The 113,683-nt window shown below is 73.3% G+C and carries 95 protein-coding genes, 1 tRNA gene, 2 pseudogenes and 1 riboswitch (2 of these 99 running past the window's edge); of the genes and pseudogenes, 53 read left to right on the forward strand and 45 right to left on the reverse strand.

Features of this window, described 5'->3' with window-relative positions; all coding sequences use genetic code 11:
- The 3 genes from AC067U_RS02205 to AC067U_RS02215 form a co-directional block, all read right to left on the reverse strand.
- On the reverse strand, positions 1-1,235 hold the 5' portion of the coding sequence (locus AC067U_RS02205) for an NAD(P)/FAD-dependent oxidoreductase (protein ID WP_478827684.1). 220 nt of this gene lie to the left of the window's left edge; only the first 1,235 of its 1,455 coding nucleotides appear in the window; the start codon lies at positions 1,233-1,235; its stop codon lies off the left edge, out of view.
- 134 nt (positions 1,236-1,369) lie between these two features.
- Positions 1,370-2,044 (reverse strand): HdeD family acid-resistance protein, encoded by a 675-nt coding sequence (locus AC067U_RS02210; protein WP_478827685.1) that lies wholly within the window; start codon positions 2,042-2,044, stop codon positions 1,370-1,372.
- A gap of 61 nt (positions 2,045-2,105) precedes the next feature.
- The gene (locus tag AC067U_RS02215; protein ID WP_478827686.1) at positions 2,106-2,945 is read right to left on the reverse strand and encodes a class II glutamine amidotransferase; all 840 of its coding nucleotides are present in this window, start codon (positions 2,943-2,945) and stop codon (positions 2,106-2,108) included.
- Positions 2,946-3,119: 174 nt separating this feature from the next.
- Between AC067U_RS02215 and AC067U_RS02220 the strand changes: the two genes are divergently transcribed.
- The 5 genes from AC067U_RS02220 (at position 3,120) to AC067U_RS02240 (ending at position 5,232) form a co-directional block, all read left to right on the forward strand.
- Positions 3,120-3,575 carry a DUF6325 family protein gene (locus tag AC067U_RS02220; protein ID WP_478827687.1) on the forward strand — a complete coding sequence of 152 codons (456 nt, stop codon included), beginning with the start codon at positions 3,120-3,122 and terminating at the stop codon, positions 3,573-3,575.
- Positions 3,576-3,626: 51 nt separating this feature from the next.
- A complete protein-coding gene (locus AC067U_RS02225; protein ID WP_478827688.1) occupies positions 3,627-3,926 on the forward strand; it encodes an SHOCT domain-containing protein in 300 nt (99 codons plus the stop codon).
- Between the two features lie 72 nt (positions 3,927-3,998).
- A complete protein-coding gene (locus AC067U_RS02230; RefSeq protein ID WP_478828299.1) occupies positions 3,999-4,166 on the forward strand; it encodes a hypothetical protein in 168 nt (55 codons plus the stop codon).
- Entirely contained in the window at positions 4,163-4,747 is a 585-nt protein-coding gene (locus AC067U_RS02235) for a cupin domain-containing protein (protein WP_478828263.1), read from the forward strand. The genes AC067U_RS02230 and AC067U_RS02235 overlap by 4 nt, the downstream gene beginning before the upstream one ends.
- Positions 4,744-5,232 carry a nucleotide triphosphate diphosphatase NUDT15 gene (locus AC067U_RS02240; protein ID WP_478827689.1) on the forward strand — a complete coding sequence of 163 codons (489 nt, stop codon included), beginning with the start codon at positions 4,744-4,746 and terminating at the stop codon, positions 5,230-5,232. The genes AC067U_RS02235 and AC067U_RS02240 overlap by 4 nt, the downstream gene beginning before the upstream one ends.
- On the opposite strand, the gene AC067U_RS02245 is transcribed toward AC067U_RS02240, so the two are convergent.
- From AC067U_RS02245 to AC067U_RS02265, 5 genes are all read right to left on the reverse strand, one after another.
- Entirely contained in the window at positions 5,229-5,714 is a 486-nt protein-coding gene (locus AC067U_RS02245) for a hypothetical protein (protein ID WP_478827690.1), read from the reverse strand. The two genes, AC067U_RS02240 and AC067U_RS02245, sit on opposite strands and share 4 nt — an antisense overlap.
- Before the next feature lie 2 nt (positions 5,715-5,716).
- Entirely contained in the window at positions 5,717-6,391 is a 675-nt protein-coding gene (locus tag AC067U_RS02250; RefSeq protein ID WP_478827691.1) for a GOLPH3/VPS74 family protein, read from the reverse strand.
- A gap of 116 nt (positions 6,392-6,507) precedes the next feature.
- Positions 6,508-8,574, reverse strand: a complete 2,067-nt coding sequence (locus AC067U_RS02255; RefSeq protein WP_478827692.1) for a DHA2 family efflux MFS transporter permease subunit — start codon at positions 8,572-8,574, stop codon at positions 6,508-6,510.
- A 115-nt stretch (positions 8,575-8,689) separates the two neighbouring features.
- On the reverse strand, positions 8,690-10,042 hold the full coding sequence (locus tag AC067U_RS02260; protein ID WP_478827693.1) for a 6-phospho-beta-glucosidase: 1,353 nt from the start codon (positions 10,040-10,042) through the stop codon (positions 8,690-8,692).
- An 81-nt stretch (positions 10,043-10,123) separates the two neighbouring features.
- On the reverse strand, positions 10,124-11,119 hold the full coding sequence (locus AC067U_RS02265; protein ID WP_478827694.1) for a helix-turn-helix domain-containing protein: 996 nt from the start codon (positions 11,117-11,119) through the stop codon (positions 10,124-10,126).
- A gap of 219 nt (positions 11,120-11,338) precedes the next feature.
- Between AC067U_RS02265 and AC067U_RS02270 the strand changes: the two genes are divergently transcribed.
- The 4 genes from AC067U_RS02270 (at position 11,339) to AC067U_RS02285 (ending at position 15,429) form a co-directional block, all read left to right on the forward strand.
- A complete protein-coding gene (locus AC067U_RS02270) occupies positions 11,339-12,016 on the forward strand; it encodes a helix-turn-helix domain-containing protein (protein ID WP_478827695.1) in 678 nt (225 codons plus the stop codon).
- A 65-nt stretch (positions 12,017-12,081) separates the two neighbouring features.
- Positions 12,082-12,639, forward strand: coding sequence for a toxin-antitoxin system, toxin component (locus AC067U_RS02275; RefSeq protein WP_478827696.1), 558 nt, complete (start codon positions 12,082-12,084; stop codon positions 12,637-12,639).
- A gap of 154 nt (positions 12,640-12,793) precedes the next feature.
- Positions 12,794-13,987, forward strand: a complete 1,194-nt coding sequence (locus AC067U_RS02280) for an MAB_1171c family putative transporter (RefSeq protein WP_478827697.1) — start codon at positions 12,794-12,796, stop codon at positions 13,985-13,987.
- Positions 13,984-15,429, forward strand: coding sequence for an FAD-dependent oxidoreductase (locus AC067U_RS02285; protein WP_478827698.1), 1,446 nt, complete (start codon positions 13,984-13,986; stop codon positions 15,427-15,429). Before AC067U_RS02280 ends, AC067U_RS02285 begins: the two co-directional genes overlap by 4 nt.
- A gap of 92 nt (positions 15,430-15,521) precedes the next feature.
- Here AC067U_RS02285 and AC067U_RS02290 read toward each other — a convergent pair whose 3' ends face one another.
- From AC067U_RS02290 to AC067U_RS02300, 3 genes are all read right to left on the reverse strand, one after another.
- On the reverse strand, positions 15,522-16,295 hold the full coding sequence (locus AC067U_RS02290) for a bestrophin-like domain (protein ID WP_478827699.1): 774 nt from the start codon (positions 16,293-16,295) through the stop codon (positions 15,522-15,524).
- Positions 16,296-16,356: 61 nt separating this feature from the next.
- Entirely contained in the window at positions 16,357-17,538 is a 1,182-nt protein-coding gene (locus AC067U_RS02295; RefSeq protein ID WP_478827700.1) for a hypothetical protein, read from the reverse strand.
- A gap of 167 nt (positions 17,539-17,705) precedes the next feature.
- Complete coding sequence (locus AC067U_RS02300) at positions 17,706-18,125, reverse strand: DoxX family protein (protein WP_478827701.1); 420 nt, start codon at positions 18,123-18,125, stop codon at positions 17,706-17,708.
- 142 nt (positions 18,126-18,267) lie between these two features.
- Here AC067U_RS02300 and AC067U_RS02305 point away from each other — a divergent pair, with 142 nt between their 5' ends.
- Together AC067U_RS02305 and AC067U_RS02310 are read left to right on the forward strand one after the other, a co-directional pair.
- Entirely contained in the window at positions 18,268-19,554 is a 1,287-nt protein-coding gene (locus AC067U_RS02305) for a sensor histidine kinase (RefSeq protein ID WP_478827702.1), read from the forward strand.
- Entirely contained in the window at positions 19,542-20,225 is a 684-nt protein-coding gene (locus AC067U_RS02310; protein WP_478827703.1) for a response regulator transcription factor, read from the forward strand. The genes AC067U_RS02305 and AC067U_RS02310 overlap by 13 nt, the downstream gene beginning before the upstream one ends.
- Positions 20,226-21,425: 1,200 nt before the next feature.
- Here the strand turns inward: AC067U_RS02310 and AC067U_RS02315 are convergent.
- Positions 21,426-22,856, reverse strand: coding sequence for a glycosyltransferase 87 family protein (locus AC067U_RS02315; protein ID WP_478827704.1), 1,431 nt, complete (start codon positions 22,854-22,856; stop codon positions 21,426-21,428).
- A 188-nt stretch (positions 22,857-23,044) separates the two neighbouring features.
- The gene (metG, locus tag AC067U_RS02320) at positions 23,045-24,769 is read right to left on the reverse strand and encodes a methionine--tRNA ligase (RefSeq protein WP_478827705.1); all 1,725 of its coding nucleotides are present in this window, start codon (positions 24,767-24,769) and stop codon (positions 23,045-23,047) included.
- A gap of 301 nt (positions 24,770-25,070) precedes the next feature.
- On the opposite strand from metG, the gene AC067U_RS02325 reads away from it, so the two are divergent.
- From AC067U_RS02325 to AC067U_RS02335, 3 genes and pseudogenes are all read left to right on the forward strand, one after another.
- Positions 25,071-25,616, forward strand: coding sequence for an RNA polymerase sigma factor (locus tag AC067U_RS02325; protein WP_478827706.1), 546 nt, complete (start codon positions 25,071-25,073; stop codon positions 25,614-25,616).
- 983 nt (positions 25,617-26,599) lie between these two features.
- A pseudogene (locus AC067U_RS02330) lies at positions 26,600-27,343 on the forward strand (IclR family transcriptional regulator domain-containing protein); the annotation flags it as partial.
- Between the two features lie 398 nt (positions 27,344-27,741).
- Positions 27,742-28,551: a class I SAM-dependent methyltransferase gene (locus AC067U_RS02335; protein WP_478827707.1), complete on the forward strand. Its 810-nt coding sequence runs from the start codon at positions 27,742-27,744 to the stop codon at positions 28,549-28,551.
- 71 nt (positions 28,552-28,622) lie between these two features.
- Here AC067U_RS02335 and AC067U_RS02340 read toward each other — a convergent pair.
- Positions 28,623-28,710 (reverse strand) — tRNA-Leu (locus tag AC067U_RS02340).
- A gap of 265 nt (positions 28,711-28,975) precedes the next feature.
- Here AC067U_RS02340 and AC067U_RS02345 point away from each other — a divergent pair.
- Positions 28,976-30,148, forward strand: coding sequence for a low temperature requirement protein A (locus tag AC067U_RS02345; protein ID WP_478827708.1), 1,173 nt, complete (start codon positions 28,976-28,978; stop codon positions 30,146-30,148).
- Positions 30,149-30,238: 90 nt separating this feature from the next.
- On the opposite strand, the gene AC067U_RS02350 is transcribed toward AC067U_RS02345, so the two are convergent.
- A complete protein-coding gene (locus AC067U_RS02350) occupies positions 30,239-31,189 on the reverse strand; it encodes a beta-ketoacyl-ACP synthase III (protein ID WP_478827709.1) in 951 nt (316 codons plus the stop codon).
- A 210-nt stretch (positions 31,190-31,399) separates the two neighbouring features.
- Here AC067U_RS02350 and fdhD point away from each other — a divergent pair, with 210 nt between their 5' ends.
- Positions 31,400-32,251: a formate dehydrogenase accessory sulfurtransferase FdhD gene (gene fdhD, locus AC067U_RS02355; RefSeq protein ID WP_478827710.1), complete on the forward strand. Its 852-nt coding sequence runs from the start codon at positions 31,400-31,402 to the stop codon at positions 32,249-32,251.
- Positions 32,252-32,279: 28 nt separating this feature from the next.
- Here fdhD and AC067U_RS02360 read toward each other — a convergent pair whose 3' ends face one another.
- Both AC067U_RS02360 and AC067U_RS02365 read right to left on the reverse strand, forming a co-directional pair.
- Positions 32,280-32,699: an NAD(P)H-dependent oxidoreductase subunit E gene (locus AC067U_RS02360; protein ID WP_478827711.1), complete on the reverse strand. Its 420-nt coding sequence runs from the start codon at positions 32,697-32,699 to the stop codon at positions 32,280-32,282.
- 86 nt (positions 32,700-32,785) lie between these two features.
- Positions 32,786-33,862 carry a bile acid:sodium symporter family protein gene (locus AC067U_RS02365; protein WP_478827712.1) on the reverse strand — a complete coding sequence of 359 codons (1,077 nt, stop codon included), beginning with the start codon at positions 33,860-33,862 and terminating at the stop codon, positions 32,786-32,788.
- A 132-nt stretch (positions 33,863-33,994) separates the two neighbouring features.
- Between AC067U_RS02365 and AC067U_RS02370 the strand changes: the two genes are divergently transcribed.
- Positions 33,995-34,852 (forward strand): LysR substrate-binding domain-containing protein, encoded by an 858-nt coding sequence (locus AC067U_RS02370; RefSeq protein ID WP_478827713.1) that lies wholly within the window; start codon positions 33,995-33,997, stop codon positions 34,850-34,852.
- Between the two features lie 162 nt (positions 34,853-35,014).
- On the opposite strand, the gene AC067U_RS02375 is transcribed toward AC067U_RS02370, so the two are convergent.
- The gene (locus tag AC067U_RS02375) at positions 35,015-36,445 is read right to left on the reverse strand and encodes a hypothetical protein (protein WP_478827714.1); all 1,431 of its coding nucleotides are present in this window, start codon (positions 36,443-36,445) and stop codon (positions 35,015-35,017) included.
- Between the two features lie 530 nt (positions 36,446-36,975).
- On the reverse strand, positions 36,976-37,116 hold the full coding sequence (locus tag AC067U_RS02380) for a hypothetical protein (protein WP_478827715.1): 141 nt from the start codon (positions 37,114-37,116) through the stop codon (positions 36,976-36,978).
- A 240-nt stretch (positions 37,117-37,356) separates the two neighbouring features.
- Between AC067U_RS02380 and AC067U_RS02385 the strand changes: the two genes are divergently transcribed.
- The 7 genes and pseudogenes from AC067U_RS02385 (at position 37,357) to AC067U_RS02415 (ending at position 46,338) form a co-directional block, all read left to right on the forward strand.
- Positions 37,357-39,237, forward strand: coding sequence for an AMP-dependent synthetase/ligase (locus AC067U_RS02385; protein ID WP_478827716.1), 1,881 nt, complete (start codon positions 37,357-37,359; stop codon positions 39,235-39,237).
- Between the two features lie 99 nt (positions 39,238-39,336).
- Positions 39,337-40,620 carry an ABC transporter substrate-binding protein gene (locus AC067U_RS02390; RefSeq protein ID WP_478827717.1) on the forward strand — a complete coding sequence of 428 codons (1,284 nt, stop codon included), beginning with the start codon at positions 39,337-39,339 and terminating at the stop codon, positions 40,618-40,620.
- 21 nt (positions 40,621-40,641) lie between these two features.
- A complete protein-coding gene (locus tag AC067U_RS02395) occupies positions 40,642-44,082 on the forward strand; it encodes an ABC transporter permease subunit (RefSeq protein WP_478827718.1) in 3,441 nt (1,146 codons plus the stop codon).
- An 80-nt stretch (positions 44,083-44,162) separates the two neighbouring features.
- Positions 44,163-44,597: pseudogene (locus tag AC067U_RS02400) on the forward strand (ATP-binding cassette domain-containing protein); the annotation flags it as partial.
- A gap of 120 nt (positions 44,598-44,717) precedes the next feature.
- A complete protein-coding gene (locus tag AC067U_RS02405) occupies positions 44,718-44,834 on the forward strand; it encodes an ABC transporter ATP-binding protein C-terminal domain-containing protein (protein WP_478828264.1) in 117 nt (38 codons plus the stop codon).
- Positions 44,835-45,067: 233 nt separating this feature from the next.
- Positions 45,068-45,874: an aldo/keto reductase gene (locus AC067U_RS02410; RefSeq protein ID WP_478828265.1), complete on the forward strand. Its 807-nt coding sequence runs from the start codon at positions 45,068-45,070 to the stop codon at positions 45,872-45,874.
- 11 nt (positions 45,875-45,885) lie between these two features.
- On the forward strand, positions 45,886-46,338 hold the full coding sequence (locus tag AC067U_RS02415; protein WP_478827719.1) for an RICIN domain-containing protein: 453 nt from the start codon (positions 45,886-45,888) through the stop codon (positions 46,336-46,338).
- Between the two features lie 59 nt (positions 46,339-46,397).
- On the opposite strand, the gene AC067U_RS02420 is transcribed toward AC067U_RS02415, so the two are convergent.
- Positions 46,398-47,363 carry an AraC family transcriptional regulator gene (locus tag AC067U_RS02420; protein ID WP_478827720.1) on the reverse strand — a complete coding sequence of 322 codons (966 nt, stop codon included), beginning with the start codon at positions 47,361-47,363 and terminating at the stop codon, positions 46,398-46,400.
- A 115-nt stretch (positions 47,364-47,478) separates the two neighbouring features.
- Here AC067U_RS02420 and AC067U_RS02425 point away from each other — a divergent pair, with 115 nt between their 5' ends.
- Positions 47,479-48,384, forward strand: coding sequence for an MBL fold metallo-hydrolase (locus tag AC067U_RS02425; protein WP_478827721.1), 906 nt, complete (start codon positions 47,479-47,481; stop codon positions 48,382-48,384).
- Positions 48,385-48,529: 145 nt separating this feature from the next.
- Here AC067U_RS02425 and AC067U_RS02430 read toward each other — a convergent pair whose 3' ends face one another.
- The gene (locus AC067U_RS02430) at positions 48,530-49,264 is read right to left on the reverse strand and encodes a class I SAM-dependent methyltransferase (RefSeq protein ID WP_478828266.1); all 735 of its coding nucleotides are present in this window, start codon (positions 49,262-49,264) and stop codon (positions 48,530-48,532) included.
- A gap of 86 nt (positions 49,265-49,350) precedes the next feature.
- On the reverse strand, positions 49,351-49,656 hold the full coding sequence (locus AC067U_RS02435; protein ID WP_478827722.1) for a 4a-hydroxytetrahydrobiopterin dehydratase: 306 nt from the start codon (positions 49,654-49,656) through the stop codon (positions 49,351-49,353).
- A 355-nt stretch (positions 49,657-50,011) separates the two neighbouring features.
- Between AC067U_RS02435 and AC067U_RS02440 the strand changes: the two genes are divergently transcribed.
- Positions 50,012-51,763: a hydroxysqualene dehydroxylase gene (locus tag AC067U_RS02440; RefSeq protein ID WP_478828267.1), complete on the forward strand. Its 1,752-nt coding sequence runs from the start codon at positions 50,012-50,014 to the stop codon at positions 51,761-51,763.
- A 33-nt stretch (positions 51,764-51,796) separates the two neighbouring features.
- Positions 51,797-52,603 carry a helix-turn-helix domain-containing protein gene (locus AC067U_RS02445; RefSeq protein WP_478827723.1) on the forward strand — a complete coding sequence of 269 codons (807 nt, stop codon included), beginning with the start codon at positions 51,797-51,799 and terminating at the stop codon, positions 52,601-52,603.
- On the opposite strand, the gene AC067U_RS02450 is transcribed toward AC067U_RS02445, so the two are convergent.
- Together AC067U_RS02450 and AC067U_RS02455 are read right to left on the reverse strand one after the other, a co-directional pair.
- Positions 52,589-53,011 (reverse strand): hypothetical protein, encoded by a 423-nt coding sequence (locus AC067U_RS02450; protein WP_478827724.1) that lies wholly within the window; start codon positions 53,009-53,011, stop codon positions 52,589-52,591. The two genes, AC067U_RS02445 and AC067U_RS02450, sit on opposite strands and share 15 nt — an antisense overlap.
- A gap of 1,360 nt (positions 53,012-54,371) precedes the next feature.
- Positions 54,372-55,238, reverse strand: coding sequence for a bifunctional 5,10-methylenetetrahydrofolate dehydrogenase/5,10-methenyltetrahydrofolate cyclohydrolase (locus AC067U_RS02455; protein WP_478827725.1), 867 nt, complete (start codon positions 55,236-55,238; stop codon positions 54,372-54,374).
- 57 nt (positions 55,239-55,295) lie between these two features.
- Positions 55,296-55,389: riboswitch (ZMP/ZTP riboswitch) on the reverse strand.
- Between the two features lie 204 nt (positions 55,390-55,593).
- Between AC067U_RS02455 and AC067U_RS02460 the strand changes: the two genes are divergently transcribed.
- On the forward strand, positions 55,594-55,830 hold the full coding sequence (locus tag AC067U_RS02460; RefSeq protein ID WP_478827726.1) for a hypothetical protein: 237 nt from the start codon (positions 55,594-55,596) through the stop codon (positions 55,828-55,830).
- Positions 55,831-56,243: 413 nt separating this feature from the next.
- Positions 56,244-57,833 carry an RNA polymerase sigma factor gene (locus AC067U_RS02465; protein WP_478827727.1) on the forward strand — a complete coding sequence of 530 codons (1,590 nt, stop codon included), beginning with the start codon at positions 56,244-56,246 and terminating at the stop codon, positions 57,831-57,833.
- Between the two features lie 33 nt (positions 57,834-57,866).
- Here the strand turns inward: AC067U_RS02465 and AC067U_RS02470 are convergent, their stop codons facing one another.
- From AC067U_RS02470 to AC067U_RS02490, 5 genes are all read right to left on the reverse strand, one after another.
- Entirely contained in the window at positions 57,867-59,717 is a 1,851-nt protein-coding gene (locus AC067U_RS02470; RefSeq protein ID WP_478827728.1) for a vWA domain-containing protein, read from the reverse strand.
- Positions 59,714-60,775 (reverse strand): ATP-binding protein, encoded by a 1,062-nt coding sequence (locus AC067U_RS02475; protein ID WP_478827729.1) that lies wholly within the window; start codon positions 60,773-60,775, stop codon positions 59,714-59,716. The genes AC067U_RS02470 and AC067U_RS02475 overlap by 4 nt, the downstream gene beginning before the upstream one ends.
- A 151-nt stretch (positions 60,776-60,926) precedes the next feature.
- Positions 60,927-62,297: an amino acid permease gene (locus AC067U_RS02480; RefSeq protein ID WP_478828268.1), complete on the reverse strand. Its 1,371-nt coding sequence runs from the start codon at positions 62,295-62,297 to the stop codon at positions 60,927-60,929.
- A gap of 130 nt (positions 62,298-62,427) precedes the next feature.
- Entirely contained in the window at positions 62,428-64,725 is a 2,298-nt protein-coding gene (locus AC067U_RS02485) for a phage holin family protein (RefSeq protein WP_478827730.1), read from the reverse strand.
- Between the two features lie 209 nt (positions 64,726-64,934).
- Positions 64,935-65,339, reverse strand: a complete 405-nt coding sequence (locus AC067U_RS02490; protein ID WP_478827731.1) for a hypothetical protein — start codon at positions 65,337-65,339, stop codon at positions 64,935-64,937.
- Positions 65,340-65,495: 156 nt separating this feature from the next.
- Here AC067U_RS02490 and AC067U_RS02495 point away from each other — a divergent pair, with 156 nt between their 5' ends.
- Both AC067U_RS02495 and AC067U_RS02500 read left to right on the forward strand, forming a co-directional pair.
- Complete coding sequence (locus AC067U_RS02495; RefSeq protein WP_478827732.1) at positions 65,496-66,272, forward strand: MBL fold metallo-hydrolase; 777 nt, start codon at positions 65,496-65,498, stop codon at positions 66,270-66,272.
- Between the two features lie 10 nt (positions 66,273-66,282).
- Positions 66,283-66,906, forward strand: coding sequence for a DedA family protein (locus tag AC067U_RS02500; RefSeq protein ID WP_478827733.1), 624 nt, complete (start codon positions 66,283-66,285; stop codon positions 66,904-66,906).
- Between the two features lie 130 nt (positions 66,907-67,036).
- Here AC067U_RS02500 and AC067U_RS02505 read toward each other — a convergent pair whose 3' ends face one another.
- Together AC067U_RS02505 and AC067U_RS02510 are read right to left on the reverse strand one after the other, a co-directional pair.
- The gene (locus tag AC067U_RS02505) at positions 67,037-68,803 is read right to left on the reverse strand and encodes a protein kinase domain-containing protein (RefSeq protein WP_478827734.1); all 1,767 of its coding nucleotides are present in this window, start codon (positions 68,801-68,803) and stop codon (positions 67,037-67,039) included.
- Positions 68,804-68,880: 77 nt separating this feature from the next.
- Positions 68,881-72,375 carry an AfsR/SARP family transcriptional regulator gene (locus AC067U_RS02510; RefSeq protein WP_478827735.1) on the reverse strand — a complete coding sequence of 1,165 codons (3,495 nt, stop codon included), beginning with the start codon at positions 72,373-72,375 and terminating at the stop codon, positions 68,881-68,883.
- A gap of 264 nt (positions 72,376-72,639) precedes the next feature.
- On the opposite strand from AC067U_RS02510, the gene AC067U_RS02515 reads away from it, so the two are divergent.
- From AC067U_RS02515 to AC067U_RS02525, 3 genes are all read left to right on the forward strand, one after another.
- Positions 72,640-73,653: an NADP-dependent oxidoreductase gene (locus tag AC067U_RS02515; RefSeq protein ID WP_478827736.1), complete on the forward strand. Its 1,014-nt coding sequence runs from the start codon at positions 72,640-72,642 to the stop codon at positions 73,651-73,653.
- A 65-nt stretch (positions 73,654-73,718) separates the two neighbouring features.
- Positions 73,719-74,342, forward strand: coding sequence for an NAD(P)H oxidoreductase (locus tag AC067U_RS02520; RefSeq protein ID WP_478827737.1), 624 nt, complete (start codon positions 73,719-73,721; stop codon positions 74,340-74,342).
- Between the two features lie 74 nt (positions 74,343-74,416).
- Positions 74,417-75,199 (forward strand): hypothetical protein, encoded by a 783-nt coding sequence (locus AC067U_RS02525; protein WP_478827738.1) that lies wholly within the window; start codon positions 74,417-74,419, stop codon positions 75,197-75,199.
- Positions 75,200-75,212: 13 nt separating this feature from the next.
- Here the strand turns inward: AC067U_RS02525 and AC067U_RS02530 are convergent, their stop codons facing one another.
- From AC067U_RS02530 to AC067U_RS02540, 3 genes are all read right to left on the reverse strand, one after another.
- Complete coding sequence (locus AC067U_RS02530) at positions 75,213-76,199, reverse strand: MBL fold metallo-hydrolase (protein ID WP_478828269.1); 987 nt, start codon at positions 76,197-76,199, stop codon at positions 75,213-75,215.
- A gap of 427 nt (positions 76,200-76,626) precedes the next feature.
- Positions 76,627-77,916, reverse strand: a complete 1,290-nt coding sequence (locus tag AC067U_RS02535) for an aminotransferase class I/II-fold pyridoxal phosphate-dependent enzyme (protein WP_478828270.1) — start codon at positions 77,914-77,916, stop codon at positions 76,627-76,629.
- 68 nt (positions 77,917-77,984) lie between these two features.
- The gene (locus AC067U_RS02540) at positions 77,985-78,578 is read right to left on the reverse strand and encodes a TIGR03086 family metal-binding protein (RefSeq protein ID WP_478828271.1); all 594 of its coding nucleotides are present in this window, start codon (positions 78,576-78,578) and stop codon (positions 77,985-77,987) included.
- Positions 78,579-78,879: 301 nt separating this feature from the next.
- Between AC067U_RS02540 and AC067U_RS02545 the strand changes: the two genes are divergently transcribed.
- Positions 78,880-79,710, forward strand: a complete 831-nt coding sequence (locus AC067U_RS02545; RefSeq protein ID WP_478827739.1) for a methyltransferase domain-containing protein — start codon at positions 78,880-78,882, stop codon at positions 79,708-79,710.
- Between the two features lie 177 nt (positions 79,711-79,887).
- Here the strand turns inward: AC067U_RS02545 and AC067U_RS02550 are convergent, their stop codons facing one another.
- From AC067U_RS02550 to AC067U_RS02575, 6 genes are all read right to left on the reverse strand, one after another.
- Positions 79,888-80,703 (reverse strand): SGNH/GDSL hydrolase family protein, encoded by an 816-nt coding sequence (locus AC067U_RS02550; protein ID WP_478827740.1) that lies wholly within the window; start codon positions 80,701-80,703, stop codon positions 79,888-79,890.
- On the reverse strand, positions 80,690-81,259 hold the full coding sequence (locus AC067U_RS02555) for a PadR family transcriptional regulator (protein ID WP_478827741.1): 570 nt from the start codon (positions 81,257-81,259) through the stop codon (positions 80,690-80,692). Before AC067U_RS02555 ends, AC067U_RS02550 begins: the two co-directional genes overlap by 14 nt.
- Positions 81,260-81,417: 158 nt before the next feature.
- Positions 81,418-83,460 carry a DUF5107 domain-containing protein gene (locus tag AC067U_RS02560; RefSeq protein ID WP_478827742.1) on the reverse strand — a complete coding sequence of 681 codons (2,043 nt, stop codon included), beginning with the start codon at positions 83,458-83,460 and terminating at the stop codon, positions 81,418-81,420.
- Positions 83,461-84,285: 825 nt separating this feature from the next.
- On the reverse strand, positions 84,286-84,696 hold the full coding sequence (locus tag AC067U_RS02565; protein WP_478827743.1) for a RidA family protein: 411 nt from the start codon (positions 84,694-84,696) through the stop codon (positions 84,286-84,288).
- 142 nt (positions 84,697-84,838) lie between these two features.
- Complete coding sequence (locus AC067U_RS02570; RefSeq protein WP_478827744.1) at positions 84,839-86,413, reverse strand: alpha/beta hydrolase; 1,575 nt, start codon at positions 86,411-86,413, stop codon at positions 84,839-84,841.
- 153 nt (positions 86,414-86,566) lie between these two features.
- Positions 86,567-87,598 (reverse strand): Rv2578c family radical SAM protein, encoded by a 1,032-nt coding sequence (locus tag AC067U_RS02575; protein ID WP_478827745.1) that lies wholly within the window; start codon positions 87,596-87,598, stop codon positions 86,567-86,569.
- Between the two features lie 552 nt (positions 87,599-88,150).
- On the opposite strand from AC067U_RS02575, the gene AC067U_RS02580 reads away from it, so the two are divergent.
- The 4 genes from AC067U_RS02580 (at position 88,151) to AC067U_RS02595 (ending at position 93,004) form a co-directional block, all read left to right on the forward strand.
- Entirely contained in the window at positions 88,151-88,594 is a 444-nt protein-coding gene (locus tag AC067U_RS02580) for an SRPBCC family protein (protein WP_478827746.1), read from the forward strand.
- A 150-nt stretch (positions 88,595-88,744) separates the two neighbouring features.
- Positions 88,745-89,578: a M55 family metallopeptidase gene (locus tag AC067U_RS02585; RefSeq protein WP_478827747.1), complete on the forward strand. Its 834-nt coding sequence runs from the start codon at positions 88,745-88,747 to the stop codon at positions 89,576-89,578.
- Positions 89,571-90,965 carry a M20/M25/M40 family metallo-hydrolase gene (locus AC067U_RS02590; protein WP_478827748.1) on the forward strand — a complete coding sequence of 465 codons (1,395 nt, stop codon included), beginning with the start codon at positions 89,571-89,573 and terminating at the stop codon, positions 90,963-90,965. Before AC067U_RS02585 ends, AC067U_RS02590 begins: the two co-directional genes overlap by 8 nt.
- Positions 90,965-93,004, forward strand: coding sequence for a prolyl oligopeptidase family serine peptidase (locus AC067U_RS02595; RefSeq protein WP_478827749.1), 2,040 nt, complete (start codon positions 90,965-90,967; stop codon positions 93,002-93,004). Before AC067U_RS02590 ends, AC067U_RS02595 begins: the two co-directional genes overlap by 1 nt.
- Position 93,005: 1 nt before the next feature.
- Here the strand turns inward: AC067U_RS02595 and AC067U_RS02600 are convergent, their stop codons facing one another.
- Positions 93,006-93,716: a hypothetical protein gene (locus AC067U_RS02600; RefSeq protein WP_478827750.1), complete on the reverse strand. Its 711-nt coding sequence runs from the start codon at positions 93,714-93,716 to the stop codon at positions 93,006-93,008.
- A gap of 34 nt (positions 93,717-93,750) precedes the next feature.
- Between AC067U_RS02600 and AC067U_RS02605 the strand changes: the two genes are divergently transcribed.
- The gene (locus AC067U_RS02605; protein WP_478827751.1) at positions 93,751-94,311 is read left to right on the forward strand and encodes a GNAT family N-acetyltransferase; all 561 of its coding nucleotides are present in this window, start codon (positions 93,751-93,753) and stop codon (positions 94,309-94,311) included.
- A gap of 103 nt (positions 94,312-94,414) precedes the next feature.
- On the opposite strand, the gene AC067U_RS02610 is transcribed toward AC067U_RS02605, so the two are convergent.
- The gene (locus AC067U_RS02610; RefSeq protein WP_478827752.1) at positions 94,415-94,975 is read right to left on the reverse strand and encodes a HEAT repeat domain-containing protein; all 561 of its coding nucleotides are present in this window, start codon (positions 94,973-94,975) and stop codon (positions 94,415-94,417) included.
- 1,361 nt (positions 94,976-96,336) lie between these two features.
- Between AC067U_RS02610 and AC067U_RS02615 the strand changes: the two genes are divergently transcribed.
- The 12 genes from AC067U_RS02615 to AC067U_RS02670 all read left to right on the forward strand — a co-directional run bounded on the left by AC067U_RS02615 (position 96,337) and on the right by AC067U_RS02670 (position 111,089).
- Positions 96,337-96,987: a class I SAM-dependent methyltransferase gene (locus AC067U_RS02615; RefSeq protein ID WP_478827753.1), complete on the forward strand. Its 651-nt coding sequence runs from the start codon at positions 96,337-96,339 to the stop codon at positions 96,985-96,987.
- Between the two features lie 580 nt (positions 96,988-97,567).
- Positions 97,568-99,385: a 3-hydroxyacyl-CoA dehydrogenase family protein gene (locus AC067U_RS02620; protein WP_478827754.1), complete on the forward strand. Its 1,818-nt coding sequence runs from the start codon at positions 97,568-97,570 to the stop codon at positions 99,383-99,385.
- A gap of 184 nt (positions 99,386-99,569) precedes the next feature.
- Entirely contained in the window at positions 99,570-100,409 is an 840-nt protein-coding gene (locus AC067U_RS02625) for a TetR family transcriptional regulator (RefSeq protein ID WP_478827755.1), read from the forward strand.
- 529 nt (positions 100,410-100,938) lie between these two features.
- Positions 100,939-102,276, forward strand: coding sequence for a crotonyl-CoA carboxylase/reductase (gene ccrA / locus AC067U_RS02630; protein ID WP_478827756.1), 1,338 nt, complete (start codon positions 100,939-100,941; stop codon positions 102,274-102,276).
- 48 nt (positions 102,277-102,324) lie between these two features.
- On the forward strand, positions 102,325-104,385 hold the full coding sequence (locus AC067U_RS02635; RefSeq protein ID WP_478827757.1) for a protein meaA: 2,061 nt from the start codon (positions 102,325-102,327) through the stop codon (positions 104,383-104,385).
- Complete coding sequence (locus tag AC067U_RS02640) at positions 104,382-105,356, forward strand: HpcH/HpaI aldolase/citrate lyase family protein (protein ID WP_478827758.1); 975 nt, start codon at positions 104,382-104,384, stop codon at positions 105,354-105,356. The genes AC067U_RS02635 and AC067U_RS02640 overlap by 4 nt, the downstream gene beginning before the upstream one ends.
- Before the next feature lie 15 nt (positions 105,357-105,371).
- Positions 105,372-105,884, forward strand: coding sequence for a MaoC family dehydratase (locus AC067U_RS02645; RefSeq protein WP_136212900.1), 513 nt, complete (start codon positions 105,372-105,374; stop codon positions 105,882-105,884).
- A gap of 2 nt (positions 105,885-105,886) precedes the next feature.
- Positions 105,887-107,092 (forward strand): acyl-CoA dehydrogenase family protein, encoded by a 1,206-nt coding sequence (locus tag AC067U_RS02650; RefSeq protein ID WP_478827759.1) that lies wholly within the window; start codon positions 105,887-105,889, stop codon positions 107,090-107,092.
- 177 nt (positions 107,093-107,269) lie between these two features.
- On the forward strand, positions 107,270-107,926 hold the full coding sequence (locus AC067U_RS02655; protein WP_478827760.1) for a phosphatidylserine decarboxylase: 657 nt from the start codon (positions 107,270-107,272) through the stop codon (positions 107,924-107,926).
- Positions 107,913-108,800 carry a CDP-diacylglycerol--serine O-phosphatidyltransferase gene (gene pssA / locus AC067U_RS02660; protein ID WP_478827761.1) on the forward strand — a complete coding sequence of 296 codons (888 nt, stop codon included), beginning with the start codon at positions 107,913-107,915 and terminating at the stop codon, positions 108,798-108,800. Before AC067U_RS02655 ends, pssA begins: the two co-directional genes overlap by 14 nt.
- Before the next feature lie 184 nt (positions 108,801-108,984).
- Complete coding sequence (locus tag AC067U_RS02665; protein ID WP_478827762.1) at positions 108,985-110,568, forward strand: AlkA N-terminal domain-containing protein; 1,584 nt, start codon at positions 108,985-108,987, stop codon at positions 110,566-110,568.
- The gene (locus tag AC067U_RS02670) at positions 110,565-111,089 is read left to right on the forward strand and encodes a methylated-DNA--[protein]-cysteine S-methyltransferase (protein ID WP_478827763.1); all 525 of its coding nucleotides are present in this window, start codon (positions 110,565-110,567) and stop codon (positions 111,087-111,089) included. Before AC067U_RS02665 ends, AC067U_RS02670 begins: the two co-directional genes overlap by 4 nt.
- Before the next feature lie 54 nt (positions 111,090-111,143).
- Here AC067U_RS02670 and AC067U_RS02675 read toward each other — a convergent pair whose 3' ends face one another.
- Complete coding sequence (locus AC067U_RS02675; RefSeq protein ID WP_478827764.1) at positions 111,144-111,572, reverse strand: hypothetical protein; 429 nt, start codon at positions 111,570-111,572, stop codon at positions 111,144-111,146.
- 51 nt (positions 111,573-111,623) lie between these two features.
- Positions 111,624-112,139, reverse strand: a complete 516-nt coding sequence (locus AC067U_RS02680) for an NUDIX domain-containing protein (protein WP_478827765.1) — start codon at positions 112,137-112,139, stop codon at positions 111,624-111,626.
- A gap of 284 nt (positions 112,140-112,423) precedes the next feature.
- Here AC067U_RS02680 and AC067U_RS02685 point away from each other — a divergent pair, with 284 nt between their 5' ends.
- Entirely contained in the window at positions 112,424-113,572 is a 1,149-nt protein-coding gene (locus AC067U_RS02685) for a glycerate kinase (protein ID WP_478827766.1), read from the forward strand.
- 104 nt (positions 113,573-113,676) lie between these two features.
- On the opposite strand, the gene AC067U_RS02690 is transcribed toward AC067U_RS02685, so the two are convergent.
- Positions 113,677-113,683, reverse strand: the 3' portion of a protein-coding gene (locus tag AC067U_RS02690) for a chorismate mutase (RefSeq protein WP_478827767.1). Its footprint extends 293 nt past the window's final position; 7 of the gene's 300 nt are visible here — the last part of the coding sequence; the start codon falls outside the window, past its right edge — the gene reads right to left on this strand; its stop codon occupies positions 113,677-113,679.

The raw sequence follows: 113,683 nt of genomic DNA on the forward strand, positions 1-113,683 counted from the left end.
GCCCCCGCCCGAACGGCCCGGGTCGTCCAGCGCTCCCCGATCGCCGCGTCGGCCGTGACCTGGAAGTCGAACCACGGTTTGAGGGTGCGTACCGCCCAGGCGTGGTGGTCGGCCGCGTACTGCTCCGTCCCCGGGTCGCGGCCGGCGGTACGGGCGACCCGCTGCGCCGCCCACAGCGCCAGTGACATGCCCTGGCCGAGGGTCGGGTTGGTGTGGGTGATGGTGTCGCCGACGGGCACGAGCCCGCTGACCACGGGGCCGTGTTCGTCGACGAGCGCGCTCCACCGGTTGTCCAGGCTGGCGGTGGCCCGTACGCCGGACAGCGGCTCGGCGCCGAGTCCGAGCCAGGCGGCACCGGGCGGGAAGGTGCGGGCGACCGCTTCGAAGACGGCCGGGCTGCGGAGGGCCGAACGGGTCGGGTCCTCGGTGTGCACGATCAGGGTGACCGCGAACACCCTGTTGTCCGCCGGGAACACCGCGCAGCCGGCGAAGGCGCCGCCGGTGACCGCCCACGGCCGGCGCGGGCCTTCCGTGCGCCCGTCGGGCAGCCGGTACCAGCGGCAGAAGTAGGCGAGTCCGGTGCGGTGCCGCTCCACGACGGCCGGACGGCAGCCGATGTCGGCGAGCCGGCGGTCGGCTCCGCCGCGCCGGCCGGCCGCGTCGACGACCAGGTCGCCGGTGTAGGAGCCGGAGGCGGTCCGCACCCCGGTGACCCGGACCGCTCCGGTCCGGACCCCGGCTTCCCGGACCCCGGCTTCCCGGACCCCGGCCTCCTGGACCCCGGGGATCCGGCCTCCCGCCGTCAGCAGTCCTTCGACCGGCCTGCCGTGACGGATGACCACACCCGGTTCGGCGCGCAGGGCGGAGACGAGGGCGCTCTCCAGCACGATGCGCCGGGCCTGCAGCATGACCAGGTCCTCGTCGCCCGGGCGGGCGGGCGGCCGCTCGTCGAACCAGTCCAGTTCGTGCCGCTCGGTCGCGCCGAGCCGGAGCATGTCGGCGTGGACGTCCGGGAGTTCCGTACGCAGCACCTTGCGGGCGGCGCCCAGGATCACGTGCGGCTGGGCGGCCTGGGGGACCGCCGTCCGCCGCCAGCCGAAGAAGTCCCGGTCGAGTGCGGAGCCCGGAGCCCGGGAGTCCTGCTCGAACAGCTCCGCGGTGTGGCCGTGCCGTGCGGCGAGCAGCGCGGTGGCGAGCCCTCCGACACCGCCTCCGATGACCAGCACGTGTGCCATGCCGTCCCCCCTGTTCCCCCTGGGCGTCCCCCGGGCCGTACGACGATCGGACCGCCCAGAGCCTGCGCTCCGCCACGGTGGCCGAAACCCGCGAGTGCGGGCGGGACGGTACGGCGCCCCTCCCCGACCGCCTGTCAGCTGCGGCGGAGCGCTGAACGCACGGCGAACGCGCCGACGAGCTCCGCCACGCCGAGCAGGACGAGCCACAGGCCGAGCAGCCGGGTCAGGGCGACGGCGGACTCGATCGGCAGGCAGAGCACGACGATGCCCGCGACGACTCCGAGCAGGGCGACACCGAAGGTGAAGCCGCGGTGCGGAAGGTCCTTGATCACGACGGCCCGGCAGGCGCCCAGCATGCCGGAGACGAGCCACACCATGCCGGTGATCAGCGCCAGGACGGTGATGGTCTGCTGGGGTCCGCGCAGGACCAGCACTCCGGCGACGACGAACACCACCGCCGCCAGCAGCGTCGGCCACCGCTCGCCGTGCTCGTGCCGCGAGAACGCCGACACGAACCGGAACACGCCGGCCACCAGCAGGTACAGGCCGATGATGACGGCCAGGATGTGCAGGGTCTCGTCCGGCCACACCAGGACGAGGACGCCGGCGACCAGGGTGACGAGGGCCGAGCCCAGGGCCCACTTCCACGAGGCTCCCAGTGCCGACAGCCCGTCGAACGGGTCGGCCTGTACGTCGGCCCGGACGGCTGCGGCCACGTCCTCGAAGGCACGGTCGGGAGGCGGTTCCGGTTCGGGTCCCTGTCCCTGTCCCTGTCCCTGTCCGGGCTCCGGTTGTCGGGGCATGCTCATTTCTCCTCCTTCGGGCCTGGTCTCGTGGCTTCCGGGCTTCCGGGCTTCCGGGCATCGGCCGTCAGGCCGGCACCGGGGCGAACGGGTGGAGTGAGTCCTGGCCTTCGTGCACGATCCCGTAGCTGTGCTCCGGCACCTCGTTCCAGGCGCCGGGAAGGTCTCCGAGAGGCTCCGACACGATGAGCCGGGTGTCGTCGGACACCTCCCGAAGGATCGAGGCATCCGGGTGCAGCGCCCGCAGGGAGTCCACCCTGGTGCTGTAGTAGAGCGAACGGGCGGTCCCCTCACTGGCGTAGCGGAAGGCCCACACCGTCGTGCCGTTCGTCACGGCGACGGTCATCTGCATGGGAGCGGCGACGCCGTGTTCGTGGCCGGTCCGTTCCACCAGCCCGACCATCCGGGCCACCGCCCGGGGCGGGTCGTCCTCCAGGCCGAAGGTCAGGGCGAGGAAGAACATCAGCTCCGAGTCCGTGGTGCCCTCGATGTCCAGGAACAGCCAGGGGTCGACGGCCAGACACAGCTCCCTGCGCATCTCGTGGAAGCCGGCGATGGAGCCGTTGTGCATCCACATCCAGCGGCCGTGCCGGAAGGGATGGCAGTTCGTCTGCTGCACGGCCGTGCCGGTCGAGGCCCGGATGTGTGCGAAGAGCAGGTGGGACTTCGTGTGCTGGGCGATCTCGTGCAGGTTGCGGTTGTTCCACGCGGGGCCGATGTCACGCAGGATCGCAGGGGTGTCGTTGCCGGATTCCGGGGCGTACCAGCCGATGCCGAACCCGTCTCCGTTGGTCGTCTCGACACCCATGCGCGCGTGGAGGCTCTGGTCGATCAGGGAGTGCTTGGGCTGGTAGAGGATGGTGTCGAGGAGCAGGGGCGTTCCGGAGTAGGCGAGCCACCGGCACATGATCGATCACTCCACTTCCGTGGTCTGAGAAGGCCTCCCGATTCCGAGCATCGGTACGCGTCCGGGCCCGTGCATCACCCGCCGGGGGTGATCCCCCGCCGCCCGGCCGGTGCCTACGCTCGTGGCCGTGTGAGGCGTCCCGGGCTCGTTCCGGGCCTTGCGACAGGAGCTGACGTGACCAGTGAAACCACCGACCCGCTCCACGAGGTGGGTCCCATCGACTACCTGATTGTCGAGTTCCCGGGCAGCCACCTGACCGGTGAGGGGATGCCGCTGCTGATCGACCTGGTCGACCGCGGAATCATCCGGATCCTCGACCTGTCATTCTTCACGAAGGACGCGGACGGCACGGTTCGCGGCCTGGAACTCGCCGATGTGACGGGCGACGGGCAGCTCGACATGACCGTCTTCGAAGGGGTCTCCTCCGGGCTCCTCGGCGACGAGGACCTCTCCGAGGCGGGTTCCCTCCTGAAGCCGGGGGACTCCGCCGCCGTGCTCCTCTACGAGAACCTGTGGGCCGCGCCGCTGGCCGCCGCGCTGCGCCGGGCCGACGCCCGGATGATCGCGAGCGGGCGCGTGCCGGTCCAGGACGTGATCGAGGCGCTGGACGCGCTCGAGTCCGCGGGCTGACGCCCCGCTTCGCCCCGCGTTCCCCATCCGCTCCGACCAAGGCAGGCAACCATGCCCGGACTCCTTCGCGGCGTCGCGCGCACCGCAGTCGTCGCCGGAACGGCCACCGCCGTCTCCAACCGTGTCTCACGCCGCCAGGCGGGCCGCTGGGCCGGCCAGGCCGAACAACAGCAGCAGTACGCCGCCCCGCCGCCGCAGCAGGCCCCGCCGCCGCCCGCGGCCGCCGCACCCGCCGCCGTGGGCATGGAGGACAAGATCGGCCAGCTCAAGGAGCTCTCGGAGCTCAAGGACCAGGGCATCCTCACCGAGGAGGAGTTCGCCGCGCAGAAGGCCCGCATCCTCAACAGCTGACCCGGCCCCGGCCCGCCCACCCCGCACGGTTGACAAACCCGCTTGCCGGACCGGCAAATAGGATCATGGCCGATGGCGCGCGGAACGAGCGGGAAGGACCGGGTGGACCGGGTGGACCGGGTGGACACCATGGTCGACAAGGTCGACAAGGTCGGCATGGACAACATGGCCGGAGCGGCCCCGACCACGCCCACCAGGACGACCGCAACGCCCCGGACGACGGGTTCGCCGAGGTCCTGACCGCCGTGGGCCCGCGGCTGCGGGCCCTGCGCCGGGCGCGCGGCACCACCCTCGCCCAGCTCAGCGAGGCCACCGGCATCTCGCTCTCCACCCTGTCCCGGCTGGAGTCGGGACAGCGGCGGCCCACCCTGGAGCTGCTGCTGCCGCTCGCCAAGGCGCACCGGGTGGCGCTCGACGAGCTGGTGGGCGCGCCCGAGACCGGGGATCCGCGGATCCGCGCGAAGCCGTTCGTCCGCAACGGCCGCACCCATGTGCCGCTGACCCGGAGCCTGGGCGGGATGCAGGCCTTCAAGACCATCCTGCCGCCGGCGCCCCCGGGCGCCCGACCGCCCGAACAGCAGGTGCACGAGGGGTACGAGTGGCTGTACGTGCTCTCCGGGCGGCTGCGGCTGCTGCTGGGCGAGCACGACCTGGAGCTGAGCGCGGGCGAGGCGGCCGAGTTCGACACCAGGACCCCGCACATCTTCTTCAACGCCGGGCCGCAGCCGGTGGAATTCCTCAGCCTGTTCGGGCCCCAGGGCGAGCGCATGCACGTCCGGGCCCGGCCGAAGGACCGCGACCGTACGGAAGGACTCCGATGACCACCGAACCACCGCACCCGGAACGCCAGCGCCCCGAACGGGCCGACCCCAAGCCGAACGCCGTCGTGGGGGTCGGCCTGATCGTGCTGGGCGCCGACGGCCGGCTGCTGCTCGGCCAGGCGCACGACGGGCGCTGGGAACTGCCGGGCGGCAAGGTGGACCCGGGCGAGGGCTTCGAGCAGGCCGCCGCGCGCGAGCTCGCCGAGGAGACCACCCTGCGCGTGGACGCGGCGGCGGTGCGGGTACTCGCCGTGCGGATCGACTCGGCGGCCGGCATCACCCGGCTCACGGCGGCCGCGGTGACCGAGTCCGCCGAGGGCACCCCGTCGGTCACCGAACCGCACAAGATCACCCGCTGGGACTGGTTCGCCCCCCAGCAGATCCCGCACGCCCTGTACGCGCCCTCGGCGGGTGTCCTGCGCACCTGGCGCCCCGACCTGACCTCCCTCCCCGAGGTCTCCTCACACGGCTATCCGACCCGCTAGGTGTGCTGTCCGGGCAGGTTGAGCCGCCCGGCCCTCGCCTCCAGGGCGCTCGGCTCGGGGTCCTCGTACCACCTGAACTGGCCCAGGCGGACCGTACCGTCGGCCCCGTGGTGGGTGTCGTGCACGCGCGGAACGAGCCACCGGAGCAGTTCCGCCACCTGCTCCGCCTCGTCCGGGTGCAGCTCGGTCCGGGAGGTCAGCGACCAGCCGCCGCCGGGCAGGCCGGTACGGGCGGTCAGGGTCGAGCCGAGAGTGCCTCCCGCCTTCCAGGCGTCTCCGCTGCCGGCCAGCAGCGGACGGGGGTCGTTCTCGATCCGCGGGTTCCCGTCGTCGTCGACCACCACGAACGGGAAGTCGGTGACGACGGTCAGGCGCTCAGGCTCCGGACCGAGGCCCAGGTGCCAGCGCAGTTCGGCGAGTTCCTGTGCGGACAGCCCGTCCCGCAGGTCGACCCTCACCAGCAGCTCGTGGATGTCGCTCATCCTCAGGACACCGCCGCCGCAACGGCCGCGGCGCCGGCGACGGTCACGGCCGCCTGCATGGCCAAGATGGCCTGGCGGAGGCTCTCGGCGGCCCATTCTCCGGCCGCGATCTCCGCCATCCGCGGTACCACCTGCTTGCGCGGCACGTCCGGGAACGCCAGGCGGTGCAGTTCGGCGGAGTGGAGGAGCGCGATCAGGCCGGCCGTACGCTCGTCCGGTTCCGCGGTGCCGCCCAGCACGGCCGCCGTCAGCCGGGCGCGGAGCTCGTGTTCGACCGAACCGTCCGCCTCCGGGTAGCGGCGGACCGGGAACAGGCCCAGCACCTTGCGCCGCTCCTCGGCCACCAGGCCGCGCTCGGCCAGCCGCGCCAGGACGGCGCCCACCGCCTTGGTGCTGTCCTTGGTCAGCCAGTCCGTGATGCGGCGCTTGCTGCGGCCCCGCATCCAGGTCTGCAGCAGTGCGAGCCGACCGTCGAGCAGCGGGTCGCCGGCCGGCGTCCTGTCGGCCACTTCGAGGTACTTGCCGCTGACCGCCACCCGTCCCGCCATGACCAGTTCCAGGAGCAGGGCGCCTGCGACGGCCCAGCCCGCTGCCTGGCGCGAGCGGGCCCAGCCGGACTCGTCGTCCAGCGACAGCAGCATGATCTCCTCGGCCAGCGTGACCCGCGCGACGGTCATATGGCTCCCCCCGGCTTCCGGCTTGCGTTCCGCGTGTCGCTCACCAGGTGAGACGAATGCGTGTGGTGATCGGTTCCCCCTCGGCTGTTCCGCGCGCCGCGCTCACCGGCCCGCGCTCACCGGCTCCCCGCGGTCGCCGCCCTCGGCGCGAAGTTGCCCTCGCCCAGGTCCTCGGCGAGCAGCCGTTTGGCGATCGCGTCAGCCGCCGCCCGGAGTTCGGCGCTGCGCGGCCGGCCGCGGTCCTTCTCCAGCCGGTCGCCCAGCCACCTCGCCCACGCGTCCGAGATCACCGCGGCCTCCCGCCGGCCGCCTTCCGTCAGTGAGAAGTACGTGCCCTCGTGGGTCACGTAGCCCTCCTCGACCATCCGGTCGAAGACCGGCAGCAGCACCTCCGGCGGAACCGAGCGCCGGCCCGCGATCAGCCCCAGGCTGGCGTGGCCCACCGTCCGGGTCAGCAGGTCCACCTGCATCACCGCCCAGGCTCCCGCGATGTCCAGGCGGGTGTCGGAGGCGTTCACGATCTCCCGCGCGGTGTCCGGACCCATGTTCCGTACGAGTTTGCCGACCGCGAGCTCCAGCAGTTTGGCCGAGTCCCCGGAGGCGGTGGCCGGCGAGGCGAACCCGTCGCCCATGTCGGTGGAGGCCACCCGGGCGCTGTCGCGCAGTCTGACCTCCTTGAGGAACAGGGCCATCACGAAGCCGAACACGGCGACCGGCACGGTCCACAGGAAGACGGTGTGCAGGGCGTCCGCGTAAGCGCCGACGATCGGGGCGGCGGCCGTCGGGTCCAGGGCGTGCACGCCCTTCGGGCTGTCCGCGGCCGCGCCCAGCGCCGCCGGGTCCGCGCCGGTGGCCCGGGCGGCCTCGGCGACGGCGGCCCGCAGCGCGGGCTGCAGGCTGTTCGCGTAGAGGGTGCCGAAGACGGCCGCGCCGAAGGAGCTGCCGAGCGTACGGAAGAAGGTGACGCCGGAGGTGGCGGTTCCCAGGTCGGCGTAGTCCACGGTGTTCTGCACGGCGATCGTCAGGACCTGCATGGCCAGGCCGATGCCGACACCCAGCACGAACATGTACAGCGACTGCAGCCAGGCGCTCGTCCCGACGCGCATCAGCGACAGCAGGTAGAGGCCGAGACCCATCACCACGGTGCCGACGATGGGGAACACCCGGTACCGCCCGGTCCGGCCGGTGACGGTGCCGCTGAGGACCGAGGCCAGCAGCAGGCCGATGACCAGCGGCAGGGTCCGTACGCCGGAGACGGTGGCCGAATCCCCGTCCACGTACTGGAGGTAGGTCGGCAGGAAGGTCATCGCGCCGAGCATGGCGAAGCCGACCACGAAGCTGAGCACCGAGCAGACGCTGAACACCTGGTTCCGGAACAGCCTCATGGGCAGCATGGGTTCCGCGGCCCGGGTTTCGGCCAGGCAGAACAGCGCCAGGGCCGCCGCGCCGAGCACGAACAGGCCGACGATGACCGGGGACCCCCACGCGTATTCGTTGCCGCCCCAGCTGGTGGCCAGGACCAGCGCTCCGGAGCCGACCGCCACCAGCGCGATCCCGAGGTAGTCGATCACCGGCCGGGTGGTCGGCCGTACCGAGGGGATGGTCCGGGCGGCGGCGATCACCACCAGGATCGCGAGGGGCACGTTGACGTAGAAGGCCCAGCGCCAGCTGAGGTGATCGGTGAACAGTCCGCCCAGGAGCGGCCCGATGACGGTCGCGATGCCGAACACGGCGCCGATGGCGCCCTGGTACTTGCCGCGTTCCCGGAGCGGGACCACGTCCGCGATCAGGGCCATGGAGGTGACCATGAGGCCGCCCGCGCCGATGCCCTGCAGGCCCCGCCACAGGATGAGCATGGTCATGTCGGGGCTGAGTCCGCACAGGAAGGAGCCGGTGATGAAGACCACCGCGGAGATCTGGAAGACGATCTTCCGGCCGAACAGGTCGCCGAACTTGCCCACCAGCACCGTGGCGATGGTTTCGGCCAGCAGGTAGGAGGTGACCACCCAGGACATGTGGGCGGCCCCGCCCAGGTCTGCCACGATCGTTGGCAGAGCGGTGCCGACGATGGTCTGGTCGAGGGCGGCCAGCAGCACCCCGAGCATGATCGTGCCGAACACGATGTTGCGCCGCCGCCGGTCCAGGACGGGTGGCGCCGTGGCAACGGCCGGGGCAGTGGTCACACCGGCACTCTCACAGCGCCCCGGACGCACCGCATGCGGCAGTGCGCCGTACGGACTAGAGGTGTCCGCCTACGCCCGTCGGCACGGGGAGGCCATCAGTAGCACGGGGAGGCCATCAGCGCAGGTAGGCCAGCCCCGGATGCCCCGCCGCGTACCCGTCCAGCAGCCGGCGGGCCACCGCGACCGAGTCCACCAGCGGGTGCAGGGCGAAGGCCTTGACGGCCGTGGCCCGGGACCCGCTGCGGGCCGCGGCCAGTACCTCGCGCTCCACCGCCTTGACCGCCGTGACCAGGCCCACCGCGTGGTACGGCAACGGGGCCACGGCCACCGGGCGGGCGCCGTTGGCATCCACCAGACAGGGCACCTCGATCACCGCCGCCTCGTCGAGCACGCCGAGCACGGAGCGGTTGCGGACGTTGAGGATCAGGGTGGTCCGCTCATCCCGCGCGATGGCCCGCATCAGCGCCAGGGCCACCTGCTCGTAGCCGCCGGACTCCAGGTCGTCGGCGGCGCGCTCGCCCGCGCCGGCCGTCTCCCGGTTCTCCGCCATGTACGTGGCCTCGCGCTCGGCCCGGGTGCGGTCCCAGGCGGCCAGCGCCTCGCCGGCCGGGAGGCCCGGCCGGTCCGCGTCCGCGTAGAAGGCCCGCTGCTGGTCCCGCAGGAAGGCCCCGCGGGTCTGCTTCGCCTCCTGGTAGGCGCGGACCGTCTCGCGGTTGAAGTAGTAGTAGTGGAGGTACTCGTTCGGGACGGCGCCGAGCGAACGCAGCCATTCCGCACCGAACAGCCTGCCCTCCTCGAAGGACTCCAGCGCGGCGTCGTCGGCCAGCAGCGCGGGCAGCCGGTCGCGGCCCCCGAGGTGGAGGCCTCGCACCCAGCCGAGGTGGTTCAGGCCGACGTAGTCGATCCACGCCTCGGCCGGACGTTCGGCGCCCAGCGCCCGCGCGATGCGGCGGCCCAGTCCGACCGGGGAGTCGCAGATGCCGATGACCCGGTCGCCCAGGACCTCCTGCATCGCCTCGGTGACCAGACCGGCCGGGTTGGTGAAGTTGATGACCCAGGCGTCCGGGGCCGTCCGGGCGATCCGGGCGGCGATCTCCCGGGCGACCGGCACCGTCCGCAGGCCGTACGCGATACCGCCCGCGCCCACCGTCTCCTGGCCCAGCACGCCCTCGGCCAGGGCCACCCGCTCGTCTGTGGCCCGCCCGTCGAGCCCGCCGACCCGGACGGCCGAGAAGACGAAGTCGGTGCCGCGCAGGGCCTCGTCGAGGTCACCGGTGGCGGTCACGGCCGGGGCGCCGGGCACTCCCCCGGCCTGGTCGGCGAGGACCCGCATGATGGCGGTGAGCCGGGCCTGGTCCTCGTCGTACAGGGTGACGTGGGTGACCCGCCCCTCCCTCCGGTCGCCGAGCAGGGCCCGGTAGACCAGCGGGACCCGGAAACCGCCCCCGCCGAGGATCGTCAGCCGCACGGCCCTACCGCCCTTCGTCGACAGCCCGCGTGTCCGTGTCCCCAGTCTTGCCCACGGAGGGGCTGGGTCGTAAGAGACGGCCTAGGCAAGCGGGGGCACGGCGCGCAGCCGGCGGCCGGACGCCTGCGGTCCGCCGTGGGCGATGGGGGCCGGGCCGGGCGCGGCGCCCTGCGGGGCCGAGAGGACCAGGGTGATCCGGGTGAGCCCCATGGCGTCCAGCATCCGGCCGCTCTCGCACACCACCCGGCAGCGGACCACGCCGCGGCCCGGGTCGGGGTGGCGTACGGCGAGGACGGCTCCGTCGCGCTCGGCGGCCTCGGGGCCGTACGTGCTCAGCCAGTGCGGCACTCCGTAGCGGTACGCGGCCTCCATGAACGGGTCGCGGGCCACCTCCTGGCGGATGCTGCGCAGGCCCTCGTCCTCGGGTGCGGCGGCGAGCGCGTTGGCGAACTGGGCGAGCAGCGGAACGCACCAGGCCGGCTCGTGGTCCTCCAGCACGGCGGCCGCGTCGGGGTGGAACAGGACGAACCGGAGGAAGTTGTCGTCCGGCAGCGCGGTGGGGTGCGGGCGGACGGCTTGAAACAGCTGGTCGAAGGCGGAGTTGGTGAGGGCCACGTCCCAGCGGTGGTCGATCAGGAAGGACGGGTAGGGGACGGACTCCATGAGGGCGGCGTAGTCGCGCAGGTAGTCGCGCTGCACCGGGTCCTCGGGGAGGCGGCTCTCCTCGGGGGCGCGCCAGGTCGGCGGCGGGTCGCGGTCGACCATCACGCGGAACAGCCAGAAGCACTGGCGCTCGCTCATCTCCAGCGCCTCGGCCAGGGCGAGCAGTTTGCGGTCCGTCCACTCCTTGACCAGTCCGCGTTCCCAATTGCCGTACGCACGGACGCTGATGCGGAGGCGGGAGGCCACGTCCTCCTGGCTGAGCCCCAGTTCCTCGCGGCGCCGGCGCAAGATCTCCTTGCGGCGTTCCAGCCGCACTGCTCCCCGTCCGGGCTCGTCGCCCGCGGGGATGTCCTCACCTGTCCGGGTGGCATGGGAGAGGCCGTTGGATGGGCTCACCGCTGCGAGATGTGGCACCGAGAGCTCCCCCTTCTCGCGGTCTGGATCTTCGTTTCCGTGTGGCGATCCTGCTACCCACGTCATTCGAGTGTCAACTATTGTGGCAATTCCAGCCCCTTGACAGCAGAATCACGCCACAGCTGTGGCAAGTTCTAGCCCTACGCTGGTTGACCGGCTAGCCTCCAGGGGGCCAACCACGTGTCCGAACCGACCTCGCGTGATCTAGGAGAACCACTGGTGACAGACGGCTTCCCGGCTCCCGGAGCGGTGGCCACCGTGCCTCTGGCAGCCACCGCCGCGCGCGTCGCCGAACTCGCGGACAAACTCGGGCGCGACCAGGCCGAGGTCTTCGACCTGCGTCGGCTCTCGGAGGCGTCCGGAGTACCGGCCGACGTGGTCAAGGCCCTGCTCGACGGCAGGACGGCCGGTGAACCAGATCTGCAGACCCGGTTCCTGCAGCGCCTGGACCTGCTCCGGCGCACCCGGGTCAAACCCAACGGCCGCCGCTACACCCAACAGGAGATCGCCGACGGCGCGGCGATGTCCCGCCAGCAGGCGGGTGCGCTGATCAACGGCGACCGGCGGCCCACGATGGAGCACTGCGACGCCATCCAGCGCTTCTTCGGGGTACACGCCGGCTTCCTCACCGCGCACGACGCCGACGCCCTCACCGACGCGCTGCTGCGCACCGAGCAGCAGCTCCTCCAGGACTTCGCGGACCGCGAGCGGGAACGGGAGTCGGCGCGCGCCGCCGCCTCCGGGGCCGCGGACGACCCGCTGGCCCGCCTGCTGCAGAACCACGGAGTGCGGGGCATCGCCTGGCGCGCCGCCCAACTGCCCAGCGACAAACACCGGGACAAGGTGACCGAATGGCTGGACCTGCTTCTTGAAAGCGTGAAATCAACCGAGTCCTGACCCAGTCGAACGTCTGGGTCTGATCCTTCAAGTCCTGATCCGGATCCGCTCCGACGGGGAGAACGGTGAGCATAGGCAGAGAGCAGCGGCGGCTGTGCGGGGAGCTGGTTGCCGGCATCGGGCTGTCCGCTCCCGTGGAACCCGTGGACCTCTACACGGCCCTGTGCGAGGGCATGAGCCGGCACCGCGGCCGCAGAGTGGACTTCCGGATGGCCTCGTTCCCGCCCGGCACCGCCAGCGGTCTCTGGCTCGACATGCCGGACCGGGACCTGGTCGTGATCGAGGAGCGCACCGCGCCCGACCACCAGCTGGTGATCCTCGGCCACGAGCTGTGGCACATGAAGGCGGGGCACTGCAGCCACCACGTGGACGGGGCGGCGGTCGCCGCGCGCCTGCTGTCCACCGAGGCCGACCTCACCGAGACGGTGCGCCGGGTCGCCGCCCGCACCCGGGCGGACGTCCGCGAGGAGACCGAGGCGGAGAGCTTCGGCCTGCTCCTGGGCAGCAAGTGCCGTCCGTGGCTGGCCGGTTCCGCGAGCCACCGGGCCCCGGGCCGGCGGGACGAGCTCGCGGGGCGGATCGAGGCCTCGCTCGGCTACCGGGGTCCCAGGACGGACCGTTGAAGGACACGGTGAACGGCACGACAGCGGCACGCGACACGGAAGCGGCACGGCACACGGCAGCGGCACGCGACACGGCCCCGGCATCCGACACGTACCCGGTCGGGAGAACGTCGCCGGCCAGGCACACGCCCCCGGTCGGGGGCACCGTCCGGTGATGACGGGAGCCGACTACTACATCCCGGCCATGGCACTGGGCATCTCGCTCGTCTTCAAGCTGCCGGCCCTCCGCCACAACTGGCGCGATCCGCTGCTGCGGTCCGTGTGCTCCCTGCTGGTCCTGGCCGCCGCGGTGTTCACCTTCGCCGCGCCGCCGACGATCGCCGCGGTCAACCGCTGGAGCGGCATCTCCAACTTCTCCGCCCCGCTGGTGTACTGCCTGATCACCGCCTTCAGCGCGTCCTGCCTGGTACTGATCGTCAACTGGCGCGGCGGGCCGCCCGAGCGCACCCGCCAGATCTCCCGGCGCTGGATCCTCGGCTACGGCTGCGTGATCGCGGCGCTGATCGTGCTGTTCGCGCTCGGCGAGGCGCCGGTGGAGCGGCTGCGCGACCTCGACACGTACTACGCCGGGACGCCCTTCATCCGCGAGATGATCGTGCTGTACCTGGTGGCGCACACGGTCGCCGCCCTGGTGATGACCGCCATGTGCTGGCGGTGGTCGCTCCGGGTGCGCGGCTGGCTGCGCCTGGGCCTGACCGTGATAGTCGTCGGCTACCTCTTCAACCTCGGCTACGACCTCACCAAGTTCACCGCCGTGTTCGCCCGCTGGGCCGGCCACGACCTGGACGCGCTCAGCACCTACGCCGCCCCGCCGATCGCCTCCGTCGGCGCGCTGATCAGCGCCATCGGTTTCGTACTGCCCCTGCTCTGCCAGCACCTCTCCGACAACTGGCGGGCCTGGTCCACGTACTGCCGGCTCGGCACCCTGTGGCGCGAGCTGCGCGCCGCCGGACCGCCCGCCACCGCCACCGCGGGAGTCCGGATGTCCTGGTGGTCTCCGGCCGAACTGCGCGTGATCCAACGCGAGTCCGACATCCACGACGGATTCCTCCAACTGGGCCCCTACTTCGACCAGGAGCAGCGGGCCCTGGCACTCCGACAGGCCGAGGACGCCGGTGCCGACCCGGCGACCGCCCGGGCCGTCGCGGACGCCGCCATGGTCGCGGCCGCCGTCCGGGCGTCCGCGGCCGACCCCGAGGGCAAGATCATCGGCTCGAGCCAGGAGAGCGGGCTCGACATCGCCGAGGGCCCTCGCGATCTCGTTCGTATTTCACACGCTCTGCGGCATTCACCGGTGGTAGCAGCGGTCCGCAGCAGAGCGGCCATGGCAGGGAGCACCCTTCGATGACCGACGCAAGCAGAGGCCGCGACGGCCGGACCGACCGCCACGCCGTGGTGATCGGCGGCGGACTGGCCGGCATGCTGTCCGCCGCCGCCCTCGACGGGCACGCCGACCGGGTGACCGTCATCGACCGGGACACCCTGCCCGACGCGCCGGAACCGCGCCGCGGCCTGCCCCAGGCTCACCACGCCCACCTGCTGTGGTCGGGGGGCGCCCGGGCCATCGAGCAACTGCTGCCCGGCACCGCCGACCGCTGGACCGCGGCCGGCGCGCGGCGCATCCCGCTGCCCACCGGGCTGGTCTCCATGTCGGCCGCCGGCTGGCTCCGCCGCTTCCCCGAGATGCAGTTCCTGATCGCCTGCAGCCGTGACCTCCTCGACTGGACGGTCCGCGAACAGCTCGTCCGCCGACCCTCGGTGACGGTGCTGGAGCGCGCCGAGCTGCTGGAGCTCCGGGGCGGGGCCGGGCGGGTCACCGGAGTCCGGATCCGCGAGGAGGACGGCACGGAACGGGTGCTGGACGCCGACCTGGTGGTCGACGCGAGCGGGCGCGGCTCCCGCGCCCCCCAGCTGCTGCGGGAACTCGGCATCGGCCCGGTGGAGAGCGAGGAGGTCGACTCCGGGCTCGCCTACGCCAGCCGGATCTTCCGCGCCCCCGCCGGCACCGAGGACTACCCGCTGGTGAACGTCCAGTCGGACGCCCGCGTCCCGGTGCCCGGCCAGACCGCGACGATCGTCCCGATCGAGGGCGGCCGCTGGCTGGTCACCCTCTCCGGCACCCGGGGCGGCCAGCCGACCGCCGCGGCGGAGGAGTTCGAGGCCTTCGCCCGCGGGGTGCGCCACCCCGTCGTGGGCGAGCTCATCGCGCGGGCCGAGCCGATCACCGACGTGGTCGTGACCCGGTCGACGGTCAACCGCCGCCACTTCCTGGAGCGGGTGGCGGACTGGCCCGACGGGTTCGTCGTGCTCGGCGACGCGGTCGCCACGTACAACCCGGTCTACGGGCACGGCATGTCGGTGGCCGCGAAGGGCGCCGTGGCGATGCGCGAGGAACTGGACCGCTCCGGCCTCGGCGCGCCGGGTCTCGCCCGCCGGGTGCAGAAGGCGATCGCCCGCCCGGTGGCGACCGCCTGGGACCTGGCGACGGCGACGGACATCCTCTACCCGGGCGCCAAGGGCAAGCAGCCCGGGCGCGGCGGCGCCCTGGTCCGCCGGTACATGGACCGGCTGATGCTGACCGCGACCAGCAGGCCGCTGGTCACCAGGACCCTGTTCGACGTGATGACCCTGTCCGCGCCGCCGCAGGCGCTGCTGCGGCCGGAGGTGGCCCTCGCCGTGGCGCGCGGGCCGCGCCGGGAGCCGCTCGCGGAACCGCCGCTCACCGAGGGCGAGCGGCGGTGCGTGGAACGTGCGGAGGCCGTGCCCGAGGAGACCGGCACCGGGGCCTGAGCGGAAGGGCGGAGCGGGGCCGGAGCGGCGCCCGGGCGCCGCCCTGCGGAGGCCGCGCGCCCGGGCGTGCGGGGCGCGTACGGCCCGGCGGGCTACAGGGCGCCGACGGCGAGGACCGCGGCCGGGAACAGGTCCTGGAACGGCGCCGCCGAGTCGATCCCGTCCCGGCCGTAGGGAGCGTCGAGGCTCCACACCAGGAACAGCAGGAACACGATCAGCGCGGTGAACAGTCCGGCCAGCAACAGCTCCCGGCCGGACTTGCGGATCTGCAGCGTGAAGATCAGACCGATCGTCACCACTCCCCCGGTGAGCAGCCCGAACCACACCACGCCCGGCAGCGTCTGCTCCGAACTGCGGGAGTGCCGGGCGTCGTCGGCGGCCGCGATGTGGTCGAGCAGGGGCTGGTACGCCTGGGACTGGAGCTCGGTGGTGGGCGTCTGGTGGGTGACGTCGGTGCGCAGCTTCGCGAGCAGGGCGGCCCCCTCGTCCGAGGGGGTCTGACCGGCTGTCAGCCGCGGCCAGTCCACGCTGACGGTGTGGGCGACGTACGCGTCCACCTCCCCGCGGATGCGGTCGCGTACGGCCTCGGGGTAGACGTCGGCGCGCTGGGTGACCTCGTACAGCGCCTGTGCCTCGTCGCGCACGCTGTCCTCGGCGGCGCTGCGCGCCTCCCACACCCCGGCGATGGCCAGTCCGAGCACGATCGCGTAGACCACCCCGACCATCATCGTCATGTACTCCATCACGTCCGGGGTTTCGCTGGTGTCCTCCTCCTCGGCGACCCGGCGGTGCCGGATCGCGGTGAACGCGAGGACGAGGGCGCAGCCGAGCGCCATGGCGATGGCCAGGACCAGCCATTCGGACACGGGAGGACTCCTGTTCTGGAGGGGTGGGGGCACATGGGCCGGGGTGGCGGAGTGGCAGGTTTCAGGCGCCGCGGCTCTTGGAGCGCGGTCGCAGGGCGGCGGCCGCCAGCACGGCCGGGGTGGTGACCACGACCATCAGCATCATGGTCGACAGGCCGTCGGGTCCGCGGCGCTGCAGCGCGGCCGTGCGGTAGTACGGGCGCCACAGCGGCTGGGCCGCCGGTGCCTCGGGCGGCGGCGCCGAAGCGGGTGGCTCGGGGGCGGGTGGCTCGGGCGTTTCGGGCGCCTCGGATGCCGGTACGTCGACGGGGGCGGGAGCGGGAGCCGGGGCGGGCTTGGGCGGCGGGCCGGGCGCGGGCTCCGGCGCCGGCCCGGCCGGCAGCACCGGTACGGGCTCGGCGGGGAGGGCCACCGGGGGTACGCGTGCGGGAACGCGCGGGGGCGCGGGGGCGGGGTCGGGGGTGCCGGGCACCCCGACGACGACGGACGGGGTGTCCGGGCCCGGCCCGGGGCCGCAGGTCCCCGCTCCGGCCCCGGCCGCCGGGCCCGCGGCGACGCAGACCGACCCGTCCGGACCGGACACGTCCACGGTCACCCGCCCGGGCCCGGTGCTCACCTCGACGGCACCGTCGGGACGGACCGTGGGGCCGGCCGGGGCCGCGGGAGGCGCCGGAGGGCTCACCTCGGTCCCGGCGGGCTCGGTCACGGGCACCGACACCGACACCGGCACGGGCTCCGGCACCGGCTCCGGCACGGGCTCCGGCACCGGGGCGGCCGTCGGCACGCCCGCGGCGGGCGGGCGGCAGGGCACGCCCGGTGACGCGGCCGGGCCGTGGGAGCCCGCGGAACCCCACGCGGACTCCGGAACGCCCGGGATCTCCGGAACGCCCAGGGTCTCCGGTCCGGCCGGGTCCCCCGGGACGACCGGACCCGTCGCGCGGGGCCGGTGGTACACCCAGACCCCGCCCACCGGGGCCGCCGGCACGGCCGTGGCGGCCCGGCGCGGGTGGTGGCGGTGCACCGACACGCCGTCGCCCGCCGTGACGCACGTGGTGGTGCCGTCCGGGCCCTCCGTGGACACCCACACCCGGTCGGGCGCGACGAAGGCGGCGGTGCCGTCCGTACGGCCGACGGGTGTTCCGCCGGGGCCCCCGTCACCCTCCGCGGCGGCCGCCGCGAACCCGTGCAGCGGGCACAGCACCACCGCCAGACCCGTCCCGGCCCACAGCTGCCAAGCGGTCACCGCGCGTCCACCCGTCTCCTCGGATCCCCTGTCGAACGGTCCCTCCCGCTGAAGAAACGATCACGACGTCACGACGACACGCACCCCACCCCGGATGGGGCCATGGCAGAGTGCGCGCCGGTCCTCGGCCCTTGGTCACCGGGCCCGGGACCCCGGACCCCGGGCCCTCAGCTGATCGAGAACAGCGGGCCGGTGAGCATCAGCCCCAGGTCGTGCCCGGCGTACGCGAAGAAGGCGAACAGGACCAGGGCCGCGCCGCCCAGCGCGGTGTCCTTGAGGAAGTGGATCCGCTCCTGCATCCGGTTCTGCGGGTCGCTCTCCCGCCAGAAGGCGTGCATCACCAGGGCCGTCGGGATGCAGAACGCGGCCAGCGCCAGAGCGCCGAGGTCGGCCCACACCCCCAGCAGCACCATCAGTCCGCCCGCCGCCATCAGCAGACCGCTGGCCAGGGTGGCCGCCCCGGCCATCGGGACGCCCTTGGAGGCCGCGTATCCGGCCATGGCCTTGGTCTGTGTCAGGTGTCCCGCGGCCGAGGCCAGGAACAGCAGCACGAAGAGCACCCGCCCGATGAGTACGACGACGTCCATCGCAACCTCCGATGTCACGGTGCGTGTGCCCGGTCTGCCGGAGTTCATCCGTCACGGTGCGTGCCCGGCACCCCGACCGCCGGAGAACCCGGTGACGTAGGCTCGGGACGCCCCCTCCCCGCCGCGCCGAAGGACCGTACACATGCCCGAACCGCCCGTCGCACTCGGGCAGGTGGTACGGAACGGGCCCCGCGGGTTCCTGCTGTCCCCGTGGCCGCTGCGGTGCTGGGCCCTGCTGGTCTCCGGGGCGCTGGTCGGGTACGTCGTGCTGACCGCGCTGGCCGTACTGGTCGGCGCCGGGCTGGTGCTGTCCCCGCTGGGCATCGGGCTGGTGCTGCTCACCGCCGCGGTGGCGGGCGCGGTCCCGGTGGGCGCACTGGAGCGGAGACGGCTGCGGCTGGTGGAGCGGGAGCCTGTGCCGGACCCGCACGTTCCGCTCGCCGGGGCCGGGCCGGCGGCCTGGCTGCGGACCCGGCTGCGGGAACGCGCCACCTGGCGGGAACTGGGGTACGCGGCCCTGCTCGGGCTGGTGTTCGGCCCGGCCGGGTTCGGGGTGGCCGCGCTGCTCGCGTTCTCCGGCATCCTGGTCGCCACCCCGGTGATCGTGTGGGCCCTCGCACCGGAATCGGTGATGCTGATCCCCGGCCGGGCGGTCTCCGGGCCCCTGGAGGGGCTGGCCGGCACCGCCGCCGGGCTGCTGGGGCTGGTGGTGGCGGCGTACGCGGCCGCTCTGCTGGCCGGGGCCCAGACCGGGGTGGCGCGGGCGCTGCTCGGGCCGCGCGAGGAGGACGCCCGGGTGCTGGAGCTGACCCGGTCACGGGTACGGCTGGTGGACGCCTTCGAAGCGGAACGGCGGCGGATCGAACGAGACCTGCACGACGGGGCGCAGCAGCAGTTGGTGGCGCTGAGCATGACGCTGGGCCTGGCGGAGCGGGAGCTGCGCGGGGTCCCGGAGGCCGGCGGGGCCGCGGAGCTGGTGGCCCGGGGCCGGGCCGAGGCCAAGCAGGCGTTGGCCCAACTGCGGGACCTGGTGCGGGGCATCCACCCGCAGGTGCTGTCCGACCACGGGCTGGCGGCGGCGGTGGCGGAAGTGGCCCTGCGGCATCCGGTGCCCGTCGCGGTCGACCTGGACGGGGTGCCGCGGCTGCCCGGACCGGTCGAGGCCACCGCGTACTTCACGGTGACGGAGGCCCTCGCCAACGCGGCGAAGCACAGCGGCGCGTCGAGGGTCGAGGTCGGCGGCCGGGTGGCGGACGGCACACTGACGATCACCGTGACGGACGACGGCCGCGGCGGTGCCGATCCGGCCGCCGGGGCCGGACTGGCGGGCCTGGCCGACCGGTTGGCGGTGCTGCGGGGCAGACTGGTGGTGTCGAGCCCGGTGGGCGGGCCGACGGTCCTGCGTGTGGAGGTTCCGTGCTCCGGCTGATCCTGGCCGAGGATTCCGTCCTGCTGCGGGCGGGTCTCGCGGAGGTGCTGACCCGTAGCGGACACGAGGTGGTCGCGGCGGTCGGTGACGCGGAGTCACTCCGGCGTGCGGTGGCGGAGGAACGGCCCGACGTGGTCGTCACCGATGTCCGGATGCCGCCGGACTTCCGCGACGAGGGTCTGCGGGCGGCTCTCGAACTCCGCTGCGCCGACCCGTCGTTGCCGGTGCTCGTGCTGTCCCAGTACGTGGCCACGGCGTACGCGGCGCGCCTGTTCGGCGGCGATGGCGGTGGCGGCGGCCGTGGCCGCGTCGCGGGCGGGCTGGGCTATCTCCTCAAGGACCGGGTCGGCGAGGTCGACGAGTTCCTCGACGCGCTGGAGCGGGTGGCCGTCGGCCAGACGGTGCTCGACCCGGAAGTGGTCCGGGTCCTCATCAGCCACCGGTCCGCGGAACACCCGCTGGCCCGGCTCACCCCGCGCGAGCGGGAGGTCCTGGCCCTGATGGCGGAGGGCCTCAACAACCAGGCCGTCGCGGCCCGCCTGTTCGTCACCGAGGCCGCCGTCGTCAAACACGCGAGCAGCATCTTCGCGAAGCTGGACCTCGACCCGGCGGAGGGCAACCGCCGGGTCCTGGCCGTCCTCGCCCACCTACGCGGCTCCGCCCCCGCCTGACCCCTGCGCTCCGGGCGGGCCCCACCTCCCCCGAGGCGTGGGCGGCCTCCGCCGAGGCGTGCGTTGCCTCCGCCGAGGCGTGCGTTGCCTCCGCCGAGGCGTGGGGCGACCTCCGCTGAGGTGTGGGCGGCCTCCGCCGGAGGTGTGGGCGACCTCCGCCGAGGTGTGGGCAGGCACCTCCGCCGGAGGTGTGGGCAGGCGTTCCGCAGGGCGGAACGGGTGGGCACACCGGAACGCCGCCCAGCGGGCAGCGCTCCCGCCCCACCGAAGCGTTGCCTCGGCTCCGCCGCAGCCGCAGCGCCGCCCGGCCAGGGCGGTGGCTCCGCCGGACCCGGCACAGCCCCGAGCGCAGCTCCGCCCGGACGGGGTCCGAACGCAGCCGGACCGGGGCGGGGGAAGGCTGCGCGAACCCTCGCGGGACCGGGGTGCCGTGTGCCCACCCGTGCCGCCCTGCGGCACGACTGCCCACACGGCCGGCGGGGTGGGCCGGCGCGCCCGCGCCCACACGGCCGGCGGGGTGGGCCGGCACGCCCGCGCCCACACGGCCGGCGGGGTGGGCCGGCACGCCCGCGCCCACACGGCCGGCCGCGGGGGGCCGGCGCGCCCGCCCCACGGCCGTGGCAACGGCCGGCACCCCCACGGCGACGGGCGCCGGCACGGTGGCACGCACGACGGCCGCACTCACACGCCACGCCGCCAACGCGCAGCGAACGCAGGACGGTGCCACGCTGGAACGGACGTCGCCGCCGCGACGGGCCCGGCGATCGCCCGGCGATGGCCCGGCGATGGCCCGGCGGGACGCCCGCGCCGCAGCGCGCCGAGCCCGGGCCGGCCCCCGGGCCGGTTCCCCTCACCCCCGTGGAGCAGAACCATGACCCGTGCACGCACGAGGGCCCGCGCCCTCCTCGCAGCCGCCGTCCTGGCCGGCTGCACGGCCACCGCCGGACCGGCCATGGCAGCGGCCGCACCGGAAGCCGCGTCCGCCGCCCCCGCCCAGCCCACCGCCCCCTGCCGCAACAGCCAACTCGTGGCCGACGGCGCCGAGCGCCAGGGCGCCACCCGGTTCCGGATCACCGTCCTCAACGAAGGCCCGACAGCCTGCACCCTCAAGAGCCATCCCACCTTCGCCCTGGCCGGCCAGGGATCCCCCGACCGGAACAAGCCCCTCACCGTGCTCCGCCAGGGCACCGCCCGTACGGTTCAACTGCCCGTCGGAGGCATGGCCGCGACCACCATGTCGTTCGTCCCGGTGCTCGGCGAGGCCGACGGGTACTGCGCCTCCGGTGCCGAACCGTTCGCCGCGCCCTCGCTGGTCGTGGGCGTCGCGGGCGGCCTGCTCCAGCTGGCCCCGGACGACGGCGGGAACTTCGCCCTCTGCGGCACCACGGTCCGGGCCACCGCCTTCCGCCCGGCCTGACCGCCCACCCGACCGGCGACGACGCGGGAGACCGACGGCCCCCTCGCCCCGCCCGCCCACCGGGCCCACAACACCAGCAGTACCGGAAGCGCCAGGTAGCCGAAGCGCCCGGCCGGGGCGAGCAGGAAAGCCACCGTCAGCCCGGCCGCGAGCCGGTCCGCGGCCGCGACCACCGTCCGCGGCGGCCGCAGCACCAGCGACAGCGCCACCGCCGCGCCGCCGACGAGCAGCAGACCCACCGTCAGCCACCAGCCGTACGGCAGGAGTTCGGTGATCAGCCGGCCCGGGAGCGGACTGCTCGCCGGGGTCGGAACGTCAGCCCGCCCGGCCGGGAAGGCGAACACCTGTCGGACCAGCTCGCGCGGCTGGAGGAGCACGGCCGGCAGCACCGGTACGGCCGTCCCGGCCACCGCGAGCGCCCCGCACCGGACCGCCGCGCGCCACCCGTGCACCGCGGCCAGCAGCACCACCGCGACCGGAACGGCGGGCCAGGCCGTCCACTTGAGCGCGCACACCCCGGCCAGTACGGCCCCCGCGAGCACCGGCCGCCCGGCCGCGGCGGCGGCCAGCGCCAGGCAGCACAGCCCGGCCAGCGGCAGGTCCACCCCGCTGACCGCCAGTGGCAGCGCCACCACCGGGGAGGCGACCAGCGCCGGAGCCGCCCCCCGCAGCCCCGGCCCGCGGGCGCCCAGCAGCCGCCGGCCGCCCCACATCCCGCCGAACAGCGCCGCCGCACACCACATCCGGGCGTCGCCCAGCAGCCGCGGCACCCATCCGTCGGCGCCGAGCACGGCCCGGGGCAGGCCGAGCAGGGCCATGCCCGGCAGGTACGGGTTGTAGTCCGCGACCGGCCCGGGCCGCTCCACGTAGGGCGTGCCGGACTCCAGCAGCAGCCGCCCGGACCGCTCGATGACGGCCACCTCGGACTGCCCCTGGCCGGTCAGCACCAGGTACACCAGCGGTACGACGACGGCCCCCAGCAGGGCCGCCCCGAGGCCGGTCCGGGGGCGGCGCAGCAGGGTGGCGCCGGCCGCGGCCAGGTACCCGGTGCCCGCGCACCAGCCCCACAGGCGGTGCGGCGGCAGCTCCGAGACGAGGGGGAAGGACAGCGCCCACCCGGCCGCGAGCAGCCAGCCGAGGGCCCACCACGAGCGACCGGAACGAACGGAACGACCGGAACGACCGGAACGATGCGAGCAACGGGAGGAGTCCATACGGCCATTGCAGCCGCCGGCACCCGGCGGGGTCTGCACACCCAGGTGGACACTTCACGGTCGGGTTTCCCCTACCCCGGTGAACTCCGCCGGAGGCGGCCCGGCCCTCCCCGCCCTGGACATGGAACGCCCAGGGGCGCGACCCCGCGGTACGGGTCGCGCCCCTGGGGACGTCACTGCCGGCGGGCTCAGGCCTCCGGCGAGCCTCCGAAGCGCTCGCGGTAGGACTCCAGGTCCTCCTCGGCGATCCGCGCGAAGAGCACCGGCGGCACGGTGAACGGGGTGCCGGCCGGGACCGCGTCCAGGGAGCGGGCCTGCTCCGGGGTCACCCAGGTCGCGGTGTCGTCGGCGAGCTCGAACGCCGAGCGCATGACGCGCGCCGAGGCCGGGATGAAGGGCTCCGAGACCACCGAGTAGAGGTGGATCAGGTTCATCGCCGTGCGCAGGGTGAGGGCCGCGCCGTCGAGGTCGGTCTTGACCTCCAGCCAGGGGGCCTTCTCGTCCAGGTAGGCGTTGCCGGCGGACCACAGGGCGCGCAGCGCGGCCGCGGCCTTGCGGTACTGCAGGGTCTCCATGTGGCCCTCGTACTCGGCCAGCAGTTCGGCGATCTGCTCGCCGAGCTTCGCCTCCACCTCGCCCGCCGGGCTGCCCGCGGGGACCTCGTCGCCGAACTTCTTTCGGGAGAAGGTGAGCACGCGGTTGACGAAGTTGCCGAGGGTGCCGCCGAGGTCCTTGTTGACCGTGGCGGCGAAGTGCTCCCACGTGAAGGAGGAGTCGTCGGACTCGGGGGCGTTGGCGATGAGGAAGTAGCGCCAGAAGTCGGCGGGCAGGATCTCCAGCGCCTGGTCGGTGAAGACGCCGCGCTTCTGCGAGGTGGAGAACTTGCCGCCGTAGTACGTCAGCCAGTTGAAGGCCTTGACGTAGTCGACCATCTTCCACGGCTCGCGCACGCCCAGCTCGGTGGCCGGGAACATGACCGTGTGGAACGGGACGTTGTCCTTGGCCATGAACTGGGTGTAGCGGACGTCCTGGGCCTCGAACCACCAGGACTTCCAGTCGCGGTGCTCGCCGTCGGCGGGGGCGGCGTCCGACCACTCCTTCGTCGCGCCGATGTACTCGACGGGCGCGTCGAACCAGACGTAGAAGACCTTGCCCTCGGCGGCCAGCTCCGGCCAGGTGTCGGCCGGGACCGGGACGCCCCAGTCGAGGTCGCGGGTGATCGCGCGGTCGTGCAGGCCCTCGGTCAGCCACTTGCGGGCGATGGAGGAGGCCAGCTGCGGCCACTCGTCCTCGTGCTGGGCGACCCACGCCTCGACCTCGTGCTGCAGCTTGGACTGGAGCAGGAAGAGGTGCTTGGTCTCGCGGACCTCCAGGTCGGTGGAGCCGGAGATCGCCGAGCGCGGGTCGATCAGGTCGGTCGGGTCCAGCACGCGGGTGCAGTTCTCGCACTGGTCGCCGCGGGCCTTGTCGTAGCCGCAGTGCGGGCAGGTGCCCTCGACGTAGCGGTCCGGGAGGAAACGGCCGTCGACCGGCGAGTAGACCTGCCGGATCGCGCGCTCCTCGATGAACCCGTTCTTCTGCAGCTGCCGGGCGAAGTGCTGGGTGATCTCGCGGTTCTGCTGCGAGGAGCTGCGGCCGAAGTAGTCGAAGGACAGCTCGAAGCCGTCGTAGACCGCCTTCTGGGCCTCGTGCGCCTGCGCGCAGAAGTCGGCGACGGAGAGGCCGGCCTCCTTGGCGGCGAGCTCGGCCGGGGTGCCGTGCTCGTCGGTGGCGCAGATGTACAGGACGTCGTGGCCGCGCTGGCGGAGGTACCGGGAGTACACATCCGCCGGAAGCATCGACCCGACCATGTTGCCCAGGTGCTTGATCCCGTTGATGTACGGAAGCGCGCTGGTGATCAGGTGTCGAGCCATCCTCGGATGCTCCATTCATATATGCGGTGTGTGACCGGTCGCGAAGGGGCTCATGGTATCGAACCGCTGGACTGCGCCGGTCCGCGGTCCGCCGGTCGGAACCGATCAGCGGGCGGTCATCACCGAACGTAATGCCACCAGTGTCCTTCTCTGTACACTCCGTGACCCCCGAGCGTTGTCATGGTGGAGGCCTATGCCTCCCGTGTCCCGAGGGGAAGGTGGAACGTTGACCGATGGTGGACCGGAGGAGTCCAGTGGGGTCGTGGGTTTGCCCAGCCGGCGACAACGGCAGCCCACGCCCATGAGTCAGTGGCAGCCGAGCGCACGACTGTCGTACTGGGCCTTCCACACGGATCGGCGGCCCGCGTACATGAGATTCGCGTATCTCCAGCTCGGCTCGGACGACGACGCGGAGGACGCGGTGGACGCCACGTTCGAAGCGATCATGAACGAGTGGCTGCGGATGCTGCACATGGACCGACTGGAGGCCTACGCCTGGACGGTGCTCAAACACCGGATCGTGGACCAACAACGCAAACGGAACCGGCGTGCGACGCCGATGGACATCACGGCCTTCGAGGCGGCCCTGAAGGAGGCGGCCGTCGATCCGTACGAGGTGCTGACCGACACCATCCGCTTCTACTCCGCGGTGTCCCGCCTGGCCGAGCGCCAGCGGGACGCCGTGCTGCTCCGGTACGGACTGCACTGCACCACCGGTGAGGCGGCCGCGGTCATGGGCGTGGAGGAGGCCACCCTCCGCTCCCATCTCAGCCAGGCCCTCCGGCGGCTCGCACGACTGCTCGACACGCCCGGTTCCGGGGTGCGGGGCGAGGAGCAGGAGTCATGAACGACCGGTACCCGCCGCACGGCGCCCCCCGGCCCCGCTCGCTCGCCGAGTTCCTGGCCCGGGCGGGAGTCCGCGACCGCTACCCGCATTACGACCTCGCCGCCGCGGAGGCGCGGCTGCTGCGCGCCCGGGCCGCCAGGCCCGGGTCCTGCGCGCGCCTCTCCGGCGGTTCCGACCCAGGCACCGGGCCCGGCCCGGACCCGGTCCGGGCCGCCTGGAGCGACCCGGCGCAGGACGCCCCGGTGGACGCCGAGCGCGCCTGGCGGGACCTGAAGGCACTGAGCATGGCCGCGGTGTGCGCGCCCGGGGCGGTGTCCGACCTGGCCGCGTTCATCACCGGCGGGCACACCGACCTGGACGGCGCACAGGTCTTCGCCTGCCTGCTGCACCTGGCCGGGCTGCGGGACGGGGCCCGGTTCTGGTGGCAGTTCACCGCCGGATCCGGCAGCGAGCAGGGCGCGTACTGCCTGTTCCTGGACCACTCGCGGCGCGGGGAGCACGAGGACGCCGCGATCTGGGCGCAGGAGCTGGTGCGCGGCGGCTTCACCCCGCCGACCACTCGCGAGGCACGCGAACCTCTGGTCCACGGCCAGACCGCGGTCCGCAGATACGTCGTCCAGCTCGACGACGCCGACCTGGGCCTGGTGCCGCTGCCCCGCCGGGGGCTGGAACGTGCCCTCCCCACTCTGGTCCCGGCAGCGGCGTCGACAGCGGCAGCAGGAGCCGCAGCAGGAGCGGCGCCGACGGCCACGACACCGGCGCCCGGGGCCGCCGGACCGGGGCCGGGTCCGCAGACCGGCCCGGACGCGGCTCCGGCACCGAGATCCGGTGCGGGTCCGGCACGGACCGGCCACACCGGCCCGCCGAGCCCACCGCACCCCCGGCACTCCCCTTCCCCTTGCGCTTCCCCTCCGCCGTCCGCTTCTCCTTCCCCCGGCCCGCTACGGCACCCCGCGCTGACCGCCGCGGCGCAGCGGACCCCCGTGAGCGACGGCGGAACCCGCTCGGCGGAGGAGGCGCGGCGCGCGCTGGACCTCGTGCACGCCCTGCAGCGCCACCCCCAGGGCGTACCCGGCGACCGGCTGGGCCGGGAGGCCGGCCTGACCGGCCCCGAACTCGGCCGGATGCTGGCCATGCTGTGCGAGGAGCAGTTCGCCCACCGCACCGCGCAGGGCATCCTCACCCCCGGACCGGCCCTGGAACGGCTGGCTGCCCCCGGCGGACACGGCCTGGCGGCCCAGCTCCAGCACACCCTGGCCCTGGCCCGGGACAGCGCCGGAGCGGCCGTGTACCTGAGCCGGTACGCGGAGGGCGAGGTCCGGATCACCCAGATGGCGGACGGCCCGGCCGCACCGCCGGTCGAGGAATGGTTCGACTTCAGGATGGCCGCGCACGCCAGCGCGGTCGGCAAGTGCCTGCTCACCCAGCTCGACCCCGACGGCCGGGCCGACCACGTGGCCCGCCACAAGCCGGCCCGGCTGACCGCCCACACGATCACCGACAGCCGGGTGCTGTTCACCGCGCTGGACTCGGTGGCCCCCGGCGACCCGGTCTTCGACCTGCGGGAGTACTCCCCCGGCGTGGTCTGCTCGGCGGTGCCGATCGCCACCGGCGGCGAGGCCGGCTCCCTGGCCCTGTCCCTGCCGGCCGCCCACGCCCACCGGCTGCACGCGGCCACCGGCGCCCTGCGCCGCAAGACGGTGCCGGTCCTGCTGGCCCTCCTGCTGACCGGCGCCTTACCCCCGGACGTCGCCCCCGCCGCCCGGACCGGCCCGGACGCCCTCCGCCACCTCCGCAGCGTCTTCCGTACCCCGCTGCCGGCGCGAGGGCCCTCGGCCACGGGCCCCCACCTGGTGAGCGACCCGGCCTCGGATACGGCCTACCTCTTCGACGCCCCGTACCCGGGCGCCGACGAGCCCACCACCTTGGCCCTGCCGCACGCCTTCACCCCGTTCACCCCGTACGAACGCTCGGCCCACCTGCTCGTCCTGGGCATGTGATCCCCACCCCGCGGGAGGCCCGTCCTCCCGCGGGGCGCTCGCGGCGGACCCGAGCGGGTGAAGGGACCGCGCCGTGCGCCGGTGGACATGCGCTCACGGCAGTCCGCGGGCGTAGCGTCCGGGCCATGACTGAGGTGCCCCATGGTGGTTCCCGTGCGACGGGGAGTTACGACGATGTGCTCGGTCACGCCAATCCGTTGGAGGCGGCGCGGCTGCGGGCGTTGACCGACGCGTTCGATCCGGAATCCGAGCGGCGGATCGGGGAGCTGGGGCTGCCGCCGTCGGCGCGGTGTCTGGAGGTGGGGGCGGGGACCGGGACGATCGCGCACTGGCTGGCCGCGCGGTGTCCGGACGGGCAGGTCACCGCCACCGATCTGGACCTCAGCCTGATGCCCGCGGGCGGGCCGGGGAATCTGCGGGTGCTGCGGCACGACGTGACCGCCGACGGGTTTCCCGAAGGGTCCTTCGACCTGATCCACGCCCGGTGCGTGCTGATGCACCTGCCGCAGCGCGAGCACGTGGTGGAACGGATGCGCCGTTGGCTCGCCCCCGGCGGGACCGTCCTGCTGGAGGAGCTGTCCAACTTCCCCTGTGCGGGCATGCCCGCCACCTCGGCCCTGCGCCGCGGCATCGAGGCCGCCTGGGGGCTGCTCAGCGCCTCGTACGGGATGGAGCCGAATTGGGGGACGCGGGCGCCGTCCGTCCTCCACCGCTCCGGCTACCGCGACGTGTCGGTGGAGGCGACCCTGCCGACCACCACCCCGCACGCACCGGTCTCCGAGCTCTACCGACTGTCCCTGATCACACAGACCCCCGCGCTGGTGGAACGCGGCCTGCTCAGCGAGGCCGAGATCGAGGCGGCCCTCGCCGAACTCCTCGACCCGGCACAGGTGTCGTTCCCGATCGCCCACGTCGCCGTCGCCGGACGACGCTGACCTCCGCCGCAGCACGGACCGGAACAAGGGCCCGAACGCAAAGGAACCCCAGCCGAAGCTGGGGTTCCCGCTGGTGTCCGAGGGGGGACTTGAACCCCCACGCCCGATAAAGGGCACTAGCACCTCAAGCTAGCGCGTCTGCCATTCCGCCACCCGGACCGGTGGTCGGCCCCGGTTTCCCGCGGCGACATGGACAACAATAGCAGGGGTTCCGGGTGCTCCTCGACCACATATCCCGTGGTCAGCTGCCTGCGGCGGTCCTGGTGAGGCGGAGCGGGCCCTGCAGGTCCGTGCGCGGGCGCCGGGGCGCGAGGGCCTCGGGCGCAAGCCGCAGGACCGGCCCGGATGTTGGTACCCGGTGGACAGGAGGCACGGCAGGCCGGTCGGATAACTGTCGACCATTGATCCGGGGGGAGTCACACCGATGGAAACCGAGCACCGCGTCAGCACGTTGGAGCTTTTCTTCGACCTCGTCTTCGTCTTCACCGTCACCCAGCTGACCGTGCTGCTAGCCGACGACCTCACGTTCCGGGGGTTCGGGCAGGTCGTGCTGATCTTCACCGTGCTGTTCTGGATGTACGGCGGCTACGCGCACCTGACCAATCAGGTGCCGCCCGACCGGACCGGACGGCGGGTGGCCCTGATGGTGGCGATGGGCGCGTTCCTGGTGTGCGCGCTGGCCGTGCCCACCGCCTTCGGCACGGGCGGGATCGCGTTCGGGCTCGGCTACCTGCTGGCCGTCCTGGTGCACGGCGCCCTGTTCACGCAGGCGCACGGCCGCGGGGTGGTGTGGTTCGCCCTGCCCAACGTGCTCTGTGCGCTGGCGGTGACCGTGGCCGGGGCCTTCGACGGCGGGCCGGCGGTCGCCCTGTGGGTACTGGCGCTGCTGCTCCAGTTCGCGACGCCGGTGATCGTGCGGCGGGTCACGGCCCCCGGGCAGCGCGGCCGGGACGAGGGCGAGGGCGGTCAGGACGCGGCCGGGGAGACGGTCGGTGAGCAGTTGGGCGGGATGAGCGCCGGGCACCTGGTGGAGCGGCACGGGCTGCTGCTGATCATCGTCTTCGGCGAGTCGGTGATCGCGATCGGTATCGGGGTGGGCGGCCTGCCGCTGACCTTCGGTATCGCCGGTGGCGCCTTCCTGGCGCTGGCAGTGGCCTCGGCCCTGTGGTGGATGTACTTCGTGGGCGACGAGGGGCGGGCCGAGGAGGTCTTCGCCGAGACGCGGCCGGAGCGGCGTTTCAAGCTCGCGATGCTGGCGTACTACTACGCCTTCCTGCCCATGCTCATCGGCATCGCCGTGTTCGCGGCGGGGGTGAAGAAGACCATCGGGCACCTGGGCGACCACCTGTACGCCGGGCCGGCCGTGGCCGTGGCCGGCGGGGTGGCGCTGTTCCTGGCCGGGGACATCATGTTCCGCCGCGTGCTGGGCATCGGCGCGGTCCGGTACCGGGCCGTGGCGCTGGTGCTCGTCCTGGCCACGGTGCCCGCAGGGATGCGGATCGGCGGTGCGTCGCAGCTGGTGGCGCTGGTGCTGGTGCTGGTGGGCGCGCTGCTGGCGGAGCGGCGGGGTGCGGCTGCCCGGGCCTCCGCGCGATAGCCCGCCACGGTGCGGGAAGCCCGGCCGGCCGGTGCGCGTGCCGGGCCGGAACCGGGTGGACCGCCCCGTACGGGGGCCCGGGCCCCGGCCTCACGGGCAGCTGATCACCTGGCCGGCGTACGACAGGTTGCCGCCGAAGCCGAAGAGCAGGACGGGCGCTCCGGACGGGATCTCGCCGCGTTCGACCAGCTTGGACAGGGCCATCGGAATGCTGGCCGCGGAGGTGTTGCCGGAGTCCACGACGTCCTTGGCGACGACGGCGTTGACCGCCCCGATGCGGGCGGCGAGCGGCTCGATGATGCGCAGGTTCGCCTGGTGCAGCACCACGGCGGCGAGTTCCTCCGGGGCCGTGCCGGCCTTCTCGCAGACCTGGCGGGCGAGGGCCGGCAGCCGGCTGGTGGTCCAGCGGTAGACGGACTGGCCTTCCTGGGCGAACACCGGCGGGGTGCCCTCGATGCGAACGGCGTGGCCCATCTCGGGGACCGAGCCCCACAGCACCGGGCCGATGCCGGGCGCCTCGCCGGGGTCGCACGCCTCGACCACGGCGGCGCCCGCCCCGTCGCCGGTCAGCACGCAGGTGGTGCGGTCGGTCCAGTCGGTGACCTCGGTCATCTTGTCCGCGCCGATCACCAGCGCGCGGGAGGCCGAGCCGGCCCGGATGGCGTGGTCGGCGGTGGCGAGGGCGTGGGTGAAGCCGGAACAGACCACGTTGAGGTCCATCACGGCGGGGGCGCCGCCCATGCCGAGCCGGGCGGCGACCCGGGCGGCCATGTTCGGGGACCGGTCGATCGCGGTGGAGGTGGCGACCAGGACCAGATCGATGTCGTCGGGGCCGAGACCGGCGCCGGCCAGGGCCTTGCCGGCGGCCTCCGCGGCGAGCACGTCGACCGGCTCGTCGGCGCCGGCGACGCGCCGGGTCGTGATGCCGACGCGGGACCGGATCCATTCGTCGCTGGTGTCGACCAGGGCCGCGAGGTCTTCGTTGGTCAGCGCCTTGGCTGGCTGGTAGTGCCCCAACGCCACCACGCGTGAACCGGTCATGGGCGGATTTCCCCCTCGTACGACTGCAGGAATGGTCCAGCTTGGCCTGCTACCGGTGGGTACGGGTGCGTGTGAACCGACAGGATTCGACCATCCGAATTTGGAGAGTCCCGAGGCACGTGGTGGCGTAAAGGACAATGGGTCCGGATATCGGCGTCGTGCGCGACCGGGGGCGTCGGGCGCGACAAGGGAACGGACGGACTGATCGCCATGGGACGGGTCACCGAACGCCGGCGCGTGGTGCGCGTCCGGGGCGGCGCCGCCGGGGTGCGCCCCGACACGCTCGTGGCGGAGGAGCCGCTGGAGATCCGGCTCAACGGCCGGCCGCTGGCGATCACGATGCGCACCCCGGGCGACGACTTCGCACTGGCGGTGGGTTTCCTGGTGAGCGAGGGCGTGCTGGGGGCGGCCTCGGACGTCGCCGCCGTCACGTACTGCGAGGGCGCCGGCGAGGACGGGTCCAACACCTACAACGTGGTCAACGTGCGGCTGGCGGACGGGGTCCCGGTCCCGGACATCTCGCTGGAGCGGAACGTGTACACCACCTCCTCCTGCGGGCTGTGCGGCAAGGCCAGTCTGGACGCGGTACGTACGGCGACCAGGTTCGGCGGGGGGCTGGCCGAGGACCCGGTCCGGGTCAGTGCGGAGCGGCTGGGCGGGTTCCCGGACCGGCTGCGGGCCGCCCAGAAGGTCTTCGACCGTACGGGCGGGCTGCACGCGGCGGGCCTGTTCACCCCGGACGGCGAACTGCTGGAGCTGTGCGAGGACGTGGGCCGGCACAACGCGGTCGACAAGGTGGTCGGGCGGGCGCTGCGGAACGGCCGGCTGCCGCTCGCGGGGACGGTCCTGCTGGTGTCCGGCCGGGCCTCGTTCGAGCTGGCGCAGAAGGCGGTGATGGCGGGGATACCCGTCCTGGCGGCCGTGTCCGCGCCGTCCTCGCTGGCGGTGGACCTGGCGGCGGAGAGCGGGCTGACGCTGGTGGGCTTCCTGCGCGGCGCCGACATGAACATCTACGCGGGCGAGCAGCGGATCCTGCTGGAGCCCGCGCCGGCTTCCGCCTGACCTCGTCCCCCGCTCTCCGGGGTTCTCCTCAGCGGCGGCGTGACCGCCGCTTGGCCGGCTCCGGCGCCGGGGGTTCGATGCGGTGGAGGTCGAGGCCGGGGGGCGGGGTGGCGGTGCCCGGGCCGCCGGCGAGGGCCCAGCCGATGATCTCGTCGGTGGCGGTGTCGTCCAGGACCCAGCCGAACCAGGCCGCGCGGGCCCCGCGCCGGCGGGCCTCGGTGGTGGGCTGCACCACGATCACGTTGGCCTGGGCGCACGGCCCGAGGCAGTCGACCGTGCGGACCGCCAGGCGCCCGTCGGAAGCGGTCGCGGCGGCCTGGAGGCGGGCCAGCTGGGCGGCGTGGTCGGTGCCGGGGTTCTTGCGGACGGTTCCGCAGCAGCAGCCGCGGCAGACCACGAGGGTGCAGGGGCGCGGGCCGTGCGCGGCGAGGGGGCGTATCCAGGTCACTACCGAACGGTAGCTGCTGCCGGGCCCTCCGGGTCACGGTGGGGCGGGAGTTGGGGCCCGGGCGCGGCGGGGCCGGCGGCTCCGGCCTACGGGACCCGCTCGGCCTCCGGGACCCGCTCGGCCTCCGGGAGCTGCTCGGCCTCCCCGACCGGCTCGGCCTCCCCGACGAGCTGCCGCTCCCCGACGAGCTCGGGCTCCGGGTCCCGTGCGCGGCGGCGGGCCAGCACCGCGCAGACCATCAGCTGCATCTGGTGGAACAGCATCAGCGGGAGCACGGCCAGGCTCGCCTGGGCCCCGAACAGCACGCTGGCCATGGGAAGTCCGGCGGCCAGGCTCTTCTTGGAGCCGGCGAACTGTATGGCGATACGGTCCTCCCGGCCGAAGCCGAGGCGCCGGGCGCCGTACCAGGTGGCGCACAGCATCAGCGCGAGCAGTACGGCCTCGACGAGCATGAGCGCGCCCAGCCGGGCCGGGCTGACCTGCCGCCAGACCCCGGCGGCCATGCCCGCGCTGAACGCGGCGTACACGACGAGCAGGATCGAGCCGCGGTCGACGTAACCGAGCACCTTCTTGCGGCGGACCACGAAGCCGCCGACCCACGGGCGCAGCGCCTGGCCCAGCAGGAAGGGCAGCAGCAGCTGGAGGACGATCTTCAGCAGTGAGTCGAGGGAGAAGCCGCCCGCGCTGCGGCCGAGCAGGGCGGCGGCGAGCAGCGGGGTGAGGAAGATGCCCGCGAGGCTGGAGAAGGAGCCCGCGCAGATCGCGGCGGGGACGTTGCCACGGGCGATCGAGGTGAAGGCGATGGAGGACTGGATGGTGGAGGGGACCAGACAGAGGAAGAGCAGGCCCTTGTGGAGGGGGGCGCCGAGGAGGCCCGGGACGAGGGCCCCCGCGGCCACTCCGAGCATCGGGAACACGAGGAAGGTGCAGGCCAGGACGGTGAGGTGGAGCCGCCAGTGGCGGAGTCCGTCGAGGGCCTCGCGGGTCGAGAGGCGGGCGCCGTAGAGGAAGAAGAGCAGCGCCACGGCGCCGGTCGCGGCTCCGCCGGCGACGGTGGCCGCGGTGCCCGTGGCGGGGAACAGGGCGGCGAGGCCGACGGTGCCGAGGAGGGCCAGGACGTACGGGTCCAGCGGCAGCCAGGACGGGATCTGCGGGCGGCGCATGTGTGGTGCTCAGCTCATCCGGTGGGTGGGGCGGGGTCCACTCCATGGTCGCCGGACCCGCGGTGATCGGGAACCCCGTTCACCGCTCTGACTGCCATCACGGATCGAGATGACCGGCGTAGGGTGAGCGGCATGTACGACCCTGTTCAGCTGCGGACCTTTCTCACGGTGACGCAGACCCTCAGCTTCACCCAGGCCGCTGCGCGGCTCGGCGTACGGCAGTCCACGGTCAGCCAGCACGTGCGAAGGCTGGAGGAGGCGACGGGGCGGCCGCTGTTCCTGCGGGACACGCACAGTGTGGAGCTGACCGAGGACGGCGAGGCGCTGCTGGGGTTCGCGCGGACCATCCTGGCGGCGCACGAGCGGGCGGCGGCGTTCTTCGCCGGGACGCGGTTGCGCGGGCGGCTGCGGTTCGGGGCCTCGGAGGACTTCGTGCTGACCCGGCTGCCGGAGATCCTGGAGGGCTTCCGGCACGAGCATCCCGAGGTCGACCTGGAACTGTCGGTGGAGCTGTCGGGCACGCTGCACGAGCGGCTGGACGAGGGGCGCCTGGACCTGGTGCTGGCCAAGCGGCGCGGGCCGGGCGACGAGCGCGGCCGGCTGGTGTGGCGGGACCGGATGGTGTGGATCGGGGCGGAGGGGCTCCGGCTCGACCCGGACCGGCCGGTGCCGCTGATCCTCTTCCCGCCGCCGGGGATCACCCGGGCCCGGGCGCTGGAGGTGCTGGAGCGGGAGGGGCGGGCCTGGCGGATCGCGTGTACGAGCGGCAGCCTGAACGGGCTGGTCGCGGCGGCCCGGGCGGGGCTGGGCGTGATGGCGCACACCCGGGGGCTGATCCCGCCGGGCCTGGTCCGGGTGCCGGGCCTGCCCGAGCTCGGCCCGGTGGAGTTCGCGCTGCTGCGCGGGCCGGGCGGCACGGGTGGCCCGGCCGCGGAGGCCCTGGCCGCGGCGATCCTGTCGGGTGGGGACCGGCTCAGCCGGCCGGCTTGAGGCCGGTCCCGCGCCGCCTGGCCCCACGCCTTGCGTATCCCGCACCGGACGCCGCCTCTCCGACCCGGATCCGCCGGCCCTGCCCCCGGGGCGTACGGATCACGAGCGTCCGGGCCGTTTCCTTCGGCCCCCCTCCGCTTCCCCCGGGCTCCGTCGGAGCCGTCAGGCTGGACCGAGTTCCGGGTCACGGGTCGCACGGACCTCCCAGCGGCCCGTCCGGTCGGAGAGGTCCGCCCGGCGCCGCACCAGCAGCACGCAGGCCGCCACGGCCACGACCGCGGCGAGTGCGGTCGTCAGCCACGCGGCCAGCCAGGACATCGGCAGCATCAGCACGAGGACGACCAGCGCGTAGGACAGCGCCATGCCCCCGAGCCAGGGCCAGTGGGCCCCCGGCACCACGACGGTGGGCCACGGGGAGGGCCATGTCCGGCGCTCCGGGTCGGGCTGTACCGGAGTGGCGGGCTCCATGACCCGCTGGAATTCCTCGCGGTCCATCTTCAGGAGCGCTACTTCCCCCTCGTCCGTGACGAAGGCGACCGGCTGCTCGCCGTTGCGGATCAGACGCCAGTTCCGGGCACCGCACAGCCAACCGGGCCGTTCTCCCATGCGCGCGGCGAGGAGGGCGAGCCCGGCCGGCTCGAGGTTCGGGTTGCCGATCAGCAGCTCGGAACCGTCCTCGAGCGCGAAGCGCAGCTTGTGGTCCGAACGCACCCGGACCGTGCCGTCCACCGTTCCGAACGTGGTGTGTTCGTTCCGCCGGGCCGCGACGATCCGCGCGCGGACGGCGGGCAGCGCGGCCCCGGCGGCCGCGTCCGCGCGGAGGGTCCGCAGGACGGGATCGGACGGAGGGATCCTGATGAACAGCAGCGACCCGAAGAAGGTGAGGACGGCTCCGACGCCGAGGCCGATCCAGGTGGTCACGGGCGTGCGGGAGAACATGAGCGGAGAGTCCGACTCCAGGTACCGCTCGACATGGCCGGGGCCGTCCACGACGCCGCCCAGTTCGGGCGCCGTCGGGGCGTGCAGCACCTGGACGGACGCGCCTCGGAAGCGCCCGGAGGCGGATACGATGTCCGCGCTTGCCACCTCCAGTCGCCTGGTTCCCGTGCTGCCGCCTCCGGGGCCGGGTCCGGGCACCTCGACGATGACGTCGACGGTGCCCGCGGCCTCCTTGTACGGCTTCTTCCTCACCCGGTCGACCTCGACGACGGTGCCCTGCGTGACTTCGGCTCCGGCCTTCTGTATCGCCGCGATCCGCTTCAGGTCGTCGCCGTCCGGTCGGCTCATCAGCTCGGTGACGGCGGCCGTGGCGGGCAGTAGCACGACCACGGTCAGCAGCAGGGGGAAGAAGTCCCGGAACGGCCGTTTCCAGGGCAGCTTCGCGGGCGGCGCCGGCACCGGTTCGACCTGCCGCGGTGGCGTGACCGGGATCGGCCGGGAGGCCGACCAAACCCACCCGGCGGCCAGCGCCAGGGCCACCGCCCCGAGTACGACCACGTCCGGCCGGTACACCGACATGCCGACGTTGAACAACAGTGTCCACAGGGCCAGCGCCGCGAACAGCAGCGCGCCCCCACCCGAAGACCTGGTCACCCAGGCGTTCCTCCCCATGATCCCGAAGTTACCAACTCCGTTGCTCGCGAAGACGGCCCGGGGAGGATGGTGATCACCGCCCGCGGGATCGGGCCAGGCGGCGGCCCGTTCTCAGTCCTGCGCCGGCCCGGGCGCCGCAGGTCCGGCGACCGCTGGGGAGGGAACTGCCTTTCCGGGGCGCGGGACGACCTCGAAGGGGGTGTCGAGTGCCCACAGGAAGGTCCCTGCGGGGAGGCAGTTCTCCTCCCGGCGGTTCCCAGGCCGTCGCAGTGCTCGGCCTTGAGCGTGAACGAGACGGTGGAGGTGTGCGGGCCGACGCTCAGGGACTTGAGCGGCTGGGACACCGCGACGGAGAACGGGAGCCCGGTGGGGTCGACGAAGCCGGTCCGCAGGACTTGGTTGCGCTTGAAGGTGACGGACTTCTCCTGTGCCGTGCCGCGGTCCTGCGTGTACGTGGCGCTGACGAACTTGGCGTTGAAGTCGTTGATGGGGTTGGGCCGGGAGGGCCGGTAGCCCGCCGGATGGGCGGGCTACGCGGCGGGAGCGGAAGCAGGAGCGTGAGCGGGAGCGGTGGCCGTGGTCCGGGAGGCGCCGGCGGCCGTGCCCGCCGCCGCGGTCGCGAGCAGGCACGGGACCAGGGCGGCCGTGGCGAGGGTGCGGGCTCGGTTCACCGGCGATCACCTTTCGGACGGGCGAGGGGACTGCCGTCAGCCGACCACGGCGGGCGTACGCGGCCCGGGCGGCAGGGCCGTGGGCGCGGCCGGACGGCCGTGTCGATCACCCGTGTGGCGGGGAGGTGGAAGAGGGTAAGGAGCGAGATGACGTACCCGCCGCCGGGGTGAGTGGATCTCGTGGAGGTTTCACCGAACCGTGCTGGTGGACGCGGGTGTACCGATAGCGTCACCGGTCCGATGCGGAGAGGAGCGGGGGCCTTGCGCGAGTACAGCGTTCCACCAGTGGTCACGGAGGCGCCCGCCGGCGGGCTGGCCGATGCCGTCTTCCAGCATGCCCGGAAGGACCCGTCCGGGGTGGCGCTCGGCCGGAAAACGGAGGGGGTCTGGCTGGATGTGACCTCCGGTCAGTTGTGCGCGGAGGTGCTGGCGCTGGCCAAGGGGCTGCTGGCGCAGGGCGTGCGCTTCGGGGAGCGGGTCGCCATCATGGCCCGGACCCGGTACGAGTGGACCCTGTTCGACTTCGCGCTGTGGGCGATCGGCGCGCAGCCCGTGCCGGTGTACCCGACCTCCTCGGCCGAGCAGGTGCACTGGATCCTGCGGGACGCGGAGTGCGTGGCCTGCGTGGTCGAGGACGAGGACCAGGCGATGACGGTGGGCTCGGTCATCGACCGGCTGCCGCACCTGCGGCGGCTGTGGCAGCTGGACACCGGTGCGGTGGCGCGGCTGGTCGCGGACGGCGCGGAGGTGGACGAGGAGGTCGTGCACCGGCACCGCCGGGCGGTCACGCCCGATTCCGTGGCGACGGTGATCTACACCTCGGGGACCACGGGCCGGCCGAAGGGCTGTGTGCTCACCCACGGCAATTTCATGTTCGAGGCGGACACGCTGGTGAAGCGGTGGGAGTCGGTGTTCGCCCCCGGGCCAGGCGGGGAGGCGTCCACGCTGCTGTTCCTGCCGCTCGCGCACGTCTTCGGGCGGATGGTCGAGGTGGCCGCCGTACGGGCGCGGGTGAAGCTGGGGCACCAGCCGGTGCTGACGGCCGCCGAGCTGCTGCCGGACCTGGCGGCGTTCCGGCCGACGTTCATCCTGGGCGTGCCGCACGTGTTCGAGAAGGTCTTCGCGGCGGCGCGCCGGACGGCCGAGTCGGAGGGGCGGAGCGGTCCGTTCGAGCGGGCAGTGGAGGCCGCCGTACGGTACGCGGAGGCGCGTGAGCAGCGGGCCTTCCGCACGGGGCCGGGGCCGTCGGCTGCGCTGCGGATGGAACACCAGCTGTTCGAGAAGCTGGTGTACGGGAAGGTGCGGGCGGCGCTGGGCGGCCGGGTGCGGTACGCGATGTCGGGGGGTTCGGCGATGTCGCGGCGGCTCGGGCTGTTCTTCGAGGGTGCCGGGATCAGCGTGTTCGAGGGGTACGGGCTGACCGAGACCTGTGCGGCGGCGACTGCGAACCCGCCGGGCGGGACGAAGTACGGGACGGTGGGCCGGCCGATCCCGGGTTCGTCGGTGCACATCGCGGAGGACGGGGAGGTGTGGCTCTACGGGAGGCACGTCTTCTCCGGGTACCTCAACGATCCCCGGTCGACGGAGGCGGTGCTGCACGGCGGCTGGCTGGCCACCGGGGACCTGGGGCGGCTGGACGGACAGGGGTACCTGACGATCACGGGCCGGAAGAAGGACATCCTGGTGACCTCCAACGGCAAGAGCATCTCGCCGGCGCCGCTGGAGGAACGGGTGCGTTCGCATCCGCTGGTGTCTCAGTGCGTGCTGGTCGGCAATGACCGGCCGTACGTGGCGGCCCTGGTCACCCTGGATCCGGAGGCGGTGGCGCACTGGCTGTCGATGCGGCGGCGTCCGCAGATGACCCCGGCCGAGCTGGTGGCGGACGCAGAGCTGGTGGCGGAGGTACGGCGGGCGGTGGTGGCGGCGAACACCCTGGTCTCGCAGGCGGAGTCGATCCGGGACTTCCGGGTACTGCCGGAACAGTTCACCGAGGAGCGGGGGCTGCTGACCCCGTCGCTGAAGCTGAAGCGGCGGGCGATCGAGACGGCGTACGAGGCCGAGGTCACGGCGCTCTACCAGCCTGCGGGGCGGGGCGCCGATATCGCCGACCGCCGTCGATAACGGTTTCTGACTGATCGTCACTCCGGCTGTGCAAGTTCTTGACGGTCCGTCAGGTCGCGCACAGAATGCGGGAATTCCGACCGGAGGGGTGTACCCGACATGTTGCGACCGATCCGCATCCGCATCCGCACCCTGGCCGCCACGGCGGCGGCCCTGGCCCTCGTCTCCGCCTGCAATTCCGCCTCGAACAGCGGCACCGATCCCGGCAAGGGCGGGTCGTCCTCCAGTCAGTTCTACCGCGGCGTCACCGACGACTCGATCAAGGTCGGCGGCATCGTCTCGATGACCAGCAGCAGCGGCTACAGCAAGAAGGACACCGACCTCGGCGCCCGCGCCCGCTACATGAGAGCCAATGCCGAGGGCGGCGTCAACGGGCGGAAGATCGACTACATCGGCGCCGAGGACGACGGCCAGGACCCGGCCAGGAACCTGGCCGCGGCCCGCAAACTCGTCCAGCAGGACAAGGTGTTCGCGGTCGCGCCGATGAGCTCGGTCACCTTCTCCGGCGCCGACTTCCTCCAGCAGGAGAAGGTCCCCACCTTCGGCTGGGGCACGCTGCCCTCGTTCTGCGGGCCGACGTACGTCTACGGCTTCAACGGCTGCCTGGTGCCCAGCCCCGGCGGGACGATCAACCAGACCTGGCCCGAGGGCATCGCCACCGTCCTGGGCGGCGCCAAGGGCAAATCGGTCGCGATCATCGCCAACGACAGCGACGCCGGCAAGTTCGGCATCCGGACCTTCCAGCAGGGCTTCACCAGCGCCGGGTTCGACGTCGCCTACGCCAAGGCCAGTGTGCCCGCGACGGCCGTGCCCAGCGACTGGGCGGCGTACGTGAAGGACATCCTGTCCAGTGACGGCGGCAAGGCCCCGGACGCGGTCGTCTCGGTGATGCAGACCCCGAACAACATCGGCCTGTTCACCGCCCTCAAGCGGGCCGGGTACAAGGGGGTCCTCTCCGACCCGACCGACTACGACCCCGGGCTGCTCGCCAAGGACGCGACCCGGCAGGCCCTCGACGGGGTGCACGTACTGCTCCAGTTCGAGCCGTTCGAGTCCAAGAACCCGGCCATGGACCGGTTCAAGGCCGACATCAAGGCCGCGGCGGGCGGCAAGGACGTCCCCCTCAACATGCACATGCTCACCGGCTACATGTCGGCCGACCTGTTCCTCGCCATCGCCCAGAAGGCCGGCAGGGACCTGACGGTGACCCACTTCCAGAACGCCGCACAGGACTTCTCCGACACCGGAACCCTCGTCGGCGACCGAAAGCTGCCCAAGGGGCAGAAGGACAGCTTCGGCTGCGGGGCGCTGGTCCAGCTGAAGAACGGGACGTACGAGGTGTCCGTGCCGTTCAAGTGCCACGAGCCCATCCCCTTCAAGTAGCCAGGGGCAGGGGTCACCGGAATGGGGGATCTCCTCGTCTTCGTGCTGAGCGGCCTGGTCTCCGGCGCGCTGTACGCCCTGCTCGCCACCGGGCTGGTGCTGTCGTACTCGGCGTCCGGGCTGTTCAACTTCGCACACGGCGCCACCGCGTACGTGTCCGCGCTCACCTACTACGAGCTGCACTCGGGCCTGGGCTGGCCCGCCGTGCCGACCGCACTGCTGGTGGTACTCGTGCTGGCGCCCGGCCTCGGCTGGGCGCTGGACCGGCTGATGTTCCGCAAGCTGGCCCGGGTCGGCGAGACGGCGCAGATCGTGGCCACCATCGGTCTGCTGGTGGCGCTGCCCGCGGCCGGGCTGTGGGTGGTGGAGCTGCTGGACGACGCCGGGGCGCCGGTCCTGCCGGCCGAGAACCAGTTCGGGCTGCCGGGGGTCGGGCCGAGCCCGGCGAAGTCCTGGCAGCTCGCGGACGGGGTCGGCATCGACTCCGACCAGCTGATCACCTGGGTGGTGACGGCGGTGGTGGCGGCCGGGCTGTGGGTGCTGCTGCGGCACACCCGGCTCGGGCTGCGGCTGCGGGCGGCCGTGGACAACCGCTCGCTGACCGAGCTGCGCGGGATCAGCGCCGACCGGCTGTCCTCGGTGGCCTGGATGATCGCGTCCGGGCTGGCCGGGCTGGCGGGGGTGCTGGCCACGCCGCTGCTCGGGCTGTCGGCGCACGACTTCACCCTGTTCCTGTTCGTGTCGGCGACGGCGGCGGTCATCGGGCGGTTCGCCTCGGTGCCGCTCGCCTTCGCCGGCGGACTGGGACTGGGGGTGCTGCAGAACCTGGTCGCGGGGTACGCCTCCTTCGCGGAGGACATCACCGGCTTCCGGACCGCGGTCCCGTTCCTCATCCTCTTCGGTGGGCTGCTGGTGCTGACCCGGCGGGCCCGGGCCGCGGGCACGGCGGCCTCCGACCCACCGCCGCTCGACCACCTGGCCGGGGCCTCGCGGGCCCGGCGCTGGGGGCCGTGGGCGGCAGCGGCGGTCCTGCTGGCGGTGGCCTTCTACACCGTGACGACCCCCTTCTGGAGCGGTCTGCTGGCCCAGGGCCTGGCCGTCGGGCTCGTCTTCATGTCCTTCACGGTGGTGACCGGCCTGGGCGCGATGGTGTCCCTGGCCCAGGCCACCTTCGTGACCGGCGCGGCACTGGTGGCGGGCCTGCTGATGAGCCGGGGCTGGCCGTTCGTGGCCGCGCTGGCCGTGGGCACCTGTGTCGCTGCGCTGCTGGGCGCGCTGGTCGCGCTGCCGGCGCTGCGGCTGGGCGGGCGTTCGCTGGCACTGGCCACCCTGGCACTGGCGTTCCTGGCGGACCAGGTGCTGTTCCAGCTGCGCTGGCTGCGGAACGGCGACTCCGGGTGGGAGATCCCGCGGCCCGTGATCGGGCCGGTGGACCTCGGCGACGACCGGGCCCTGGGCGTGGCGCTGGTGCTCGTCGTCTCCGTGACCGCGGCCGGCCTGACGGCGCTGCGCGGCTCGCCCATGGGGCGGGCGATGCTCGCGGTGCGGTCCGCGCCGGCCGCGGCGATGGCCTCGGGGGTGTCCGTCCTGCGGACGAAACTGCTGCTGTTCACGGTGTCGGCGGGGCTGGCGGGGTTCGGAGGCGTGCTCTACGCCTCGTACAACACGCGGATCACGGCCACCGACTTCACGGCGATGACCGGGCTGGTGTGGCTGGCGGTGGCGGTCGCGGCGGGGCTGCGGCGGCCGCAGTACGCGGTGGTGGCGGGGCTGGTGTTCGCCGCGGCGCCACCGCTGTTCGCCGACTACGTGACGGAGTCCGCGCACCTGCCGGTGATCCTCTTCGGCCTGGCGGGCCTGGCGCTGGCGAACGACCCGGACGGGTACTGCGCGGCGATCCCGGTCCGGCTCGCGCGTCGCCGTGCGGTGGCGGGGGGCGGCCCTGCGGGTGGCTCCGCCGGGGCCGGCCCGGCCGTCGGCTCCGCCGGGGCTTCCCCCGCCGTCGGCCCCGCCGTCGGCCCCGCCGGGGCGGTGCCTCTGCCGGAGCCCGCTCCGGCGCCGATGGCGGGACCTGCTCCGGCCCCATTGCCGGGGCAGAGGGCGGGCGTGGGGTTCGTGCGGGGGGCGGGGGCCGGGGCGGGCGGCCCTGCGGGGCATTCCCCCACCCCGCCCCTTCCCGAAACCGGGGCCAAGGCCCCGGACCCCGCCCGGGGCTCCCGGAACCCGGCGGGGGCTCCGCCCCCGAACCCCCGCACCGCCGACGACGGCGGAGCCGGGGGTCCGAACCCTGGGGCGAAGCCCCAGGCGGGGTCTTGGGCGGAGCCCCGGGCGGGGACCGGAGCGCAGGCCGGCACGGAAGCCACCGGGGCGCAGCCCCAGGCAGCGACCGGGGCACAGCCCAAGGCGGGGTCTGGGGTGCAGGAGGGCACGGGAGCCGCCGGGACCCAGCCCCAAGCGAACTCCGGGGCGCAGCCCCGGGCGGGGTCTGGGGCGCAGCCCCGGGCAGGGTCTGGGGCGCAGCCCCAGGCAGGGACCGGAGCGCAGCCCCAGGCGGGGTCTGGGGCGGAGCCCCGGGCAGGGACCGGAGCGCAGCCCCAGGCGGGGTCTGGGGCGGAGCCCCGGGCAGGGACCGGAGCGCAGCCCCGGGCAGGGTCTGGGGCGGAGCCCCGGGCAGGGACCGGGGCGCAGCCCCGAGGGGGCCCGGGGGCCTTGGCCCCGGTTTCGGGGAGGGGCGGGGTGGGGGATCGCTCCGCGCAGCGGGACGGCGGCGTGCCCGCGCTGGAGTTGGACGGGGTGAGCGCCGGGTACGACGGCGGGGTCGTGCTGCACGGGGTGCGGCTGGCCGTGCGACGCGGCGAGATCCTCGCCCTGCTCGGCCCCAACGGGGCCGGCAAGACCACCGCCTGCCGCGTCGCGGCCGGCCTGCTGCCCACCACCGCCGGCACCGTCCGCATCGCCGGCCGGGACGCCACCCGCGACGGAACGGTACGGCGCGCCCGCGCGGGCGTACTCCTCGCACCCGAGGGCCGCGGGATCTTCCCCGCCCTCACCATCGAGGAGAACCTCGCCCTCCACCTAGGCGAGGCCGCCGCCCGTACCGCCGTCTACGACCGGTTCCCCCGGCTCGCCGAACGCCGCAGCGTCCCCGCCGGCTCCCTCTCCGGCGGCGAGCAGCAGATGCTGGCCCTCGCCCCGCTCCTCCAGCGGCCACCCGAGGTGCTCATCGCCGACGAGCCCTCCCTCGGCCTCGCCCCGCGCATCGTGGACGAGGTCTACGCCCTCCTGGCCGAGCTCCGTGCGGCCGGCACGGCCCTGCTCCTGGTGGAGGAGAAGGCCGCCGAGATCCTCGGCATCGCCGACACCGTCGCCTACCTCGCCGAGGGCCGGGTCTCCTGGTGCGGTCCCCGCGCCGAGGTGGAGACGGACCGGCTGACCGAGGCCTACCTGGGGATGAGCCGATGAGTCCTGATCGTGGTGCCCACGTGCTCGAAGCGGCCGGGATCAGTGTCCGTTTCGGCGGGGTCAAAGCCCTCACCGGGGTGTCCCTGGGCCTGCGTGCCGGGGAGGTGTGCGGGCTGATCGGGCCGAACGGAGCCGGCAAGACCACGCTCTTCGACGTGCTGTCGGGGATCCGGCGGCCCGACGGCGGGCGGATGCTCCTCGACGGGGCCGACATCACCCGCCGCTCCCCCGTCTGGCGGGCCCGGCACGGCATGCGCCGGACCTTCCAGCGGCAGCAGTTGTTCGGCCAGCTCAGCGTGGCCGAGAACCTGCTCGTCGCCCAGGAGTGGCGCGGCGCCGGGATCCGCGGCCGGCGCGGCACGGATCGGGCACGGCGGGCCCGGGCCGCGGAGGTGCTGGCCGGCTGCGGGCTCGGCGCGCTGGGGGACGCGTACGCCGCCGGCCTGCCGGTGGGCCGGGCCCGGATGGTGGAGCTGGCCCGGGCGGTGGCCGACCCGCCCCGGGTGCTGCTCCTCGACGAGCCGGCCTCCGGCATGTCCGCGCCGGAACGGGAGCGGCTCGCGGCCGTGGTACGGCGGCTCGCGGAGGACGAGGGCTGCGCGGTGCTGCTGGTCGAGCACAACGTGGCCTTCGTGATGGAGCTGTGCGCCCGCGTCGTCGTACTGGACCTCGGTACGGTGCTGGCGGAGGGCACGGCGGCGGAGGTCCGCGCGAACCCCCTGGTCCGGGAGGCGTACCTGGGTACCGCGTGAGGGACCCGGAACGGGCGCGGGTCTCCGGCGCCGGAGACCTATCCGGCGCCGGATCAGGAATATCCGGTACCGGTGGCCGGTTGCCGCTGTTCGTACACCCGTACATCGGTACGCCCGTACGCCCGTACATCCGCAAGTTCGCACGTCAGCATGTCCGACCGCACTCGGAGGAACGACCCGCCGTGAACCAGGCGCCCCAGGTCCCCAGCATCACCCTCAACAACGGCACGCTCATGCCCCAGCTCGGTTTCGGCGTCTGGCAGGTGCCGGACGCCGAAGCGGAGCGGGTCGTCGGAGCCGCCCTGGAGGCGGGCTACCGCAGCATCGACACGGCCTCGGTCTACGGGAACGAGGCGGGGACCGGGCGGGCCCTCGCCGCGTCCGGCCTGGCCCGCGAGGAGCTGTTCGTCACCACCAAGCTGTGGAACGGCCCCGCCGAGACGTGGAAGCGCGACAACGTGCTGCGCGAGTTCGACGAGTCCCTCGCCAAGCTCGGCCTCGACCACGTCGACCTGTACCTGATCCACTGGCCGCGCCCCATGCGCGAGGACTACCTGGCCATCTGGCAGGCCTTCGAGGAGATCGCGGAGAGCGGCCGCGCGAAGGCCGTGGGCGTGTCCAACTTCCGCCCCGAGGACCTGCGCCGCCTGCGCGAGGTCAGCCCGCTCGTCCCGGCCGTGAACCAGATCGAGCTGCACCCGCTGTTCCCGCAGGAGGAGCTCCGCGCGGTCCACGCCGAGCTGGGCATCGCCACCGAGGCGTGGTCCCCGCTCGGCCAGGGCAAGGAGCTGCTGAGCCTGCCCGAGGTCGCGGCGGTCGCGCGGAAGCACGGCCGGTCGGCCGCGCAGGTGGTGCTGCGCTGGCACCTCCAGCACGGCGTCATCGCGATCCCGAAGTCCGTGACCCCCTCCCGGATCGAGGAGAACCTGGACGTGTTCGGCTTCGAGCTGGACGCCGGGGACCTGGCTGCGCTGGACGCGCTGGGCGCCGGCGAGGCGGGCCGCCGGATCGGCCCGGACCCGGCCGTCTTCGACGTCTGAAGGGGTCGCGGATGCCGACGGAGGGCGTGTACCTGCTGTGCAACGCGGGGAACGGCCTGGTTCTGGAAGTGGACGGCGGCCGTTCGGGCAGCGGTGCGCGGGTCCGGGTAGGGACGCGGGCCCCGTCCGCGGCCTCCGGCGGGTCCGGGCCAGAGGCGCAGCGCTGGCGGCTGGTGCCGGTGCACAGCGGGGGCGGGATCTTCCACGTGGTGCACGAGGCGAGCGGCAAACGGCTGGACGTGGCGGGTGCCTCGCCGGAGAGCGGCACCCGCGTCCAGCTGTGGAAGGCGAACGGCTACGGCGCGCAGGAATGGCTGGTCGAGGAGCACCTCGACGCTCCCGGGGTGGTGTCACTGATCGCGTGCATCAGCGGCCTGCCGCTGGACGTGGACGAGGACGGCTGGGCCCGGCAGTGGGAGGAGACGGACTCCCCCACCCAGGGCTGGCGGCTGGAACCCGCCTGACGGTCGGCCTCGGCGGGTCCGTCTGAGGGGGCCGACGTACGGACCGAGCCGCCGGACGGTCACGGCGTCCGGGACGGAGTCGAGTACGACGTCCCGGTGCCGGCCGACGTCCGGTACCGGCCCGGGGTGGTGCCGAACTCCCGGCTGAAGGCGTGGGAGAGCGCGTACGAGGTGCCGTACCCCACCCGGCGGGCGATCGAAGCCAGCGGGTCCTGGGTGTCCCGGAGCAGGGCGGCGGCGGAGGTCAGCCGCCACCAGGTCAGGTACGCCATGGGCGGGCGTCCCACCAGGGCGGTGAACCGGCGGGCCAGGGTGGGGCGGGAGACTCCGGCCTCCGCGGCAAGCCGGTCGTTGCTCCAAGGGGCCGCAGGGTCCGCGTGCAGGGCCCGCAGAGCCGAGGCCACCACCGGGTCGCCGAGCGCGGCCGGCCAGGCACCGGCCGCACTCCTGGACGTCCAGGCACGGATCATGTAAACGAGGAGCAGGTCGAGCAGGCTGGGCACCGCGATCGAGGCTCCGGCTCGACTGCTGTCCAACTCGCGACCCAACAGGTCGATGGCGGCGCGGAGTTCGGGCTGACCGCCACCCACCCGGTGCGGCAGGTGAACGACCTGCGGGAGTTCCGCCATGAGCGGGTGCTCCCGGCTGCGGTCGAGCCGGTACTTCCCGCACAGCAGCTCCGTAGCCCCTGCCCCTGCCCCTGCCCCATCCGGCGTCCGCGGGCCGCGGCGCTCCTGCCATACCTCGAACGGCACGGCCCGGGCCAGGGTCTCCGCGTCCGAGTCCGCGTGGGCGTCGGCGAGCACGTGCCCGGTGCCGTGGGGCAGCAGTACGGCGTCCCCCGGGCCGAGCGTGACCGGGACGCCATCGTCGGGCAGCAGCCGGCACCCGCCCGCGAGGACGACGTGGAAACCCGCGCCCTCGTACGGCGCGAGCCGCGTGGACCAGCGCCCGCCGATCCGGACCCGGTCGGAGGAGGGCCGTCCGATGCGCACGGCGGAGATCGCGTCACTCACCACGTCCATCGGGCCAAGGTATCCGGCTGCCGGCATCCGTTGAGCCACTGCCGAGACGGAGGCGTATCTTCTTGAGCACAACGGGCATTGAGGCAATCGTCAGCCGCTCCATAGCCTCGACGGCATGACCACTGAACACGTACAGCGCATCGTGCTGGGGGACGTCGAGGTCCTCCGGATCACCGAATGGCGGGGCCCGTTCACAGCCGCCCGGGACCTGGTCCCGGACTCCACCGCCGCGATGTGGCAGGACAACGAGGACTGGCTGGCCCCGGACCACTGGGATCCGGCGGGTGACCAGGCGGTGGCCGCGCTGCAGAGCTGGGTGGTGCGCAGCGGTGGGCGGACCGTCCTGGTCGACACGGGGGTGGGCAACGGTCGCGAACGGCCCGGCACCCCGCTCTTCCACCGCCAGGAGGGCGACTTCCTCGGCCGCCTGGCCCGTGCCGGGGTCCGGCCCGAGGACGTGGACGTCGTGGTCAACACGCACGTCCACGCCGACCACGTCGGCTGGAACACGACCGCCGAGGACGGCGCGTGGGTGCCGGCCTTCCCCCGTGCGCGGTACCTCGTCCCGGCCGCGGACGACTTCCACTTCGGCCCGGACAACGGGTACGGCCAGGGCCGGCAGGAGGACGACCGGCTCGTCTACGAGGACAGCATCGCGCCCGTCCACCGGGCCGGGCAGGCCGTGCTGTGGGACGGCGAACACCGTATCGACGAGCACCTGGTACTGGAGTCCGCGCCCGGCCACACTCCCGGCTCGTGCGTGCTGCGGGTCGCCTCGCGGGGCGAGCGGGCCGTGTTCACCGGGGACCTGCTGCACAGTCCGGTGCAGATCCTGAGCCCGTCCTGCAACAGCTGCTTCTGCCTGGACCCGCGGCAGGCCGCGGCCAGCCGCCGCCGGATCCTCGGACGGGCCGCGGACGAGCGGGAGCTCGTGGTGCCGGCCCACTTCGGCGGAACGGGCGCGGTGGAGGTCCGCCGGTCGGGCTCGGGCTTCGCTCTCGGAGCGTGGGCGACGGCCTGAAGCGGACCGTCACTGGCCACGACCACAGCCACGACCACGGCCACGGGGCGCCGGGCCCGGACCGAGGCCGGACCCGTCCCGTGCCCGTGGTCCGGCCCCGGCTCGCGGCATCGCCAGGCGCCGCCCCGCACCGCCCAACACCGGCTCAGATCCGCACGAAGGAACGGAGCTCGTACGTCGGCTCACCGCGCGGGCTGTCGGGGTCGGGCAACGCCTCCAGCCGGGCCGCCAGCTCCGCCGGGGTGATGCCGCGCGGGGCGACCCGGGAGGCGTAGCGGCCCGCCAGGAGGGCCTGCGCGGCGCCCCGCGGGCTACGTCCCTGGCCATGGCCGGTGAAGCGGGCCCGCCCGTGCGGACGCAGGCCCGCGGCGGCGGCGTACGCGGTGACCTCGTCGGCCGCGTCCGCGGGCCGCGCCGTCAGATGTGCGGCCAGCACCTCGTCGATATCGCTCCCGACGTCGTGCGCCGCGTCCTTGTCCACCGTGGTGACGAACACGCCCCCGGGCCTCAGCACCCGGCCCGCCTCCGCGATCACCGCCGCGGCCGTGCCCGGTTCCCGCAGCAGGTGCAGCAGCCACACGGCGGTGACGGCGTCCAGCGCACCCGCCCGGAACGGCAGCCGGGTCCCGGTGCCCAGCAGCATCGGGACTCCGCGCGCGGCGGCCATCGCCGCCATGCCGGACGAGGCGTCCAGCCCCAGCACCCGCAGCCCGGGGCGGTGCAGCCGGGTGGTGACGATGCCGGTGCCGCAGCCGAGGTCGAGGACGGTGCGGGTGCCGGGCGGGAGCAGGCCGAGGACCGCGGTCGCGGCCGCTTCGGCACGCGGGACCCCGCCGCGCGTGGCGTCGTACGCCTCGGCCTCGGCGTCGTAGTCGACCAGCGGCCCGGTCCGCACCCCACCCGCCGCAGCCCCTCCCGGCATCGGAACCGGTGCCGGTGCCGGTATCGGTATCGGCGCCGACGCCATCAACTGGCCCCGTGTGCGGGAGCGATGCCCTCGACGCGCTCGGCCAGCTCGAAGTCCGTCTCGGTCACCGTGCCGCCCGCGCTGTGGGTGTTCAGCGACAGCCGGACGGTGTTGTAGCCCAGGGTCAGATCGGAGTGGTGGTTCAACTCCTCCTGCACGGTGGCGATGTGGGCGACAAGGGCGCTCGCCGCCATGTGCGTGCCCAGCCGGTAGGTGCGCAGGATGTGATCGTCCTCGAAGGCCCACCCCGGCAGCTCCCGCAACCGGTCCTCGATCTCCTTCTGCGACAGCGGCTCACTCGGCATCCAGCGGCTCCTTCTCCACGGCCGTTTCCATGACGTGGGGTCAAGGTTCCCACAGCGCGGGCCGGAGGGAAGCTTTCGCGCCATAGTGCACGCGGGTTCTTCTGCTCCTTCCGTGGCCGCGGCGCCACCCGTATGCTCCTGCGCCGGACGTGACTGTTACCGGCGGTAACGAGGGGGCACCGACATGGCGCGCACGGGCGGTTCCGGGCACACGGGCGGGTCCGGGTATACACGCGGGTCCGGGTATACACGCGGCGGCGAGGGCACAGCCGGCAGTGAGGGCACAGCCGGCGGCGAAGGCACGGGCGGCACCAGGCGCACGTTCCTCGCGGGCACCGCCGGCGCGGCCGGCGCGCTGGCCGCCACCGGAGCCCTGGCTCCCCCGGCCGCCGCCTCACCGGCCACCCCCGCCACCGCGTCCGCGGGCAGCGGAGCCGGGCGGGCCGGGGCCCGGCGGGTCGCCGTGCTCGGGGGCGGAGTGGCCGGTCTGACCGCCGCGCACGAACTCGCCGAGCGCGGCTACGCCGTCACGGTGTACGAGCGCCGCGCGCTCGGCGGCAAGGCGCGCAGCATGGACGTGCCGGGCAGCGCGCGCGGCGGCCGCAGGCCGCTGCCCGCCGAGCACGGCTTCCGCTTCATCCCCGGCATCTACCACAACCTGCCCGACACGATGAGGCGCATCCCCTTCCCCGGCCACGCCAACGGCGTATGGGACAACCTGGTCGCCCCACGCGAGATGATGTTCGCCCGGGCAGCCGGCCGCGAGGACCTCCGCGGCCCCATCCCCTGGCCGGGGCACACACCTGCCGAGCTCACCCTGGACGAGATCCGCCGGATGCTCACCGGCTTCGTGGAGACCCTGGCGCACCTTCCCCTGCACGAGACGGCGTACTTCGTCGACCGCGCCCTCGTCTTCCTCACCAGCTGCGACGAGCGGCGCGACGAGGTGTGGGAGCGCACACCGTGGTGGGAGTTCACCCGGGCCGCCCGGATGTCCACCGAATACCAGCGGATCCTCGCCATCGGCGTCACCCGCAACATCGTCGCCACCAAGGCGGAGGAGGCGTCCACCCGCACCGTCGGAACGCTCGGCGAGGCCTTCGTCTTCAACGCACTGGGCCGCGGGGCCGACGGCCCACCGGACAGGATCCTCAACCTCCCCACCAACGAGGCCTGGATCGACCCCTGGGAGAGCCATCTGCGCGCCCTGGGCGTCGAGTTCCGGATCGGCTGGACCGTCCGCGAAGTCCGGTACGCCGACGGACGCGTCAGCGGGGTGGTGGTCGACGACCCGGCCGGTGGCCGGCAGACGGTCACCGCCGACCACTACGTCTCGGCCATGCCGGTCGAACACGCCCGCCGCACCTGGGGCGCTGCACTGCGCGCCGCCGACCCGATGCTCGGCCGCTGCGACCTGCTGCAGACCGACTGGATGACCGGCATCCAGTTCTACCTGACCGAGCGGGCGCCCCTCGTCCACGGCCACCTCAACTGCATCGACTCCCCGTGGTCGCTGACCGCCATCCAGCAGGCCGAACACTGGCCGGCCCGCGACTTCCCCGCCGACTACGGCGACGGCGCGGCGGTGGACTGCCTGTCCGTGGACATCTCGGAGTGGGACAAGCCGGGGATCCTGTACGGGAAGACGGCCAAGCAGTGCACCCGCGAGGAGGTCGCCCGCGAGGTGTGGGCACAGCTGAAGGCCTCTCTGAACGACACCGGCCGCACCGTACTGACCGATTCCAGGCTCCACTCGTGGTTCCTGGACCCGGGTGTGGACGGACTGGGCACCCCGAACCCGGTCAACGAGGACCAGCTGCTGATCCACCCGGTGGGCACCCTCCACAACCGTCCGACGGCCGCGACCCGCGTCCCCAACTTCTTCCTCAGTGGCGACTACGTGGCCGTGGACATCGACCTCGCGACGATGGAGGGTGCCAACGCCTCCGCCCGCGCCGCCGTCAACGCCCTGCTGGACCGGGACGGTTCGGCGGCGGCGCGCTGCACCATCCGGAAGCCGTACCGGGCGCCGGCGGTCGAGGCACTCAAACGGCACGACCGCCTGCGCTACCGTCTCGGCCTGCGAAACGCCTTCGACGTGGGCTGACCAGGGCGGACCCGGTTCGGCTAGCGTCGCGGCATGACGACTGCCACCACTGCGGGCCCGGCCCCCGTCGGCGCCCTGCTCCGCACCTGGCGCAAACGGCGCGGCATCAGCCAGCTGGAGCTGGCGAGCCGCGCCGATTCCTCGTCCCGCCACATCAGCTTCATCGAGACGGGCCGCTCGCGGCCCAGCGAGGACATGCTGATGAAACTCGCCGACCACCTCGACGTACCGATGCGGGATCGCAACTCGCTGCTCCTGGCCGCCGGTTACGCCCCACGGTACGCGCACACCCCACTCGACGATCCGTCGATGGGGACGCTCCGGGACGGCCTGGAGCGGCTACTGGCGGGCTACGAGCCGTACCCCGCGCTGGTCGTGGACGCCACGTACAACGTGATCGCCGCGAACCGCGGCATCCTCATGCTGATGGACGGCCTGCCCGAACACCTGCTCGCCGCGCCGCTGAACGCGATGCGGATCACCCTGCACCCCGAGGGCCTGGCCCCCAGGATCGTCAACATCAAGGAATGGCGCGGACACCTGCTGGCCCAGATGGAGCGCCAGATCGCCCTGGCCCGCTCCGAACGGCTGCGCGCCCTCTACGACGAGGTCTCGGCCTACCCGGTCCCGGACCGCCCGGGCGACGCGGAGCCGGACGAACCGGTCCCGTACTTCGCCCTCCCCCTGGTCATCGAACACGACGGCCACGTGCTGTCCTTCGTCTCGTCCATCTCGACCTTCAACACCCCGATGGACGTGACCGTCGCCGAGCTGGCCATCGAGACGATGCTCCCGGCCGACCCGGCGACGGTGAAGTACCTCCGCTCACTGGGTGGTTGAGCGCAACGCCAGCTGCTGGGCGACGGCGAACCCGGCGACGGCGAGGGCCTGTGCCGGGATCCACACCATCCCGGCCGCGGTCGGCGAGAACCACACGACCAGCGCCACCAGACTGGCCACGGCCCAGAGGTAGTTGATCTCGACGACGGCCTTCACGGCACCGGCCGCCGGCTCCCGCCGCGAAGCCAGCCACCCGACCCCGGCGGCGTACACGACGAGCAGGATCCCGAGCTCGAAAAGCAGCCCCTCACCCACCCCGATCAGCTCCCCGACCGGCCCGGCGAAGGCCACGTACGCCAGCCCGTTGCCGCCGGTGACCACTGCGTCGAGAGCGAGAAACCGCCGCAACACGGCCTGCGGCTCGGTGGTGCGGGCAATACCGTTCAACAGCGTCCCGGTCGCGGACATGGGAACCCTCCTTGGGGCAGGAAATCCGAAAACCACAGGTCAACCCGGGCCCCGAGACCGAGTGCGCGGCCTCGGAACCCGATGCCCCAACGATGCCGGGGCGGAGGGTGGGGGGTCGATTACCTGGGGGGTAATGCAGGGGCGGGGCGGGGTGGCGCGGAGGAGGTTCCCTCGGACCGGACCGGACCGGGTTGCTGGGGTGGGGTCTGGGTGTGCCGGGGCTTCGCCCGGGCGGAATCAGGGAGCACCCGGGGGCTGCCCGTCAGTCCCAGTGTCATTACGTGCCGCCCGCCGGCGTCAAGGGCGCTCCCGTTGGTCGCGTCGGCAAGCCGATGGCCCTTCGGGCCCCCCTTGACACCGACGACCGTCACGCAACGACAAGGACTGTCGGGCCGCCCCCCGGGGGATGGCATGGAGGGACCAAGGCCACATTCGCTCTGGCGTTGGCGGGCACCAGCAGCGGCTCCGCCCGGCCAGCCGCCCTCCGGGCGGACGCGGAAGTGAAGTCGATCAGATCTACGCAATCCAAGCCGGTCCAGGCGCCCCAAATCGCTACGCGCTCCTCTTTCTCGGCGGATGCGGGCCGCCGGTGCCCGGACATAGACCGCCAACGATCGCTACGCGCTCCTGTCCGTCTCGGCGGCAGGCGGCCCGCCCGGGGCCAAGACCATCACGCGGCAACAAGCGCCACCGATCACCACGCGCTCCGGAAGGAGCGGCGGCCGACAGGCCGATGGGCTGAAGCAGACAGTCAGCGCACGAGCGCCCGACGAGCAACCCCCGACAGTCCGCACCCCCCGATAGCCCGCACCCGCCGACAGACCGAAGCGCGTAGCGATCCGTGGCGGTCTCTGTCCGGCCACCGGCCGCCCGCACCCGCCGTCCGACAGGAGCGCGTAGCGATCTGGTGCGCCTGGACCGGCTCGGATTACGTAGATCTGATCCACTTCACCCCCGCGCCCGCCCGGAGGGCGGCTGGCCGAGCGCAAGCCGCTGCCCGTGCCCGGCAACGCCAGAGCCCCAGGATCCGAAGGCTCCTCCCATGCCATCCCCCGGGGGCCGCCCGACAGTCCTTGTCGTTGCGTGACGGTCGTCGGTGTCAAGGGTGGCCCGAAGGGCCATCGGCTTGCCGACGCGACCGGAGGGAGCGCCCTTGACGCCGACGGCCGGCACGTAATGACACTGGGACTGACGGGCAGCACCCGGGCACCCCCCAGATTCTGTCCAGGCGAAGCACCGGCACACCCCCGACCCCGCCCCGCAGGCTGGTCGCGCTCAGGCCTCGACCCGCTACCCCCGACCCGCCACCCCCGCCCTACTACCCCCGACCCGCCACCGTCGACCCGGCGCCCCGACCCGGTCAGGCTTCCGCGTTCGCCTGCGCCTGGGTCTCCGCCGCCGTCACCGTCTGCTCCAGCAGGACCGCGATCGTCATCGGGCCCACGCCGCCCGGGACCGGGGTGATCAGGGAGGCGCGTTCCGCGGCCGAGGCGAAGTGGACGTCGCCGACGTTGCCCTCGTTGTAGCCGGCGTCCAGGACGACCGCGCCGGGCTTGATGTCCTCGCCCCGGATGAACTCGGCCTTTCCGACGGCCGCGACCAGGACGTCCGCCTGGCGCACGATCGAGGAGAGGTCCTGCGTGCGGGAGTGACAGTAGGTGACCGTGGCGTTGCGCTCCAGCAGCAGCATGCCGGCCGGCTTGCCCAGGATCGCGCTGCGGCCCACGACCACCGCGTGCTTGCCGGTCAGGTCGACCTCGTACTCCTCCAGCAGGCGCATGATGCCGCCGGGGGTGCAGGAGACGAATCCGGGCAGGCCGAAGCCCATGGCGGCGAAGGAGTGCATGGTGACGCCGTCCACGTCCTTGCCGGGGGCGATGGCCTCGAAGGCGGCGCGCTCGTCGATGTGGTGCGGCACCGGGTGCTGGAGCAGGATGCCGCTGATCTCCGGGTCCTCGGAGAGGCCCGTGATCACCGCCACCAGTTCCTCGGTGGTGGTCTCCGCGGGGAGCGCCACGTGCCGGGAGGTGATGCCGGCCTTGGCGCAACGGTTCTGCTTCATGCGGACGTACGTCACGGACGCCGGGTCCTCGCCGACCAGCACGGTGGCCAGACAGGGGGCCTTCCCGGTGCGCTCGGTGATCGCGGCGGCACGGGCGGCGGTCCGCTCGGCTATGCGGCGGGCGAGGGCGGTGCCGTCCATCAGGCGGGCGGTGGCGGTCGTCATAGGGGTCTCCTGAACGTCGCTGCGGGTTCGCGGTACGCAGTGCGCGTACGCGGTTCGCGGTCTCGCCCAGGCGCGCGGCAGTCGACGTACGGTCGTACGCCGGGCCGCTCCCCGGTGGTGATCCACCCGAACGCCAGTCACGGCCCGCGCCCACTGTAGTCGAGTCGGCACGCGGTCCGGCGACGGGATGTGCATCACCGTCCGGTGCGATGGGCGGTGGAGAACCGACGCACCGGCTCGGGTGATCGGGACATGACACCCGTATTCGGCCTCCCCGGGCGGCGAGGCCTTCGAGCTGGTCGTCAGCCGGTATCCGGTGGCCAGACCACCCCTGCGACCATCTGGTGGCCACCTGATGGGACGTGATCGCCCGGGGGCTGAGACCGGGGGTACCTATTCCTCCCGGCAGGTCGGGCCGTCCGGCGTGTTCGAGCCGGTCGGGTATGTGCTCGGTCCGCAGCCGGAGGAGGTCCGGCGGGCCCGGTGGTCCGACGACGCGGTCGCCGGCGCCGAGAAGGACGGGCCGGTGGTGACCGACGGGCGGTCGGAACGGTTGCGGACGGAGTTCCACGGCATCGGTGTGGTGATCTGATTCCTGCGGAAGGCGGTCCGGCCGGTGCCGGGCTACGCGGTCGGGCACTGCCGGGACCGGCTGCGTGAGCTGCACGAACGGATCGAGCGCGAAGGTCCGCTCGTGGCGCGTACACCGCGCTTCCTCGTCGAGGCCCGCGCGCCCGGCCGCCCCGGACCGACCCCTGGTCCGGGGCGGACACGGCGGGTAGTCCGGGCCTCTCGGGGGCGCACGCACCCCGCCGGGCGCGCCCTGGCGCACGCAGCGTGGCGCAGGTCACTCAATTCCGCGCGTAACGAATCGACTCGGGCGGCCGATGAACCGACAGGTGTCCTCGCGCGGCGCCGGAATACCGACCCCCGGTCGGACGTTTCCGCAAGGCCGCGCGATGATGTCCCGCCCGTCCTTTATCTGCTCGCAACGAGAGGCTCCTTGTGTCGCTCAGCCCGTCCCGTACGTTCCCTCCGGAGATCGCCGAATCCGAGGCCCTGGTCGCGCTCGTCGAGCGTGGCCGCGAGCAGGGTCACATCAACGGTGACGACGTGCGCCTGGCCTTCGAGGCCGGCCGCATCCCGGTGGACCAGTGGAAGCGGGTCCTGCGCAGCCTGAACCAGGTCCTGGACGAGGAGGGTGTGACCCTGCACGTCAGCGCCGCGCCCGCCGCCAAGACGGCCGCGAAGAAGCCCCGCAAGGCCGCGGCGGCCCCGGCCCGCACCACGGTGAAGAAGACCGCCGCCCCGCCGCGCCCGATCGGCGCGCGCAAGACGGCGGCCGCTGCCCCGGCCCCCGCTGCGGCGATATCGGCTCAGCCGACCGCGGCCACCGCCGAGGCCGTCACCGGGGAAGCCGCTGCCACCGCATCCGTCGCCGCAGAGCCGAAGAAGCGCGCGACGAAGAAGACCACGACCGCGAAGAAGACCACCGCCAAGAAGACGGCGGCGAAGAAGACCGCCAAGGACGCCGACGGCGAAGAGACCGTCGACGTCGAGAACGACGAGCTGTTCGAGAACCTCGAGGACGACAACGAGGAGGAGCCGGCCAAGCCCGGCCAGGGCTTCGTGCTGTCCGACGAGGACGACGACGACGCGCCGGCGCAGACGGTGATGGTGGCCGGCGCCACCGCCGACCCGGTCAAGGACTACCTGAAGCTGATCGGCAAGGTGCCGCTGCTCAACGCCGAGCAGGAGGTCGAGCTCGCCAAGCGGATCGAGGCCGGCCTGTTCTCCGAGTACAAGCTCGAGGAGGAGGAAGACCTCAAGCCCGCGTACCGGCGCGAGCTGGAGATCCTGGTCGAGGACGGCCGCCGGGCCAAGAACCACCTGCTGGAGGCCAACCTCCGCCTGGTGGTCTCGCTGGCCAAGCGCTACACCGGCCGCGGCATGCTCTTCCTGGACCTGATCCAGGAGGGCAACGTCGGTCTGATCCGCGCGGTGGAGAAGTTCGACTACACCAAGGGCTTCAAGTTCTCGACCTATGCGACCTGGTGGATCCGGCAGGCGATCACCCGCGCCATGGCCGACCAGTCCCGCACCATCCGCATCCCGGTGCACATGGTCGAGATCATCAACAAGCTCGCCCGTGTGCAGCGCCAGATGCTGCAGGACCTCGGCCGTGAGCCCACTCCGGAGGAGCTGGGCAAGGAGCTCGACATGACCCCGGAGAAGGTCATCGAGGTCCAGAAGTACGGCCGTGAGCCGATCTCCCTGCACACCCCGCTGGGTGAGGAGGGCGACAGCGAGTTCGGTGACCTCATCGAGGACTCCGAGGCGGTCGTGCCGGCCGACGCGGTGTCCTTCACCTTCCTCCAGGAGCAGCTCCAGTCCATCCTGGGCACGCTCTCGGAGCGCGAGGCGGGCGTGGTCTCGATGCGCTACGGCCTGAACGACGGCCAGCCGAAGACGCTGGACGAGATCGGCCGGGTCTACGGGGTCACCCGTGAGCGGATCCGCCAGATCGAGTCCAAGACCATGTCGAAGCTGCGCCACCCGTCGCGTTCGCAGGTGCTGCGCGACTACCTCGACTGATCACCTCGTGCTGCTGCAGGGGCCGGTACCGGGCTAGGACAGCCGGAACACCGGCCCCTGCGGCGTGAACGGCAGCGCGCGGCCCTGCGGGATGAGGAAGGCGTGCTCGCGCCGGATCCGCAGGGTGTCGGTCCACCCGTCGGTGATCACCAGCACCGGCGCTCGGGGAGGGAAGTCCTCGGCCCGCTGGAGCAGGTCGATGCCGGGCTGGAGCACCGTTCCGCCCCGGCCCTTCACCCGTACCCGGCCGGCGATCTCGGCCGGCGCCAGATAGCCCGCGTCGTGCGGGGCCGCGTCGCAGAAGACCACGCGTGCCGCCGTCACGTCGCGGGCTTCCGCGTAGGAGGCGATGGCCCCGAGGGCCTTGCCGAGCAGCTGCCGGTCCATGGACGCGGAGGTGTCCAGGACCACGCCGAAGGTGCAGCGGGCGACTTCCTCGGGCGGGTACCGGCGGCCGGCCCGCGGGATGTCCGGGGTGGCCGCCTGCCGGCGCGAGGGCCGGGCGTAGGAGCGCACGGCCACCGGGCGGGGTACGTACTCGTCGAACCAGCGGGCCAGTTTGGCGTCCCAGGGCACGGGCGGGTGGGCCAGGGCCCGGATCTCCTCGACGAGACCGGCCGGGAGCAGTCCGCGTTCCTCGGCGGAGTGCAGGTCGAGGCCCTGGACCAGGCCGCGCCGGTAGAACTCGTCGAGGTCGGTGTACGGGCGGGTGTCCGGGTGGGGCAGCGGCTCGCCGAGGACGTCGCCGCGGCCCTTGCCGCGCAGTGTGGCCAGGCGGCGCATCCGGCGGAGGTCCCCCGCGATCCGGTCGTAGACCTCCTCCGCCGACATCTCGCGCAGGGCCGCGTCGTAGAGCAGGCCCGCGGGCATCTCGCCGATGTCCATCTCGACCAGCCAGCCGTTCACGACGTAGTCGGCGGCCACGTTGAACAGGTAAGGGTCGCGGGCGCCGCAGCGCTCGCCGTGGCGCAGGGCGGCGTGGAGCATCTCGTGGGCGAGGACGAACCGCCACTCGCCGGCGGTGAACGAGCGGAGCGGGTTGATGTAGATCTCCCCGGCGGTGGCGCTGACGGCGGCGATCTGGATGTCCCACGCGCGGGCGAGTTCGGCGTCGGCCACCACGGTGAGGCCGGCGGCGAGGCCGCCGAGCAGCGGATAGGAGGAGACGAACCAGTTCAGGGCCCGGTCCCAGGGCTGGTCGGGGCGGTCCTCGCGGCCGGCGGCCCGGTCCATGGTGGCGGAGACGGCCCGGGTGAGGGCGCGGGCGAAGGCGGCCTGCCAGTCCGGGGCCTTGTCCTGCCACTGCCGCCACGGGCGCAGGTACTGGTCGGGGTCCTCGCCGGCGGTGCCGCAGCGGGCGTAGCGGGCGGGGACGCCGTCGCGCCGCCAGCGGGCGGCGAGCTGCTCCTCGTCCCCGCCGGGGTGCTCCGCGGGCACGCCCTCGGGGGGCCGGCCGACCGGCATCGTGGCGAGGAACCGGTTGACGACGGTGCAGCGGGCGGCGAGCAGGGCGGCGTCGGGCTGCTCCCGGTCGTCCGCCGGGTCGGCGGGGACGTGGCCGAAGCCGAGGTGGAGCATGGCGTGTGCGAGCGCCCAGGCCCATTCGGCGGGTTCGAGGCGGAGGGTGGGGTGGGCGTGCACCACGCCGTTGGAGTCCACTCGGGCCGGGCCGCCCCGGGGGCAGAGCCGGCAGTCGCGGCTTCGGCAGGTCTTCGCTTCCAGGGCCGCGAAGGCGGGGTGGGCGAAGACCTTGGCGAGGCCGGCGAGGTACGCCGCGGTGGCCGGGTCGGGCCGGTCGGCGCCCGTGCCCGTGCCCGTGCCCTTGCCCGTGCCCGTACCCTTGCCCTTGCCCTTGCCCTTGCCCTTGCCGGCCGTACGGCTCATCGGCGGGCCTCGACCAGGCGGGGCATGTCGCGGGCGGCCTCGATGAGGAACCAGGAGGGCAGCACGGGCTGCCCGTCGGCGTCGTCGGCGATGACCGTCTGGGCCACCTCGACGGAGATCTCGGCGAGCTGGACGAGCAGTGCCTTGGCCCGGTGGGCGTACTGGCGCAGTGCCGGGGAGACGTGTTCGCGGTCGGCCGGGAGTTCCTTGACGAGCCGGCCCCGGAAGGCGTCGGCCAGGTAGTACAGCAGGTCGCGGTCACCGAGGGCGCGCGGCCAGCTCGCATCGCCCTTCATGATCGCCTCGATGCCGTGGGCGTGCCGGACGATCTTCGCGTAGCCGCAGAAGGAGACGGCGTGGGAGGGGGTCAGGGTGCCGTGGGCGAGCACCTTGAGGGTCTCCTCGCCGAGGTCCGGCCCGAAGGAGTGCAGGGCGTCGGAGAGCATGTGCCAGGAGCGCGGGGTGGAGAACGGCTCCTCGGTCTTGGGCGGCTGCGACCACAGGTGGTCGGGCCGGTCGGTGAGGTAGTCCGTCACCCACGGGTGGATGTCGGACTCGCCGGCCCAGGTCAGCCAGTCCGCGGCGGAGGCCCGCAGGTGGACGTGGGTGAGCCGGTTGACCAGGGCGGAGGCGATGGGTCGGGCGAGCGCGTTGTCGGTGGCCCGGTTGCCGGCGCCGATGACGATGGAGCCGGCGGGGAGCTCGTAGGTGCCGATGCGGCGGTCCAGGATCAGCGAGTAGAAGGCCTTCTGGACGTCCGGGGTGGCGGCGTTGAGCTCGTCGAGGAACAGGCAGTACGGCTCGTCGCGGGCGATGGCCTCGGGCGGGCAGAACACGGAGCGGCCGTCGCGGATCTGGGGGACGCCCATCAGGTCCTCCGGCGCGAGCTGGGTGCCGAGCAGGCTGACGCACTCCAACCCGAGGGAATCGGCGAACTTCCGGACCAGGGAGGACTTTCCGATGCCGGGGGCGCCCCAGAGGAACACGGGCCGGACGGTGGCGAGGCCGAGGAGGAGTTCGGGGATCTGGGCGGGGGTGACCGTGACGGCGGCGAGCACGTGGGCGGGGTCCTCGATGTGGGATCGGTGTCAGGGCGCCCGGTCGCGCGTTCGGCGGACCGGTGCGCCCATCAGACCTCACGCCGGCCCTGCCCGGCACCCGGTTTTCCGTGCGGCGGGGCGGGCGGGGCGGGCAGGGTCACCCACCGGGTCAGGCGGCGGCGTCCCGCTTCCGCCGGGCGGCCATCACCGCGTACACCGGCACGCCCGCGAAGAGGAAGAGCACGCCCTGGTAGACGGCCGCGTAGCCGGAGCCCGCGACCAGCCACATCGAGAACCCGAGGGCCAGTACGGCGAGCAGGCCGTCGCGCACCAGGCGGCCCCGGTCGACGCGGTCGGTCTGTCCGGAGGCGAGGAAGTGGATCTGTGCGGCGGCCGACAGCAGGTAGGGGACGGTGGCCGTGAAGGTGGTGACCAGGACCAGGATCTCGAAGACGCGCTGTGAGCCGGCGGTGAAGTTGTAGACGGTGAGCGCCGAGGCGAGCAGCACCGTGGCGATCACACCGGCGACCGGGACGCCGCGCCGCTCGGTCGCGAAGACCTTCGGGAAGAGTCCGTCCCGGGCCGCCGCGTACGGGGTCTGCGCGCTGAGCAGGGTCCAGCCGTTGAGCGCGCCGACCATCGAGACCACGGCCGCGCCCGCCACCAGGGTGCCGCCCCAGGTGCCGCCGAACATGGCGTTGACGGCATCGGTGAAGGGAGCGGTGGAGCCGGTCAGCTTGTCGTGGGCGACCAGGCCGAAGACCGAGAGGGTGCCGAGCAGGTAGACGAGGGCCGCGCCCGCCGTGCCGAGGACGGTGGCCCGGCCGACGTTGCGGCGCGGGTCCTTGACCTCGCCGGCGCTGACCGCCGCCGACTCCACGCCCAGGTAGCTGAACAGCAGGATGGCCGCCGAGGCGGAGACCGCGCCGGTCGCGCTGTGGCCTTCGGCGAGGAAGGGGCCCAGGTTCGCCGGGTCGAAGAAGAACAGGCCGCCGACGGCCACCAGCAGCAGCGGGACGAACTTCAGGACGGTGGCCACCACCTGGACGGCGCCGACGTAGCGGGTGCCGGCCAGGTTCGCGGCGGCCGGCAGCCACTGCACGGCCAGGGCCGACAGGCACATGGCGAGCTTGTGTTCGCCGACGGCCGGGAAGAGGACCGACAGGTAACCGACGGCCGCCACGGCGAGCGCGGCGTTCGACACCCAGGCGGTGATCCAGTAGCTCCAGGCCGCGAGGAAGCCCGCGAAGTCGCCGAAGGCCTCGCGGGTGTACACGTACGGGCCGCCGGTGCTGGGGTGGCGTTCGGCGAGCCGGCCGAAGACCAGCGCGAGGGCGATGGCACCTACGGTGAGTACGCCGAAGGCGACCAGGCTGATCGTCCCGAAGGGGGCGACGGAGGCCGGCAGCATGAAGATGCCGCCGCCGATGATGTTGCCCATGACCAGGCAGGTGGCGATGGGGAGGCCGAAGCGCGGCGCCCGGCCGGCGGACTTCGCGGAAGGGGGCGGGGCCGGAGCGGGAGCGGGGGCCGACGCCAGGGCTTCGCGGGTGGTGCTCACTGGTGGTGCGCCTCAGGGGTGTCGAGGGTGTTACGGGGCCACGGGCGAACGTGTGTTTCGCATCGTGGACGGTCGCCACATCGTGCGGCACCACGGGGACAGCGCCAAATCAGTGTTCTTCGTCCGGCGCGAGGGCATGGACGGATGAAAAGGTTCCGCCCTGAGGGGCATCCGACCGGTGATCCTGCGGACGGGTCGTCGGGGTGCGCCGCGACGGGGAATCGTCCGGCGATCCAGGCGTTCCCGGCTCCCCCGGTCCTCCTGACTCCCCCCGTCCTCCCGGCTCCCCCGGTCCTCCCGGCTCCCCCGGTCCTCCCGGCGCCGCCTGTCCTCCCTGCGCCGCCGGACCCGCCTCGTCGGAGGCCGGCCGGGGATTCCGCCCGCCCGCCGGAGAAGGCCGCAGCCAGCCCTTCAGTACCTCGTGCACCCGCTCGGCTCCCACCAGCTCCGCCGGAGGCGGCTCCAGCACCGTCGGCCACATCAGGAAGGGCTGTGCCTGCGCTCCGCCGAGGCCGCCGTGCGAGCCGATCTGCTCCTCGAAGGCGTGCACCTCGCCCGTCGTCGGGTCGTACGCCGAGTTGACCATGATGTCGGCCACGTGCGGGAACGTGTCGGTGCGCCGTACCGCGTCCGCCGCCCCGGGCCCGTAGGCGGCGAGCAGCGCCTCCGCCTCGCCGGGCGCGTCCAGCCGGGCCTCCGCGCCGTCCGGTCCCAGCACCGCCCCGTCGACCAGCAGGAACCCGATGCCGGGGTGGTTGGCCAGGGTGGCCAGCAGGGCGGGGTGGGCGCGGTCGATCTCTTCCCGGCGGGCCCGGCCGGGCAGGTCGGGGAAGGAGACCAGGCCGAGGTTCCCGGAGGCCAGCACCACCGGGTCGGACACCCGTTCCTCCCGGTCGCGCACCGCCCCCGGTTCCTCCTCCACGGGCCGGTGGAGGGCCGCCCGGACCGCGGCGCGGGCCTCGGCCCCGCTGCGGGTGCGCCCCGCCCGGCGGGACACCGGCAGCCCGCAGCCGGCCCGCACCAGGTCCTTCAGGGTCAGACCGTACCGGCCGAGGAAGGTCTCCCCCGGACTCTGTCCGTGATCCGACAGGAGCACGATCTCGTAGTCGCGGGGCGCGTGCTCGGCGACCCGGGCGAGCAGCGACAGGCTCCGGTCGAGCCTCGCCAGGACCCGGTCGGTGTCCCGGCCGCGCGGGCCGGAATGGTGGGCCACCTCGTCGTAGCCGACCAGGTCGGCGTAGACGGCGGTGCGTCCGGCCAGCATGTCGCCGATCACCGCGGCCACCACCACGTCCCGTTCCACCACGGTGGCGAAGGCGCGGACGAAGGGGTAGAGGCCGCCGCGCGACACCCGCGGCCGGCCGTCGCCGGCCCACCTGGCCCGCAGCGACTGCCCGATCTCGCGGAGCACCTCGGCCACGAAGGACACTGCGGTGCGGACGGCGTTGGCCGGGTCGGAGAAGTACGCGAAGTAGCCGGCCCGGGAGCGGTTGGCCCGGCCGCGCCGGGCCGCGACGGACAGCACGAGGGCCAACTGGTGGGCGCCGCCGCCGAAGAGGTTGCCCCGGCTGGCGCCGTCCGGGGTCAGCAGGCCGCCGTACCCGGTCCGTTCGGCGGCGCGCCGCTGCAGTTCGGCGGCACTGGTGGGGCGGTTGCAGACCATCACCGCGCCGGATTCCTTCTCGTACCAGCGGAAGGCGGGCACGTCGAAGTTGGAGCCGTGGAGCAGGCCGAGCTGGCTGGCACCGGTCTGGCTGGACCAGTCGGTGCGCCAGGCGGTGACCCGGTGGCTGCGTTCCAGCCAGCCGGCGACCGTCGGCATCAGCCCGTCGGCGGCCGCATGCCGGAGCACCTCGTACCCGACCCCGTCGAGCTGGAGGAAGACCAGGCCGGGGGCGGCCCGTCCGGCCTCGCCGACCCGGTCGCGGCCGCGGCGGCGCCGGCGGCGGTCGGCGAGGCGGTAGAGGCGCCGGCGGTACGCCTCGTCGTCGCGGACGGCGAGGGCGGTGGAGGTGGCGGAAGCGACCGCGGACATCACAGCGGCCACCACCACGGCGGTCTCCGGGGCGGCTTCGCCACGGCCGTCCGGGATCAGGTCGAGGGCGAGCAGCAGCAGCGAGCCGTTCAGGAAGAACACCAGCAGGCCGAGCACCAGGGCCGGGACGAGGAGCAGGGCGCGGACTATGAGCGGCCACACCAAGGCGGTGAGCACACCGAAGGCCCCGGCGCCCCAGGCGGCGGTCAGGGCGATCTCGGTGAGGCTGTCCCCGTTGTCGGGGTAGTCGGACTGCAGCCGGAAATCGGGCAGGGCGCCGGCCAGCACCAGCATGGTGAGGGTCGACACCGCCCAGACCACCAGGACCCGAAGCACCGCGCGACTCGTGGTCCGCCAACGCCCCTGGAGCACGCCGCACCCACCTCACGTCCCGGCCCGCGCCCCGTCTGCGGGCCCCCTTCCCAGCGTCGCACAGGGCGGCCGGGCGAACCGGCCGACACGGAGGGGGCGGCCGGGGGCCGGACCGGGCGCGCACGGAGCACGGGCCCGCGCGGGAACGGGCCCGTGCCGGAACCGCCCCACGCGGGAACGGACCCGTGCGCGAACGGGCCCCGGCGGGCTCAGGTGCCGTCGTAGCCGGCGGTGGGCATGGACAGCCGTCGGTGCACCTCGGCCTTCATCGCGGAGGTGTACCGGGGCTCGTCCAGGCCGGCGGTCTCCAGGCGCACCCCGCGCCGGGCGCACTCGGCGGTGAACTCCTCGACGGACCGCAGCGCGCGCCTGAGGACCCGCTGGTTGGGGGCGACGAACAGGTCGACCTCACCCTCGTCCACGTCGGACCACAGGGCACAGTGGTCGGCGCGCATGCCGTAGAAGAGCAGCTGCCTCGTGACGACGTAGCCCTGGTCGGCAGCCCAGCGGGCGCACATGGCCTGCTGGCTCCGGGTGTCGACCACGAACGGGTCGGCGTCCAGTTGTTCGAGCGGGACCAGGCTGGCGATCGCGGCCACCCGCAGCTCATCCATGCCGACCGACCCTACTCCGATCGGCCCTCCGCGAGGAGGGGATGATCAGCCACTACGTCTTATGTCATACCGGACCTTCCTATGTCGTGCCCGCACGGAGTCCGCACTGCCCTAGTCTCGGTGGGAGAGATCCCGTCCACCGGAGGGAGGGGCCGCGTGCCGGTCGACATCACCTGGTGGGGTCATGCCACGTGTACGGTCGAGGATTCCGGGGTACGGCTGCTCACCGACCCGCTGTTCGCCGGCCGGCTGGCCCATCTGCGCCGGCGCCGCGGGGCCCTTCCGCCGCCGGAGGCCGCCGAGGCGGACGTCGTCCTCGTCTCCCATCTGCACGCCGATCACATGCACCTCCCCTCACTGGCCCGGCTGACGCCCGGCACCCGGCTGCTGGTGCCGCACGGGGCGCGCCGGGCGGTGCCGGGGCTGGCCCGGATCGCGGGGCGGCGGGAGCTGGCGGTGACCGAGGTGGTGCCGGGCCAGGAGGTCACCGTACGGAACGGCCTGCGGGTACGGGCGGTCAGTGCGCGGCACGACGGCCGGCGGCTGCCGTTCGGCCCGCACCTCTCGCCGGCGCTGGGATACGTCGTCCACGGCGCGGCGGCCACGTACTTCGCCGGGGACACCGGGCTGTTCCCGGCGATGGCGGAGGAGGTCGGCCCGGTCGACGTGGCGCTGCTGCCGGTCGGCGGCTGGGGCCCGTACCTGGGGCCGGGGCACCTGGACGCGGCGCGGGCGGCGGACGCGCTGTCCGCTTTGGCGCCGGCCGCGGCGGTGCCGGTGCACTACGGCACGTACTGGCCGATCGGGCTGGACGCGGTGCGCCCGCACGAATTCCACGCCCCGGGGGAGGAGTTCGTCCGGCACGCGGCGCGGCTCGCGCCGAAGGTGGCGGTGCGGCTGCCCGGTCACGGGGAGCGGGTGAGCGTGCCGTGACGGTCCGACGATGATCCTTCAGGAAGCGGTGTGGCAGGCGCAGCAGGTGCCGCCGGAGTCCACGCAGCAGGCGGTCGGCTACCCGGCGCTGTTCCTGCTGGTGGCGCTCGGAGCGCTGGTGCCGGTGATTCCGACCGGGGCGCTGGTGAGTTCGGCGGCGGTGGTGGCGTTCCACCAGTCGCTACCGCCCGTCGGGCTGCTGCTGGTGTTCCTGGTGGCGGCGCTGGCCGCCTTCCTCGGGGACACGACCCTGTACTGGCTGGGGCAGCGGGGCGTGCGCTCCCGCAACGGTTCGCGCTGGCTGTCCACCCTGCGCGGGCGGGCCGCGCCGGACCGGCTGGCTCAGGCGCAGCGGCAGCTGGACGAGCGCGGGGTGACGGTCCTGGTCCTGTCCCGGCTGGTGCCGGCCGGGCGGATCCCGGTGATGCTGGCCTGTCTGCTGGCGGAGCTGCCCATGCGGCGGTTCGTCCGGGGCGACGCTCCCGCCTGCCTGGCCTGGGCGGCGGCGTACGGGCTGATCGGCATCCTGGGCGGCTCGCTGTTCCCGGAGCCCTGGCAGGGGGTGGCGGCGGCGATCGCCCTGATCCTGCTGCTGAGCGGGGCACCGGCGGTCTGGCGCCGGATCCGGCGCTAGACCCCGACCTTTGATCGGGCTCGATCCGGCCGGCGACGTACGCTCGATCCGGCCGGTTCGCGCTCTATCCGGCCCGTTCGCGCTCTATCCGGCCGGCTGGGGCTCGAGCCGGCCGGCTCAGGCCGGGCCGTCAGAGTGCCAGCGTGCGCCAGCCCTGGGTGATCTGTTCGCGTACCGCCGCCCCGTCCGCCTCGGTGTGGCCGGGGCCCTGCCGCGCGGTCAGCAGTTCCACCAGTGCCGCGCCGTCCGCCGGGCGCCCCGCCGGGTCAGGGGTGAGCGCCCGCCCGACGGCGGCGGCGAGGTCCGGATCGAGGGCGTGCACCGCCGCGAGCGCGGCCGGCTCGGGACCGGTGTCGACGATCCGGCGGATCACCGCCCCGGCGCTGGTCGCGGTGAACGGGCCGGTGCCGTGCGCCGCGCACACCACGCAGCAGGCCCACGCCCAGACGTCCGCGGCCGGGCCGACGGGCTCCTCGCCGAACTGCTCGGGCGCCATGTACGTCAGTGTCCCCGGCCCGCCGCCGCTGCGGGTGAGGCGGGTGCCGTCCACGATCGCCGCGATGCCGAAGTCGAGCAGTCGCGGTCCGGCGCTGGTGAGCATGATGTTGGCGGGTTTGAGGTCGCGGTGGACCAGGCCGAGCCGGTGCACTCCGGACAGGGCCACGGCGAGGGCCAGCGCCAGGGCGCGCAGGGCCTCGGGGGCGCGGATCGGCCCCTGCTCCCGCAGGTGGACGTCGAGGGGCCGACCGTCCAGGAGCTCCATGGCCAGGTAGGGCCGGCCGGCGTCCACCCCGGCGTCGAGCACCCGGGCGGTGTAGGCGCCGGAGACCATGCCCAGGACCTCCGCCTCGCGCTCGAAGCGGCGCAACAGCTCGGTGTGGTCGAGGAGTTCCGGTTTGATGGTCTTCAGCGCGACCTGGGTCGCCGCGCCTTCGCGCCGGGCCAGGTACACCGTGCCCATGCCGCCGGACCCGATCCGTCCGAGCAGCCGGTACCCGCCGATCAGCTGCGGCTCGTTCGGGTGCAGGGGCTGGTACGCGATCTGCGGTGCGGCTTCGCCGGTACCGCTGGAGCCTGCCTGGGTGGGCACGTACGGAGCGGGGGGCGCGGCGGGGGCCGTGGGGGTGTACGGGGTCTCCCCGGCGGGCGGGGCGGGCTGGACCGGCGGGGCGGGTTGGACCGGCGGGGCGGCCCGGTCGGGCCGGGCGGACGACGGGGCCCGTTCGCGCGGTACGGCAGCGGAGGCGGATGCCGAAGCGCCAGCGGAGGCGGAGGCGGAAGCGCCAGCGGAGGCGGAAGCGGAGTCGGCGGCGGCTACGGCGAGCCGCAGGTTCCTGCTCGCCAGGACGGCCACGACCTGGAACAGCAGGGCGGCCAGGACCAGGCCCACCGGCAGGAAGAAGCCGAGCACGATCCGGAGCAACAGCCCGGCCATGCGGAACGGTTCCGGGAAGGTGGCCGCTGCGGCCCCCGACGGCGCCCCGGCGGTCAGCAGGTTCCGCTGCGTCACGCGCCACAGCAGCACCCAGCCCGCGAGCGCGGCCAAGGCCACAGCGAGGAACAAGACCTCCGAGGCCGCGAAGGAGAGGTCGTACTCGTAGGAGAGCTCCACGCTGTCCGGCTGGACGATCGGGTGGCTCAGGGGGCTGTCGGAGCCGGGAACGAGCGGAGAGGCCGGCAGCGCCCACAGGGCGGCACCGCCGACGAGCCACACCGCCAGCTCCGCGTAACCGACGGCGGGGAACAGCGACGTCGGCTCGGCCCCGTCGCGGGCCGCCGACGCCCGCCGCTGCACCTGCCGCTGGAACCGCAGCAGGAGCGGGAGCGACACCGTGCGCAACGCCACGGCCGGTACGACCACGGTCACGAGCTCCAGCCCCGTCGAGGTGTCTTCCATGCTCTCCCCCGCGTCTCCCGCGTCTCCCGCCGCGCCCTGTCGGAACGAGACGGGAGTATAGGTCTGCTGAGAGCCCGTCAGGCCGAATCCGACAGGTCGGGAAGACCGGGAAGGTCGAGGATCCCGGTCGGGGCGCGGCCTCGGGCGAAGGCCGTGTCGTACGCGGCTTCGCCGAGGGCCGTACGTGCGCGGGCGGCCGCCCGGTCGGCGTCCGTCCGCTCCGCCTCCGGAAGCGGCATGCCGACCGACTCCCGCAGCGTCGCGGCGGCCCCGAGCAGTCGTGCCGCCTCCTCGTGCCGGCCGCCGGCCGACCGTGCGCCCGCCAGGCCCTCGTACGCCAGAGCCAGGGCGCGCGGGTCCCCGGTGCGGCGGGCCGCCACCAGGCCCTCCCGGTGCAGGGCCTCCGCCCGGTCCGGGTCGCCACGCTGCTCGGCCACGTACCCCAGCTGCGCCAGGACCAGCGCGGTCCCCGCGTCGACCCGCATCCGCCGGTTCCAGTCCAGCCAGGGACCGAGCAGGGCCTCCGCCCCGTCCAGGTCGCCCCGTCGCCTGGCGCCGAGGGCCAGTCCGGTCTCGGCGAACTGTTCGGCCGACCGGTGCGACTGCTCCGCGGCCAGCCGGCGGGCCCGCTCGTGGAATTCGGTGGCCGCCGCGTCGTCCCCGGTGAGCAGCGCGATCCGGCCCTGCCGGGCCAGCCGGAAGGAGGCGTGCGTCCATAACTCCAGCTCCTGTGCTCCGCGCACCCCCTCACCGTGCAGGCGGGCGGCCGCCTGGTAGTCCCCGGCGATCTCCGCCACCACGCCCAGCAACTCGGACATCTGCAACTGGCCCCACCGGTCGCCCAGTTCGTCGAACAGGCGGGCGCTGTGCCCGGCGTGGCGGCGCAACCCGGCCAGGTCGCCCCGGTACATCGCCCGGGTGCCGAGCATGCCGACGGCGGCCGCCTCGCCCCACCGGTCGCCGAGCCGCCGGAACTCCTCCGGCAGCCGGTCCGGGCCGCTCCCGTCCCGCTCCTCGCCGTAGCCGCAGCGGGCGTAGGCGAGCAGCCAGCGGCTCCGCGGATCCGCGCCCTCGTGGGTCTCGGCGAGCCTTGAGCCGTCGCCGGTGAGCAGGGTGAACGCGGCCCGGTGGGCCCGCGCGGTGCGCGCAGCCGCTGCCGCGTCCGCGGCCTCCGCCACCGCCACCGCCTCCGCCTCCGCCTCCGTCGGCCCGGCGGCGTGCAGGGCCCGGTCGAGCGAGCGCACCCCCTCGCCGAGCCGGCCGCGCAGGAACCAGTACCAGGTGAGCGCGTTGACCAGGCGGAGGCCGAGCTCCGGGGCGACGGCCGGAGCGGGATCTGTGCCGGTGTTGGTGTTGGTGTTGGTGTCGGTGCGGGTGTTGGTGTCGGTGCGGGTGTTGGTGTTGGTGCCGGCGTTGCTGTTGCTGTTGCTGTTGCTGTTGCTGTTGGTGCCGGTGTTGGTGACGTGGTCCAGCGCGGCGCGCAGGTTGGGCGTCTCGGCGTCGAGCGCGGCCAGCCACCGCCGCTGGCCGTGCCCGTGCAGTCCGGCGGCGGCCCGCTCGGCGAGCCCGATGTGGTGCCGGGCGTGACGGTCGCGGACCATCCGCGTCTCACCCGCCTCGTCGAGCCGGTCCAGCCCGTACGCGATCACCGATTCCAGCATCCGGTAGCGGACGCCTCCACCTCCGCCGGCGCTGTCTCCCCTGGCTCCCCCGCCGCACCCCTGCTCGTACGTCGCGACGACCAGGGACCGGTCGACCAGCCGGGCGACCAGGTCCGGGACGCCGTCACCCGTGTCCGCACACACCGATTCGGCGGACTCCAGGGTGAACCCGCCGGAGAACACGGCCAGTCGGCGCAGCACGGTCCGCTCGGCCGCCGGAAGCAGTTCCCAGCTCCAGTCGATCATCGCGCGGAGGGTGCGCTGGCGGGCCGGGGCGTCCCGGCGGACCTGGCTGAGCAGCCGGAACCGATCGTGGAGCCGGTCGGCGAGGACGTGCACGCCGAGCGCCCGGACCCGGGAGGCCGCCAGTTCCAGTGCGAGCGGGATCCCGTCGAGGCGGCGGCAGATCAGCGCCACGGCCTCGTGGTTGTCGGGAGTCACGGCGAAGCCGGGGGCGGCGGCCGCGGCGCGGGCGGCGAACAGCTCCACCGCCTCGGTGCCGGCCAGGGGCGGCACCGCGTGCAGTACCTCACCGGCCACGGCCAGGGGCTCCTGGCTGGTGGCGAGGACCCGCAGCCCGGGGGCCCGGCGCAGCAGCAGGCCGACCAGCGGTGCGACGGCGTCGAGGACGTGCTCGCAGTTGTCGAGGACGAGGAGTGCACGGCGGACGGAGAGCGCCTCCGCGAGTACGTCGTCCAGGACGTCGGCCGCCTCGGGCCCGGCCGCCTGGCCGGGGCCCTCCTCACGGATGCCCAGGGCCGCGGCCACCGTTTCCGCGACCTCGCCCTTGGTCCCGGCGAGTTCCACGAGCCAGACCCCGTCCGGGAATGCCCCGTCGGGGAGTCCTCCGTCCGGCAATCCCCGTTCGGCGAGTCCCCCGTCGGCCAGCAGCCGTCGGCCAGCTTCCAGCGCGAGGCGCGTCTTCCCGACGCCGCCGGGCCCGGTGAGCGTGACCAGTCGCCCCGCGTCCAGGAGGGAGCACACGGCGTCGACCGCCTCCTGTCGGCCCACCAGTGTGCTCACCGGTGCCGGCAGGTTCGTACGGGGCCGGGTCCCGGCCCGCTCCGGGGGCGTGCCGGACGCGTCTTGACGCGCCGCAGGTGGCGGTCCGGCCGGCGCCCGGCGGATCACCGTGTCCCTGCGGAGCGCCGGGTCCTGGCGGAGCGCCGGGTCCTGGCGGAGCACCGCCTCGTGGAGCGCCGCCAGTTCGGGGTCCGGGTCCAGGCCCAGTTCGTCCGCGTAGCGGCGGCGGAGGTCCGCGTACGACTCCAGGGCCTCGTTCGTGCGGCCCGCCGCGTACAGGGCGCGCATGTGCGCCGCGCGGATGCGGGAGCGCAGCGGGTGTGCCCCGACCAGCGCGCCCAACTCGTCGGCAAGGACGGCGTGCTCGCCGAGCTCCAGGCGGGTCTCGGCCAAGTCCTCGTGGGCGGTGAGCCGTTGTTCCTCCAGACGGGCCGTCTCCGCCCGCACGAACGCGGCGTCACGGAAGTCCGCGTAGGCCTCCCCGCGCCACAGTCCCAGCGCCTCCGTCAGCAGCGCGGCCCGTTCCCGTGCGTCGGCGGCGGCCCGCGCGCGCTCCGTCAGCCCGGCGAACCGCTCGGCGTCCACCGCCTCCGCGCCGACGCGCAGCAGGTACCCGGCCGGCCCGTGGGCGAGCAGGGCGCGCCCGCCGTCCTCCGCCTTCGCCAGGACGCGGCGGAGGTGGGAGACCTTGGTCTGAAGGGTGTTGGCGGGGTTGCCGGGGAGGTCTCCCGCTCCCCAGAGGTCGTCGATCAGCCGGTCCGCGGCGACCGGGCGGCCGCGGTGCACCAGAAGGTCCGCGAGGAGGGCCCGGACCTTCGCCTCGGGCACCGCGACGGCACTGCCGTCCTCCGTCCGTAAGGTCACCGGACCCAGCACCTCGAATCGCATGGGGCCACGGTAACCCGCGATCTTCACCGGGCCGTCCGATGCCGTCCGGTCCTCCGTACCCGTGCGTCCTGCCGAACGGCCTTGCGGGCACACGCGGAAGACCGTGCGCGGACCGTGCGCAGACCGTCAGGAAGCCGTGCGCGGTGCCCCGCACCGTTCTTCTCGTCCGGTTCGGACCGCCGCGACGAACGAGCGGACGAGCGCAGACGAACAGCCCGAACGAACAGCCCGAACGAACAGCCCGAACGAAAGGCACCTGCCGCGATGACCACCTCCCGTGAGATCCGCCTCGCCGCCCGCCCCGTGGGCGAGCCCGGCCCCGAGCACTTCACCCTGGCCACCACCGAGGTCCCCGAGCCCGCCGAAGGGCAGATCGTGGTCCGCAACACCTGGATGTCCGTGGACCCCTACATGCGGGGCCGCATGAACGACGCACCGTCCTACATCCCCCCGTTCACCATCGGCGGCACCCTGGAAGGCAGCGCGGTCGGCGAGGTGATCGCCTCCCGCGCCCCGGGGATCCCGGTCGGCGCGTCCGTCTCCCACTTCCTCGGCTGGCGCGAGTACGCCGTGCTGGACGCGGCGCACGCCACCGTCGTGGACACCGCGCTGGCCCCGGCACCGGCCTATCTGGGCGCACTCGGCACCACCGGCCTGATCGCGTACGCGGCGCTCACCCGGACCGCGCCCGTCCGGGAGGGCGACGTCGTGTTCGTCTCGGCCGCGGCCGGAGCCGTCGGCAGCGTCGCCGGCCAGCTCGCCCGCCGGCTGGGCGCCTCTAGGGTCATCGGTTCGGCCGGCGGTCCGCGGAAGACCCGTGCGCTGCTGGACGCCTTCGGCTACGACGCCGCCATCGACTACAAGGGGGGCGACCTGCCCGGACAGCTCGCGGAGGCCGCCCCGGACGGGATCGACGTCTACCTGGACCTAGTGGCGGGCGACCATCTCCATGCTGCGCTCGGCGCCATGCGGACCGGGGGCCGGATCGCCCTGGTGGGTGCCGTCAGCGGCTACAACGACACCGTCCCGGCTCCCGGGCCGAACCTGTACCAGGCCGCCGTCCGCGAGCTGACGCTGCGCGGCATGCTCGTCTCCAGCCACTTCGACCAGTTCCCGGAGTGGATCGGCAAGGCGGCGGGCTGGCTCGCCGAGGGCACGCTGCGGACGCAGGAGACGGTGGTCGACGGTATCGAGCAGGCGCCCGAGGCGATGCTGGGCGTGCTGCGTGGTGCCAACACCGGGAAGATGCTGGTCCGGCTGGGCGGGGAGGGACGATGAGCGTTCCCACGCAGCCTCACGTGCCTTGTGTGCCTCACGTCCCTCATGTCCCTCACCTGCCTCACGTGCCCTGCGTGCAGGAGCGGGCGAAGGCCGGGCGCGCCCTGCTGGTCGTGGCTCACCCCCGCCCGGACTCCCTCACCGCCGCCCTCGCCGGGCGGGCGCGGGCCCGGCTGGCCGCCGCCGGCCACGAGGTCGACGTACTCGATCTGCACGCCGAGGACTTCGACCCGCGGATGACCCCGGCCGACGAGCCGGACTGGGCCGACCCGGGCAAGACGTACTCCCCCGAGGTCCGGGCCCATATGGCCCGGCTCGACGCCGCCGACACGGTCGTCGTGGTCTTCCCGCTCTGGTGGTTCGGGCTCCCGGCCATCCTCAAGGGGTGGATCGACCGGGTCTGGAACCACGGTTTCGCCTACGGCGACGGCAGCGGCCCGTCCCGGCTCCGCGGCAAGCGGCTGCTGTGGCTCGCCGTGGCCGCGTACGGGGAGGCGCAGTTCGCCGAACGCGGCTGGGAGGAGACGGTCTCCCGCCTCCTCCGGACGGGCATCGCCGCCTACTGCGGGATCGAGGATGCCACGGTCGGCTTCGTGTACGACTCGCTGACCGCCGGCGAGACCGCCGTCAAGGCCGCGGACGAGATCCTGGACGCCTTCTGCGTGCCGATGAAAAATACTGAGGCGTGAGGGAGTCGGAACGCCGGCGGGGGTGAGTACGCGTACTCATGTGGGCCGTTCTCACCTCCCGGCACGATGCCTGCATGAGATCGAGATCCCTTCCGAAGTCCGTGCTGGCGGCTGTGCTCGGCTGTCTGCTCCTGTCCGCCTGCGGCACCGGGACCCCCGGAACCAGGACCGCCGGAACCGATCAGGCCCCCGTGGGCAATGCCGTACCGGCTTCGCCCACGGCGGCCACTCCGCTGAGCAGTGACGAGCAGGAACTACGCTTCATGGAGCTGCTGGTGCGCGTCACGAAGCCCTGCCTTCCGGACGCCGTCGAGGACAAGGGCGGCGTCCCCGAGCCCGAGGAGCTCCCGGGCCCGGAGAGTGCGGACACACCCGGGTACGGGCCGGTCCGAACCCCGCCGGGGGTTCCCGACGCCGACGGGAACGTCCCGGATCCCCTTCCCCCGGACGCAGCGCCGCCGTCGACGCCTGCCCCCGAGTCACCGCCGCGCGGGGAACTGCCGCTCGAGGAACTGCCGCTGACCGCAGCCGAGAAGTGCGAAGGCCGCGAGTTCGCGAAGTACGTCGGCGAGGCGTTCAAGGACACGAGGACGACCGACTACGAGGCGATGCGCGGGAAGCTGACGGCCCTGGACGTCCCGGCGGCCAGGATCCACCGGATGCCGGACCAGGCGGGCGCGCCCCGGGTGAGGCTCGACCTGCGCTTCATGGGCGGCCGTTTGGCCCTGGATGTCACCGGCACGAGCACGGGCACGGGCACCGGCCTGACCGTCGAAGCGTTCGGTGCCCACGAGGGCGAGGACGTGAAGGTGACCGATGTGAAGCGGAAGCCGAACGCGGACGCATCGACGTCCTGACGGGCGTGGGCGTTCACAGCACCGCCGAGCCCCCGATCGGTAGGTCCCACAGGTCCGCCCGGTCCAGTCCGGCCCGCGCCCAGGCCGCCCGCACCCGCAGCAGCGGCTCCAGGACCGGTTCGGCGGAGAGCACGAAGGTGCCCCAGTGCATCGGCGCCATCCGCCGGGCACCGGCGTCCCGACAGGCGCGTACGGCCTCTTCCGGATCCGCGTGTACGTCGCGCAGCCACCAGCGCGGTGCGTACGCCCCGATCGGCATCAGCGCCAGATCGATCCCGGGGTGCCGGCGGCCGATCTCCCGGAACCAGTGCCCGTAGCCGGTGTCCCCGGCGAAGTACAGCTTGGCACCCGTACCCGCCCGGTCGGTGAGCACCCAGCCGCCCCACAGGGTCCGGCAGGTGTCTACGAGGGAGCGCTTCGACCAGTGGTGCGCGGGGACGAAGTCGAAGCGGACCCCGCGCAGTTCCACCGCCTCCCACCAGTCCAGTTCGGTCACCGTGGTGAAGCCGCGGCGCCGGCACCAGCGGGCGAGGCCTGCCGGCACGAACAGCGGGGTGTTCCGGGGGAGCCGCTTGAGCGTGGGCGCGTCCAGGTGGTCGTAGTGGTTGTGGCTGATCACCACGGCGTCGATCGGTGGCAGGTCCTCCCAGCGGACCCCGACCGGGGTCATGCGGGCCGGGGTCCCGAGGATCCGCCTGGACCAGACCGGGTCGGTGAGGAGGGTCAGCCCGCCGATCCGGACCACCCAGCTGGCGTGCCCGGCCCAGGTGACGGCCACCGTGCCGGGGCCCGCCTCCGGCAGCGGCCCCGGTGCGTACGGCAGGTCGGGGATGCCCCGGAGCCCTTCCGGGTCCGGCCGGAAGGCGCCTTCGCGGGCGAGCCGCGCGAGCTCCCGCATGCCGGGCATGGGGGAGGTCAGCCGGTCCGCGAACGACCGCGGCCACATCCGTACTTCGGCGAGGGCCCGTACCACCCCGAGGGGTCGTCCCGTACCGCCCAGGAGCGTGGCCCGGCGCCGGGCGGCACCAGGGGCGGGGTCGGGGCCAGGGCCGGGGCCGGGGCCGGGGCCGGGGTTCTGGTCGGGAGCGGCACCGGTGCCGGTGCCGGAGCCGGAGCCGGAGCCGGAGCCGGGTCGACGGTCCAGGCCGGCGTCGGGACCGGAGTCAGGTCCTCGGTCCGGGCCGGTGTCGGCGTCGGCGTCGGGACCGGAGTCCGGGCCGCGGTCCGGGCCGGCGTCCAGGTCGCGGTCCGGGCCGGCGTCCAGGTCGCGGTCCGGGCCGGCGTCCGGGCCGGCGTCCGGGCCGGCGTCCGGGCCGGCGTCCGGGCCGGCCGGGCGCACCGCGGGGCGCACCGCCGGGCGGCGCAGGGTGTCCCGCCGGTCCGCCCGCTCCCTCATCCGCGAGGCTCCCGTCCACTCGCAACGGCCTTCACGACGTCTCCCGCAACGGCACCTCGACCAGCGGCGACGGGTCCGCCAGTTCGGCCAGTACCTCCGTGAGCGTCTCCAGCGACCGCCGTACGTACGGCAGGGCGAGCGGGTCGCGGGCCGTCAGCGCGGCCAGTCGCTCCTCCTCCGAGCCACCCAGCAGGGGTGCCGTGGCCAGCCGGAACCGGGGCGCGCCCAGTTCGTCGGCGAACCGCTGGCCGCCGGGCGCCGATCCGCCCAGCCGGTTGCCGAGCCAGTCCTCCAGTTCCATGGCGTCGGTCACGCCGTGCCGGGCCAGCCCCGACCGCAGCGGGGTCAGATCGGCGTAGAGGTGGCGCCCGGCCTGCGGGGGACGGGCGAGGGCGCCCGCGGCCAGCAGCCGCCGGTGCGCCTCGGCCGCGACCGCGCCGTGCAGGGCGGCCTCCGCGCGGGCCCGTTCGGCCACCGCCTCCGGTTCGTCCAGCGCGTACGCCGCGGCCGCGGCGACCGGTCCGGCGGTCACCGCTCCGGTCGCGGTCAGGGCGTCCAGGGTGCGGGCCCGCAGCCAGGTTCCGCGCGGACCGGCGGGGAACCGGGCCACGGCCGCCGGCCAGCCGGCCGGCAGCAGCGACCCGGCTAGGTCCACCAGCACGGTGACCTGCCCGGGGACCATTTCGGCCGGGCTGACCAGCAACGTCTCGTGCGGCTGGTGCAGGGTGTCCCGCCAGGTCTCGTCGCTGACCACGAGCAGCCCCTCGGACTGCGCGGCCTCACACGCCTCGTGCAGCAGTTCGGGCGGGGCCACCGTGCCGGTGGGGTCGTCGGCCGTGCTGAGCAGCAGCAGCCGCGGATCGCCACCTTCGGCGCGGACCCTCCGTACGGTCTCCAGCAGCGCCCAGGGGTCCGGTACGCCGCCGCACTCGGCGGGGGTCGGCACGTGATGGGCGCGGTGCCCGAGCAGCCGTACCTGCGGGGTCCACCAGGCGGGGCACGGCCGCGGCAGCAGCACATCGCCGCCGGCCGCGCCGAGCAGGGCCAGCAGCAGTGCGGGGGCGCCGGGCCCGGTGGCCACCTCGTCCGGTGCGGTGGGCAGGCCGCGCCGTTCCCAGTAGCGGCAGGCGGCCTCGCGGACCGGTGCGCCGCCGCCGGGAGGCTCCGCGGCCGAGGTGGCAGCGGCCGCGGCCAGGACGGCCCGCAGTTCGGGGACGACCGGCAGCCCCGGCTCGGGTGCGGGCGGACCGTAGCGGACCGGCCCGCGGCCTTCGGGAGTCGTGCCCTCAAGACTCGCGCCCTCGGGAGCCGTGCGCTGCATCCCCTCCACCGTCTCCGCCTCCTCACCCTCGACCATGCCCCACTTTGCCCTTTATAAGGCGAACACGGCTACGGCGCCCTGCCGACCATCCCCAGCAGCCGGGCCTGGGCGTCCGCGCCGGGCGGGACCTCGACGGGCGGGGCGAACAATCCGCTGGCCGCCAGTCCGTCCGCGTACGGCATCACTTCCTTGATCGTGAATTCGACGAGCCCGTCCGGCAGGCGGTCGTCGGCCCCGATGCCCCGGGAGAGGTCCCAGGCGTGCACCACGCAGTCGGCCGTCAGCTCCGAGCAGTACGCCGCCCCGAGCGCCGGCCCGTAGGACAGCTTGACGGTCCGACCCAGCGCCCCCGGCTCGGCGAACGCGGCCCGCGCGGCGGCCGCGGCCCGGTCCCAGACACCCACCGGATCCGAGCCGAGCAGGTCCCCGGACAGCGCGTCCCCGACGTCCTCGACGGTGCGGCCCTCGGTGAGCAGCGGAGGTATCCAGAGCTGCTCCCCGGTGACGTGGTTGACCAGGTCGCGCACACTCCACTCGGTGCACGGGGTCGGCGCGTCCCACTGGTCCTCCCGGACCGCGTGCACGCGGTCGGTGAACAGGTCCAGGGCCTTGGCGTGCCACTCCAGCAACGAGTCCGTCCGACTGTCTCCCATGGATGCCATGGATGCCATGGATCCCACCGTCCTCTCCCGTGACCCCGGCCCCCCTCCCGGCCTTCCTTGTTGCCTTCCTTGTCGCCTTCCTTGTTGCTTCCTTGCGGCCCCCTTCGGCCTCCCCGCGGCCTCCTTGCCGCCCACTGTCCTCGCCTCTCGCCAGCCCTGCCATCGACACCTCCAGTTCCCTTTTCCTGCAAGGGTTGTGTCCACATGTCAATACGCCCATCTCATATCTCGACAAGATCCTTTACGGTGATGGCAGGCAGCAAGCCGCAACCGCAAGCCTTCGAAGATGAGGAGTGACGCGATGAACGACGCCCAGGGCACCCCTGCTCGCGAGACCGCCGTCTACACGCACGGACACCACGAGTCCGTGCTGCGTTCGCACCGCTGGCGCACCGCGCAGAACTCCGCCGCCTACCTGATCGGAGAGCTGCGGCCGGGCATGTCCGTCCTGGACGTGGGCTGCGGTCCCGGCACCATCACCGCGGACCTGGCCGAACTGGTCGCCCCCGGAAGGGTGGTGGCCGTGGACGCCGGAGCGGACGTGGTCGCGAAGGCCGAGGCGTACGCGGCGGAGCGCGGTATCGAGGGCATCGAGTTCGGTGTGGCGGACGTGCACGCGCTGGACTTCCCCGACGACACCTTCGACGTGGTGCACGCGCACCAGGTACTGCAGCACGTCGGTGATCCGGTGCAGGCCCTGCGCGAGATGCGGCGGGTGTGCCGGCCGGGGGGCATCGTGGCGGCGCGGGACGCGGACTACGCGGCGATGACCTGGTACCCGGCGCAGCCCGGGCTGGACGAGTGGCTGGACCTGTACCGGCGGGTCGCCCGGGCCAACGGCGGCGAGCCGGACGCGGGCCGACGGCTGACCGCCTGGGCCCGGGAGGCCGGCTTCCAGGAGGTGCGCGCCTCGGCCACGGCGTGGTGCTTCGCCGAGCCCGACGAGGTCGCCTGGTGGTCGGAGCTGTGGGCGGACCGTACGACGGCCTCCTCGTACGCGGAGATCGCGGTGGCCGGCGGCCATGCCACGGCGGAGGAACTGGTGTCGGCGGCCGCGGCCTGGCGCGCCTGGGCGGCCGACCCCGACGCCTGGTTCTCGGTACTGAACGGCGAGATCCTGGCCCGCGCCTGACGGGGTGGTGCGGTGGTCCGGTGGTGGCTGGTGGACCGGCGGCCGGCGGCCCGGTGGCTGATGGCTGGTGGACCGGCGGCCAGGTGGCTGGTGGCCCGGCGGCCGGTGGCCCGGCGGCTGGTGGCCCGGCGGCCGGTGGCCCGGCGGCCGGCGGCGGCCCGCAGGGGGCCCGACGACTCAGGCCCCCTGCGGGGCGGGCACCGGGAGGAGGGCCGGACGCTTGGCGGTGCGGCCGTCGCCGGAGGAGCGGCCGCGGAGGCGCCGGCCGAGCCAGGGCCCGAGGAACCCGGCCGCCCAGCGCAGCTCGCCGGCGGCCGCCCGAAGGCCGGTGGGTTCCGGGACCGGCGGCGGGGGCAGCGGGTGCGTCCAGGCGTCGCTGCTGCCGGGCAGGCGGAGCGCGTCGGCCAGGGCGTCCGCGATCCGGTCGTGGCCGAGCGGGCTCGCGTGCAGCCGGTCCGGGCTCCACAGGCGGGCGTCGGTGACGACCGCGTACGGGGCGGTGTCGGCCACGACCACGGCGTGCCGTGCGGCCGCCTCCCGGATGCGTTCGTTGAGGGCGTGGACGCGCGCGCCCAGCGGGCGGGCGAGCGGGACGAGCCGTGTCATGTCCGGGAAGGTGACGGTGACGACCCGGGCGCCCTGTCCGGTGAGCGCGGCGAACATCGCCTCCAGGTGGCCGGCGACCTCGTCGGCGTCGAAGGAGGAGCGGAGGACGTCGTTGACGCCGGCGACGACGGTGGCCAGGTCGGGGCGGAGGGCGAGCGCGGCGTCGAGCTGGCCGGCGCGGACCTGCCCGGCGAGCCGGCCCCGCACGGCGAGGTTGGCATAGGTCAGGCCGGGGCTGTGCACCGCGAGCCGCTCGGCGAACCGGTCGGCGAACCCGCGCAGGCCGACGGTGTCGTCACCGTCCCCGAGCCCCTCGGTCTGGCTGTCACCCAATGCGACGTACCGCAGGTAACTGCCGTCGTGCGTGCACTGCTCACTGTCCGGCACGGGCCGACCGCCTTTCCCTGAGGACCGCTGCGACCCTCTCGCACCACTCGTGGTTGCCCCGCTCGAAGGCGAGGCCGCGCAGGCAGGTCAGGTAGGGGCCGATGCGCTCGCCGCTGCGCAGGAACTCCTCCTCGTCGAGCCCGCCGCGGAACTTCCGCAGCAGGCCCTCGAAGAGTTCGGCCTTGGCGCGGGCGAACACGGCCCTTTCCTCCAGCCGGTCGATGACCGGCCCGGAGTCGATGAGGTCGGATGCCTGGACCATGACGGCCAGGTCGTCCCGGAGGACGGAGGGCTTGGCGGAGGCCGCGGCGAAGCGCTCCAGCTCGCCGGTCCCGGCTTCGGTGACGTGGAACATCCGCTTGTTGGGCCGGGTGTCCTGGACCACCTCGCGACCGGCGACCAGCCCGTCCGCCTCCAGCTTGGCCAGCTCGGCGTACAGCTGCTGGGGCAGCGCGTGCCAGAAGTTGGCGACGCCGAGGTCGAACGACTTGGCCAGCTGGTAGCCGCTGAGCTCCTCGTCCAGCAGTGCCGCCAGCACGGCGTGCCTCAGGGCCATGGGGACGCCCGCCTCCGTTCGGTCTTCCGTGGCGCCGGTCCTCTCCTTCGGCGCCCCTCACCTCCCCGAGCATACTCAAAAAAATGACTAATCAGATTGATGAATACTTGGTCGTGGCCCCGCACGGCCGTGACCCCCCATGAGGCAGCGCTGGAGGGTCACGGCCTCATGCGGAAGTCGTAGCGGGCCGGAACCGGGCGGTCCGTCAGGCCGGCCCACACCTCCCCGAGGACCTCGTCGCCCTCCCGCAGGTCCGGGACCTCGATCCCGTCCTCGAACAGCCGTCGGGCCGCGACCACATGCCCCTCCGCCGCCAGCAGCCGCGCCGCGAGCAGCCGGAAGCGGCCCTCCCCGCGGAGGGAGGGGCGGAGCCGCTCCCACACCGAGCGGGCCTCGGGCACCCGGCCCGCCGCCAGCTGCGCGGCCAGCGCCTCCTTGCCGAGGGCCGACTCCGCCGCCGTCCAGGGCGCGGTGCCGGGACTGCCCGCCATCAGGTCCGCGAACGCCTCGGCGTACCGCTCCGCGGCCCGTCCGGCGTCCCCCGCCAGCGCGTCCGCGGCCGCCAGGCAGCGCAGCAGCGGCCAGCGCGACGGGGCCTGTGCCAGTCCGCGCTCCCAGCTGCGGACCGCCTGGGCGATGTCTCCCGCATGCCACTGCGCCACGCCGAGGTGGTACTCCGTCAACGGATCGGCCGGGGCGGTCTCCAGCATGTCCCGCCAGTGCGGGGCGACCAGGCTCGGCCCGGGCGGGAGTGTGTCGGACGGTGCCGCATCGGACGGTGCCGCACCGGCCTGCGCCGCATCGGACGGTGCCGGGAACGCGCCGCTGCGCCACAACTCCAGCCAGGGCCGCTCCGGTTCACCGATCATCGACTCGTCGAACGGGGTACCGGGCAGGTCCAGACCGCCGCACAGCACCTCCAGGGCTCCCCAGCCCGAGCCCGTCGCCAGACGCTCCCCCGGGTCCCGGTCCGCATAGGGGAGCCAGGCCGCGTACGCCTCCTCCACCCGTTGGCGGGGCAGGGCGGTGGCGAGCGCCTGCTCCGTGACGGCCCGGGCCGCGGCCCAGTCGGGCCCGTGCACGGCGGCCGGGTCGGCGTCCAGCGGACCGTACGCCTCCAGCCAGCTGAACTCCGCGCCCGGGTCGAGGCGTACGTGCTCCAGCTGGGTCCGCGCGAGGCCGGCCTGAATCTCGGCGTAGCCGGGGGTGCCGGGTTCGGTGAGCCATTCCTGCCAGCGCCGGCCGCCCGGGCTCGCGCCCCACACGAACAGCTTCCGGCCTCGCAGGCGGGCGGTCGAGGTCTGCACCAGGCCTCGGCCCTCGCCGTCGAGGGCGGCGATCCACGGGCGGGCGCCTTCGGGCAGTTCGTAGAAGAAGTCCGCCGGGAACTCGCTGCGCAGCGGGTAGGTCAGGTCCGTGGCCTCCTCGCCGGACCTGGGCTCGGGGATGGGCTCGGGAATCGGCCCGGGGATGGGGATACGGCGCAGGTGCCGCTCGTACCCGAAGTGCCACGCCTCGTCGGCGGGGGCGAGCACACGGGTGCCGTTGTCCTCGGGGACAGCGGTGTTGGACCACCAGTAGACGGGCGCGGGCCGCTCGTGCGGGTTGCGTACGCGCACTCCTACGTGGAGGAACTCGGAGCCGTCCGGGAGCCACAGGTCCACTTGGAAGGGGAGGTCCCGCAGCCGCTCCCACTCCCACAGCCGGACCATGGTCCCGCCGTCGGGGGCGGGCACGAGCGCGGCGTGCAGGGGCGCGCAGGACAGGGTGGTGTGGCCGGTGGCGCCGATGTTCCACTCGATGCCGCCGGAGAACCAGGCCCCGTTGAGGGCGAAGGCAGCCGGCTGGAACACCGGGTTGCGGTAGAGGAGTTCGCGGTTGGTGGGCCGGTGGAGCAGTGAGTGGACCCGGCCGCCGAGTCCTGGCAGGACCGTCACGGCGAGGTGCTCGTTCTCCAGTACGACCGCGTCGATCGCGCTGTCCGTGCGCTGCCGTCCATAGCCGTCGCGGAGCCGCACGGGGAGCAGGGAGCGGAGCGGCTCGTAGCCGATCTGCCGGGCCATTTCGCGCGGCAGACGGGCCTTGGTGCGCTCGTCGATCTCGTGCACGTCGGCCGGGGCGGAGAGCGGGGGCAGCGGGTTCTCGGCGCCGAGCGGGGCGGCGGGGAGGGTGACGACGGTGCGACGGACAGTAGTGGCCATGGAGGCATGGAACACGCCATGGCGGCCGGTCCACAGCGGTTTTGCGGAATCCAGGGAGTCGCGCGCCGGGGGGTGGGGTGACGGGGGGAGCCTGCCGTGTCCGCTCCTGGCCGTGCCTTGGCTCGGGAGGGGTGGGGCGAAGCCCCGGAACGGGGGGTGGGGCTGGGCAAAGCCCCGGAACGGGGACTGGGGCAAAGCCCCGGAACGGGGACTGGGGCAAAGCCCCGGAACGGGGACTGGGGCAAAGCCCCGGAACGGGGACTGGGGCAAAGCCCCAGTTTCGGGAAGGGGCGGGGTGGGGAAATCGCCCCGCAGGGACCCCCGCCGCGCGCACGCAGCCCGCTCCGGCTGGGCGGGAGCGAGGAGCTCCGGGGGCTGCCCGTCAGTCCCAGTGTCATTACGTGCCGGCCGCCGGCGTCAAGGGCGCTCCCGTTGGTCGCGTCGCTAAAGCGATGGCCCTTCGGGCCCCCCTTGACACCGACAACCGTCACGCAACGACAAGGACTGTCGGGCCGCCCCCGGGGGATGGCATGGAGGGAGCCTTCGGATCCTTGCGCTCTGGCGTTGCCGGGCAGGGGCAGCGGCTCCGCTCGGCCAGCCGCCCTCCGGGCGGGACGCGGAAGTGAAGTCGATCAGATCTACGTAATCCAGGCCGGTCCAGGCGCCCCAAATCGCTACGCGCTCCTGCCGATCAGCGGATGCGGGCCGCCATGGGCCGGACATAGACCGCCGACGATCGGTACGCGCTCCCGCCGGACGGCGGCAGCCGGAAGGGCCGGGGGCGCGCCCCCTCGATGGCCCGGCCGCCGGGTCCAGCGGCGGGCATCACGTCGGGAGGACGGCGAACGCCTCGATCTCCAGGAGGAGTTCTGGGCGGAACAGTGCGGCGACCTGGACCGCGCTGGAGGCGGGCAGGCGGTCGGCGGGGATGACGGCGTCGCGGGCGGCGCGGACCGCCGGGAGATGGGCCACGTCGGTGACGTAGTAGGTCAACTTGATGACGTCGTCGAAGGTCGCTCCCGCCGCCGCCAGGCAGCGGCGGAGGTTCTCGAAGACCTGCCGGGCCTGCGCGGCGGGATCGTCATGGCCGACGATCCCGCCGTTCTCGTCCAGGGCGCACTGGCCGGAGACGGCGATGAACCGGCCGGTGCCCCAGGCGACATGGCTGTAGCCGGTGCCCGGGGCCATGCCTTCGGGGTCGGATATACGGGTGATGTGATCGTCGGCTTTGGTCATGTGGCTGATCTTGTCAGCCCTGGCGCCGTACTGGAGTGGTCGCGTCGCCGTCGTGTCTCGGGCCCTTGACCGTGCCGTGGGCTGCGCGGCGTTGTCCCGGGGCTCGCCGTGGGGCGGCGAGCCCCGGGGGGCGGGTGGTGTGTCAGCCGCGGAAGCCGAGGAGGCCGTGGAGGGCGGCGCCGCCGGCGGAGGCGGGGAGGGCCCGGGTGGCCGGGGTGGGTTCGGGGGCGGGCTGGGCCGTGCAGGTGGCGTCGGCCGCGCGGCCGGTGCGGAGGTACGCCGCGACCTTCTCGTCCAGGCACTTGTTGCCGCTCAGTGCCACGCCGTGGTTGCCGCCGCCCTGTTCGACCAGGAGGGCGGAGCCTGCGAGCTTGCGGCGCATGCTCACCGCGCCCTCGTAGGGGGTCGCCGCGTCTTCCGTTGCCTGGACCAACAGGGCTTGGGGGAGCTCGGTGTTGGTGACGTCGGGGGCCTGGAGGGGCTCGGTGGGCCAGAACGCACACGGGGCGTTGTACCAGGCGTTGTTCCAGGTCATGAAGGGGGCCTTGGCGTGGGTGCGCCACATGTCGGCCCGCCAGGTGTTCCAGTCCTTCGGCCAGGCCGAGTCCCGGCACTGTACCGCCGTGTAGACGCTGTAGCTGTTGCCGGCCGCCGGGTCGACCGCGCCGAACCGCTCGTAGGCGGCGACGAGCGGCTTCGCGTCCTCGCGGAGCGTGTACGCGGCGAACGCCTCGGCCAGGCTGGACCAGTAGCCGTTGAAGTAGCCACCGGGCATGAAGGTGTCCTCCAGTTCGGAGGGGCCCACCTTGCCGCCGGCCGGGGCGGTGCGCAGCGCCGCCCGCATCGCGTACCAGCGGCTCTCCACTTCGGTCGGGTCGGTGCCCAGCCGGTACGTGGCGTGGTGCTTGGCCACCCAGGCCATGAATGTCTTGTGGCGGGCGTCGAAGGCCGCGTCCTGGGCCAGGTTGTCCTCGTACCAGACGCCGGAGGGGTCGACCACCGAGTCCAGGACGAGCCGGTGGACGCGCTGGGGGTACAGCTTGGCGTAGACGGCGCCGAGGTAGGTGCCGTACGAGTAGCCGAAGTAGCTGATCCGGGGCGCGGCCAGGGCGGTGCGGATCAGGTCGAGGTCGTGGGCGGCGGCGACGGTGCCGATGTGCGGGAGGACGTCGGCGTGGCGGGTGGCGCAGGCCTGGGCGTAGGAGCGGACCCGTTCCAGGTTGGCGCGTTCGTCGGCCTCGCGGTACGGGACGGAGTCGGGGCGGACCGGGGCGAAGTGGTCGCGGCCGCAGTCGAGGGCGGGTTCGCTCTTGCCCACTCCCCGGGGGTCGAAGCCGATGACGTCGTACTGGGCGGCGAGGTCCGCGGGCAGCGCGGAGGCCACGAACCCGGCCAGGCCGCGGCCGCTGCCGCCGGGCCCGCCCGGGTTGACCAGCAGCGGCCCCTGGGAGGTGCGGGCTGTGTGCGGCACCCGGGTGAGGGCCAGGGAGATCTTGCGGCCCCCGGGCTGCGCGTGGTCGAGCGGGACGCTCAGCGAGGCGCATTGCAGGGTGGGGTACTTGGTGGTCGGACAGGCGGTCCAGCGCAGCCCGGCGGCGGACTCCGCCGGGGCGGCGGCGGTGACCGGGGCGGCGGCCAGCGCGGTCGCCGCTGCGGCCGCGGCTGTGGCGGTGGAGAGCAGGGCGATGGTGCGCTTCGTGAGGGCGATCTTGGGCATCTTCGGTTCTCCCGGCAGAGGGTTCTGGGCGGAATCGTCCCGGAACCCGGGGCCCGAAACCGGGATTGCCCAGGCCAATGGCCCGATCTGGTGATCCCGGTCCGCTGGATCGGCCGATGGTGGATCGGCGGGCCGGGGCCGGCGGGCCGACGGTCAGAGCAGGGTGAGCTGGGTGGGTCCGTCCGGTGCGGGGCCGACCGGGCGCTCCGGCGGCTCCGTCTTCCGGGCCGCCGCGCGCCCGCCCGGCCCGATGCCGAACTCGGCTGCCAGTTCGTGGACTTGGCGGGTGATCTGGCGCTGGTACCAGGTCGGCGCGTACGCCCCGCCCGCGTACATCCGCTCGTACCGGGGGACGAGGCGGGGGTGGTGCCGGGCCAGCCAGGCCGTGAACCACTCTCGGGCGCCGGGCCGCAGATGGAGTACCAGGGGTGTCACGGAGGTGGCGCCGGCCTCGGCGACCGCCCGCACGGTGGCGCGCAGCTGCTCGGGCGCGTCGCCGAGGAAGGGGATCACCGGGGCCATGAGCACCCCGCAGCCGATTCCGTGCTCGGTGAGGGTCCGTACGACGTCCAGCCGGCGGGCCGGGGAGGGCGTGCCCGGCTCCACGGTGCGCCAGAGGGAGGTGTCGGTGAAGCCGACCGAGACGGAGATGCCCACTTCGGTGACCTCGGCCGCCTGCCGGAGGAGCTCCAGGTCGCGGAGGATCAGCGTGCCCTTGGTGAGGATGGAGAAGGGGTTGGCGTGGTCGCGGAGCGCCTCGATGATGCCGGGCATCAGCCGGTAGCGGCCTTCGGCGCGCTGGTAGCAGTCCACGTTGGTGCCCATGGCGATGTGCGCGCCGGTCCAGCGGCGGGAGCCCAGCTCGCGGCGGAGCAGCTCGGGGGCGTTGGTCTTGACGACGATCTGGGAATCGAAGCCGAGCCCGGTGTCGAGGTCGAGATAGCTGTGCGTGTTCCGAGCGAAGCAGTAGACGCAGGCGTGCGAGCAACCCCTGTACGGGTTCACGGTCCATTCGAACGGCATCCGGGAAGCACCGGGCACGCGGTTGACGATCGACCTGGCCCGCACCTCGTGGAAGGTGATGCCACGGAACTCGGGGGTGTCGAAGGTCCGCGTGACCACGGCCCCGGCACCGAACAGCGCGGCCGGCCCCGAGGACCCGTCGGTCAGGTTCTCCCAGCGCATGACGCCCTCCTCCACTCGACCGCCGCGACCGAGAATAGAACATCTGTTCCCATGATCGCCCTCCCCCCGTCCGTCATCCCGCCCCGGCGTGCGCAGGCGACCCGCCTCGGAGTGCCCAGGCGCCCCGGCGTGCGCAGGCGACCCGCCTCGGAGTGCCCAGGCGCCCCGGCGTGCGCAGGCCACCCGCCTCGGTGTGGGCAGGCGTCCCGCCCTCGGAGTGCGCAGGCCACCCGCCTCGGTGTGGGCAGGCGTCCCGCTGGGCGGGACGGGTGGGCACACCGGGACACCCCGCCCAGCGGCCGCACCCCGCCCGACCGCGGCCCCCTGCCTTCGGGCGCAGCCCCGCCCACGCCGGGGCGCAGCCCACACGGCCCCGGGGCGCAGCCCGCAAGGCCCCGGGGCGCAGCCCCACAAGGCGGGCGGGACGCAGCCCCGCGAGGCCCCGGGGCGCAGCCCCGCAAGGGGGTCCGCCCGGACCCGATTTGGGCCCCCGCCCCGGAGGGTGATTGGCTTGCCGCCGCAAGAGCGTTCACGACTGCTGGAGGAACAGGTATGGCGCAGGTCGAGGCCACCACGGAGCGGATCATCGCGGCCGACGCGGAGACGGTGTTCGACGCGCTCGCGGACTACACCGGCACCCGCGCCAAGCTGCTGCCCGAGCACTTCAGCGAGTACGAGGTGCGTGAGGGCGGCGACGGCGAGGGCACCCTGGTGCACTGGAAGCTGCAGGCCACCAGCAAGCGCGTCCGCGACTGCCTGCTGGAGGTCACCGAGCCCTCCGACGGGCGGCTCGTCGAGAAGGACCGTAACTCCTCGATGGTCACGACCTGGACGGTGACCCCGGCAGGCGAGGGCAAGTCCAAGGCCGTCGTCACGACCGTCTGGAACGGAGCCGGCGGCATCGGCGGCTTCTTCGAGCGCACCTTCGCCCCCAAGGGCCTCGCCCGCATCTACGACACCCTGCTCGACAACCTGGCCCGCGAAACCGAGGGCTGAGCAAGCCGGTTGCGGACCTCACCGGTTCGAGTGGATTTCGCGGCCCGGTCGCCCCGGGCCGCACGCCACGCCGCACGTGCTCTGGGCCCCGTCCCGCCCGCTGGCTAGGGTGAGGCGGAGACACGACCGCGACTCCGCGACGGGGGCCCGATGAAGATCCTCATCTCCGCTGACATGGAGGGCGCCACCGGCGTCACCTGGCCCGCCGACGTGCTCCCCGGCACCCCGCAATGGGAACGGTGCCGGGTCATGTTCACCTCCGACGTCAACGCCGCCGCCCAGGGGTTCTTCGACGGCGGCGCCGACGAGGTGCTGATCAACGAGGCGCACTGGTCCATGCGCAACCTGCTGCTGGAGCAGCTCGACGAACGCGTCGAGATGATCACCGGGCGGCACAAGACCCTTTCCATGGTCGAGGGCGTCCAGCACGGCGACGTCGACGGCATCGCCTACGTCGGCTATCACACGGGTGCCGGCACCGAAGGCGTCCTGGCCCACACCTACCTCGCCAACTCCATCACCGGAGTGTGGGTCAACGGGGTGCGCGCCAGCGAGGGCCTGCTCAACTCGCACGTGGTCGCCGAGTACGGGGTCCCGGTCGTCCTGGTCACCGGCGACGACCTGACCTGCGCCGACGCCGCCGGGTACGCGCCCCGGGCCCGGACCGTCGCCGTCAAGGACCACGTCTCGCGGTACGCCGCGGTCTGCCGTCCTCCCGCCCGCACGGCCGCCGACATCCGGGCTGCCGCCAAGGAGGCGGCCGCCCTCGCCGTCCGGCACGAGCCGGTGTCCGCCGGGCCGTTCACCGTGGAGCTGGAGTTCGACGCCGAGCACCTGTCCCTGTCGGCCACCGTGGTTCCGGGTGTCGACCGGACCGGCGAGCGCAGGGTCGCGTACAGCAGCGAGACGATGTACGAGGGGATCCGGACCTTCAAGGCGGTCACGACGATCGTCTCCGCCGCCGTGGAGGAGCAGTATGGCTGACATGCACACCACTCCGGAGACCCCGGCAGCCCACGAAGCCCACGAAGCCCACGAAGCCGGGGACACCTCGCCCGTCGACCGGACCGCCCTCGACGAGGTGGTCGAGTTCACCTCCGGGCTGATCCGCATCGACACGACCAACCGGGGCGGCGGCGACTGCCGCGAACGCCCCGCCGCCGAATACGCCGCCGAACGGCTGGCCGGCGCCGGGCTGGAGCCCGTCCTGCTGGAGCGCGCCCCCGGCCGCACCAACGTCGTCGCCCGGATCGAGGGCACCGACCCGTCCGCCCCGGCCCTGCTGGTCCACGGCCACCTCGACGTGGTCCCGGCCGAGGCGGCCGACTGGAGCACCGACCCCTTCTCCGGCGAGGTCCGCGACGGAGTGGTCTGGGGCCGCGGTGCCGTCGACATGAAGAACATGGACGCGATGGTCCTGGCCGTCGTACGGGCCTGGGCCCGCCGTGGCGTCCGCCCGCGCCGGGACATCGTGATCGCCTTCACCGCCGACGAGGAGGACAGCGCCGTCGACGGCTCCGGCTTCCTCGCCGACGAGCACCCCCGCCTGTTCGACGGCTGCACCGAGGGCATCAGCGAGTCCGGGGCCTTCACCCTGCACACCGCCCCCGGCCGGACCCTCTACCCGATCGCCGCCGGGGAACGCGGCACGGCCTGGCTCAAACTCACCGCCCACGGCACCGCCGGGCACGGCTCGAAGCCCAACCGGGCCAACGCGGTCAGTCGGCTGGCGGCCGCCGTGGCCCGGATCGGCGAGTACGAGTGGCCGGTCCGGCTCACCGACACCGTCACCGCCTGCATCACCGAACTCGCCGCGCTGGAAGGGCTGTCGGTGAACCCGCGGGCCCGCGACTTCGACCTGGACGAGGTACTGGGGAAGATCGGACCGGCCGCCCTGCTCGTCGAGGCGACCGTCCGCAACAGCGCCAACCCGACCATGCTGAGCGCCGGTTACAAGCTGAACGTGGTGCCGGGCCACGCCACCGCGTACGTGGACGGCCGGATTCTGCCCGGCGGCGAGCAGGAGTTCATCTCCACCCTGAACCAGCTCACCGGCCCGGACGTGGAATGGGAGTTCCACCACCGGGAGGTGGCGCTCGAAGCCCCCGTGGACGGCCGTACGTACGCGGTCCTGCGGGAATCCGTGGAGCACTTCGACCCGGCCGGGCACGTGGTGCCGTTCTGCATGGCCGGCGGCACCGACGCCAAGCAGTTCTCCCGCCTGGGCATCACCGGCTACGGCTTCTCCCCGCTGAAGCTGCCGCCCGGCTTCGACTACTGGTCGCTGTTCCACGGCGTGGACGAGCGGGTGCCCGTCGACGCCCTGCACTTCGGGGTCCGGGTCCTCGACCGCGCGCTACGGGCCCTGTGATGGACGCCGCAGCCCCAGCCGCCGCTGCCCCGTCCGTCGTGAGCGTCGCCGGCACCACCGAACCCTACGGAAGGTGGCCGTCCCCGATCGACGCCGCCCTGGCCGCCTCGCTGGACGGGCGGCCCGAGTACGTAGGCACCGTCGGCGACGAAGTGTGGTGGACGGAACCCCGGCCGTCCGAGGGCGGCCGCCGCGCACTGGTCCGGCTGCGCTCCGGCGGGGGCCCCGAGGAGGCCGTACTGGCGGCGCCGTGGAACGTGCGCAGCCGGGTGGTGGAGTACGGCGGCCGCCCCTGGACCGCGTCCTGGGGCGAGCACGGGCCGCTGGTGGTCTTCTCCCACTTCGCCGACCAGCGCCTCTACCGGTACGAACCCGACGCTGGCGGGCCGAACGGCGCCGGGGAGCCCAGGCCGCTGACCCCGCTCGGCACGGCGGGGCGCGGGCTGCGCTGGGCCGACCCGGTGCTGCGCGACGGCGAAGTGTGGTGCGTGCTGGAGGAGTTCACCGGCCCGGCCCCGACCGACGTGCGCCGCGTCCTGGCCGCCGTACCGCTGGACGGATCGGCGGCCGAGGACCGGTCGCGGGTACGGGAACTGACCGACGACCGGCACCGCTTCTGCACCGGCCCGCGGCTCTCCCCCGACGGGCGGCGGGCCGCCTGGCTGGCCTGGGACCACCCGCGGATGCCGTGGGACGGGACCGAGCTGAAGCTCGCCGAGGTCACCGCCGACGGTGCGCTGACCGGTGTCCGCACGGTGCTCGGCGGGCCCGGGGAGTCCGTCTGCCAGACCGAATGGGCCGCCGACGGAAGCCTGCTGGCGGTCAGCGACCGCTGTGGCTGGTGGAACCCGTACCGCGTGGACCCGGACAGCGGCGGCGCGGTCAACCTCTGCCCGCGGGAGGAGGAGTTCGGCGGACCGCTGTGGAAGACCGGCCTGGCCTGGCTGGCCCCCCTGCCCGCCGGGCCGGTCGCCGTCCTGCACGGCCTCGGCTCGTCGGCGCTCGGGATACTCGACCCCGAGACCGGCGACCTGGTCGACGTGGCCGGGCCGTGGACGGCCTGGCAGCCGGCCCTGGCGGTGCACGGCTCCCGGGTGTACGGGGTGGCCGCGAGCCCGCGCAGCGGGTACGAGGTGGTGGAGCTGGACACCGCGACGGGCCGGGCCCGGGCGGTCGGCGCGCACGCGGTGGACCGGGTGGACCCGGCGTACTACCCGGAACCGCAGAGCCGCACCTTCCTCGGCCCGGACGACCGGGAGATCCACGCCCACGTCTACCCCCCGCACCACCCGGCCCGCCGCGCCCCCGCCGACGAACTCCCGCCGTACGTCGTCTGGGCGCACGGCGGCCCCACCGACCACGTGCCGCCCGTGCTGGACCTGCACATCGCGTACTTCACCTCGCGCGGCATCGGCGTGGTCGAGGTCAACTACGGCGGCTCCACCGGCTACGGCCGGGCGTACCGCGAGCGGCTGCGCGAGCAGTGGGGCGTGGTCGACGTGGAGGACTGCGCGGCGGTGGCCCGGTCCCTGGCGGCGGAGGGCACGGCGGACCCCGCCCGGCTGGCGATCCGCGGCGGCAGCGCGGGCGGCTGGACGGCGGCGGCCTCGCTGGCCGCCACCGACCTGTACGCCTGCGGCACGATCATCTACCCGGTACTGGACCTCCAGGGCTTCGCCGAGGAGACCCACGATCTGGAGTCCCACTACATCGACGGCCTGGCCGGCCCCCCGGACACCCTGGCCGTCCGCAACCGGGAACGCTCCCCCGCGGCCCGCGCCGACCGCATCACCGCCCCGTTCGTCCTCCTCCAGGGCCTGGACGACGCGGTCTGTCCGCCGGCCCAGGCGGAACGCTTCCTGCGGGCCCTCCGGGGCCGCGCGGTCCCGCACGCGTACATCCCCTTCCCGGGCGAGGGCCACGGCTTCCGGCAGGCCGCCACGATGGTCCGCGCCCTGGAGGCCGAACTCTCCCTCTACGTCCAGGCGTTCGGGCTGCAGCGCGATGACGTGGAACGGCTGGAACTGGGCGCGGACTGAGTCACCCGCTCCGGAGCCAGATCCGCAGGGGCCCGACGGGGACGAACCCGTTCCGGGCCGCTGCGGCCAGATCCTCTCCGGACTCGTAGCCCACGAGCGGTAGGCCCGGCCACAGCCCGCCCGCGGCCGAGAGCACGAGGGACCAGGCGCCGGCCCCGAACACGTTCGAGACTCCGACCGAACCCGCGGCACGGTTGAGCACGGCCCCGCAGACCATCCGCCCGCCGCCGGGAGCGGCGCCGTCCACGCCGTGGACGAAGGCGATGTCCGGGTCGGCGAGCAGCTCCGGCCGGAACACCCCCTCCGCCCCGCCCCCGGCTGCTTCCCAGGCCGCTTCCCAGCGTGCCAACTCCTCGGCCGTACGGACTCGCTCCCAGGCCACCGCGCTCTCCGCCGGCGCGGGTCGGCGGTGGATCCACTGGGCGTCGAACAACACCTCGAATCCCGCCTCTCCCAGCTCCAGCCGCGCGAAGCTGTCCTTGACCGAACACCAGGGCTGCCGGACGTCGACGAGGGCCAGCACCTCGCCTTCCGTGACCTCCGCATTGAGGGTCACGGCATCGGGATACAGGGGCGGGGTCCGGCGGGCGGAGGCCCACAGCCGGTCACCGGCCCGCGGCTCCAGGCCGTGCGCACGGCAGACCGCGTCGCACCAGGCGGCGTTGTTCCGCGCGGCGAGGGCGGCGGCCCTCCTGTCATCGTCGTCGCTCACGCACGCGATCCTCACACAGCCCTACGCTGACCGAATGATCTTTTCCGACGCGACGGCGGAGTTCGTGTGCGGCGGGCCCCGGGTGGGCCTGCGCCCCTTCCGCCCCGAAGACGCCCCGGAGTTCACCACCCGCGCACGCGAGAGCCAGGAGCTGCACCACCCGTGGCTGTTCCCGCCCACCACACCCGCCGAGTACGAGCCCTACGCGCGCCGGCTTGCCGGCGAGGACCCGAGTCGGGCCGGATTCCTGGTGTGCGAACGGGACGGCGGTGCCATCGCGGGCTTCATCAACATCAACAACATCGTGCGCGGCGCCTTCCAGTGCGGCGCCCTGGGCTACGGCGCCTTCGCGCACGCGGCGGGCCGCGGCCTGATGACGGAGGCAATGGGCCTCCTCATCACCCACGCCTTCGGGGCCCTGGACCTGCACCGCCTGGAGGCGAACATCCAGCCGGGGAACGCGGCCTCGATCGCCCTCGTCCGAAAGGCCGGATTCCGGCTGGAGGGCCTGTCCCCGGACTTCCTCTTCATCGACGGCGCCTGGCGCGACCACGAACGCTGGGCGATCACAAGCGAGATGACGGCAGACCGTTGATCAGTTACGGAATCAGTCACGGATCCATGGCCGACCGGCCATGGACAACGGATACCCGGCAATCATCATGGACACCTCAGACGGCACGCCGAGAGGCTGACGGTCACGGTGCGGAAGACAACGCCTTGAGCGAGTCGGTCGCCGCGACCGCCAGCCGAGGATGGGCCTGGGCCCGGATCAGCAGCTCGCGGGCCCTCGGATCACCGAGGGCCCCGAGCCCCTCGACACACACCAGAGCAACCCGCCAGTACGGGTCGTACTGCCGGAGCCGCCGGTCCAGGGTCGTCATCAGCGCAGGTACGGACTCCGGGGCGCGGAGCGCGATGAGCAGCCGAACCGGCTCCAGGGCATAGGCGACACGCAGCTCGTTGGTGGCGAGGGCCGCCGCGGCACGCGCCGTCCGCGGATCACCGAGGACGGCGAGCGCCTCGGCGGCCGCCGCGCAGCGGGGTGGATCGCGGTGGTTGAGGAGGAGCACCAGCGCCTCGAAAGCGCGGCGGTCTCCGGCGAGCCCGAGCCGATAAGCGGCAAGCTCCCGCGCCCACAGGGGCAGTGCCCCGGAAGTGAGCGCATCGGCCAGCTCGTCCGTCCCGGCCGCCACCAGCCGCTCGTACTCCCCCGCCGCCCCACCGGCTTCGCCCCGCAGCCGCTCAAGCACAGTCATCCGCACAGCGTAGGACGCGGCGCCCCACCCCCGCTGGCTTTCCCACCGGGCACGCTACGACCGGGCGGGGTCCGGGAGCGGGGGGAGGGGGAGGCGGGAGACATCGGCGGAGGTCGTGAAGTGTCGGGCGGGGGTGCGGTGAGCCGGGGCTCCGCCTGGGCGGTATCTGGGAGGTGCCCGGGGGCGGCCCGTCAGTCCCAGTGTCATTACGTGCCGGCCGCCGGCGTCAAGGGCGCTCCCGTTGGTCGCGTCGGCAAGCCGATGGCCCTTCGGGCCACCCTTGACACCGACGACCGTCACGCAACGACAAGGACTGTCGGGCCGCCCCCGGGGGATGGCATGGAGGGACCGAGGCCGCTTGGGTTTGGCGTTGGCGGGCACGGGCGGCGGCTCCCGCCCGGCCAGCCGCCCTCCGGGCGGGACGCGGAAGTGAAGTGGATCAGATCTACGTAATCCGAGCCGGTCCGGGCGCCCCAAATCGCTACGCGCTCCTCTTTCTCAGCGGATGCGGGCCGCCGGTGGCCGGACATAGACCGCCATCGATCGCTACGCGCTCCGGACGGACGGCGGATGCGGGCCGCCGGTGGCTGGGTGAAGCGCCTGCGATCGCTACGTGCTCCCGCCGGGACGGCGGCCGACGCGTCGTTCGGAGCGATGTGCCGACATCAAGCACGATCACGACGTCGCCGATGCCGCCACCCATCTGCCCCTACCAACCCCACCGGCCGGCCTGTCGGCCAACAAGACGGCAGCAGCATGGAGCAATCGCCGACGCCTTCCCCTCTTCGATCGTCTCTGCCACGGACGGCCTGTCGGCCGCCATGCCCGCAGGAGGATGCGGAGATCGTGGGCGGCCTATGTTCAACCCCCGGCGGCCCGGATCCGCCGACAGACCGGAGCGCGTAGCGATCGTTGGCGGCCTATGTCCGGCCCTCGGCGGCCCGAATCCGCTGGTCAACAGGAGCGCGTAGCGATTTGGGGCGCCCGGACCGCCCTGGATTACGTAGATCTGATCCACTTCACCGCCGCGCCCGCCTGGAGGGCGGCTGGCCGGGCGCGAGCCGCTGCTCGTGCCCGCCAACGCCAGAGCGCCAGGATCCGAAGGCTCCTCCCATGCCATCCCCCGGGGGCCGCCCGACAGTCCTTGTCGTTGCGTGACGGTCGTCGGGGTCAAGGGGGGCCCGAAGGGCCATCGGCTTGCCGACGCGACCAACGGGAGCGCCCTTGACGCCGGCGGGCGGCACGTAATGACACTGGGACTGACGGGCAGCCCCCGGGCACCTCCCAGATACCGCCCAGGCGGAGCCTCGGCACACCCCCGACCCCGCCCGTTGTCAGTGGCCGCTGCCAAGATCCAGACCATGACCGACTCCGATGAGATCAGGACGTACTGGGACGCTGCGGCCGGAAGGTTCGACGACGAGCCGGATCACGGGCTGCGTCAGGAGGCCACCCGTGGGGCGTGGCGGGCGTGTCTGTCCTCCTGGATGCCGGCGGGGCACTCCGACGTCCTCGACGTGGGGTGCGGCACCGGCTCGCTGTCCCTCCTGCTCGCGGAGGCCGGACACCGGGTCACCGGGGTGGACCTCGCCCCGAGGATGGTCGACCTCGCCCGGGTCAAGCTGGCCGCCGCCGGGCTTCCGAGCCGGTTCCTGGTGGGTGACGCCGCAGACCCGCCCACCGGCGGGGACAACTTCGACGTGGTCCTCTCCCGGCACCTGGCGTGGACCCTGCCCGACCCCGTTGCCGCGCTGCGCGCATGGGTCGCGCGGCTTCGCCCCGGGGGCGCGCTGGTCCTCGTCGAAGGGCGGTGGCGGGAAGCCGGGCAGGAAACCCCTTACGTGGACGGAGCCGAAACCCTGCCCTGGAACGGCGGTGTGACCGCCGAGGACCTGGCGGACGCCGTTCGCCCCCTCGTGGCGGACCTGCGTGTCGAACAGCTCGGCCACAACGGGCTGCTGTGGGGCGGTCCGGTCACCGATGAGCGCTACGCGCTGATCGCCCGGGTCTGATCTCACGGGGGCGGGGTCCACCCCCGCCCCACCCGGGCCCACCCGGGCCCGGCCGATTGACCCCATCGCGCAGATCACATCTCCCCTGGTCTGGCCAAGCAGTTACTCACCGGTTAATCTCGCATCAACGTGTCCTCGAGCCCGATATCAGTGGCTCGGGGGGCGGATTACGGGCGTGGCCTGGTGACGCAGCCCCGCTCGTGTTGGTCGGTTCGGCATGCTGTGCGGCCGGTGCCCCGGGACAGGGCTTGGCCGTCTCTATCAGTTCGCCGTGTTCGGTGATCCGCATTCCGCCGCGCTGTGCGACGCGCGGCATGCACGCGGAGCATCCCGCAATCACGGCTCGGCGCCTTCTTCTTGCGGGCGCCTCGCCGCGCATTGCATTTCACTCGAGCACCCCTGTGCTGCGTACAGCCCCTGCACATCCGTGCACCTCCACGTTCGCGGACACCGCGTCCGCGCACCCGTAGAGCCACCACGCACGCACCCGCGCAGCCACGCACCCGTGCACCTCTGCTTGTCTGCACCGTGCTCCGCGCCCCTCAGCCGTCACCCCTTTCACCCTCACTGGAGTCCCGCGATGGACCGTCCGTCCACGTCCAGTTCCGCCCCGTCCGTCCAGTCCGCCCTGCAGACCGTCGCCGTCGTCGGCCTCGGCACCATGGGCACCGGTATCGCCGAGGTCCTCACCCGGGCCGGTCACGAAGTGATCGGGATCGACGTCAGCGAGGCCGCCGGCCGCGCCTGCGCCGGCGCCCTCGAGGCCGCCACTGCCCGGTCCGTCGCCAAGGAGCGGCTGACCGAGCAGGAGCGGCAGAGCGTCCTGGCCCGGCTGCGTACCTTCACCGACCTGCAGGCGGCCGTGCACGCCGATCTCGTCATCGAGGTGGTTCCCGAGGAGTACGCGCTCAAGCAGCGGGTGTTCCGGGAGCTGGACGCGATCGTCCGGCCCGACACCATCCTGGCCACCGGCACCAACGCGCTGTCCGTGACCCGGCTGGCCGCCGAGTCGCAGCACCCGGAGCGGGTGCTCGGCCTGCACTTCTTCAACCCCGCGCCGGCCATGAAGCTGGTCGAGGTCGTCTCCTCGGTGCTGACCGCCCCGACCGCCGTCGAGTCCGTCACCGCGCTGGCCCGTGCCCTCGGCAAGGAGCCCGTCGCGGTCGGCGACCGGCCCGGGTTCGTCGCCGACGGCCTGCTCTTCGGCTACCTCAACCAGGCCGCGGCCATGTACGAGTCGAAGTACGCCTCCCGTGAGGACATCGACGCGGCCATGCGGCTCGGGTGCGGTCTGCCGATGGGACCGCTGGCGCTGCTCGACCTGATCGGCGTGGACACCGCGCGCACCGTCCTGGAGGCCATGTACGCCGCCTCCGGCGACCGGCTGCACGCCCCGGCGCCGATCCTCGGTCACCTCACCGAGGCCGGACTGACCGGCCGCAAGGCGGGGCGCGGTTTCTACTCCTACGAGGAGCCGGGCAGCGGGACGGTGGTGCGGGACGCGCACACCCCGCTGGAGGGGGCCGCCACGGCGGCGGGCCGCACCGTTTCCTCCGTGGGCGTGGCCGGCTCCGGCACCATGGCGAGCGGTATCGCGCAGGTCTTCGCGCAGGCCGGCTACGAGGTGGTGCTGGCGGCCCGGAGCGACGAGAAGGCGGCGGCCGCGAAGGCGGCGATCGGGAAGTCCCTGGGCCGGGCCGTGGCCAAGGGCCGGCTGACCCAGGAGGCCGCGGACGCGACGCTGGCGCGGATCACCCCGGCCGGTTCGCTGGAGGCCTTCGCCGAGGTCGACCTGGCGGTCGAGGCGGTCGCCGAGGACCTGGCGGTGAAGCAGGAGCTGTTCGCCTCCCTGGACAAGATCTGCAAGCCGGGCGCGGTGCTGGCCACGACCACCTCCTCCCTCCCGGTGATCGCCTGTGCCCGCGCGACCTCGCGTCCGCAGGACGTGATCGGCATGCACTTCTTCAACCCGGCGCCGGCGATGAAGCTGGTCGAGGTGGTGCGTACGGTGCTGACCGCGGACGACGTCCACGCGACGGTCCGCGAGATCTGCGCCAAGGTCCGCAAGCACGCGGTGGACTGCGGTGACCGGGCCGGGTTCATCGTGAACGCCCTGCTGTTCCCGTACCTGAACAACGCGATCAAGATGGTGGAGACCCACTACGCCTCGGTCGAGGACATCGATGCCGCGATGAAGCTGGGCGGTGGCTACCCGATGGGGCCGTTCGAGCTCCTCGACGTGGTCGGCCTGGACGTCTCCCTGGCCATCGAGAAGGTGCTCCACAAGGAGTTCCGCGACCCCGGTCTGGCTCCTTCCCCGCTGCTGGAGCATCTGGTGGCGGCGGGCTGCCTGGGCCGGAAGACCGGTCGCGGATTCCGTGAGTACGCCCGGCGGTAACGCCGGCGGTCACCCACGGGCACATGAGCCGGATGCGTGGGGAGGGCTGCTCGGCCCCGCCGGACCCTCACGGCGCGGGAACCCTCCCGAGCACAGTGCGGGCCCTCCCCCGCATCCATCCCATCCCGTGGACCCCTCCGGGCCTCAGGCGCGCTCTCCGGCGCGCATGCAGTACGTTCGCACTATGTCCCAGCCCGCCAAGACCCCCGCCCGCCCCGCCGCGGCCTCCTCCGACGGCACGGAGAGCGCCGCCGGTTCCCGGGCCGCCGCACAACGGCTCAAGATGCGCCGTGAGCTCGCCGCCGCGGCGATGGAGCTGTTCGCGACGAAGGGGTACGAGGCGACGACCGTAGACGAGATCGCCGCGACCGCCGGGGTGGCCCGGCGCACCTTCTTCCGGCATTTCCGGTCCAAGGAAGAGGCGATCTTCCCGGACCACGACGACACCCTGATCCGGGCCGAGGCGGTGCTGGACGCCGCCCCGGCGCACGAGCACCCGCTCGACACCGTGTGCCGCGGGATCAAGGAAGTCATGAAGATGTACGCCGCCTCACCCGCGGTGTCGGTGGAGCGGTACCGGCTGACCCGTGAGGTGCCGGCGCTGCGGGAGCGCGAGATCGCCTCGGTGGCCCGTTACGAGCGGCTGTTCACCCGCTACCTGCTGGCGCATTTCGACGAGCAGGACCACCACGACGGGAACGACGACCCGCTGCTGGCCGAGGTGGCGGCGTCGGCCGTGGTCACGGCCCACAACCACGTGCTGCGGCGCTGGCTGCGGGCCGGCGGCCAGGGGGACGTGGAGGCCCAGCTGGACCACGCCTTCGCGATCGTCCGGAAGACCTTCGGCACCGGGATCGGCGCGGGCCGTTCCCTGGGCGCGGCCCAGGCCGTCACCGCCCCGGAACCGGCGCCGGAGCCGGCCGCCGTGCGCACCGAGGGCGAGGTGCTGGTGGCGGTGGCGCGGACCGACGCCCCGCTCGCCGAGGTGATGCGCACCATCGAGGACGCCCTGAAGAACAGGTAGAGGAGACCGGTCGGCCAAGGACCGGTCGGAAACGGCGGTCGATCAGTGCCGGGCGCCCGGTATTCGAGACGCGATCACGCGATGCTCGTCACACCCTTCACAGTGGCCGCCCCCCGATCCGGGGGGCGGCCACTGTCGTATGTCCAGGTTGCCCCTACTCGCGGGTAACTCTGATCGATCATCGCTCATCTGCGCAGGTCAATCGGCAAATGAGAGAAACTTTTGGCACGCGGTGCCTTGTCGAGTGACACGCGGTGCCATACGTTGAAGTCGTCCGGATGTCCCCGCGGTCCGCAGCCCTACCCGGTGAGGAACGCGCCCCGGACGCCTGCGTCACAGGCACCTCCCGCGCCCCACCACAGGCGCCGCCACAGCAACACCACGCATCACGCACCGCATCGAGCAACGCACCACGCACCGCATCGAGCACCGCATGACGCACACGCCGAACCGACGGCACACCCACCACTTCCACCGCACCGCGATTCCCTCAGCGCACCCTCATCCAGCGCTCGCAGGAGGCAAAACCGTGAAGGACATCCTGGACGCGATCCAGTCGCAGGCCGCTACGGCCGACGACTTCGCGGCCCTGCCGCTCCCCGACTCGTACCGCGCGATCACCGTGCACAAGGACGAGACGGAGATGTTCGCCGGGCTCCCCACCCGTGAGAAGGACCCCCGCAAGTCCCTCCACCTCGACCAGGTCCCGGTCCCCGAACTCGGCCCGGGTGAAGCCCTGGTGGCCGTCATGGCCTCCTCGGTCAACTACAACTCCGTGTGGACCTCGATCTTCGAGCCGCTGTCCACCTTCGGCTTCCTGGAGCGCTACGGCCGGGTCAGCGAGCTCACCAAGCGCCACGACCTCCCGTACCACATCATCGGCTCCGACCTGGCCGGCGTCGTGCTGCGCACCGGCCCGGGCGTGAATTCCTGGAAGCCGGGCGACGAGGTCGTCGCGCACTGCCTCTCCGTGGAGCTGGAGTCCTCCGACGGCCACAACGACACGATGCTCGACCCCGAGCAGCGCATCTGGGGCTTCGAGACCAACTTCGGCGGCCTGGCGGAGATCGCACTGGTCAAGTCCAACCAGCTGATGCCGAAGCCGGCCCACCTGAGCTGGGAGGAGGCCGCCTCCCCCGGCCTGGTCAACTCCACCGCCTACCGCCAGCTGGTCTCCCGCAACGGCGCCGGCATGAAGCAGGGCGACAACGTCCTGATCTGGGGCGCCAGCGGCGGCCTCGGCTCGTACGCCACCCAGTTCGCCCTGGCCGGCGGCGCCAACCCGATCTGCGTGGTCTCCTCCCCGGAGAAGGCCGAGATCTGCCGGAAGATGGGCGCCGAGGCGGTCATCGACCGGAACGCCGAGGGCTACAAGTTCTGGAAGGACGAGCGGACCCAGGACCCGCGCGAGTGGAAGCGGTTCGGCTCCAAGATCCGCGAGCTGACCGGCGGCGAGGACATCGACATCGTCTTCGAGCACCCCGGCCGCGAGACCTTCGGCGCCTCCGTCTACGTCACCCGCAAGGGCGGCACCATCACCACCTGCGCCTCGACCTCGGGCTACATGCACGAGTACGACAACCGCTACCTGTGGATGTCGCTGAAGCGGATCATCGGCTCGCACTTCGCGAACTACCGCGAGGCGTGGGAGGCCAACCGCCTGATCGCCAAGGGCAAGATCCACCCCACCCTGTCGAAGGTCTACTCGCTGGAGGAGACCGGGCAGGCCGCGCACGACGTCCACCGCAACGCTCACCAGGGCAAGGTCGGCGTGCTGTGCCTGGCCCCCGAGGAGGGCCTGGGCGTCCGCGACCCCGAGATGCGCGCCAAGCACATCGACGCGATCAACCGCTTCCGGAACATCTGACCCGTCTGATCAGTCAGACACGTCTGAGGGCCAAAGGGAACGCCTGAGATGACAGAGCGCCAGAAGGACCGTCCGTGGCTCATGCGGACGTACGCCGGCCACTCCACGGCCGAGGCGTCCAACGAGCTGTACCGCCGCAACCTCGCCAAGGGCCAGACCGGCCTGTCGGTCGCGTTCGACCTGCCGACGCAGACCGGCTACGACCCCGACCACATCCTCGCCCGCGGCGAGGTCGGCCGGGTCGGGGTCCCGGTCTCCCACCTGGGCGACATGCGGCGGCTGTTCCAGGACATACCCCTGGAGCAGATGAACACCTCGATGACGATCAACGCCACCGCCATGTGGCTGCTGGCGCTCTACCAGGTGGCCGCCGAGGAGCAGGGGGCGGACATCTCCAAGCTCCAGGGCACCACCCAGAACGACATCGTCAAGGAGTACCTCTCGCGCGGGACGCACGTCTTCCCGCCGGGGCCCTCGCTCCGCCTGACGACGGACATGATCGCGTACACGGTCAACAACATCCCGAAGTGGAACCCGATCAACATCTGCAGTTACCACCTGCAGGAGGCGGGGGCCACTCCGGTCCAGGAGATCTCGTACGCGATGTCCACCGCGATCGCGGTGCTGGACTCGGTCCGCGATTCGGGGCAGGTGCCGCAGGAGCGGTTCGGCGAGGTGGTCGCCCGGATCTCCTTCTTCGTGAACGCGGGCGTCCGCTTCGTCGAGGAGATGTGCAAGATGCGCGCCTTCGGCCGCATCTGGGACCGGGTGACCCAGGAGCGGTACGGCATCCAGGACGCCAAGCAGCGCCGTTTCCGGTACGGCGTCCAGGTCAACTCGCTCGGGCTCACCGAGGCCCAGCCGGAGAACAACGTCCAGCGGATCGTCCTGGAGATGCTGGCCGTCACCCTCTCCAAGGACGCCCGCGCGCGGGCGGTGCAGCTGCCGGCCTGGAACGAGGCGCTGGGTCTGCCCCGGCCCTGGGACCAGCAGTGGTCGCTGCGCATCCAGCAGGTCCTCGCCCACGAGAGCGACCTGCTGGAGTACGAGGACATCTTCGCCGGGTCCCACGTCATCGAGGCCAAAGTCGACTCCCTGGTCGCCGACTGCCTGGCCGAGATCGACCGGATCCAGGAGATGGGCGGGGCGATGGCGGCCGTCGAGTCCGGCTACCTGAAGTCGCAGCTGGTCGCCTCGCACGCCGAGCGGCGGGCCCGGATCGAGGCCGGCGAGGACAAGATCGTCGGCGTCAACTGCTTCCAGCAGACCGAGCCGAACCCGCTGACCGCCGACCTGGACGGCGCCATCATGACGGTGGACGGGGCGGTGGAGGCGCTCACCGTCGAGCGCATCGGCCGCTGGCGGACCGAGCGGCACGAGTCGTCCGACCGGCAGGGCAACGGGGACCCGTTCGTCTTCCCGACCGCCCGGCAGGCCCTGGACCGGCTGAAGGAGGCCGCGGCCGGGACCGAGAACCTCATGGAGGCCACCCTGGAGTGCGCCCGCGCGGGCGTCACCACCGGTGAGTGGGCGAGCGCGCTGCGCGAGGTGTTCGGCGAGTTCCGCGCGCCGACCGGGGTCTCCTCGGCCCCGGTCGCGGTGACCGCCGAGCCGGGCACCCCGCTGGCCGAGGTCCGCGAGAAGGTGGCCCGGACCGCGGAGGAGCTGGGCGCCGGGCGGTTGCGGCTGCTGGTCGGCAAGCCGGGCCTGGACGGGCACTCCAACGGTGCCGAGCAGATCGCCGTACGGGCCCGCGACGCCGGGTTCGAGGTGGTCTACCAGGGCATCCGGCTGACTCCGGAGCAGATCTCGTCGGCGGCGCTGGCCGAGGACGTGCACTGCGTGGGACTGTCCATCCTGTCCGGTTCGCACGGCGCGCTGGTGCCGGACGTGCTGGACCGCCTCCGTGCCGCGGGGGCGGGAGACCTGCCCGTCATCGTCGGCGGCATCATTCCGAATGCCGACGCCGAGGAACTCAAGGCCGCCGGTGTGGCCGCCGTCTTCACCCCGAAGGACTTCGGTATCACGGAGATCATCGGCCGTATCGTCGACGAGATCCGCAAAGCCAACAAGCTCAACCCCCTCATCAGCACGGAGGTCCCCGCATGACCACGCCCGCCAGCCCCGTGAACCGGCTGCGGCCGCGCCGCTCCTGCCTCGCAGTCCCGGGCTCCAACCCGCGGTTCCTGGAGAAGGCCCAGGGCCTGCCGGCCGACCAGGTCTTCCTGGACCTGGAGGACGCCTGCGCCCCGCTGGCCAAGCCGGAGGCCCGGCACACCATCGTCAAGTTCCTGAACGAGGGCGACTGGACCGGCAAGACCCGTGTGGTGCGCGTCAACGACTGGACCACCCACTGGACCTACCGGGACGTGGTGACCGTCGTCGAGGGTGCGGGCCAGAACCTGGACTGCATCATGCTGCCGAAGGTGCAGAACGCGGAGCAGGTCGTGGCGCTCGACCTGCTGCTGACCCAGATCGAGAAGACGATGGGCTTCGAGGTCGGCAAGATCGGCATCGAGGCGCAGATCGAGAACGCGCAGGGCCTCAACAACGTCAACGCGATCGCGCAGGCCTCCCCGCGGGTGGAGACGATCATCTTCGGCCCGGCCGACTTCATGGCCTCGATCAACATGAAGTCGCTGGTCGTGGGCGAGCAGCCGCCCGGCTACCCGGCCGACGCGTACCACTACATCCTGATGAAGATCCTGATGGCCGCCCGCGCGAACAACCTGCAGGCGATCGACGGCCCCTACCTGCAGATCAAGAACGTCGACGGCTACCGGGAGGTCGCCGGCCGCGCCGCGGCGCTGGGCTTCGACGGCAAGTGGGTGCTGCACCCGGGCCAGGTCGAGGCGGCCAACGAGGTCTTCTCCCCCTCCCAGGCGGACTACGACCACGCCGAGCTGATCCTGGACGCGTACGACTACTGCACGTCCGAGGCGGGCGGCAAGAAGGGCTCGGCGATGCTCGGCGACGAGATGATCGACGAGGCCAGCCGCAAGATGGCCCTGGTCATCGCGGGCAAGGGCCGGGCCGCCGGCATGCAGCGCACGTCGAAGTTCGAGACCCCCGACAACTAGAAAGGCCCTGACCCCATGCAGTTCGGACGCACGTACGAAGAGTTCGAGGTCGGGGCGGTCTACAAGCACTGGCCCGGGAAGACCGTCACCGAGTACGACGATCATCTCTTCTGTCTGCTCACGATGAACCACCACCCGCTCCACATGGACGCGAACTACGCCGAGAACACGACGGACTTCGGCAAGAACGTGGTCGTGGGCAACTACATCTACTCGCTGCTGCTCGGCATGTCCGTGCCGGACGTCTCCGGGAAGGCCATCGCCAACCTGGAGATCGAGTCCCTGCGGCACGTGGCGCCGACCTTCCACGGCGACACGATCTACGGCGAGACCACGGTCCTGGACAAGACCCCGTCGAAGTCCAAGAACGACCGCGGGATCGTCTACGTGGAGACCAAGGGCTACAAGCAGGACGGCACCCTGGTCTGCGTCTTCCGGCGCAAGGTGATGGTCCCGACCGAGACGTACATCAAGGAGCGCGGCGGCGAGCAGCCCGGCCGCCCCCAGCTCAAGGAACAGGGGAAGTAGTCATGGCCCGACTCGCCCAGACCGCCGGCCTGACCGAGGTCCAGCAGGAGATCCTCAAGACCGTCCGCGAGTTCGTGGACAAGGAGATCATCCCGGTCGCGACCGAGCTGGAGCACCGCGACGAGTACCCGCAAGCGATCGTCGACGGCCTCAAGGAGCTCGGCCTCTTCGGGCTGATGATCCCCGAGGAGTACGGCGGCCTGGGTGAGTCGCTGCTCACCTACGCGCTGTGCGTGGAGGAGATAGCCCGCGGCTGGATGTCGGTCTCCGGCATCATCAACACGCACTTCATCGTCGCGTACATGCTCAAGCAGCACGGCACCCAGGAGCAGAAGGAGTACTTCCTGCCCCGGATGGCGCTGGGCGAGGTGCGGGGCGCGTTCTCGATGTCCGAGCCGGGGCTGGGCTCCGATGTGTCGGCGATCACGTCCAAGGCGGTCAAGGACGGCGACGAGTACGTCCTGAACGGTCAGAAGATGTGGCTGACGAACGGCGGCTCGTCCACCCTGGTGGCCGTTCTGGTCCGGAGTGACGAAGGACACCCGGAGGGCACCGCCCCGCACAAGTCGATGACGACCTTCCTGGTGGAGAAGGAGGCCGGCTTCGGCGAGGTCCGTCCGGGCCTGACCATCCCCGGCAAGATCGACAAGATGGGCTACAAGGGCGTCGACACGACCGAGCTCATCATGGACGGACTGCGCATTCCGGCCAATCGCGTCCTGGGCGGGGTCACCGGCCGAGGGTTTTACCAAATGATGGACGGCGTGGAGGTCGGGCGCGTCAACGTGGCGGCGCGTGGCTGCGGCGTCGCGCAGCGTGCCTTCGAGCTGGGTGTCGGATATGCCCAGCAGCGTCACACTTTCGGCAAGCCGATCGCCCAGCACCAGGCCATCCAGTTCAAGCTGGCCGAGATGGCTACCAAGGTCGAGGCCGCTCATGCCATGATGGTCAACGCAGCACGCAAAAAGGACTCCGGGGAACGAAACGACCTCGAAGCAGGGATGGCGAAGTACCTCGCCTCCGAGTACTGCAAGGAGGTGGTGGAGGATGCCTTCCGCATCCACGGCGGTTACGGGTTCTCGAAGGAGTACGAGATCGAGCGGCTCTACCGGGAGGCGCCGATGCTGCTCATCGGTGAAGGTACCGCCGAGATCCAGAAAATGATCATTGGGCGACGCCTGCTCGAGGAGTACCGGGTCCAGAGCTGAATGTCCTGATTCGCTCCCGTTTGGGAGCGAAAAGGGTCACATCCAGTCACTGGCCGGCGGGACTCGACTCGGCTTCTGGCTTGCCCAGTTGTTGTGCGCAACCGATAGCATTCCAGTAAAGCCGCCGTCCCGTCCCCCTGTTTGCGGCGCGGCAATCACCCGCTACGAAGGTCATCCATGCCCCACAGCCAAACCTCTGCACCTCGCGACAGCCTCTTCGGCGTACGCCTCGCGCGCGGAGCATCGCCGTGGCTCCTGCCGACCGTCGCCACCGCGGCGCTCAGCCTCACCCGGGCCCGCAAGTCCGGACGCTGGGCCGCGGCGGCCGTGCCCACCACCGCTCTCGCGGCGGGCATGCTGTGGTTCTTCCGCGACCCCGAGCGAGAGATCGCCCAGGGCCGGGTCATCTCGCCCGCCGACGGTGTGGTGCAGAGCATCATGCCGTGGAAGGACGGACGCACCCGGGTCGCGATCTTCATGAGCCCGCTGAACGTCCACGTCAACCGCGCGCCCCTGGCGGGCACGGTGACGTCCGTGGAGCACATCCCCGGCGGGTTCGTCCCGGCGTTCAACAAGGAGAGCGAGAACAACGAGCGCGTTGTCTGGCACTTCGACACCGAGCTCGGCGACATCGAGATGGTCCAGATCGCCGGCGCGGTCGCCCGTCGGATCGTTCCCTACCTGCCGGCCGGCACCAAGGTGGAGCAGGGCGAACGGATCGGTCTGATCCGCTTCGGCTCGCGCGTCGACATCTACCTCCCCGAGGGCGTCGAGGTCGCGGTCGAGGTCGGTCAGGCCACGACCGCGGGGGTGACTCGCATTGACCGTGACTGATCCCGAATCACGCACCAAACCGAAGGCCGACCCGGACGGGTCCGAGTGGGTCCCGGAGGTGGCGGCGGAGGAAGAGGCCGACGGCGAGGAGATGCCCCTCTCGCTGCGGCTGTCGATAGCGGACGCACTCACCCTCGGCAACGCCACCTGCGGGTTCATGGCGGTGTACTTCACCACCACCGGAATCCTGATCCCGCACCTCCAGGGCAGCGCCGAGACGGGCATGGCCCGGCACAGCGCCGCGACCGCCGTCATACTGATGCTGCTCGCCGCGGTCTTCGACCTGTTCGACGGACTCGTGGCCCGCAAGCTGCGCAGCTCGCCGATGGGCGCGGAACTGGACAACCTGTCCGACCTGATCAGCTTCGGTCTCGCCCCGGCCTACTTCGTACTCGTGTACGGCATGGTCGCGGACGACGCCCACCAGCGGGTGTCGGCCCTGGCGGCGATCGTGGTGCTGCTCGCGGTCGTCCTCAGACTCGCCAGATTCAGCTGCGTGACGATGAAGGACGGCATGTTCCAGGGCATGCCGAGCCCCTTCGGCGCCCTCACGGTCGTCTCCATCGTCCTGCTGGAGCTCCCCTTCCCGCCCACCCTGCTGGCGATCATCGGGGTGGCGTGGCTGATGGTGAGCCGGGTCGAGTACCCCAAGCCGCGGGGCGTGCTGGCCGTGGCGATGCTGAGCTGGATCGTCAGCGCGATGGGTCTGCTGGCCGCATGGGCGTTCGACGCCCCGGGCGGTCAGCTGCTGCTCCAGACGGGCTGCGCCCTGCAGATCGTCCTGGCCGCGACCATCCCGCTGTTCGCGACCACCCGCCGGGTCAACACCTTCCGGCACAACCGCCGCGAGGCGCGCGCAGCCCAGCTGCCGTAGCCGGCGTCACACGTGAGAGGGGCCCCGGATGCCGTTCGGCATCCGGGGCCCCTCTCACGTGTATCCGGACCTCGGACGGCTCCTCGGGCGCCGCCACCCCGCCTCGCCCCACCCCCGCCCGGCCGTAACCTTGATGTCGGAAAACCGCCAGCCGGACCCCTCACCCCACCCCGATGCTGGAGCCATGTACACCGACACCGAACGTTGCGTGCGGGCCGTGCAGTCCAAGGACGCCCGGTTCGACGGCTGGTTCTTCACGGCGGTCCGGACCACCCGGATCTACTGCCGGCCCAGCTGCCCCGCCGTACCGCCCAAGGTCGAGAACATGACCTTCCTGCCCAGCGCCGCGGCCTGCCAGCAGGCCGGATACCGGGCCTGCAAGCGGTGTCGGCCCGACACCAGCCCCGGATCGCCCGAGTGGAACGCGCGGGCCGACACCGTGGCACGGGCCATGCGGCTCATCCGGGACGGCGTAGTCGACCGTGAGGGCGTCCCGGGACTGGCCGCACGGCTCGGGTACTCCGCCCGCCAGGTGGAGCGGCAGCTCAACGCCGAGCTGGGCGCCGGCCCGCTGGCCCTGGCCCGGGCGCAGCGCGCGCAGACCGCACGCCTGCTGATCGAGACCTCCGCGCTGCCCATGGGCGACATCGCCTTCGCCGCCGGGTTCTCCTCCATCCGGAGTTTCAACGAGACCGTGCGCGAGGTGTTCGCGCTGACCCCCGGCGAACTGCGGACCCGGGCGGCGGCCCGCAGCGGCGGGTGCACCCGGCCGCAGACCCCCGGCGTACTCTCCCTGCGGCTCCCGTTCCGTGCCCCGCTCAACCCCGACAACCTGTTCGGGCACCTCGTGGCGACCGCGGTCCCCGGTGTGGAGGAGTGGCGCGGCGGCGCGTACCGCCGGACGCTGCGCCTCCCGTACGGGACCGGGGTGGTGGCCCTCACTCCGCAGCCGGACCACATCGGGTGCCAGCTGGCGCTGACCGATCTGCGGGACCTGACCATCGCCATCAGCCGGTGCCGGTGGATGCTCGACCTCGACGCCGACCCGGAGGCGGTGGACGAGCAGCTGCGGTCCGATCCGCTGCTGGCGCCGCTGGTGGACAAGGCTCCCGGGCGCCGGGTGCCGCGTACCGTCGACGCGGCCGAGTTCGCCGTACGGGCGGTGCTCGGTCAGCAGGTGTCCACGGCTGCGGCCCGTACGCACGCGGCCCGGCTGGTCAGCGCGTACGGCGAGCCGGTGGCGGACCCCGACCCGGACGGCGGGCTGACCCGTCTGTTCCCCTCGCCCGAGGCGCTGGCCGGCCTCGACCCGGAGGCGCTGGCGCTGCCGCGCAGCCGCCGGACGACCCTCACCACGCTGGTCGGGGCGCTGGCCGACGGTTCGCTGCCGCTGGGCATCGACAGCGACTGGGAGGCGGCCCGGGCTCAGCTCTCCGCGCTCCCCGGGTTCGGCCCCTGGACCACCGAGGTGATCGCGATGCGCGCGCTGGGTGATCCGGACGCGTTCCTGCCGTCCGACCTCGGGGTGCGGCGGGCGGCGGCCGGGCTCGGTCTGCCGTCCTCGCCGGCCGCGCTGACGGCACGGGCGGCCGGCTGGCGGCCGTGGCGGGCGTACGCCGTCCAGTACCTGTGGGCCACCGACGACCATCCCATCAACCGTCTGCCCTCCCCGTACGGGACCCCGTCCGGGGCCCGTTCCGGGACCCCGTCCGTACCGCGATCCGTGACCCGGGCCCCGGCTGCCCTTTCCCCTGGAGAACCGTCGTGAAGACCGCGAAGAGCGTGAACAACAAGCAGTACGCCGTCGTCGACAGCCCCTACGGGCCGCTCACCATGGTGGCCACCGAAGGCGTCTTGAGCGGCATGTACATGACCGATCAGCGGCACCGGCCGCCGGAGGAGTCCTTCGGCGAGCGGGTGGCACCCACCGAGGAGCCGTTCACGGAGGTGGTGCGGCAGCTGGAGGCCTACTTCGCCGGAGAGCTGACCGAGTTCGACCTCCCGGTGCGCCTGGAGGGCACCGATTTCCAGCGCAGCGTGTGGGCGCAGCTCCAGCAGATCCCGTACGGCCGGACCTGGTCGTACGGGGAGCTGGCGGAGCGGCTGGGGAATCCCGGCGCGTCCCGGGCGGTCGGCCTGGCGAACGGGAAGAACCCCATCAGCATCATCGTGCCGTGCCACCGGGTGATCGGGGCCTCGGGCAGCATGACCGGCTACGGCGGCGGCCTGGACCGCAAGCAGCGGCTGCTGGCCTTCGAGGCGGGCGAGCGGGCCCTGCCGACGGGCTGAGCCGACGAGGCCCTCCCCGGCCCGTCGGCCGCCCGGCCGGCCCGCGGCGCGGTGCTAGACCACGTTCACCGGGACGAGCAGCGCGAAGCCCACGCCCATCTCGACGGCGTAGCCGTACATGGAGGGGTGCGGGACGGGTGCCGCCATGATGACCATGCTCTGCTGGCCGGCGGCGGCCGCGATCCACTCGGGGGTGGCGCCGATCGTGCCCTGGTACCAGCCTTCGCAGGCGCCGGGGCCGCTGACGAGCAGGACGTCGTCGTGCCGGCGGTATTCGGCGAGCCAGCCAGGGGCCACCTGGGACCAGCCGTCGTAGTCGGTGAAGTGGGCCCAGCCGCCTTCCCGGATGGCGGCGTCGAAGAGCCAGACCGGCTGGCCGTCGGGGGTGGTTTCGCCGCCCGACTGCTCCTCGGTGGTGAAGTGGACCATGGGCAGGGCGTCGGGTCCGTCGGCGGTGCTGGGCCAGGCGTACATGGAGATCATGATCTGATTCTGTCCTGCTCGGTGTAGGCGCCGTGTCACTGCCCGCCCCGGTTACGGAAGGGCGGGGCGGCCGTTCTCCAGTTCCGCCGTGCCCTCGCCGGACTGCAGGACGCGGTAGGCCTCTTCGATGCGCGGGCCGAGCGCTCCGAGGAGGTAGGTGGTGAGCTCGGCGGGCTCGATCAGCTTCCAGGAGAGGAGTTCCTCCTCCTGGAGCTTGATGGAGGCGAGCTGGTCCTCGTCGAGCACGCCTCCGTCGTAGATGTAGGAGACGAGCGGCGGGCGGGCGGGGCCGAGGACCCAGTCGACGGCGAGGAGCCGGCCGAGGGGGAGGTCGAGGCCGATCTCCTCGGCGCTTTCCCGGCGGGCGGCGGCGCGCGGGGACTCGCCCTGGTCGGACTCGATGGTGCCGCCGGGGAGGACCCAGCCCTCGCGGTAGTTGGGCTCGACGACGAGCACCCGGCCGTCGGCGTCCCGGAAGAGGGCGGCGGCGCCGGCCAGGACCCGGGGCAGGGTCGCGATGTAGGCGGCGTAGGAGGCGGCGGCTGCGGCGGCGTCAGTGGTGGTCACGGGGCCAGCCTAGCGAGGGCACCGGCCGCCCCGGGGCGCGCCGGGGGCGGTGCGCGGCCGGCCCGGGGCGGCCCGTCTCAGGGGGCGGAAAGCTCTCGGGGGCGGGACCGCTCAGTGATTCCGCACTCACCCCACCCCACTATGGGGGTGTTTTTCCCCATTTGGAGCCATGAAGTGCCGGATGCGGGCGTGGCGTGACCCGGGCCACCCATGCGCATAGGAGGATCCTCCGGATACCCTCGGGGTTGGCGCGACTGCACGTTCGATAGCAAGGGATCAGCAAGGTGACGGACGGGGCAGTAACTGAGGCCGCGCGCGTTCTTATCGCCGCGGACAAATTCAAGGGCTCGCTCACGGCCGTACAGGTCGCGGAGCGGGTGACGGCGGGTCTTCGCAAGGCCGTACCGGGCGTGGAGGTCGAGACCCTCCCCGTCGCGGACGGCGGCGACGGCACGGTCGCGGCCGCGGTGGCGGCCGGGTTCGAACGCCGGGAAGTACGGGTCACCGGACCGCTCGGCGAGCAGGTCACGGCCGCCTTCGCGCTGCGCGACGGCACCGCCGTGGTGGAGATGGCGGAGGCCTCCGGGCTGCAGCTGCTGCCCAAGGGCGTCTTCGCCGCGCTGACCGCGACCACGTACGGCTCGGGCGAGGTGCTGAAGGCCGCGCTGGACGCGGGTGCCCGCACGATCGTGTTCGGCGTGGGCGGCAGTGCGACCACCGACGGCGGCGCGGGCATGCTGGCCGCGCTGGGCGCGGTGTTCCTGGACGCGAACGGCGAGCCGGTCGGCCCGGGCGGCGGCGCGCTCGCCGAGCTGGCGTCGGCGGACCTGTCGGGTGTGGACCCGCGCTTCGCGGAGGTCGAGTTCGTCCTGGCCAGCGACGTGGACAACCCGCTGACCGGCCCGAAGGGCTGCGCCGCGGTGTACGGCCCGCAGAAGGGCGCCTCGCCGGAGGACGTGGCGACGCTCGACGCGGCGCTGGGCCACTACGCGCAGGTGCTGGAGAAGGCGATCGGCCCGAAGGCCACCGAGCTGGCAGCCTCCCCGGGTGCCGGCGGTGCGGGTGGCATCGGCTACGGCGCGCTGCTGCTCGGTGCGAGCTTCCGGCCCGGCATCGAGCTGATGCTGGACGTGCTGGGCTTCGCTCCGGCGCTGGAGCGGGCCACCCTGGTGATCACGGGTGAGGGTTCGCTGGACGAGCAGACCCTGCACGGCAAGGCCCCGGCGGGCGTGGCCGCGGCCGCGCGGGCCGCGGGCAAGCCGGTGGTGGCGGTGTGCGGCCGTCTGCTGCTGGAGCAGGAGGCCCTGCAGGCGGCGGGCATCCGTCGCGCCTACCCGCTGACCGAGATCGAGCCGGACGCGGCGAAGTGCATCGCCAACGCGGGCCCGCTGCTGGAGCAGGTCGCGGCGAACATCGCCGCCGACGTGCTCTGAGGCTGCGCCCGGCACTGACCGTACGGAGGCCCGGACCCGATGGGGTCCGGGCCTCCGGCGAGTCCGGCGAGTTCGGCGAGTCCGGCGTGTCCGGCCCCGGTCGGTCAGGGG

The organism is Streptomyces sp. NPDC043853, from assembly GCF_056436025.1.

What these genes read in the sequence shown, in the direction of transcription:
- AC067U_RS02555 (WP_478827741.1), bottom strand. Translation starts at nt 81,259, where the DNA reads ATGGCCCTGAGGCACGCCGTGCTGGCGGCACTGCTGGACGAGGAGCTC.
- AC067U_RS02285 (WP_478827698.1), top strand. Translation starts at nt 13,984, where the DNA reads ATGACCGACGCAAGCAGAGGCCGCGACGGCCGGACCGACCGCCACGCC.
- AC067U_RS02245 (WP_478827690.1), bottom strand. Translation starts at nt 5,714, where the DNA reads ATGAGCGACATCCACGAGCTGCTGGTGAGGGTCGACCTGCGGGACGGG.
- AC067U_RS02390 (WP_478827717.1), top strand. Translation starts at nt 39,337, where the DNA reads ATGTTGCGACCGATCCGCATCCGCATCCGCACCCTGGCCGCCACGGCG.
- fdhD (WP_478827710.1), top strand. Translation starts at nt 31,400, where the DNA reads ATGGGACGGGTCACCGAACGCCGGCGCGTGGTGCGCGTCCGGGGCGGC.
- AC067U_RS02460 (WP_478827726.1), top strand. Translation starts at nt 55,594, where the DNA reads ATGGGACGTGATCGCCCGGGGGCTGAGACCGGGGGTACCTATTCCTCC.
- AC067U_RS02325 (WP_478827706.1), top strand. Translation starts at nt 25,071, where the DNA reads ATGAGTCAGTGGCAGCCGAGCGCACGACTGTCGTACTGGGCCTTCCAC.
- AC067U_RS02560 (WP_478827742.1), bottom strand. Translation starts at nt 83,460, where the DNA reads ATGGCCACTACTGTCCGTCGCACCGTCGTCACCCTCCCCGCCGCCCCG.
- AC067U_RS02585 (WP_478827747.1), top strand. Translation starts at nt 88,745, where the DNA reads ATGAAGATCCTCATCTCCGCTGACATGGAGGGCGCCACCGGCGTCACC.
- AC067U_RS02655 (WP_478827760.1), top strand. Translation starts at nt 107,270, where the DNA reads ATGCCCCACAGCCAAACCTCTGCACCTCGCGACAGCCTCTTCGGCGTA.
- AC067U_RS02240 (WP_478827689.1), top strand. Translation starts at nt 4,744, where the DNA reads ATGACCACCGAACCACCGCACCCGGAACGCCAGCGCCCCGAACGGGCC.
- AC067U_RS02470 (WP_478827728.1), bottom strand. Translation starts at nt 59,717, where the DNA reads ATGAGCCGTACGGCCGGCAAGGGCAAGGGCAAGGGCAAGGGCAAGGGT.
- AC067U_RS02535 (WP_478828270.1), bottom strand. Translation starts at nt 77,916, where the DNA reads ATGCAGCGCACGGCTCCCGAGGGCGCGAGTCTTGAGGGCACGACTCCC.
- AC067U_RS02425 (WP_478827721.1), top strand. Translation starts at nt 47,479, where the DNA reads ATGACCACTGAACACGTACAGCGCATCGTGCTGGGGGACGTCGAGGTC.
- AC067U_RS02590 (WP_478827748.1), top strand. Translation starts at nt 89,571, where the DNA reads ATGGCTGACATGCACACCACTCCGGAGACCCCGGCAGCCCACGAAGCC.
- AC067U_RS02210 (WP_478827685.1), bottom strand. Translation starts at nt 2,044, where the DNA reads ATGAGCATGCCCCGACAACCGGAGCCCGGACAGGGACAGGGACAGGGA.
- AC067U_RS02455 (WP_478827725.1), bottom strand. Translation starts at nt 55,238, where the DNA reads ATGACGACCGCCACCGCCCGCCTGATGGACGGCACCGCCCTCGCCCGC.
- AC067U_RS02565 (WP_478827743.1), bottom strand. Translation starts at nt 84,696, where the DNA reads ATGACCAAAGCCGACGATCACATCACCCGTATATCCGACCCCGAAGGC.
- AC067U_RS02300 (WP_478827701.1), bottom strand. Translation starts at nt 18,125, where the DNA reads ATGGACGTCGTCGTACTCATCGGGCGGGTGCTCTTCGTGCTGCTGTTC.
- AC067U_RS02575 (WP_478827745.1), bottom strand. Translation starts at nt 87,598, where the DNA reads ATGCGCTGGGAGAACCTGACCGACGGGTCCTCGGGGCCGGCCGCGCTG.
- AC067U_RS02280 (WP_478827697.1), top strand. Translation starts at nt 12,794, where the DNA reads ATGACGGGAGCCGACTACTACATCCCGGCCATGGCACTGGGCATCTCG.
- AC067U_RS02500 (WP_478827733.1), top strand. Translation starts at nt 66,283, where the DNA reads ATGATCCTTCAGGAAGCGGTGTGGCAGGCGCAGCAGGTGCCGCCGGAG.
- AC067U_RS02385 (WP_478827716.1), top strand. Translation starts at nt 37,357, where the DNA reads ATGCGGAGAGGAGCGGGGGCCTTGCGCGAGTACAGCGTTCCACCAGTG.
- AC067U_RS02510 (WP_478827735.1), bottom strand. Translation starts at nt 72,375, where the DNA reads ATGCGATTCGAGGTGCTGGGTCCGGTGACCTTACGGACGGAGGACGGC.
- AC067U_RS02250 (WP_478827691.1), bottom strand. Translation starts at nt 6,391, where the DNA reads ATGACCGTCGCGCGGGTCACGCTGGCCGAGGAGATCATGCTGCTGTCG.
- AC067U_RS02215 (WP_478827686.1), bottom strand. Translation starts at nt 2,945, where the DNA reads ATGTGCCGGTGGCTCGCCTACTCCGGAACGCCCCTGCTCCTCGACACC.
- AC067U_RS02615 (WP_478827753.1), top strand. Translation starts at nt 96,337, where the DNA reads ATGACCGACTCCGATGAGATCAGGACGTACTGGGACGCTGCGGCCGGA.
- AC067U_RS02225 (WP_478827688.1), top strand. Translation starts at nt 3,627, where the DNA reads ATGCCCGGACTCCTTCGCGGCGTCGCGCGCACCGCAGTCGTCGCCGGA.
- AC067U_RS02610 (WP_478827752.1), bottom strand. Translation starts at nt 94,975, where the DNA reads ATGACTGTGCTTGAGCGGCTGCGGGGCGAAGCCGGTGGGGCGGCGGGG.
- AC067U_RS02410 (WP_478828265.1), top strand. Translation starts at nt 45,068, where the DNA reads ATGCCCCAGCTCGGTTTCGGCGTCTGGCAGGTGCCGGACGCCGAAGCG.
- AC067U_RS02525 (WP_478827738.1), top strand. Translation starts at nt 74,417, where the DNA reads ATGAGATCGAGATCCCTTCCGAAGTCCGTGCTGGCGGCTGTGCTCGGC.
- AC067U_RS02490 (WP_478827731.1), bottom strand. Translation starts at nt 65,339, where the DNA reads ATGGATGAGCTGCGGGTGGCCGCGATCGCCAGCCTGGTCCCGCTCGAA.
- AC067U_RS02570 (WP_478827744.1), bottom strand. Translation starts at nt 86,413, where the DNA reads ATGCCCAAGATCGCCCTCACGAAGCGCACCATCGCCCTGCTCTCCACC.
- AC067U_RS02640 (WP_478827758.1), top strand. Translation starts at nt 104,382, where the DNA reads ATGACCACGCCCGCCAGCCCCGTGAACCGGCTGCGGCCGCGCCGCTCC.
- AC067U_RS02335 (WP_478827707.1), top strand. Translation starts at nt 27,742, where the DNA reads ATGACTGAGGTGCCCCATGGTGGTTCCCGTGCGACGGGGAGTTACGAC.
- AC067U_RS02505 (WP_478827734.1), bottom strand. Translation starts at nt 68,803, where the DNA reads ATGGAAGACACCTCGACGGGGCTGGAGCTCGTGACCGTGGTCGTACCG.
- AC067U_RS02350 (WP_478827709.1), bottom strand. Translation starts at nt 31,189, where the DNA reads ATGACCGGTTCACGCGTGGTGGCGTTGGGGCACTACCAGCCAGCCAAG.
- AC067U_RS02675 (WP_478827764.1), bottom strand. Translation starts at nt 111,572, where the DNA reads ATGATCTCCATGTACGCCTGGCCCAGCACCGCCGACGGACCCGACGCC.
- AC067U_RS02415 (WP_478827719.1), top strand. Translation starts at nt 45,886, where the DNA reads ATGCCGACGGAGGGCGTGTACCTGCTGTGCAACGCGGGGAACGGCCTG.
- AC067U_RS02650 (WP_478827759.1), top strand. Translation starts at nt 105,887, where the DNA reads ATGGCCCGACTCGCCCAGACCGCCGGCCTGACCGAGGTCCAGCAGGAG.
- AC067U_RS02435 (WP_478827722.1), bottom strand. Translation starts at nt 49,656, where the DNA reads ATGCCGAGTGAGCCGCTGTCGCAGAAGGAGATCGAGGACCGGTTGCGG.
- AC067U_RS02445 (WP_478827723.1), top strand. Translation starts at nt 51,797, where the DNA reads ATGACGACTGCCACCACTGCGGGCCCGGCCCCCGTCGGCGCCCTGCTC.
- AC067U_RS02395 (WP_478827718.1), top strand. Translation starts at nt 40,642, where the DNA reads ATGGGGGATCTCCTCGTCTTCGTGCTGAGCGGCCTGGTCTCCGGCGCG.
- AC067U_RS02665 (WP_478827762.1), top strand. Translation starts at nt 108,985, where the DNA reads ATGTACACCGACACCGAACGTTGCGTGCGGGCCGTGCAGTCCAAGGAC.
- AC067U_RS02230 (WP_478828299.1), top strand. Translation starts at nt 3,999, where the DNA reads ATGGCGCGCGGAACGAGCGGGAAGGACCGGGTGGACCGGGTGGACCGG.
- AC067U_RS02545 (WP_478827739.1), top strand. Translation starts at nt 78,880, where the DNA reads ATGAACGACGCCCAGGGCACCCCTGCTCGCGAGACCGCCGTCTACACG.
- AC067U_RS02580 (WP_478827746.1), top strand. Translation starts at nt 88,151, where the DNA reads ATGGCGCAGGTCGAGGCCACCACGGAGCGGATCATCGCGGCCGACGCG.
- AC067U_RS02595 (WP_478827749.1), top strand. Translation starts at nt 90,965, where the DNA reads ATGGACGCCGCAGCCCCAGCCGCCGCTGCCCCGTCCGTCGTGAGCGTC.
- metG (WP_478827705.1), bottom strand. Translation starts at nt 24,769, where the DNA reads ATGGCTCGACACCTGATCACCAGCGCGCTTCCGTACATCAACGGGATC.
- AC067U_RS02625 (WP_478827755.1), top strand. Translation starts at nt 99,570, where the DNA reads ATGTCCCAGCCCGCCAAGACCCCCGCCCGCCCCGCCGCGGCCTCCTCC.
- AC067U_RS02645 (WP_136212900.1), top strand. Translation starts at nt 105,372, where the DNA reads ATGCAGTTCGGACGCACGTACGAAGAGTTCGAGGTCGGGGCGGTCTAC.
- AC067U_RS02305 (WP_478827702.1), top strand. Translation starts at nt 18,268, where the DNA reads ATGCCCGAACCGCCCGTCGCACTCGGGCAGGTGGTACGGAACGGGCCC.
- AC067U_RS02345 (WP_478827708.1), top strand. Translation starts at nt 28,976, where the DNA reads ATGGAAACCGAGCACCGCGTCAGCACGTTGGAGCTTTTCTTCGACCTC.
- AC067U_RS02365 (WP_478827712.1), bottom strand. Translation starts at nt 33,862, where the DNA reads ATGCGCCGCCCGCAGATCCCGTCCTGGCTGCCGCTGGACCCGTACGTC.
- AC067U_RS02635 (WP_478827757.1), top strand. Translation starts at nt 102,325, where the DNA reads ATGACAGAGCGCCAGAAGGACCGTCCGTGGCTCATGCGGACGTACGCC.
- AC067U_RS02605 (WP_478827751.1), top strand. Translation starts at nt 93,751, where the DNA reads ATGATCTTTTCCGACGCGACGGCGGAGTTCGTGTGCGGCGGGCCCCGG.
- AC067U_RS02620 (WP_478827754.1), top strand. Translation starts at nt 97,568, where the DNA reads ATGGACCGTCCGTCCACGTCCAGTTCCGCCCCGTCCGTCCAGTCCGCC.
- AC067U_RS02540 (WP_478828271.1), bottom strand. Translation starts at nt 78,578, where the DNA reads ATGGCATCCATGGGAGACAGTCGGACGGACTCGTTGCTGGAGTGGCAC.
- AC067U_RS02370 (WP_478827713.1), top strand. Translation starts at nt 33,995, where the DNA reads ATGTACGACCCTGTTCAGCTGCGGACCTTTCTCACGGTGACGCAGACC.
- AC067U_RS02405 (WP_478828264.1), top strand. Translation starts at nt 44,718, where the DNA reads ATGGAGCTGTGCGCCCGCGTCGTCGTACTGGACCTCGGTACGGTGCTG.
- AC067U_RS02450 (WP_478827724.1), bottom strand. Translation starts at nt 53,011, where the DNA reads ATGTCCGCGACCGGGACGCTGTTGAACGGTATTGCCCGCACCACCGAG.
- AC067U_RS02420 (WP_478827720.1), bottom strand. Translation starts at nt 47,363, where the DNA reads ATGGACGTGGTGAGTGACGCGATCTCCGCCGTGCGCATCGGACGGCCC.
- AC067U_RS02515 (WP_478827736.1), top strand. Translation starts at nt 72,640, where the DNA reads ATGACCACCTCCCGTGAGATCCGCCTCGCCGCCCGCCCCGTGGGCGAG.
- AC067U_RS02315 (WP_478827704.1), bottom strand. Translation starts at nt 22,856, where the DNA reads ATGGACTCCTCCCGTTGCTCGCATCGTTCCGGTCGTTCCGGTCGTTCC.